This is a genomic window from Micromonospora sp. NPDC005291, from assembly GCF_040607415.1.
Lineage (GTDB): Bacteria > Actinomycetota > Actinomycetes > Mycobacteriales > Micromonosporaceae > Micromonospora.
Map to the genome: position 1 here is coordinate 111,308 of NZ_JBEXGR010000006.1, position 113,141 is coordinate 224,448.

106 protein-coding genes (2 of these 106 running past the window's edge) are annotated in these 113,141 nt (G+C 72.3%); 49 read left to right on the forward strand and 57 right to left on the reverse strand.

The features are described from left to right. On the forward strand, positions 1 to 388 hold the 3' portion of the coding sequence (locus tag ABZT18_RS11010) for a type II toxin-antitoxin system Phd/YefM family antitoxin (RefSeq protein WP_354994287.1). Its footprint begins 26 nt before the window's first position; 388 of the gene's 414 nt are visible here — the last part of the coding sequence; its start codon lies off the left edge, out of view; its stop codon occupies positions 386 to 388. Positions 389 to 414: 26 nt separating this feature from the next. Here ABZT18_RS11010 and ABZT18_RS11015 read toward each other — a convergent pair whose 3' ends face one another. The 6 genes from ABZT18_RS11015 to ABZT18_RS11040 form a co-directional block, all read right to left on the reverse strand. Further along, entirely contained in the window at positions 415 to 1,482 is a 1,068-nt protein-coding gene (locus ABZT18_RS11015) for an ABC transporter ATP-binding protein (protein ID WP_354994286.1), read from the reverse strand. After that, positions 1,479 to 2,294, reverse strand: coding sequence for an ABC transporter permease (locus ABZT18_RS11020; RefSeq protein WP_354994285.1), 816 nt, complete (start codon positions 2,292 to 2,294; stop codon positions 1,479 to 1,481). The genes ABZT18_RS11015 and ABZT18_RS11020 overlap by 4 nt, the downstream gene beginning before the upstream one ends. Further along, complete coding sequence (gene modA / locus ABZT18_RS11025; protein ID WP_354994284.1) at positions 2,291 to 3,085, reverse strand: molybdate ABC transporter substrate-binding protein; 795 nt, start codon at positions 3,083 to 3,085, stop codon at positions 2,291 to 2,293. Before modA ends, ABZT18_RS11020 begins: the two co-directional genes overlap by 4 nt. Continuing rightward, positions 3,082 to 3,507, reverse strand: a complete 426-nt coding sequence (locus tag ABZT18_RS11030; RefSeq protein WP_354994283.1) for a TOBE domain-containing protein — start codon at positions 3,505 to 3,507, stop codon at positions 3,082 to 3,084. Before ABZT18_RS11030 ends, modA begins: the two co-directional genes overlap by 4 nt. Positions 3,508 to 3,668: 161 nt before the next feature. After that, positions 3,669 to 4,160 (reverse strand): SsrA-binding protein SmpB, encoded by a 492-nt coding sequence (gene smpB / locus ABZT18_RS11035; RefSeq protein ID WP_354994282.1) that lies wholly within the window; start codon positions 4,158 to 4,160, stop codon positions 3,669 to 3,671. A gap of 25 nt (positions 4,161 to 4,185) precedes the next feature. After that, positions 4,186 to 6,423, reverse strand: a complete 2,238-nt coding sequence (locus tag ABZT18_RS11040; protein ID WP_354994281.1) for a hypothetical protein — start codon at positions 6,421 to 6,423, stop codon at positions 4,186 to 4,188. A gap of 151 nt (positions 6,424 to 6,574) precedes the next feature. On the opposite strand from ABZT18_RS11040, the gene ABZT18_RS11045 reads away from it, so the two are divergent. From ABZT18_RS11045 to ABZT18_RS11060, 4 genes are all read left to right on the forward strand, one after another. Further along, positions 6,575 to 8,233 carry an FAD-dependent oxidoreductase gene (locus tag ABZT18_RS11045; protein ID WP_354994280.1) on the forward strand — a complete coding sequence of 553 codons (1,659 nt, stop codon included), beginning with the start codon at positions 6,575 to 6,577 and terminating at the stop codon, positions 8,231 to 8,233. Between the two features lie 114 nt (positions 8,234 to 8,347). Beyond that, the gene (locus ABZT18_RS11050; protein ID WP_354994279.1) at positions 8,348 to 9,784 is read left to right on the forward strand and encodes an ATP-binding protein; all 1,437 of its coding nucleotides are present in this window, start codon (positions 8,348 to 8,350) and stop codon (positions 9,782 to 9,784) included. Positions 9,785 to 9,878: 94 nt separating this feature from the next. Further along, complete coding sequence (locus tag ABZT18_RS11055; protein ID WP_354994278.1) at positions 9,879 to 10,511, forward strand: flavin reductase family protein; 633 nt, start codon at positions 9,879 to 9,881, stop codon at positions 10,509 to 10,511. A 142-nt stretch (positions 10,512 to 10,653) separates the two neighbouring features. Then, complete coding sequence (locus tag ABZT18_RS11060; protein ID WP_354994390.1) at positions 10,654 to 12,597, forward strand: ABC transporter ATP-binding protein; 1,944 nt, start codon at positions 10,654 to 10,656, stop codon at positions 12,595 to 12,597. 201 nt (positions 12,598 to 12,798) lie between these two features. Here the strand turns inward: ABZT18_RS11060 and ABZT18_RS11065 are convergent, their stop codons facing one another. From ABZT18_RS11065 to ABZT18_RS11090, 6 genes are read right to left on the reverse strand one after another with little or no spacing between them, the layout of a single operon-like run. After that, positions 12,799 to 13,314: an NUDIX domain-containing protein gene (locus ABZT18_RS11065; protein ID WP_354994277.1), complete on the reverse strand. Its 516-nt coding sequence runs from the start codon at positions 13,312 to 13,314 to the stop codon at positions 12,799 to 12,801. 53 nt (positions 13,315 to 13,367) lie between these two features. Continuing rightward, positions 13,368 to 14,009, reverse strand: coding sequence for an SRPBCC family protein (locus tag ABZT18_RS11070; protein WP_354994276.1), 642 nt, complete (start codon positions 14,007 to 14,009; stop codon positions 13,368 to 13,370). Next, complete coding sequence (locus ABZT18_RS11075) at positions 14,009 to 14,374, reverse strand: metalloregulator ArsR/SmtB family transcription factor (RefSeq protein ID WP_354994275.1); 366 nt, start codon at positions 14,372 to 14,374, stop codon at positions 14,009 to 14,011. Before ABZT18_RS11075 ends, ABZT18_RS11070 begins: the two co-directional genes overlap by 1 nt. A gap of 27 nt (positions 14,375 to 14,401) precedes the next feature. Next, a complete protein-coding gene (locus tag ABZT18_RS11080; RefSeq protein WP_354994274.1) occupies positions 14,402 to 16,501 on the reverse strand; it encodes a xanthine dehydrogenase family protein molybdopterin-binding subunit in 2,100 nt (699 codons plus the stop codon). Next, positions 16,498 to 17,490, reverse strand: coding sequence for a xanthine dehydrogenase family protein subunit M (locus tag ABZT18_RS11085; RefSeq protein ID WP_354994273.1), 993 nt, complete (start codon positions 17,488 to 17,490; stop codon positions 16,498 to 16,500). Before ABZT18_RS11085 ends, ABZT18_RS11080 begins: the two co-directional genes overlap by 4 nt. Then, the gene (locus ABZT18_RS11090) at positions 17,487 to 17,984 is read right to left on the reverse strand and encodes a 2Fe-2S iron-sulfur cluster-binding protein (RefSeq protein WP_354994389.1); all 498 of its coding nucleotides are present in this window, start codon (positions 17,982 to 17,984) and stop codon (positions 17,487 to 17,489) included. The genes ABZT18_RS11085 and ABZT18_RS11090 overlap by 4 nt, the downstream gene beginning before the upstream one ends. Before the next feature lie 112 nt (positions 17,985 to 18,096). Here ABZT18_RS11090 and ABZT18_RS11095 point away from each other — a divergent pair, with 112 nt between their 5' ends. Next, a complete protein-coding gene (locus ABZT18_RS11095) occupies positions 18,097 to 18,693 on the forward strand; it encodes a nucleotidyltransferase family protein (RefSeq protein WP_354994272.1) in 597 nt (198 codons plus the stop codon). On the opposite strand, the gene ABZT18_RS11100 is transcribed toward ABZT18_RS11095, so the two are convergent. Further along, positions 18,680 to 19,348: a TMEM175 family protein gene (locus ABZT18_RS11100; protein WP_354994271.1), complete on the reverse strand. Its 669-nt coding sequence runs from the start codon at positions 19,346 to 19,348 to the stop codon at positions 18,680 to 18,682. The two genes, ABZT18_RS11095 and ABZT18_RS11100, sit on opposite strands and share 14 nt — an antisense overlap. A 142-nt stretch (positions 19,349 to 19,490) precedes the next feature. Between ABZT18_RS11100 and ABZT18_RS11105 the strand changes: the two genes are divergently transcribed. Genes ABZT18_RS11105 through ABZT18_RS11115 form a run of 3 tightly spaced genes read left to right on the forward strand, consistent with a single transcriptional unit; the run spans position 19,491 to position 23,310 of the window. Then, positions 19,491 to 20,132, forward strand: a complete 642-nt coding sequence (locus ABZT18_RS11105) for a helix-turn-helix transcriptional regulator (protein WP_354994270.1) — start codon at positions 19,491 to 19,493, stop codon at positions 20,130 to 20,132. After that, positions 20,129 to 20,854, forward strand: a complete 726-nt coding sequence (locus tag ABZT18_RS11110; RefSeq protein WP_354994269.1) for an ABC transporter ATP-binding protein — start codon at positions 20,129 to 20,131, stop codon at positions 20,852 to 20,854. The genes ABZT18_RS11105 and ABZT18_RS11110 overlap by 4 nt, the downstream gene beginning before the upstream one ends. Further along, a complete protein-coding gene (locus ABZT18_RS11115; protein WP_354994268.1) occupies positions 20,851 to 23,310 on the forward strand; it encodes an FtsX-like permease family protein in 2,460 nt (819 codons plus the stop codon). The genes ABZT18_RS11110 and ABZT18_RS11115 overlap by 4 nt, the downstream gene beginning before the upstream one ends. A gap of 128 nt (positions 23,311 to 23,438) precedes the next feature. On the opposite strand, the gene ABZT18_RS11120 is transcribed toward ABZT18_RS11115, so the two are convergent. The 4 genes from ABZT18_RS11120 to ABZT18_RS11135 all read right to left on the reverse strand — a co-directional run bounded on the left by ABZT18_RS11120 (position 23,439) and on the right by ABZT18_RS11135 (position 28,038). Then, positions 23,439 to 24,815: a GH1 family beta-glucosidase gene (locus tag ABZT18_RS11120; RefSeq protein WP_354994267.1), complete on the reverse strand. Its 1,377-nt coding sequence runs from the start codon at positions 24,813 to 24,815 to the stop codon at positions 23,439 to 23,441. 29 nt (positions 24,816 to 24,844) lie between these two features. Continuing rightward, a complete protein-coding gene (locus ABZT18_RS11125) occupies positions 24,845 to 25,684 on the reverse strand; it encodes a carbohydrate ABC transporter permease (protein WP_354994266.1) in 840 nt (279 codons plus the stop codon). Beyond that, positions 25,677 to 26,669 carry a sugar ABC transporter permease gene (locus ABZT18_RS11130; RefSeq protein ID WP_354994265.1) on the reverse strand — a complete coding sequence of 331 codons (993 nt, stop codon included), beginning with the start codon at positions 26,667 to 26,669 and terminating at the stop codon, positions 25,677 to 25,679. Before ABZT18_RS11130 ends, ABZT18_RS11125 begins: the two co-directional genes overlap by 8 nt. A 70-nt stretch (positions 26,670 to 26,739) precedes the next feature. Continuing rightward, entirely contained in the window at positions 26,740 to 28,038 is a 1,299-nt protein-coding gene (locus tag ABZT18_RS11135; RefSeq protein WP_354994264.1) for a sugar ABC transporter substrate-binding protein, read from the reverse strand. A gap of 234 nt (positions 28,039 to 28,272) precedes the next feature. Between ABZT18_RS11135 and ABZT18_RS11140 the strand changes: the two genes are divergently transcribed. Together ABZT18_RS11140 and ABZT18_RS11145 are read left to right on the forward strand one after the other, a co-directional pair. Next, positions 28,273 to 29,472, forward strand: coding sequence for an ROK family transcriptional regulator (locus tag ABZT18_RS11140; protein WP_354994263.1), 1,200 nt, complete (start codon positions 28,273 to 28,275; stop codon positions 29,470 to 29,472). A 226-nt stretch (positions 29,473 to 29,698) separates the two neighbouring features. Further along, positions 29,699 to 32,332, forward strand: coding sequence for a discoidin domain-containing protein (locus tag ABZT18_RS11145; protein WP_354994262.1), 2,634 nt, complete (start codon positions 29,699 to 29,701; stop codon positions 32,330 to 32,332). A 112-nt stretch (positions 32,333 to 32,444) separates the two neighbouring features. On the opposite strand, the gene ABZT18_RS11150 is transcribed toward ABZT18_RS11145, so the two are convergent. Next, the gene (locus ABZT18_RS11150; RefSeq protein ID WP_354994261.1) at positions 32,445 to 33,830 is read right to left on the reverse strand and encodes an FAD-dependent oxidoreductase; all 1,386 of its coding nucleotides are present in this window, start codon (positions 33,828 to 33,830) and stop codon (positions 32,445 to 32,447) included. 230 nt (positions 33,831 to 34,060) lie between these two features. On the opposite strand from ABZT18_RS11150, the gene ABZT18_RS11155 reads away from it, so the two are divergent. Both ABZT18_RS11155 and ABZT18_RS11160 read left to right on the forward strand, forming a co-directional pair. Then, entirely contained in the window at positions 34,061 to 34,417 is a 357-nt protein-coding gene (locus tag ABZT18_RS11155; protein WP_354994260.1) for a YciI family protein, read from the forward strand. A gap of 2 nt (positions 34,418 to 34,419) precedes the next feature. Continuing rightward, a complete protein-coding gene (locus ABZT18_RS11160) occupies positions 34,420 to 35,628 on the forward strand; it encodes an RNA polymerase sigma factor (protein WP_354994259.1) in 1,209 nt (402 codons plus the stop codon). A gap of 14 nt (positions 35,629 to 35,642) precedes the next feature. Here the strand turns inward: ABZT18_RS11160 and ABZT18_RS11165 are convergent, their stop codons facing one another. After that, positions 35,643 to 36,365: a hypothetical protein gene (locus tag ABZT18_RS11165; RefSeq protein WP_354994258.1), complete on the reverse strand. Its 723-nt coding sequence runs from the start codon at positions 36,363 to 36,365 to the stop codon at positions 35,643 to 35,645. 116 nt (positions 36,366 to 36,481) lie between these two features. Here ABZT18_RS11165 and ABZT18_RS11170 point away from each other — a divergent pair, with 116 nt between their 5' ends. Next, positions 36,482 to 37,615: a glutamate--cysteine ligase gene (locus ABZT18_RS11170; protein WP_354994257.1), complete on the forward strand. Its 1,134-nt coding sequence runs from the start codon at positions 36,482 to 36,484 to the stop codon at positions 37,613 to 37,615. A 10-nt stretch (positions 37,616 to 37,625) separates the two neighbouring features. Here ABZT18_RS11170 and ABZT18_RS11175 read toward each other — a convergent pair whose 3' ends face one another. Continuing rightward, positions 37,626 to 39,410, reverse strand: a complete 1,785-nt coding sequence (locus ABZT18_RS11175; protein WP_354994256.1) for an N-acetylglutaminylglutamine amidotransferase — start codon at positions 39,408 to 39,410, stop codon at positions 37,626 to 37,628. Positions 39,411 to 39,573: 163 nt separating this feature from the next. After that, positions 39,574 to 40,005, reverse strand: coding sequence for a MarR family transcriptional regulator (locus tag ABZT18_RS11180; protein ID WP_354994255.1), 432 nt, complete (start codon positions 40,003 to 40,005; stop codon positions 39,574 to 39,576). A gap of 95 nt (positions 40,006 to 40,100) precedes the next feature. Between ABZT18_RS11180 and ABZT18_RS11185 the strand changes: the two genes are divergently transcribed. Beyond that, entirely contained in the window at positions 40,101 to 41,879 is a 1,779-nt protein-coding gene (locus tag ABZT18_RS11185; RefSeq protein WP_354994388.1) for an ABC transporter ATP-binding protein, read from the forward strand. A 31-nt stretch (positions 41,880 to 41,910) separates the two neighbouring features. On the opposite strand, the gene ABZT18_RS11190 is transcribed toward ABZT18_RS11185, so the two are convergent. Further along, positions 41,911 to 42,765, reverse strand: a complete 855-nt coding sequence (locus ABZT18_RS11190; RefSeq protein ID WP_354994254.1) for a TetR family transcriptional regulator — start codon at positions 42,763 to 42,765, stop codon at positions 41,911 to 41,913. A 109-nt stretch (positions 42,766 to 42,874) separates the two neighbouring features. Here ABZT18_RS11190 and ABZT18_RS11195 point away from each other — a divergent pair, with 109 nt between their 5' ends. From ABZT18_RS11195 to ABZT18_RS11215, 5 genes are all read left to right on the forward strand, one after another. Then, positions 42,875 to 43,855, forward strand: a complete 981-nt coding sequence (locus tag ABZT18_RS11195) for an ABC transporter ATP-binding protein (RefSeq protein WP_354994253.1) — start codon at positions 42,875 to 42,877, stop codon at positions 43,853 to 43,855. Then, positions 43,852 to 45,477, forward strand: a complete 1,626-nt coding sequence (locus ABZT18_RS11200; RefSeq protein ID WP_354994252.1) for an anibiotic ABC transporter — start codon at positions 43,852 to 43,854, stop codon at positions 45,475 to 45,477. The genes ABZT18_RS11195 and ABZT18_RS11200 overlap by 4 nt, the downstream gene beginning before the upstream one ends. A gap of 203 nt (positions 45,478 to 45,680) precedes the next feature. Further along, complete coding sequence (locus ABZT18_RS11205; protein WP_354994251.1) at positions 45,681 to 46,634, forward strand: DUF559 domain-containing protein; 954 nt, start codon at positions 45,681 to 45,683, stop codon at positions 46,632 to 46,634. A gap of 106 nt (positions 46,635 to 46,740) precedes the next feature. Further along, on the forward strand, positions 46,741 to 47,313 hold the full coding sequence (locus ABZT18_RS11210; RefSeq protein ID WP_354994250.1) for a hypothetical protein: 573 nt from the start codon (positions 46,741 to 46,743) through the stop codon (positions 47,311 to 47,313). A gap of 81 nt (positions 47,314 to 47,394) precedes the next feature. Continuing rightward, entirely contained in the window at positions 47,395 to 48,327 is a 933-nt protein-coding gene (locus ABZT18_RS11215; RefSeq protein ID WP_354994249.1) for an HNH endonuclease, read from the forward strand. A gap of 7 nt (positions 48,328 to 48,334) precedes the next feature. Here the strand turns inward: ABZT18_RS11215 and ABZT18_RS11220 are convergent, their stop codons facing one another. Continuing rightward, positions 48,335 to 48,592, reverse strand: coding sequence for a hypothetical protein (locus tag ABZT18_RS11220; RefSeq protein WP_354994248.1), 258 nt, complete (start codon positions 48,590 to 48,592; stop codon positions 48,335 to 48,337). Next, on the reverse strand, positions 48,589 to 48,825 hold the full coding sequence (locus ABZT18_RS11225; RefSeq protein ID WP_354994387.1) for a cell division protein DivIVA: 237 nt from the start codon (positions 48,823 to 48,825) through the stop codon (positions 48,589 to 48,591). The genes ABZT18_RS11220 and ABZT18_RS11225 overlap by 4 nt, the downstream gene beginning before the upstream one ends. 286 nt (positions 48,826 to 49,111) lie before the next feature. On the opposite strand from ABZT18_RS11225, the gene ABZT18_RS11230 reads away from it, so the two are divergent. Together ABZT18_RS11230 and ABZT18_RS11235 are read left to right on the forward strand one after the other, a co-directional pair. Then, positions 49,112 to 49,351, forward strand: coding sequence for a winged helix-turn-helix domain-containing protein (locus ABZT18_RS11230; RefSeq protein ID WP_354994247.1), 240 nt, complete (start codon positions 49,112 to 49,114; stop codon positions 49,349 to 49,351). A gap of 181 nt (positions 49,352 to 49,532) precedes the next feature. Beyond that, entirely contained in the window at positions 49,533 to 50,483 is a 951-nt protein-coding gene (locus tag ABZT18_RS11235) for a DUF559 domain-containing protein (protein ID WP_354994246.1), read from the forward strand. 75 nt (positions 50,484 to 50,558) lie between these two features. Here the strand turns inward: ABZT18_RS11235 and ABZT18_RS11240 are convergent, their stop codons facing one another. After that, positions 50,559 to 51,386: a hypothetical protein gene (locus ABZT18_RS11240; RefSeq protein ID WP_354994245.1), complete on the reverse strand. Its 828-nt coding sequence runs from the start codon at positions 51,384 to 51,386 to the stop codon at positions 50,559 to 50,561. A 230-nt stretch (positions 51,387 to 51,616) separates the two neighbouring features. On the opposite strand from ABZT18_RS11240, the gene ABZT18_RS11245 reads away from it, so the two are divergent. The 17 genes from ABZT18_RS11245 (at position 51,617) to ABZT18_RS11325 (ending at position 70,133) form a co-directional block, all read left to right on the forward strand. Beyond that, positions 51,617 to 52,066, forward strand: coding sequence for a ribonuclease domain-containing protein (locus ABZT18_RS11245; protein ID WP_354994244.1), 450 nt, complete (start codon positions 51,617 to 51,619; stop codon positions 52,064 to 52,066). A gap of 67 nt (positions 52,067 to 52,133) precedes the next feature. Next, a complete protein-coding gene (locus ABZT18_RS11250; RefSeq protein ID WP_354994243.1) occupies positions 52,134 to 52,481 on the forward strand; it encodes a barstar family protein in 348 nt (115 codons plus the stop codon). Positions 52,482 to 52,654: 173 nt separating this feature from the next. Further along, positions 52,655 to 53,596 carry a hypothetical protein gene (locus ABZT18_RS11255; protein ID WP_354994242.1) on the forward strand — a complete coding sequence of 314 codons (942 nt, stop codon included), beginning with the start codon at positions 52,655 to 52,657 and terminating at the stop codon, positions 53,594 to 53,596. A 103-nt stretch (positions 53,597 to 53,699) separates the two neighbouring features. Continuing rightward, positions 53,700 to 54,869: a hypothetical protein gene (locus tag ABZT18_RS11260; RefSeq protein ID WP_354994241.1), complete on the forward strand. Its 1,170-nt coding sequence runs from the start codon at positions 53,700 to 53,702 to the stop codon at positions 54,867 to 54,869. 17 nt (positions 54,870 to 54,886) lie between these two features. Next, on the forward strand, positions 54,887 to 55,315 hold the full coding sequence (locus ABZT18_RS11265) for a hypothetical protein (RefSeq protein WP_354994240.1): 429 nt from the start codon (positions 54,887 to 54,889) through the stop codon (positions 55,313 to 55,315). A gap of 36 nt (positions 55,316 to 55,351) precedes the next feature. Further along, entirely contained in the window at positions 55,352 to 55,606 is a 255-nt protein-coding gene (locus ABZT18_RS11270; protein ID WP_354994239.1) for a hypothetical protein, read from the forward strand. A 2-nt stretch (positions 55,607 to 55,608) separates the two neighbouring features. Continuing rightward, complete coding sequence (locus ABZT18_RS11275) at positions 55,609 to 58,812, forward strand: hypothetical protein (protein ID WP_354994238.1); 3,204 nt, start codon at positions 55,609 to 55,611, stop codon at positions 58,810 to 58,812. Continuing rightward, complete coding sequence (locus ABZT18_RS11280; protein WP_354994237.1) at positions 58,809 to 60,290, forward strand: hypothetical protein; 1,482 nt, start codon at positions 58,809 to 58,811, stop codon at positions 60,288 to 60,290. Before ABZT18_RS11275 ends, ABZT18_RS11280 begins: the two co-directional genes overlap by 4 nt. Positions 60,291 to 60,292: 2 nt before the next feature. After that, complete coding sequence (locus ABZT18_RS11285) at positions 60,293 to 60,790, forward strand: hypothetical protein (RefSeq protein ID WP_354994236.1); 498 nt, start codon at positions 60,293 to 60,295, stop codon at positions 60,788 to 60,790. Continuing rightward, positions 60,790 to 61,440: a hypothetical protein gene (locus tag ABZT18_RS11290; RefSeq protein WP_354994235.1), complete on the forward strand. Its 651-nt coding sequence runs from the start codon at positions 60,790 to 60,792 to the stop codon at positions 61,438 to 61,440. Before ABZT18_RS11285 ends, ABZT18_RS11290 begins: the two co-directional genes overlap by 1 nt. Beyond that, entirely contained in the window at positions 61,437 to 63,464 is a 2,028-nt protein-coding gene (locus ABZT18_RS11295) for a hypothetical protein (protein ID WP_354994234.1), read from the forward strand. Before ABZT18_RS11290 ends, ABZT18_RS11295 begins: the two co-directional genes overlap by 4 nt. 10 nt (positions 63,465 to 63,474) lie before the next feature. Next, positions 63,475 to 63,798: a hypothetical protein gene (locus ABZT18_RS11300; RefSeq protein WP_354994233.1), complete on the forward strand. Its 324-nt coding sequence runs from the start codon at positions 63,475 to 63,477 to the stop codon at positions 63,796 to 63,798. 1 nt (position 63,799) lies between these two features. Next, a complete protein-coding gene (locus tag ABZT18_RS11305; RefSeq protein WP_354994232.1) occupies positions 63,800 to 64,303 on the forward strand; it encodes a hypothetical protein in 504 nt (167 codons plus the stop codon). Next, complete coding sequence (locus ABZT18_RS11310) at positions 64,296 to 65,732, forward strand: baseplate J/gp47 family protein (protein WP_354994231.1); 1,437 nt, start codon at positions 64,296 to 64,298, stop codon at positions 65,730 to 65,732. The genes ABZT18_RS11305 and ABZT18_RS11310 overlap by 8 nt, the downstream gene beginning before the upstream one ends. Before the next feature lie 12 nt (positions 65,733 to 65,744). Then, entirely contained in the window at positions 65,745 to 68,090 is a 2,346-nt protein-coding gene (locus ABZT18_RS11315) for a hypothetical protein (protein WP_354994230.1), read from the forward strand. 13 nt (positions 68,091 to 68,103) lie between these two features. Continuing rightward, positions 68,104 to 69,231: a hypothetical protein gene (locus ABZT18_RS11320; RefSeq protein WP_354994229.1), complete on the forward strand. Its 1,128-nt coding sequence runs from the start codon at positions 68,104 to 68,106 to the stop codon at positions 69,229 to 69,231. 137 nt (positions 69,232 to 69,368) lie between these two features. Then, entirely contained in the window at positions 69,369 to 70,133 is a 765-nt protein-coding gene (locus tag ABZT18_RS11325) for a BTAD domain-containing putative transcriptional regulator (RefSeq protein ID WP_354994228.1), read from the forward strand. A 39-nt stretch (positions 70,134 to 70,172) separates the two neighbouring features. Here the strand turns inward: ABZT18_RS11325 and ABZT18_RS11330 are convergent, their stop codons facing one another. The 8 genes from ABZT18_RS11330 to ABZT18_RS11365 form a co-directional block, all read right to left on the reverse strand. Then, positions 70,173 to 71,666, reverse strand: a complete 1,494-nt coding sequence (locus ABZT18_RS11330; protein WP_354994227.1) for an FAD-binding oxidoreductase — start codon at positions 71,664 to 71,666, stop codon at positions 70,173 to 70,175. A 151-nt stretch (positions 71,667 to 71,817) separates the two neighbouring features. Beyond that, positions 71,818 to 72,546 (reverse strand): HD domain-containing protein, encoded by a 729-nt coding sequence (locus ABZT18_RS11335; RefSeq protein WP_354994226.1) that lies wholly within the window; start codon positions 72,544 to 72,546, stop codon positions 71,818 to 71,820. 184 nt (positions 72,547 to 72,730) lie between these two features. Then, positions 72,731 to 74,077, reverse strand: a complete 1,347-nt coding sequence (locus ABZT18_RS11340) for a pectate lyase (protein ID WP_354994225.1) — start codon at positions 74,075 to 74,077, stop codon at positions 72,731 to 72,733. An 89-nt stretch (positions 74,078 to 74,166) separates the two neighbouring features. Then, positions 74,167 to 75,378 carry a Gfo/Idh/MocA family oxidoreductase gene (locus ABZT18_RS11345; protein WP_354994224.1) on the reverse strand — a complete coding sequence of 404 codons (1,212 nt, stop codon included), beginning with the start codon at positions 75,376 to 75,378 and terminating at the stop codon, positions 74,167 to 74,169. Next, positions 75,368 to 76,861, reverse strand: a complete 1,494-nt coding sequence (locus tag ABZT18_RS11350) for a mannitol dehydrogenase family protein (RefSeq protein ID WP_354994223.1) — start codon at positions 76,859 to 76,861, stop codon at positions 75,368 to 75,370. The genes ABZT18_RS11345 and ABZT18_RS11350 overlap by 11 nt, the downstream gene beginning before the upstream one ends. Further along, positions 76,852 to 78,156, reverse strand: coding sequence for an enolase C-terminal domain-like protein (locus ABZT18_RS11355; RefSeq protein WP_354994222.1), 1,305 nt, complete (start codon positions 78,154 to 78,156; stop codon positions 76,852 to 76,854). The genes ABZT18_RS11350 and ABZT18_RS11355 overlap by 10 nt, the downstream gene beginning before the upstream one ends. Continuing rightward, positions 78,153 to 79,586, reverse strand: coding sequence for a glucuronate isomerase (gene uxaC, locus ABZT18_RS11360; protein ID WP_354994221.1), 1,434 nt, complete (start codon positions 79,584 to 79,586; stop codon positions 78,153 to 78,155). Before uxaC ends, ABZT18_RS11355 begins: the two co-directional genes overlap by 4 nt. Before the next feature lie 23 nt (positions 79,587 to 79,609). Next, positions 79,610 to 80,938, reverse strand: a complete 1,329-nt coding sequence (locus ABZT18_RS11365) for a Gfo/Idh/MocA family oxidoreductase (protein WP_354994220.1) — start codon at positions 80,936 to 80,938, stop codon at positions 79,610 to 79,612. Positions 80,939 to 81,176: 238 nt separating this feature from the next. Here ABZT18_RS11365 and ABZT18_RS11370 point away from each other — a divergent pair, with 238 nt between their 5' ends. Genes ABZT18_RS11370 through ABZT18_RS11395 form a run of 6 tightly spaced genes read left to right on the forward strand, consistent with a single transcriptional unit; the run spans position 81,177 to position 87,132 of the window. Continuing rightward, positions 81,177 to 82,307: a LacI family DNA-binding transcriptional regulator gene (locus tag ABZT18_RS11370; protein WP_354994219.1), complete on the forward strand. Its 1,131-nt coding sequence runs from the start codon at positions 81,177 to 81,179 to the stop codon at positions 82,305 to 82,307. Between the two features lie 19 nt (positions 82,308 to 82,326). Beyond that, on the forward strand, positions 82,327 to 83,673 hold the full coding sequence (locus tag ABZT18_RS11375) for an extracellular solute-binding protein (protein ID WP_354994218.1): 1,347 nt from the start codon (positions 82,327 to 82,329) through the stop codon (positions 83,671 to 83,673). 31 nt (positions 83,674 to 83,704) lie between these two features. Beyond that, complete coding sequence (locus ABZT18_RS11380; protein ID WP_354994217.1) at positions 83,705 to 84,688, forward strand: sugar ABC transporter permease; 984 nt, start codon at positions 83,705 to 83,707, stop codon at positions 84,686 to 84,688. After that, positions 84,688 to 85,587 carry a carbohydrate ABC transporter permease gene (locus tag ABZT18_RS11385; protein WP_354994216.1) on the forward strand — a complete coding sequence of 300 codons (900 nt, stop codon included), beginning with the start codon at positions 84,688 to 84,690 and terminating at the stop codon, positions 85,585 to 85,587. Before ABZT18_RS11380 ends, ABZT18_RS11385 begins: the two co-directional genes overlap by 1 nt. Continuing rightward, positions 85,571 to 86,200 carry a hypothetical protein gene (locus ABZT18_RS11390; RefSeq protein WP_354994215.1) on the forward strand — a complete coding sequence of 210 codons (630 nt, stop codon included), beginning with the start codon at positions 85,571 to 85,573 and terminating at the stop codon, positions 86,198 to 86,200. The genes ABZT18_RS11385 and ABZT18_RS11390 overlap by 17 nt, the downstream gene beginning before the upstream one ends. Then, entirely contained in the window at positions 86,197 to 87,132 is a 936-nt protein-coding gene (locus tag ABZT18_RS11395) for a PmoA family protein (RefSeq protein WP_354994214.1), read from the forward strand. Before ABZT18_RS11390 ends, ABZT18_RS11395 begins: the two co-directional genes overlap by 4 nt. Positions 87,133 to 87,158: 26 nt before the next feature. Here the strand turns inward: ABZT18_RS11395 and ABZT18_RS11400 are convergent, their stop codons facing one another. From ABZT18_RS11400 to ABZT18_RS11480, 17 genes are all read right to left on the reverse strand, one after another. Further along, on the reverse strand, positions 87,159 to 89,393 hold the full coding sequence (locus ABZT18_RS11400) for a hypothetical protein (RefSeq protein WP_354994213.1): 2,235 nt from the start codon (positions 89,391 to 89,393) through the stop codon (positions 87,159 to 87,161). Positions 89,394 to 89,443: 50 nt separating this feature from the next. Beyond that, entirely contained in the window at positions 89,444 to 90,199 is a 756-nt protein-coding gene (locus ABZT18_RS11405) for a hypothetical protein (RefSeq protein ID WP_354994212.1), read from the reverse strand. 20 nt (positions 90,200 to 90,219) lie between these two features. Continuing rightward, on the reverse strand, positions 90,220 to 90,681 hold the full coding sequence (locus ABZT18_RS11410) for a hypothetical protein (protein WP_354994211.1): 462 nt from the start codon (positions 90,679 to 90,681) through the stop codon (positions 90,220 to 90,222). Then, complete coding sequence (locus ABZT18_RS11415) at positions 90,678 to 91,607, reverse strand: hypothetical protein (RefSeq protein WP_354994210.1); 930 nt, start codon at positions 91,605 to 91,607, stop codon at positions 90,678 to 90,680. Before ABZT18_RS11415 ends, ABZT18_RS11410 begins: the two co-directional genes overlap by 4 nt. Then, a complete protein-coding gene (locus ABZT18_RS11420; protein ID WP_354994209.1) occupies positions 91,604 to 92,119 on the reverse strand; it encodes a phage tail protein in 516 nt (171 codons plus the stop codon). The genes ABZT18_RS11415 and ABZT18_RS11420 overlap by 4 nt, the downstream gene beginning before the upstream one ends. Continuing rightward, entirely contained in the window at positions 92,100 to 94,784 is a 2,685-nt protein-coding gene (locus tag ABZT18_RS11425) for a putative baseplate assembly protein (protein ID WP_354994208.1), read from the reverse strand. The genes ABZT18_RS11420 and ABZT18_RS11425 overlap by 20 nt, the downstream gene beginning before the upstream one ends. After that, positions 94,781 to 95,215, reverse strand: coding sequence for a GPW/gp25 family protein (locus tag ABZT18_RS11430; protein ID WP_238661987.1), 435 nt, complete (start codon positions 95,213 to 95,215; stop codon positions 94,781 to 94,783). The genes ABZT18_RS11425 and ABZT18_RS11430 overlap by 4 nt, the downstream gene beginning before the upstream one ends. Beyond that, positions 95,212 to 95,550, reverse strand: coding sequence for a hypothetical protein (locus ABZT18_RS11435; protein ID WP_354994207.1), 339 nt, complete (start codon positions 95,548 to 95,550; stop codon positions 95,212 to 95,214). Before ABZT18_RS11435 ends, ABZT18_RS11430 begins: the two co-directional genes overlap by 4 nt. After that, a complete protein-coding gene (locus ABZT18_RS11440) occupies positions 95,550 to 97,142 on the reverse strand; it encodes a contractile injection system protein, VgrG/Pvc8 family (RefSeq protein WP_354994206.1) in 1,593 nt (530 codons plus the stop codon). Before ABZT18_RS11440 ends, ABZT18_RS11435 begins: the two co-directional genes overlap by 1 nt. Further along, complete coding sequence (locus tag ABZT18_RS11445) at positions 97,139 to 98,044, reverse strand: hypothetical protein (protein ID WP_354994205.1); 906 nt, start codon at positions 98,042 to 98,044, stop codon at positions 97,139 to 97,141. The genes ABZT18_RS11440 and ABZT18_RS11445 overlap by 4 nt, the downstream gene beginning before the upstream one ends. Further along, complete coding sequence (locus ABZT18_RS11450) at positions 98,044 to 98,292, reverse strand: hypothetical protein (RefSeq protein WP_354994204.1); 249 nt, start codon at positions 98,290 to 98,292, stop codon at positions 98,044 to 98,046. The genes ABZT18_RS11445 and ABZT18_RS11450 overlap by 1 nt, the downstream gene beginning before the upstream one ends. Before the next feature lie 1,360 nt (positions 98,293 to 99,652). Next, on the reverse strand, positions 99,653 to 100,135 hold the full coding sequence (locus ABZT18_RS11455) for a phage tail protein (protein WP_354994203.1): 483 nt from the start codon (positions 100,133 to 100,135) through the stop codon (positions 99,653 to 99,655). Position 100,136: 1 nt separating this feature from the next. Then, positions 100,137 to 101,375, reverse strand: coding sequence for a phage tail sheath subtilisin-like domain-containing protein (locus ABZT18_RS11460; RefSeq protein ID WP_354994202.1), 1,239 nt, complete (start codon positions 101,373 to 101,375; stop codon positions 100,137 to 100,139). A 23-nt stretch (positions 101,376 to 101,398) separates the two neighbouring features. Further along, positions 101,399 to 102,097, reverse strand: coding sequence for a carboxypeptidase regulatory-like domain-containing protein (locus ABZT18_RS11465; protein ID WP_354994201.1), 699 nt, complete (start codon positions 102,095 to 102,097; stop codon positions 101,399 to 101,401). Then, positions 102,094 to 102,702 (reverse strand): glycine zipper family protein, encoded by a 609-nt coding sequence (locus tag ABZT18_RS11470; protein WP_354994200.1) that lies wholly within the window; start codon positions 102,700 to 102,702, stop codon positions 102,094 to 102,096. The genes ABZT18_RS11465 and ABZT18_RS11470 overlap by 4 nt, the downstream gene beginning before the upstream one ends. A gap of 11 nt (positions 102,703 to 102,713) precedes the next feature. After that, complete coding sequence (locus ABZT18_RS11475; RefSeq protein ID WP_354994199.1) at positions 102,714 to 103,058, reverse strand: hypothetical protein; 345 nt, start codon at positions 103,056 to 103,058, stop codon at positions 102,714 to 102,716. 145 nt (positions 103,059 to 103,203) lie between these two features. Beyond that, positions 103,204 to 103,977 carry a DUF3153 domain-containing protein gene (locus ABZT18_RS11480; protein ID WP_354994198.1) on the reverse strand — a complete coding sequence of 258 codons (774 nt, stop codon included), beginning with the start codon at positions 103,975 to 103,977 and terminating at the stop codon, positions 103,204 to 103,206. A gap of 169 nt (positions 103,978 to 104,146) precedes the next feature. On the opposite strand from ABZT18_RS11480, the gene ABZT18_RS11485 reads away from it, so the two are divergent. Further along, positions 104,147 to 104,587 carry an NUDIX domain-containing protein gene (locus tag ABZT18_RS11485; protein ID WP_354994197.1) on the forward strand — a complete coding sequence of 147 codons (441 nt, stop codon included), beginning with the start codon at positions 104,147 to 104,149 and terminating at the stop codon, positions 104,585 to 104,587. A gap of 510 nt (positions 104,588 to 105,097) precedes the next feature. Here the strand turns inward: ABZT18_RS11485 and ABZT18_RS11490 are convergent. Next, on the reverse strand, positions 105,098 to 105,691 hold the full coding sequence (locus tag ABZT18_RS11490) for a phospholipase (protein WP_355251160.1): 594 nt from the start codon (positions 105,689 to 105,691) through the stop codon (positions 105,098 to 105,100). Positions 105,692 to 105,951: 260 nt separating this feature from the next. Further along, complete coding sequence (locus ABZT18_RS11495; protein ID WP_354994195.1) at positions 105,952 to 106,941, reverse strand: LacI family DNA-binding transcriptional regulator; 990 nt, start codon at positions 106,939 to 106,941, stop codon at positions 105,952 to 105,954. Between ABZT18_RS11495 and ABZT18_RS11500 the strand changes: the two genes are divergently transcribed. Beyond that, positions 106,871 to 108,358 (forward strand): MFS transporter, encoded by a 1,488-nt coding sequence (locus ABZT18_RS11500; RefSeq protein ID WP_355251163.1) that lies wholly within the window; start codon positions 106,871 to 106,873, stop codon positions 108,356 to 108,358. The genes ABZT18_RS11495 and ABZT18_RS11500 overlap by 71 nt on opposite strands. 79 nt (positions 108,359 to 108,437) lie before the next feature. Then, the gene (locus ABZT18_RS11505; protein WP_354994193.1) at positions 108,438 to 109,334 is read left to right on the forward strand and encodes an aldo/keto reductase; all 897 of its coding nucleotides are present in this window, start codon (positions 108,438 to 108,440) and stop codon (positions 109,332 to 109,334) included. A 93-nt stretch (positions 109,335 to 109,427) separates the two neighbouring features. Here ABZT18_RS11505 and ABZT18_RS11510 read toward each other — a convergent pair whose 3' ends face one another. From ABZT18_RS11510 to ABZT18_RS11525, 4 genes are all read right to left on the reverse strand, one after another. After that, positions 109,428 to 110,117, reverse strand: coding sequence for a hypothetical protein (locus ABZT18_RS11510; RefSeq protein ID WP_354994192.1), 690 nt, complete (start codon positions 110,115 to 110,117; stop codon positions 109,428 to 109,430). Positions 110,118 to 110,198: 81 nt separating this feature from the next. Next, a complete protein-coding gene (locus tag ABZT18_RS11515) occupies positions 110,199 to 110,696 on the reverse strand; it encodes a hypothetical protein (RefSeq protein WP_354994191.1) in 498 nt (165 codons plus the stop codon). Positions 110,697 to 110,785: 89 nt separating this feature from the next. Next, positions 110,786 to 111,505 carry a hypothetical protein gene (locus ABZT18_RS11520; RefSeq protein ID WP_354994190.1) on the reverse strand — a complete coding sequence of 240 codons (720 nt, stop codon included), beginning with the start codon at positions 111,503 to 111,505 and terminating at the stop codon, positions 110,786 to 110,788. After that, positions 111,498 to 112,079 carry an RNA polymerase sigma factor gene (locus tag ABZT18_RS11525; RefSeq protein WP_354994189.1) on the reverse strand — a complete coding sequence of 194 codons (582 nt, stop codon included), beginning with the start codon at positions 112,077 to 112,079 and terminating at the stop codon, positions 111,498 to 111,500. Before ABZT18_RS11525 ends, ABZT18_RS11520 begins: the two co-directional genes overlap by 8 nt. Before the next feature lie 128 nt (positions 112,080 to 112,207). Here ABZT18_RS11525 and ABZT18_RS11530 point away from each other — a divergent pair, with 128 nt between their 5' ends. Then, positions 112,208 to 112,543 (forward strand): hypothetical protein, encoded by a 336-nt coding sequence (locus tag ABZT18_RS11530; RefSeq protein ID WP_354994188.1) that lies wholly within the window; start codon positions 112,208 to 112,210, stop codon positions 112,541 to 112,543. Between the two features lie 36 nt (positions 112,544 to 112,579). On the opposite strand, the gene ABZT18_RS11535 is transcribed toward ABZT18_RS11530, so the two are convergent. Continuing rightward, on the reverse strand, positions 112,580 to 113,141 hold the 3' portion of the coding sequence (locus tag ABZT18_RS11535) for an inositol monophosphatase family protein (protein ID WP_354994187.1). It continues 242 nt past the right edge of the window; 562 of the gene's 804 nt are visible here — the last part of the coding sequence; the start codon falls outside the window, past its right edge; its stop codon occupies positions 112,580 to 112,582.

Sequence of the window (113,141 nt, forward strand, 5' to 3'; positions counted from 1 at the left end):
TTCCGACCCGCCGCGTTCCGTGCCGCTGCGTGAGGCGCGCACCCGGTTCAGCCAGCTCGTCGCGCTGGCCGAGCTGACCGACGCGGTCACCGTCGTGACCCGCGACGGCGATCCCCGCCCGGTCGCCGCGATCGTTCCCGCCGCAGCCGCCCGCAGCGGCGCGCAGGCCCGCGCCGACGCCGACCGGCTCGCCACGGTCACCGCCGGCTGGGCCCGGCGCCTTGAGGAGCAGCACCGGCGCAGCAGTCAGCGGCACGCCGCCGAGCTGGGTGCGATCCGCGCGGCGTTGGCCGAGGCGTGGGCCGAGCTGGATCGCCGGGTCATCCCCGGCAGCGACCCGGCGCTGGCTCGGCTGCGTGCCGCGCACAACGACCTGCTCGCCGGCTGACCCTGCGCCGAACGCCGGTCCGGGGTTCAGCCGGTGGCCGGGTAGGCGTGCGTCTCGGCGGCCTTGACCGCCACCCAGACCCGCTGGCCGGGGATCAGCCGCAGTTGGGCGGCGGCGGCCGGCGTGACGTCGGCGGCCACCCCGATCGGCCCGTCCAGCTGCACCCGCACGTTGTCGCCGTGCCGCTGGACACCGGCCACGGTGCCCGCCCAGGTGTTGCGTGGGCTGCCCTCCGGTCGGGTCGGGTGCAGGGCCACCGCTGCCGGGCGGAACGCCACGAAGGCCTCGCCGTCCAGCCGGTCGGCGACGGTGAGGGTCAGCTCCGGCGCGACCCGTACCCCATGGCCGTCGGCCCGGCCCCGGTAGAGGTTCAGCCCGACCAGCCGGGCGACGTAGTCGGTGCGCGGGCGGGCAGTGACGCTCGGCCCGTCGCCCTCCTGCACCACCTGACCGCCCTCGACGATGACCAGTCGGTCGGCCAGCGCCAGCGCGTCCAGCGGGTCGTGGGTGACCAGCACCGTCGCGCCCGGATGGGCGGACAGGTGGCGGTGCAGCTCCGCGCGGGTGTCCAGCCGGGTGCGGGCGTCCAGCGCGGCGAGCGGCTCGTCCAGCAGCAGCAGCGACGGTGCGACGGCCAGCGCGCGGGCCAGCGCCACCCGCTGCGCCTGACCGCCGGAGAGCTGCCGGGGGCGGCGGTGCGCCTGGGCGTCGAGCCCCACCCGGCCGAGCCAGTCCCGGGCCGTGGCACGCGCGGCCCGCCGGTCGACGCCGTGCCGGCGCGGCCCGAAAGCCACGTTGTCCAGTGCGCTGAGGTGCGGAAAGAGCAGGTAGTCCTGGAAGACCACGCCGATCGACCGGTGCTCGGTGGGCACCCAACCCCGCGTCGCCGGGCGGTCCAGATCGATGCCGTCGAGGGTGACGTGCCCGTCGGTGAGCGGATGTAGCCCGGCCAGCGCGCGCAGCGCGGTGGTCTTGCCGGCGCCGTTCGGGCCGAGTAGCGCGACCACCTCGCCGGGCGCGACCCGCAGCGGTGCGTCGAGCCGGAAGGTACCCCGGTCGACGACGAGCCGGGCGTCGAGCAGTGGACTGCTCATGCGCTGGTCATCCAGCGGTCCCGCAACGCGACCAGGATGCCCACCGACACGACGAGCAGCACCAGGCTGAGCACGATCGCGGACTCCAGGTCGGTCTCCAACGCCAGGTAGACGGCGAGCGGCATGGTCTGCGTCCGGCCGGGATAGTTGCCGGCGAAGGTGATGGTGGCACCGAACTCGCCGAGGGCCCGCGCCCAGCAGAGCACCGCTCCGGCGGCCAGCCCGGGCGCCACCAGCGGCAGTGTGACATGGGTGAAGGTGGTCCATCGGCTGGCGCCCAGCGTCGCGGCGGCCTCCTCGTAGCGGTGGTCGGTGGCGCGTAGCGCACCCTCCACGGCGATGACCAGGAACGGCATGGCGACGAACGACTCGGCCAACACGACACCCGCGGTGGTGAAGGGCAGGGTGATGCCGAACGTGGCGTCGAGCCAGCCGCCGAGCAGCCCACGCCGGCCGAAGACCAGCAACAGCGCCACCCCGCCGACCACCGGCGGCAGCACCAGCGGCACGGTGACCAGCGCGCGTACCAGCCGGCGGCCGGGGAACTCGACGCGGGCCAGCACCCAGGCGAGTGGCACCCCGAGCAGTAGGCAGAGCACGGTGGCCAGGGTGGCGGTCTGCACCGACAGCCGCAGAGCGGTCAGCGCGCCCGGCTCGGTGAGCCGCTGCGGCAGGGTCGCCCATGGTGCCCGGATCACCAGCCCGGCCAGCGGCAGAACGAGGAAGAGCAGACCCAACCCGGCGGGGATCAACAGCGCTGCGGGCACCCGCCCTCGCCGTCGGGGAGGGGCGTGGTCGCGGACCTGGCTCATGGAGCCTGGAAGCCGGCCTCGGCGAGGACCGCCTGCGCCGGCGCCGAGCGGACGTACGCCACGAAGGCCCGCGCGCCGGCCGGGTTCGGCGCGTCCTTCAACGCGGTGATCGGGTAGTCGTTGACCGCCCGCGCCGACTCGGGAAACTCCACGCCGGTCACGTCGGCACTCGCTGCCCGCGCGTCCGTGCGGTAGACCAGGGCCGCGTCGACCTCGCCGAGCTTCACCTTGGCGAGCGCGCCCTTGACGTCCTGCTCCAGCGTGACCGGCGTCAGCGCCACGCCGGCCTCGTCCAGCGCGGTGCGGGCCGCCGCGCCGCAGGGCACCTGGCTGGCGCAGAGTGCCACCTTCACACCCGGGCGAGTGAGGTCGGCCAGCCCGGTCACCCCCTCCGGGTTGCCCCGGGGCAGCGCGATCACCAACTGATTGCGGGCGAAGGTGCTCGGTGTGCCATCGGCATTGCCGGCCTCGGTGACCGTGGTCATGTTCGCCGGGGCGGCCGAGGCGAACACGTCCGCCGGTGCGCCCTGGTTGATCTGGTTGGCGAGAGCGGAGCTGCCGGCGAAGTTGAGGGTCACGGTGCTGCCCGGATTGGCGGCCTCGAAGTCCTTCCCGATGCGGGTGAACGACTCCGTCAGCGAGGCTGCCGCGAACACCGTCACCGCGCCGGTGACCCGGCCGTCCGCGGCACCGCCGGATGCCCGGTCGTCGCCTCCGCCGCAGCCGGCCACCGCCAGCGCGGTCACCGCCACCACAGCCGCCAGGGCCGTACGCGTTCTCCGCGCGCTCATCCGTCGGACCTTCCCCTGGTCGTTGCGGTGGGCGCGGCCCGCTCCACCACCACCGTGGTCGACTTGATCACCGCGACGGCCACCGACCCGACCCGAAGGTCGAGCTCGTCGACCGCCTCCCGGCTCATCAGCGACACCACCCGGAACGGGCCGGCCTGGATGTCGACCTGGGCCATCACCGTGTCCTTACGAACGTCGACGACGATGCCGCGCAGCCGGTTGCGGGCCGAGGAGAACTCGGCGCCCGCGTCCGGGTCGGCGGCCTGTGCGCGGGCGAACGCGGCCAGGTCGACGCCGTCGATGACCCGGTGGCCGTGCTCGTCGCGCTCGGCCGTCAGCCGGCCGGCGTCCACCCAGCGGCGAATCGTGTCGGCGCTGACGCCGAGCAGGTCGGCCGCCGCACCGATCTGGAACGTCGTCACCGGCTCACCCTAGCGCCCGCATCTGCGAGTGCGAAAGCCCAATGAGGGCAGCTTCCGCGTACCTCATTGGGCGTTGTAGGCCGCAGGTGCGGCTCGCCGTCGGCGGCCGGCGTACGGAAGACGGCGACCGCGCGAACGACGCGCGACCCGCACGACGGAGGTCAGGGCCGGCGGGGGTGGCCCTTCAGGTGCCGGCCCAGTTCGCGGGCGATCTCCCGATTGGCGTCCCGCTCCGCCAGCGTCTGCCGCTTGTCGTAGGAGCGCTTGCCCTTCGCCAGGGCCAGCTCGACCTTGGCGAAGCCGTTCTCGAAGTACATCGAGAGCGGGACCAGGGTCACCCCACCCTCGCGGACCTTGTCCAGGATCCGGTCGATCTCGGCCCGGTGCAGCAGCAGTTTGCGGTTGCGGCGGGGAGCGTGGTTGGTCCACGTGCCGTAGGTGTACTCGGCGATGTGCAGGCCGTACAGCACGATCTCGCCGTCACGCTCGTGCGCGAACGCGTCGACCAGCGACGCCCGCCCCTCACGCAGCGACTTCACCTCGGTGCCGACGAGCACGATGCCCGCCTCGTAGGTGCGGAGCACGGTGTACTCGTGCCGGGCCTTCTTGTTGGAGGCGATCAGCCGACGCTCGGGCTGCTTGGACGGGGTCACCCGGCGACGATAGCCGGCCGTTGCCTCAGTCGGCCGCCGGGCGTTCAGAGCGCAGTCGCGCGGCCAGATCCCGCACCGCCTCCGCGAACGCGTCCTGCGACTCGCACGGCCAGTGCCCCAGGATCGGCGGGGGAACGCTGTCGCTGGGCGGCGCGACCACGTCCTGCGGGTCCTTCAGCCGGCGATCCACCGTCGCCGCCGGCCCGGTCAGCGTCTCCGTCTTCCCGGGCCGGTGCGCGGCGAAGATCCAGCCGCCGATCGGGTCGGTGTCTCGCCACAGGTTGATCCAGCGCCAGCCGACGCGCTCACCGATCTCCCGCAGCGCAGGCTCGTCGGCGTACGCCGGGAACAGCCGCGAGTACAACCGGCCCAGGGGCGACCCGTAGGTCAGCAGAGCGACCCGATCGGTGATCCGGGTCGGCAGTTGCAGCACCGTCGCGGCGAGCAGCACCGAACCGTGGCTGTGCCCGGCGAGCAGCACCCCCTGACCCTGCTCCACCAGGTAGGAGATGCGCTTGGCCAGCTCCGGCACGGCCCGCTCGGCATAGCAGGGCGGCGCGAACGGGTGCGCGGCCCGGGGCCAGAACGTGCCCAGATCCCACAACACGCCCACGTACCGGCGGAACAGCGCGGTCCGGTAGGCGAAGATGCCGCCGATCACCAGCCCGAGGATGATCGCGGCGATCACGTAGCTGCCGGATCCGATCAGAAAGTTGACCATGCTCTCGGGCACCCCGACGGAGCGCTGCGCAACGTCACCGGGGAGGAGCTGGAGCAAGCCGAGCACGCTGGTGGCCAGCCCGAGCGCGGCCAGCCCGGCGTACACCACGGAGAGCGGTTCCAGCCGCTCGGTGAACCGGGCCCGCGCCACCGCCTGCTCGACCCGGCGCAGCCGGTCCGCCGCCTTCGGTGGCGCGTGCGGAAAATCGGCGGCCACGATCGCCCGCGCGGCCCGCCGCCGTCCGCGCCGGGTCAGCACGGTGACCAGGCCCGCCACCAGCAGGGCGGTCACCACCGACAGGAAAAACCCGAAGATCGCCCACTTGTACGCCAGCGGAGGGCTGGTCTCCAGGCTGTCCGCGGTCGTCCCGTCGCGATCGAGCAGGTCCGCCACCCGGTAGACCAACTCCGCGGAGAACGCCACGGCGAGCCCGGCCGCGATGGTGACGAAGACCGGCGCTCCCAACGCGCGGAGCAGAGCCCCCCGCTGCCCGCCGCCGCGCCGCCAGATCACCACCGCGGTGAGGACGGCCACCAGCACGGTCTGGCTGACGAACAACCAGGCAACGGTCGCGCCGTACCCGGGGAGGGCGCCATCCTGCGGCCACGGAGCCGGGCTGACGACAACGTGCACGATCACCAGGATGGTCAGGCCGCAGGCGATCGTGCGCAGCCCGCGGAAAAGGGCGTCCAGTCGGGGCGCCCGGTCGGTCCGGTCGATGGCCCGCACCATGGTGAGCAGGACCAGACAGGTCAGCAGTACCGCTCCGGTGGCCGCCACCAGCGCCACCATCACCCACGAGGCGTGCTGGCTTGCCCGCGCCGCCAGCAGGCTGCCGTCGAGCGTGGCGAAGGCCGCGGCGACGTGCACCGAGCGCAGCCGACCCACCAGCGGCTCGCCGTCCCACTGACCGACCGCGCTCAACCGGTGGTTGGAGACCGGCGTCGACGGGGTGCGGAACGCGTCGAACGAATGGCCCGGGCGGGCACCCAGCCACCAGACGAACCCGATGGCGGCGACCGGCACCAGCGCCAGCACACCCAGGCGCAGCCCGGTCGGGCGCCCTCCGAGCCAGGACAGCCAGCTCCGGCCGGCCAGGCACGACGGCGTGCCCATGCAACGCCACGCGATCAGGTCCAACGCCACCCCGACGATGGAGAGCACGTAGAGCATCGTGAGGGTGAGGGCGAGCACCCGGCACAGCGCCATGATGCCGTACTTCGAGGCGTGGCTCGCCGGGCGCATCCAGAGCGCCACATTGCAGAGCATGAACGGCAGAAGGAAAACCAACGACAGCGTCCGCACCGCCGTCCCGGACGGCAGGTCGCTCCAGCGGTACGCCTCCAGCGTCACCCCGTCCGTCCCGGTCGAATCCGGATAGCCGGGACGCGGTCGGTAGAACCCTCCGCTGCGGTCGCCGGCGACCTGATGGACGTGCGGCCGGTTCAACACCTGGTCCGCCGCCGCACCGGAGACACCGTGCACCCGCAACTCCACGATCCCGCCCGACGTCGCCGGTCCGGTCGGCGACACGTCCGCCATAGGCCCCCCGAGGTGTGCGCGCCAGCCAGGCGGGTCGTCGATGTACGGCGAACCGCGCGGCTCCCCGGCTTACCCATCCCGAACCCGGTCAACCGTGGGTCGACACCCGGCCATGGTGCGGTCGACGCCCCGCAGGTGATTTCATGGCGCCATGGCGAACCCGGTGATCCTGACCGTCGACGACGACCCGGTGGTGTCCCGGGCGGTGGCCCGGGACATCCGACGCCGCTACGGCGACCGCTACCGGGTGCTGAGGGCCTCCTCTGGGCCGGAGGCGCTGGAAGCGTTGCGGGAGGTCAAGCTGCGCGGCGAACAGGTCGCGCTGCTGCTGGCCGACCACCGGATGCCGGAGATGACCGGCGTCGAGTTCCTCGAGGCGGCGATGGACATCTTCCCGGCCGCCCGCCGGGTGCTGCTCACCGCGTACGCGGACACCGACGCCGCGATCGAGGCCATCAACGTGGTCGACCTGGACCACTACCTGCTCAAGCCCTGGCATCCGCCGGAGGAGAAGCTGTACCCGGTGGTCGACGGACTGCTGGAGGCCTGGGCGGCCACCCCGGACGCGGCGAGCGCCGAGATCCGGGTCGTCGGGCACCGCTGGTCGGCGCCGTCGTTCAAGGTTCGCGACTTTCTGGCCCGTAACCTGGTGCCGTACCGCTGGCTGTTGTCCGACGACCCGGAAGGTGCCCGGCTGCTCGACGCGGCGGGGGCCACCGAGGCGGACGTGCCACTGGTGGTGACGGCCGAGGGTAAGGCGTTGGTCGCCCCGAACGAGGCCGAACTGGCCGCGCTGGCCGGGTTGACCGTGGTGCCGGCGGCTGACTTCTACGACCTCGTCGTGATCGGTGGTGGCCCGGCCGGCCTCGGCTCGGCGGTGTACGGCGCGTCGGAAGGGCTGCGCACCGTGCTCGTCGAGCGGCGGGCGACCGGCGGGCAGGCCGGGCAGAGCAGCCGGATCGAGAACTACCTGGGTTTCCCGGACGGTGTCTCCGGCGCCCAGTTGACCGATCGGGCACGGCGCCAGGCGGTGAAGTTCGGCGCCGAACTGCTCAGCGCCCGGGAGGTGGTCGGTCTGAGTGAGGCCGGCGGCGCGCGACTGCTGCGCTTCGGCGACGGCACCGAGATCGCCGCGCACACCGTGGTGCTGGCCACCGGGGTCTCCTACCGGGTGCTCGACGCCCCGGGGCTGGCCGACTTCACCGGTCGGGGAGTGTTCTACGGCGCCGCCGCCACCGAGGCGCCGAGCTGCGTCGAGCAGGACGTCTACATCGTCGGCGGGGCCAACTCCGCCGGTCAGGCGGCCGTGCACTTCTCCCGGTACGCGTCGAGGGTGCACCTGCTGATCCGGGGCGCGGACCTGACCGCCTCGATGTCGCGTTACCTGATCGACCAGCTGGAACGGATCGACAAGATCACGGTGCACCCGCACACCGCGGTGCTCGGCGGCGTCGGCCAGGATCACCTGCAACGACTCACCCTCTGCGACACCCGCACCGGGGAGGCTCGCTCGGTCGACACCTCCTGGCTGTTCATCTTCATCGGCGCGGAGCCCCGCACCGACTGGCTGGACGGGGTGCTGGTCCGCGACGGGCGCGGCTTCATCGTCACCGGCCCGGATCTGGTCGCCGGAGGGCGGCGGCCGGCCGGCTGGTCACTGTCGCGCGACCCGTACCACCTGGAGACCAGCGTGCCGGGGGTGTTCGCCGCCGGGGACGTGCGGGCCGAGTCGGTCAAGCGGGTCGCCTCGGCCGTCGGCGAGGGCGCGATGGCAGTTTCGTTGGTGCACCGTTACCTGGAGGCCCAGTGAGTGCGAGGAGTGAGCCGGGTTTGCGAGCCCCGCAGTCACGAACGGAGGAGGGCCAGTGAGTGCGAGGAGTGAGCCGGGTTTGCGAGCCCCGCAGTCACGAACGGAGGAAGCCCAGTGAGTACCGCGTCTGACCGGCTGACACCTGCGCAGCTGCGTACCCTGTTCCTGTTCGAGGCCCTCGACGATGGCCAGCTCGACTGGCTGGCCGAGCGTGGCCGGGTCGAGCAGCGCGCCGGGGGCACCCTGGTCTACGGCGAGGGCGAGGCCGCGACCTGCTTCTTCGTGCTGGTGCGCGGGGCGGTGGCGCTGAGCCGGCAGGTGCGCGGCGACGACGTCGAGGTCAGCCGGACCGACCAGCGCGGGGTGTACGGCGGGGCAGTCCAGGCGTACCTGGGTGACCAGGTCGAGCAGGTCTACCGCAACAGCCTGCGGGCGGTGACCGACGCGGACTTCTTCGTGTTGCCAGCGGAGGACTTCGCGCACGCCCTGCGGTCCTGGTTCCCGATGCCGATGCACCTGCTGGAGGGGCTGTTCTTCGGTATGCGGGATTCCCAGACCATCGTCGGCGAACGGGAGCGGCTGCTGGCCCTCGGCTCGCTCTCGGCGGGTTTGACCCACGAGCTGAACAACCCGGCCGCGGCGGCGGTGCGGGCCACCTCGGTGCTGCGGGACCGGGTCGCCGGGATGCGGCACAAGCTCGCGATGATCGCCGACGGCCGGCTCGACGGCACCGCCCTGCACGGCCTCGTCGCGTTGCAGGAGGAGGCGGTTGCCCGGGTCGCCACCGCGCCGAAGTTGACCCCGATGGCGACCGCCGACGCCGAGGACACCCTCACGGACTGGCTGGAGGAGCACGGGGTCGATGGCGCCTGGGATCTGGCGCCGATCCTGGTGGGCGGCGGGCTCGACACGGCCTGGCTGGCGCAGGTGAAGGCGGCGGTCGGACCCGCCGACCTGGAGGCCGCGGTGCGCTGGCTCACCTACACCGTCGACACCGAGCTGCTGATGCGTGAGATCGGCGACGCGGTCACCCGGATCTCCGGCCTGGTGGGCGCCGCCAAGCAGTACTCGCAGTTGGACCGTGCGCCGCACCGGGTGGTGGACGTGCACGACCTGCTCGACGCCACGCTGGTGATGTTCAAGGGGAAGATTCCCGCCGAGGTCAAGCTGGTCCGCGAGTACGACCGCGGCCTCCCACCGGTTCCGGCGTACGCGGCCGAGCTGAACCAGGTGTGGACCAACCTGATCGACAACGCGTTGGGCGCGATGGGGGAGAAGGGTGTGCTGACCGTCCGCACCGGACGCGTCGGTGACCTGCTGGCGGTGGAGATCACCGACACCGGCCCCGGTATCCCGCCCGAGGTCCGTCCACGCATCTTCGAGCCGTTCTTCACCACCAAGCCGGTCGGCTCGGGCACCGGGTTGGGGTTGGACATCTCGTACCGGATCGTCGTGCGCAAGCACCACGGCGACATCCGGGTGGAGACCGAGCCCGGGCGGACCACATTCCGGGTGCTCCTGCCGATCACCGAGGGGCCGCCGCCGGCCTGACCCGCCGACCGTTCGTCGCCTCCACCCGGCGGGGCTGACCCTGCGGCGTCACTTCGGCACGGGGCGAACGATGACCGCCGTACGGTCGGCGACCATGACGATCAGCCACACACCAACCGCCACCGAGTACCTGACGATCAACCCGAGCATCCTGTACTTCGGTACCCCGGTGGTGCTGCTGAGCACCGAGAACGACGACGGCAGTGCCAACCTGGCGCCGATCTCCTCGGCGTGGGCCCTCGGGCAGGTCGTCGTGCTCGGTCTCGGCGGCGACGGGCAGACCGCGCACAACCTCGCCGCTCGCCCCGACCTGGTGATCAACCTTCCCGCTGCGGATCAGTGGGAGGCTGTCGAGCGGCTGGCGCCGCTGACCGGACGGCACCCGGTGCCGGCGGACAAGCGGGACCGGTTCCAACACGAGCCGGCGAAGTTCGAGGCAGCCGGCCTGCGGCCGCAGCCGTCGCGCTGCGTCCGACCACCCCGGGTGGCCGAGTGCCCGCTGCACCTGGAGGCCCGTGCCTCCCGGATCCACACCGACGTCACTGACACGTTCCTCATCGTCGAGGCCCACGTCCTGGCGGTGCACGCCGACGCGGGCATCGTCGTGCCGGGCACCAACCACGTCGACCCGGCGGCCTGGCATCCGTTGATCTACAACTTCCGCCACTACTTCGGGCTCGGCGCCGAACTCGGTCACAGCTTCCGCTCGGAGACGCCGGCCGGCTGACCTGGCCGACTCTGGATGGCGACGACACGCCATTGGCACACCCGTGCGACGCGCCGATTACCTGAAGACATCGAACGGTTGCAGGCAGTAGTCTCGGGCGGCATCCGTGATCCCCGCCCCCCGAGGAGGGTCTGTGGAGTCGATGGCCCGCCAGCGCACCGCTGCCGAGGACGACGACCAGCCGGGCGATCCGCCCGCCGCCACGATGTTGCCGGAGTTGGAGGACCGCGACTGGTTGCACCACGCGCAGGAGTTCGCGCACACCAGCTTCTGGGCGGTGGCCCGCCGGCTGCCCCGGCTGGTCCGGGAGGCGGTCGGGCTGGCCTGGGCCACCAACCGCAGGGACACCGTCGCCTCCATCGGCCTGAACATCTCCGCCGGGGTGATGACCACCTTCGGTCTGCTCGCCACGACCAGCGTGCTGCGCGAGCTGTTCGCCGCCGGTCCCACTCCGGACCGGGTCCGCTCGGCCCTGCCGGCGCTGATCGTGGCCGCGGCGGCGGTGTCGGCACGTGGTGGTCTCACGATCGCGGCCGGCTGGGCCCAGGCCCGGCTGACCCCACAGATCAACTATCAGGTGGAGCTGCGGCTGTTCGAGGCCACCACGGCGGTGGACCTGGCCGCGTTCGACGACGCCGGCTTCGCCGAGGAGATGGACCGCGCGCGGGACCGGGGGATGATGGAGGCCGCGTACATCGTCGACCACACCGTCAACCTGGTCACCGGCGTGGTCGGGATACTCGCCACCGCGGTCGCGGTGACCGTCATCCAACCGCTGCTGCTGCCCTGCCTTCTGCTCGCCGCGGTGCCCCAGGCCATCACGGCGGTGCGGATGGCTCGCCGGGAGTACCTGGCGATGCTGGCCCGGATCACCCGGCGCCGTCGGATGTGGATGCTGGCCCACCTGATGGCCAACCGGCGCACCGCCGCCGAGGTGCGCGCCTACCAGATGCGCGACTTCCTGCTGGCCGAGTATCGCGGGGTGATGGCCGTCGAGACCCGGGCCCAGCTGCGTCTGGTCCGTTCGCAGACCGGCACCCGGGTGGTCGGCGCCACGGTGGCGGGGCTGGCCACCTTCGGGGTGTACGCGGTCCTCGGCGGCCTGCTGCTGAACGGGATGGTCGCCCTCGCCGCCGCGGCCACCGCGCTGCTCGCCCTGCAGTCCGCGCGGACCAGCCTGGGTGTCTCGGTCATCGCCACCAACTCGCTGTACGAGGACGCCCTCTACTACCAGGACTACCGGGACTTCCTGGCCCGCGCCCACGCCCGGGTGCCGATCGGAGGCGACCGGGTGATCGACGGTGTCGACGCGATCGAGGTGGACGAGGTGAGCCTGAGTTACCCGGACACCGACCCCCCGGCGGTGGACCAGGTCAGTCTGACCGTCCGGCGAGGTGAGGTGATCGCGTTGGTCGGTGAGAACGGCTCGGGCAAGACCACCCTGGCCAAGCTGATCGCCGGGCTCTACCAGCCGACCGGTGGGGTGATTCGCTGGGACGGCGTCGACGCGGCCGAGTTGGACCCACGCGCCCTCGGCGCCCAGGTGGCCGTGATGACCCAGGAGTGGTGGAAGTTCCCGTTCACCGCCGGGCAGAACATTCGCGTCGGGCGGCACGACCGCCCGCCGGAGCGATCCGGCCCCAGCGTGCAGGAGGCCGCCGGCGCGGCCGCCGCACACGACATGATCGTCGGCCTGCCGCACGGCTACGACACCCTGCTCGACCGGGAGTTCAAGGACGGCCACGAGCTGTCCGGCGGGCAGTGGCAGCGACTGGTCGCCGCCCGCGGCCTCTACCGGGACGCCGCCCTGCTGATCTGTGACGAACCCTCGGCAGCCCTGGACGCCCGCGCCGAAAACGCCCTGTTCCAGCACCTACGCCGTCGCCCCGACCGGGCGGTCGTCCTGATCACCCACCGGTTGGCCAACGTCCGGCACGCCGACCGGATCTTCGTGATGGAACGGGGCCGGCTCGTCCAGCAGGGCAGCCACGACGAGCTGATGGCGGCCGGTGGCCTCTACCGGGAGCTGTTCGAGCTCCAGGCCGCCGGCTACCTCGCCGGCACCGACGACGCACTGCCGCGCTAACCCCATCGCGCCGCGCCGCGCCGCGCCGCCCGCGCCGCCCGCCCGCCCGCCCGCCCGCAAGATCGTGCTCGATCCTGGAAGTAGTGGCCTCGCAGCCCTTCTGATGCCACTGCAACCAGGATGTAGCACGATCTTGCGGCGGGCGGCGGGCGGCGGGCGGCGGGCGGCGGGCGGCGGGCGGCGGGCGGCGGGTCAACGCGGTCAGGCGCGGCGGTCGGGGGTGAGGAAGTCGGCGAGCGCCCGGGTGTGGGTGGAGAACGCCAACTCGACCGGGTCGGTGAGCACCAGCCACTCGGTGGCCTCTTCGGTCGGCGCCGACGGTGGCAGGTCCTCGGCAGCCCGTTCGGGCAGCACCCCGAAGATCATCATTGTGCCGCCCGCCGGGGCGCCGTGCACCGCGAAGAGGCGGGCGTCCTCGGCCGCCGCGACCAGCCCGGTCTCCTCCCGCAGCTCACGGACGAGCGCGTCGGACCACTCCTCGCCGTACTCGATGAAGCCGCCGGGCAACGCGAGCAGCCCGCGGGCCGGCTCGATGTCCCGGCGGACCACCACCACGCCCAGGCCCTGCGGGGTACGCACCGGCAGCACCGCCACCGCGACGGGCAGGGGGTTGCGCCAGACGGTCTCGCCGCAGACCGCGCACACCCGTGGCCATCCGGTGGCCAGCGGGTAGGCGGCGCCGCAGTAGGAGCAGTGCGAGTACGGCGTGCCGGTCATGCCGCAGCACGTTACCCCGATCGCCGCTCAGGCTGCGGCGCCGCCGCTCGCGCTCAGGCCTCCGGGGCGCCGGTGTAGAAGGCGGTGGTGCGCTCGGCGGCGGCCTTCGCCTCGTCGGCGTCGGTGCCGGCGGCGATGCTCGCCTCACCCCAGAGTTGGCTGCTCAGCGCCATGGCCCGTCGTCCCTCGTCGGACGCGCTCCACTCGGCGCTCTGCTCCGGGGTGACCCCGCTGCCGTCGCCGGCCAGGTGCGAGGCGAGGCCGAGCAGCCCCAGGTCCCAGCCGACGCCGACTGCGCCCGGCCCGAACTGGGCCCACCGGTCCTGGTCGACGTGGGCGATGTGGTCCAGGTCGAGGCGGCTCCGCTCGTCGTCGACCGGGGTGACCCGCACCTCGATCCAGCTCACCTCGTCGCCGTACTCCCAGGTGGCGGTGAAGCGGTGCGGCGGCTCGCAGCTCTCGATGGTGCCGTGGGCGTTGCCCTGGAGCTCGTACTTACCGTGCAGCCGCAGGTCGCCGGAGATCGGCAGGAACCAGCGTGGGATGCGTTCGGCGTTGGTGCAGGCGTCCCACAGATCCTCGGCCGTCGCCTGGTAGGTCTGGCTGATCGTGGTCACCCGAGCCTCGCCGGCCTCCAGGGTGCGGCTGCCGACCTGCCGCTGGACGGCGTTGATCTGCTCGGTCGCGTCGAACATCAGGTGTTCCTCTCGTCGGATGGGTCGGCGGGCCCGCGCAGCCGACGCTCACGTCGGCCCCGGGCCAGCTCGGTGGCGAGTGCCGCCAGGGGCGGGGTCCAGAACCGGCGGAAGTGCTCCAGCCAGCCGTCGACCTCGCGCAGGGGGCGCGGGTCGACCGCGTACAGCCGCCGGGTGCCCTCCGGTCGCACGGTGGCGAAGCCGTTGTCCCGCAACACCTTGAGGTGCTGGGACACGGCGGGCTGGGAGATGCCGAACTCGTCGCGGATGACCGCGCTGAGGGCGCCAGCGGTCTGCTCGCCGCTGGCGAGCAGCTCCAGGATGCGGCGCCGGACCGGATCGCCCAGCACGTCGAAGGCGTGCACGACGCCTTTATATCACCACGGGCTTATTTAAGCCAAGGCTGATACGCCGACCAGCTTGTCCAACCGGATCGGCAGGTCCCTGATCCGCACGCCGGTGGCGTGGTGCACGGCGTTGGCGATCGCCGCCGCAGCGCCGACGATGCCGATCTCGCCGATGCCCTTCACCCCGGCCGGGTTCAGCTCGCCGTCCTGCTCGTCCAGCCAGTACGCCTCGATGGACTCCACGTCCGCGCAGCCGGTGATGTGATAGGTGGCCAGGTCGTGGTTGACCCAGTCGCCGTACCGCTCGTCGAGCAGTCCCTCCTCGTGCAGCGCCATCGACAGCCCCATCGTCATGCCGCCGATGAGCTGGCTGCGCGCCGTCGTCGGGTTCACCACCCGGCCGGCCGCGAACACCCCGAGCATCCGGTTCAGCCGCACCTCGCCGGTGTCCGCGTCCACCCGCACCTCGGCGAACTGCGCCCCGTACGCGTACCGGGGCAGCACGGCCTGCCCGCCCACCTCGTCGGCGGTGTCCGCCTCGGCGGTCACGCCACCGTCCGCCGGCACCCCATCGGGAAGGTCCCGCAGCTTGTCGCGCAACGCCTGACAGGCTCGGATCACCGCCCAGCTCCAGCTGGCGGTGCCCATCGAGCCGCCGGCCACCGGGGCGGTCGGCAGGTCGCTGTCACCGATGCGGATCTCGACCCGCTCCGGCGGCACCCCGAGTGCGTCGGCGGCCACCTGCCACATCGCAGTCCGGGCGCCGGTGCCGATGTCGGTGGCGTTGATCTGGACCAGGAAGCCGCCGTCGGGCCGGGCGGTGGCCATGGCCGAGGACGGCCTGGCCCGGGCCGGGTAACTCGACCCGGCCACACCCGTGCCGATCAGCCAACGCCCGTCGCGTCGGGCCCGGGGTGTCGGGTCCCGGCCCGCCCAGCCGAACCGCTGCGCACCCTCGCGCAGGCAGGCCACCAGGTTGCGGCTGGTGAACGGTCGCCCCTGGTCGGGGTCAACCTCCGCGTCGTTGCGGATGCGCAACTCCACCGGGTCGATGCCCACGGCAATCGCCAGCTCGTCCATCGCCGACTCCAGGGCGTACGCGCCGGGGCACTCGCCCGGGGCCCGCATCCAGAACGGCGTGGGCACGTCGAGGCGGACCAGCCGGTGCGTGGTGCGTCGGTGGGGTGCGGCGTACATGCTGCGGGTGTAGACGGCGATCTGCTCGGCGAACTCCCGGATGGTCGAGGTCTGGCTGATCGCGTCGTGGCAGATCGCGGTGAGTCGCCCGTCGGCGTCGGCGGCGAGGCGGACCCGCTGGATGGTGGGGGTGCGGTAGCCGACCGGCCCGAACAGCTGCTGGCGGGTCAGCGCCAGCTTGACCGGTCGGTCCACGTGCCGGGCCGCGAGCGCGGCCAGCACCACCGCGGCCTTGGCGTACCCCTTGCTGCCGAAGCCGCCACCGACGTGCTCGGTGACGACCCGGATCGACTCCGGCGGCAGCTCGAACAGCTCGGCCAGCGTGCCCCGCACCGCCGACGCACCCTGGTTGGAGTCGTGCACCAGCAGCCGCCCGTCGCGCCACTGCGCCGTCGTGGCGTGCGGCTCCATCGGGTTGTTGTGGTACGCCGGCGTGCGATACGTGGCGTCCATGCGCACCGGGGCGGCCGCGTATCCGGCGTCGAAGTCGCCCTCGGCGGTGTCCGTCGGGTAGCTGGGGTTGACCTGGTCCGGTCGGTACAGGCCGGGATGGTCGGTGGTGAGCACGGTGCTGTGCGGCTCGGCGTCGTAGTCGATCCGCACCAACCGGGCACCCTCCCGGGCCGCCTCCAGGCTGGTGGCCACCACCACCGCGATCAGCTGCCCCCGGTAGTGCACCCTCGGCTCCTGCAACAGCCACAGCTCCGGCTCCGGGCCGGGCGCGATGCGGGGCGCGTTGCCGTGGTGCAGGACGGCCAGCACGCCGGGAGACGCGAGCGCCTCGGCCGTGTCGACCCGGGTGATCCGCCCCCGGACCACTGCCGACGGAACCGCCCAGCCGTACGTGACCCCGTCCACCGGGTACTCCACCGCGTACCGTGCCGTGCCGGTGACCTTCTCGCGGCCCTCCAACCGGGGGTACGCCCGGCCGACCGCGTCGGTGGTCACGACGACGCCCTCTCGGCGAGCTCGCTGAGCGCGCGTACGGTGATGGCCCGGATCAGCGGCAGCTTGAAGCCGTTGTGCCGCAACGGACGCGCCTCGGCCAGTTCCGCGTCGGCGGCGCGTGCGGCAAGCTCCGGGCTGAACGGTCGGCCCCGCAGTTCCTCCTCGGCCCGGTAGGCCCGCCACGGCCGGTGCGCCACCGCCCCGTACGCCAGCCGCACGTCGCGGACCACGTCGCCGTCGAGGTCCAGCACCGCGGCCACCGAGCCGGCGGCGAAGGCGAACGAGGCCCGGTCGCGCACCTTGAGGTACGTCGAGTGGCGCGCCGCCGGCAGCGGCGGCAACCGGACGGCGGTGATCAGCGCGCCCCGGGCCAGGGTGGTCTCCCGCTCCGGGTGCGTGCCGGGGGAGCGGTGCAGGGCGGTGATCGGGATGTCGCGGGTGCCGTCGGTCTCGTGCACCTCCACCACCGTGTCGAGTGCGGCCAGCGCGACGGCCAGGTCGGACGGGTGGGTGGCCACGCACTGCTCGGACCAGTCCAGCACCGCCAGGTCGCGGTTCTGGCCGTGCAGCGCCGCGCAACCGGTGCCCGGGTCCCGTTTGTTGCACGGCTTGCCGGTGTCCTGGAAGTAGACGCAGCGGGTGCGCTGCAACAGGTTGCCGCCGGTGGTGGCCATGTTGCGTAGCTGTCCGGAGGCGGCGGCGAGCAGGGCGCGGGCCAGCACCGGGTAGTCCCGGCGGACCACCGGGTGGGCCGCGAGGTCGCTGTTGCGGACCGTCGCGCCGATCCGCAGTCCGCCGTCGGGCGACTCCTCGATGGTGTCCAGCGGAAGCCGGGTCACGTCCACCAGCACGTCGGGGCGCTGCACCCCGAGTTTCATCAGGTCCACCAGGTTGGTGCCGCCGCCCAGGTACGCCGCCTGCGGTTCCGCGGTGAGCACGGCGACCGCGTCGGCCACGTCGGTCGGGCGGTGGTAGCGGAACGCCCTCATCGGGTCGCCGCCGTCTCGCGCACGGCCGCCACGATGTGCGGGTACGCGGCACAGCGGCACAGGTTGCCGGCCATCCGCTCGCGGATCTCCGCGTCGGTCAGCTCGGCCGGTGCGCTCAGGTCGTCGGTGACCGCGCTCGGCCAGCCCCGGGCGACCTCGTCGAGCATGCCGCGGGCGGAGCAGAGCTGCCCGGGGGTGCAGTAGCCGCACTGGAACGCGTCGTGGGCGATGAACGCGGCCTGCAGCGGGGACAGCTCGTCCGGCCCGGCCAGCCCTTCGACGGTCACCACCGACCGGTCGGCCAGCGTGACCGCGAACACTAGGCAACTCTTCACCCGGCGGCCGTCCAGCAGCACTGTGCAGGAGCCGCACTGGCCGTGGTCGCAGCCCTTCTTCGCCCCGATCAGGCCGAGGTGCTCGCGCAGCGTGTCCAGCAGTGTGGTGCGGTTGTCCAGCCGCACCTCGCGTGACGCGCCGTTGACCTCGAACGCCACCCGGGACGAGTGCCGCTCGTCGGTGGTTGTCTCGTTCTCCGGTCCGCCCTGCACCGGCCCAGACTAGCTTTATCGGTACATTTGAGGGCGAATAACGCGGGAGGTGGGGCGGGTGCCGGACCTACCGGTGACCGCCGGGTTGCTGCTGGCCGCCGGCGCCGGGCGGCGGTACGGCCGACCGAAGGCGCTGGTCGAGCTGGCTGGCGAGCCGCTGGTGCGACGCGGGATCCGGCTGCTCGGCGACGGTGGCTGCGCACCCGTGCACGTGGTGCTCGGCGCGGGCGCCGACGAGGTGCCCGCCCTGTCCGGCGCGGTGCCGGTCCGTCACGACCGCTGGGCCGAAGGGCTCGGTTCGTCCCTGCGCCGGGGTCTGGCCTCACTGCCGGCCGACGTACCGGCGGCTGTCGTGGTCCTCGTCGACCAGCCGCTGCTCAGCCCGGTCGCGGTCCGCCGGGTGCGCGGGGCGTACGCGCGCGGCGCGGTCGTCGCGGTCGCCACCTACGCCGGTCGGCCGGGGCACCCGGTCCTGCTGCGTCGGGAGACCTGGCCGCTGCTGGACGGGTACGCCGTCGGCGACCGGGGTGCCCGCGACCTGCTGCGCGACCGGCCGGACCTGGTGGTCGAGGTGCCCTGCGACGACGTCGGCTCACCGGTCGACGTGGACACCCCGGCCGACCTGCTCGGGCTGCGACGGGTCAGCGACGCGTGAGCCACCGGGGCAGCCCCTCGCTCGTCACCGCGTGATAGGTGATCATGACGATGACGCCGATCAGGCCCAGCAGCGGATTGACGAACCAGCCGAGCAGACCGCTGAGCCCGTACAGGACCAGGCCGGTGATCGGTCGCAGCCGCTGCCTCCGCACGTACTCGGGAGTGACCCGGCGTTGGAGCAGCGCCGGGTGGCGGCGCAGGTAGCCGAAGAACACCAGCCAGGGGGCCGACATCAGCGCGGCGGCCAGCGCGTACAGGGCGACGGCGGCGCGCTGGTCGTCGGTGTCGCCGTGGGTGAACGCGGACGCCAGCACGGCGGTGGGAAACGGGATGATCACCGCGCCGAAGAGGATGCCGAGGTTGATCCAGCTCAGCGCGAGGGTGGTCCCGCGGATCAGGCGGACCAGCGCGTGGTGGTTGAGCCAGAGCACCCCGATGTAGACGAAGGACACCACGAACGCGAGGTAGGACGCGCCCTCGCCGAGTAGCCCGCTGAGCAACTCACCCTCGTGGTATTCCGGCACCCGCAACTCGATGACCAGCAGCGTGATGACGATGGCGAAGACACCGTCGCTGAAGGCGGTCATCCGATCGGTTTCGGACACGCGTGACCCGCTGTCGGGCTGCTCGACCTCGTCGGGCGCTGCGGCCATTGGCGAAGGCTAACCGTCGGTGCGCTTCGCCGACGGCGGATCGTCGGAACGCGAAGCCGACTGTGGACGGAGGTCGAACGGGGAGTGTCAACACGATAATACTGTGTATTATACCGAGTATGCTAACTGTAGGTGATGGATCGTGAGTATTCGTCATGCCATGCTGGCGCTGCTCACCGAGGCACCGAAGTACGGTCTCCAGCTCCGGCAGGAGTTCGAGGCGCGCACCGGCGAGGTCTGGCCGCTCAACGTCGGGCAGGTTTACACCACGCTGCAACGCCTCGAGCGCGAGGGACACGTCGAGACCGACGACGCCGGCCGCGACGGCGCCCAGAAGCGCTACCGGCTCACCGCCGACGGCGAGCGGGAGCTGCACACCTGGCTGCGTACGCCGCCCCAGGCCGGGCCGCCGCCCCGCGACGAGCTCGTGATGAAGGTCCAGGTGGCGATGCGGCTGACCCAGGTGGACGTGACCGAGATCCTCCAGGCCCACCGCCGACGGATCGTCGAGGAGATGCAGCGCTACACCCACCTCAAGGCCGACGCGGCACCGGAGGACATCGGCCTCGGCCTCGTCGTCGACGCCGAGCTGTTCCGCCTGGAAGCGGTCGTCCGCTGGCTGGACGCGGCGGACGCCCGCCTGCGCAGCCACCGGACCGCGCCCGCCGCGGGCGCACCGCCCGTCGCCAGCGCACCGCCCACGGACACGTCGCCGACCGCGGACGGCCAGGACAGTCGCCCCACGCGGCCGGCCCGGGGCGACGCCGCAGGAGCCCGGCGATGAGCGTCGTGCTGAGCCTGCGTCAGGTGTCCAAGGTGTACGGCTCGGGCGCCGCCGCCGTGCACGCCCTGCGTGCGGTCGACCTCGACGTGGTCGCCGGTGAACTGGTCGCGGTCATGGGCCCCAGCGGTTCGGGCAAGAGCACCCTGCTGACCATCGCCGGCACCCTGGAGGAGCCGACCGCCGGCCAGGTGACGGTCTGCGGGTCCGACCTGGCCGGTCTCTCCGCCGACGCCACCGCCCGGTTGCGTCGCCGCTCACTCGGCTTTGTCTTCCAGGACCTGAACCTGCTCGCCGGTCTCTCCGCCGTCGAGAACGTGGCCCTGCCCCTGGAGTTGGACGGCATGGCCGTACGCCCGGCGCGCGCCGCCGCCCTGCGCGTGCTCGACGAGCTGGGGCTGACCGACCGCGCCGGCCACTTCCCCGACGACCTCTCCGGGGGCGAGCGCCAACGGGTCGCCATCGCCCGAGCCGTGGTGGGGGAGCGGCGGCTGCTGTTGGCCGACGAGCCCACCGGCGCCCTCGACGCCGCCAACGGAGAAGGCGTCCTGCGGATGCTCCGCTCGGCCTGCAAGCGTGGCATCGCCGGAGTGATGGTCACCCACGACGCCCAGCTCGCGTCCTGGGCCGATCGTGTGATCTTCATTCGGGACGGCCGGGTGGTCGACCAGACCGCACCGTCTGCCGGTCCGGACGCCCTGCTCGCCCCGGGCCCGACGCCGTGACCGCCGACCCTGGCCGCAGCCGGACGACCACCCGGCCCGCTGGCGGCGGGCTCCCGGCCCGCCGCGCGGTGATCCGCTGGGCGGTACGGCTGTTCCGCCGCGAGTGGCGGCAGCAGTTGCTGACCATCGCGCTGCTCACCGTCGCGGTCACTGGCACCACCTTCGGCCTGGCGGCGACCTGGAACCTGGCCGCGTCGACCGACGCCACGTTCGGCCGCGCCGACCAGCTCCTCCGGATCCCCGGTGACGACCCGGCCGCGCTGGACGCCCGGGTCACCGCCGCTCGGGCATGGTTCGACACGATCGACGTGATCGGTCACCGGCACGTGCCGGTGCCGGGGCTGTTCGACCCGGTCGACGTCCGGGCCCAGGACCCCGCTGGCGCGTACGGCGGCCCGATGCTCGCCCTGCGGCAGGGCCGCTACCCGACCGGGCCCGCCGAGGTGGCGGTCACCGACGGGGTGGAGCGAGCGCTGTGGGCCGGGCTCGGCACCCGGGTCCAGCTCGGTGACTCCGACCGCCTGATCGTCGGGGTCGTGGAGAACCCGGCGGACCTGCACGACGAGTTCGCCCTCACCGACCCGGCGCACGCCGACCGCCCGCAGTCGGTGACCGTCCTGGTGGCCGGCGACCACGACACCATGGAGGCCTTCCGCCGGACCATCGACGGCCCGCTGGTACGCGAGTCCCGGCCGGCGGCCGAGCGCACCGCGCTCACCATCGTCGCGCTGGTGCTGGCCACCGTCGGTCTGCTGCTGGTGTCTCTCGTGGCGGCCGCCGGGTTCGTGGTGCTGGCACAGCGCCGGCTGCGCCAGCTCGGCATGCTGGCGGCGATGGGCGCCACCCGCCGACACCTGCGGCTGGTGCTGCTGGTCAACGGCGCGGTGGTCGGGGCGGTCGCCGCGATCGGCGGCACCGCCGTCGGGGTGGCCGCCTGGCTGGTAACCGCCGGCTTCGTCGAGACCGCCGCCGGGCACCGCATCGGCCGGTTCGACCTGCCCTGGCTCACCATCGGCGCGGGCATGCTGCTGGCCGTGGTGACGGCTACCGCCGCCGCCTGGTGGCCGGCCCGCGCGGTTGCCCGTACCCCGGTCATGAGCGCGCTGTCGGCCCGACCGCCGATGCCGCCGCCAGCGCGGCGGACCGCCGTGGCCGCGGCCGTGCTGATCACCGCCGGTCTCACGGCGCTGGTGCTCTCCGACGGGTCGAACCCGCTGCTCATCGGGGTGGGCGGCGTCGCCACCGCGCTCGGGGTGCTGTTCGTCGGCCCGCTGGCCATCCCGGCGCTGGCGGCGGCCCGGGGAGGCCTGCCGGTGGCGGTCCGGCTGGCGCTGGCGGATCTGGCCCGGTACCGCGTCCGGGCCGGGGCCGCACTCGCCGCGATCAGCCTCGCGGTGGGGCTGTCGGCTGCGATCGTGGTGGGTTCCGCCGCAGCCGAGTACCGCAGCCGGGAGGCGGCCGGGCTGGGCAACCTCGCTGCCAGTCAGCTGCTGATCCGGATCGGCCAACCGGATCCGGTGATTCCGGAGCGCACGGCGGCCGAGCTCGCCGCTCTCCAGGCCCGGACCGACACCATCGCGGCGACCGTGGGAGCGGCCACCGTCATTCCGCTGGACATGGCGGTGGTGGCCTCGCACATCGACCCGGGCCGGGAGGGGGGACCGACCGGCCACCCGGCGGTCGAGATCGGCGCCTCGGTCGCAGACGGCGAGTCCACGCCGTCCCATCCGCTCTACGTGGTCAGTCCCGGGCTGCTCCGGCTGAACGGCGCGGCCGGGATGGCCGTCGACGCCGACACCGATGTGCTCACCACCCGCACCGGTGAGTTGGCGCTGCTGAACATCCCCGCCCGTGGCGTGCGGCCGGTGGTGCGCACCCTGCCCCGCTCTGGCTACACCGGGCTGCCCGACTCGCTGATCACCTCCGCCGCGCTCGGCCGGCACGGCTGGCAGGCGGCCCGGGTCGGCTGGTTCCTCGCGGCCGACCAGGCGCTCACCGCCGCGCAGCTGGCGACGGCCCAGGACCTGGCCGCTGCCGTCGGGCTCACCATCGAGTCCCGTCGGGAGCAGAGTTCGTTGACCGCGCTGCGGACCGGCGCGAGCGGCGCCGGCGTGCTGCTCGCGCTCGGTGTGCTGGCGACGACCGTCGGGCTCATCCGGGGTGAGGCGGCGGGGGACCTGCGCACGCTGGCCGCGACCGGGGCACCGAGGCGGGTACGGCGGACGCTCACCGCCACCACCGCCGGAGCGCTGGCCCTGCTCGGTGCCGTGCTGGGCGTGACCGGTGCCTACCTTGCGCTGGCCGGTGCCCTGCACCGCGACCTTGATCCGCTCGGCGCCGTGCCCGTCGCTCACCTCGTCGCGATCGCTGCCGGGCTGCCGTTGCTCGCCGCCAGCGCCGGCTGGCTGCTCGCCGGCCGGCTGCCGGCGTCGCTGTCCCGCCGCGTCCTGGACTGAGCGCCCGGTCCCGCGCCCCTGGACTGAGCGCCCGGTCCCGCGCGTCGGACTGAGCGCCGGTCGGTGGACGGAACGCCCTGGGCGCCGCTCGACGCGGCGCCCAGGGTGCCGGCCTCGCCGGCCCCCGTTCAGGCCACCGGTGTGGCGGTCCCGGTGGCACCGGCGAGACGCTGGTGGGCGCGGATCAGTTCGGCGTAGCGCAGCCCGCTCGCCTTCACCGTCCGACGCTGGGTGGCGTAGTCGACGTGCACCAGCCCGAAGCGCTTGTCATAGCCGTACGCCCACTCGAAGTTGTCCAGCAGAGACCAGACGAAGTAGCCGTCCAGGGGCACACCCCGGGCCACCGCCGACGCGCACGCGGCCAGGTGCTGCTCCAGGTGGTCGGTGCGCTCCTTGTCCTCCACCGTGCCGTCCGCGGTGACCTCGTCGGGCCACGCCGAGCCGCTCTCGGTGACGATGATCCGGCCCGGCCGGTACTCCTCGTGCACCTCGACCAGCAGCCGTTCCAGCCCCGCCGGGTACATCTCCCAACCCATCCCCGTCTCCACCGAGCCGGGCACCGGCACCTGCCGGGCGTACGGGGGCGGTCCGGCCGGGTCGTCGACCACCAACTGACGGAAGTAGTAGTTCACCCCGAGGAAGTCGGTCGGCGTGGCGATGACCGCCAGGTCGTCGCCGCGTACCGGCGGTTCGACCCCGTAGGTGGCGACCATGTCGGCGGGGTAGCCGCGCCCGTGGATCGGGTCCAGCCACCACCGGTTGACGTGCCCGTCGGCGCGTCGGGCCGCCGCGACGTCCTCGGGCCGGTCGGTCGCCGCCTCGATCGGGCTGAGGTTGAGCACCAACCCCACCGAGGCCGGGCGCGCGGCGTTCGCGCGGATCGCCTGGGTGGCCAGGCCGTGCCCGAGCAGCACGTGGTGTGACGTGTGCACCGCGCGGGTCAGGTCCCGCTCGCCGGGGGCCATCCGCCCCTCCAGGTGCCCGATCCAGGACACGCAGAGCGGCTCGTTGACCGTGTTCCAGTCGGCCACCCGGTCACCGAGGCGGGCGGCGACCACCGCCGCGTAGTCGGCGAACGCCTCGGCGGTGGCGCGTTGCGGCCAGCCACCCCTGTCCTGCAGGGCCTGCGGCAGATCCCAGTGGTAGAGCGTGACGAAGGGCCGGATCCCGTCGGCGAGCAGCGTGTCGACGAGCCGGTCGTAGAAGTCCAGCCCGGCGGGGTTGACCCGTCCGACGCCGTCGGGCATCACCCGGGGCCAGGCCACCGAGAAACGGTACGCGTCCACGCCGAGCCGACGCAGCAGCGCCAGGTCCTCCGGCCACCGGTGGTAGTGGTCGCAGGCCACCGCGCCGGTATCGCCGTTGTCGACGTTGCCGGGGGTCGCCGAGAAGGTGTCCCAGATGGACGGCGCCCGGCCGTCGACGTCGACGGCCCCCTCGATCTGGTACGCCGCGGTGGCGACGCCCCAGAGGAAGTCGGGTGGCAGCTTGGACAGGTCGGGCACGGGTCGGTTCTCCTCTGAGGTTGGATGACTCACTTGACGGCGCCGGCGGTGAGGCCGGCGACGAAGTAGCGCTGGAGGGCCAGGAACCCGACGACGACCGGGATGCTGACCACCAGCGAGGCGGCCATGATCTGGTTCCAGTAGACGTTGAACTGGGTGGAGTAGCCCTGGAGTCCGACGGCCAGGGTGCGGCTGCCCTCGTCGGTCATCACCGAGGCGAAGAGCACCTCACCCCAGGCGGTCATGAACGCGTACACGGTGACCGCGACGACGCCGGGCACGGCGGCCGGCAGGATGACCTGGAACAGGATGCGCAGCGGCCCGGCCCCGTCGACCTGCGCCGCCTCGTCCAATCCCCGCGGGATCGAGTCGAAGTAGCCGACCAGCATCCAGATGGAGAACGGCAGCGAGAAGGTCAGGTACGTGATCACCAGGCCGGTACGGCTGGCGTACAGCTCGATGCCGGTGGCGTTGCCCAGGTTGACGTAGATGAGGAACAGCGGCAGCAGGAACAGGATGCCGGGGAACATCTGGGTGGACAGCACCGTCACCGAGAAGACGCCCCGGCCGCGGAACCGGTACCGGCTGACCGCGAACGCGGCGAAGATGGCCACCGCCACCGAGCAGACGGCCGCGATGCTCGACACCACCAGGCTGTTCACCAGGTACCGGGCCAGCGGCACGGTGCTCCACATGTCGACGAACGGTTGCAGGGTGGGTCGGCTGGGCCACCAGGTGAAGCCGTTCTGCACGTCCTGCAACGGCTTCGCCGCGGAGGTGACCATCACGTAGAGCGGGATGACGACGAAGAGGGTGAGCAGGGTCAGCACGATGCGCCGGCCCCAGCGCTCACCGGCGGTCTCACGCATGGTCGTCCCTCCGACGGTTGGTGATCAGCAGGTAAGCGGCCGAGACGATCATCAGGAACAGCAGCAGCGCCACGGACATCGCCGAGCCGGAGCCGAAGTCCCAGGTCTTGAAGGAGCTGCGGTAGATGTGGATGGAGATCAGGTTGGCCTGCTCCGGCGCGGAGCCGCCGAAGAGCACGTACGGGGTGTTGAAGTCGTTGAAGGTCCACAGGAACAGCACCAGCAGCAGCACCAGGTTCACCGGCCGCAGCATCGGCAGGGTGACCGAGCGCAGCCGGCGCCAGAACCCGGCGCCGTCGATCGCGGCGGCCTCGTACAGCTCGCCGGGCACGTTCTGCAGGCCGGCCATCAGGCAGAGGAACGCGAACGGCCAGTTGCGCCACACCGACACCATCAGCAGCGACCAGAAGCTGTTGTCGCCGATCAACCAGAACGGCCGCTCGTTGAGCAGCCCGAGCTGGTCGACGAGGACGTGGTTGACCAGGCCGGTGTCGCGTTGCAGCAGGAAGCTCCAGGTGATCACCGCGGCGTAGACGGGCAGGGCGTACGGGGTGAGGAAGAGCGCCCGCAGGATCGCCCGCCCTCGGAACGGCTTCTGCAGGACGACCGCCGCCGAGATGCCGAGCAGCCAGGCGAACCCGACCGAGAGCAGGCTGTAGGCCAGGGTGACCCAGAACGAGTGCAGCAGTTCCCTACCGGCGGCGCTGTTCAGGTCGAGCGTCGCCCGGTAGTTCTCCCACCCGACGAAGGGCGCGGTGGACCAGTCGCGGATGTGGAACTGGGTCAGCTCCAGCAAACTCATCCAGACCCCGACCACCATCGGGATCACGTGGATGGCGAGTTCCAGCACGATGGCCGGGGCGAGCAGCAGGTACGGCAGGAGCGAGCGGCGGGGGCCGCGGGGCCGGCGGGCCGGCCCCCGGGCCGGTGACCCGGCCCGGGGTTCGCGCCGGTCGGCGTCCGGCGCGGTGGTGCTGGTTGCCATCGGGGTCCTCTCGGAGGCGGTGGCCGTGGCCGGGCTCAGCACCCGACCACGGCCACCGGTGACGCCTGGGTCAGCGCATCTTCTGCTGCGCGTCGGTCAGCTTCGCCTTCACCGACTCCTCGGTGACCGGCTTGCCGCTGGCCGCGTCGGCGAACAGCTCCTTCATCGCGGTGCCGACCAGGGTCTCGAAGGTGCTCTCCTCGGGCACCTGCGGCAGCGGGGCCGCGGTGGTGACCAGGGTCTCCTGGATGGTCTTCTGCTCGACGGCGGTGAACGCCGGGTCGGAGCCCGCGGTCTTCACCGCCGGCAGCGAGCCGTACGTGCGGTTGAGGATCGTCTGCTCCTCGTCGCTGGTCATGAACTTCACGAAGTTCAGCGCGCCGTCGCGGTTCTTGGTGTGCTTGAAGACCGCCATGTTGATACCGGCGACCATGCTGTTGACCTTCTTGCCACCGGCCGGCGGGCTGGCCAGGAACGGCACCGGGGCCACCCCGTACGCGTCAGCGGGCATGTTCTGCGTCTTCAGGTTCGACCCGGCGGACTGCCACAGCAGCATGGCGGCCTTGCCGTTGGCGAAGTCGGAGACCGACTGGTTCTGCGCGTACTCGGCGTTGCTCGGGTTGGTGATCTTGTCGGCGGCCATGAAGTCGATGTAGCGCTTGATCGCCGAGACGTTCTGCGGGGTGTCGAAGGTCGGCTTGCCGGCCGAGTCGAACCACTCACCGCCGTACTGCTGGCTGAAGGTGAAGGCGTGGTGGGCGTTCTCCGACGGGTTGGCACCCTCGATGGCCAGGCCCCACTTGCCGCCGGTGCTCAGCTTCTTGCCGTACTCGGCGAGCTGCTCCCACGTGGTCGGTGGTGCGGTGATGCCGGCGTCGGCGAACGCCTTCTTGTTGTAGTACAGGCTGTACGCCATGCTGTAGAGCGGTACGGCGGCCGGCGGCTTGCCGGGGGCGCCGGCCGCGGCGAGCGCGGCGGGCACGATCCGGTCCTTGCCGCCGACGGCCTGCAGGGTGGCATCGTCGAACTCGACCAGCGCGCCGGTGGCCTGCAACGACGCCGACCAGGTGTTGCCGATGTTGACCACGTCCGGGCCCTTGCCGGAGGCGGCGGCCGCGAGCAGGCGGTTGAGCAGGTCAGACCACGGGACCACCTCGACGGTGACCTTGATGCCGGTCTGCTTCTCGAACTTGTCCAGCTCCGGCTGGAGGATCGTCTTGTCGGCCTCCAGGCTGGCGCCCTGGTTGCTGGCCCAGTAGGTGAGCGTCTTCGGTGCTGCGGCGGAGTCGTCGCCGGAGCCGCCGCAGGCCGTCAGCGAGGCGGCCGCCAGTACGGCGGCGGTGAATATCCCGAGGTGTCGTCTCGACACGGTCAGCCCTTCCGGTGCGTGGTGGGAGTCCGCCGGCCTCCGTCGTCGATAGGGGTGGGCGACGGGCGGCCGGCTGCGGACGGGTTTCGGGGATGCGCCGTCGGGGGTCCGGCAGCGTTTCCCGGGAGTTACATCACGGCTTAATGAATGTCGTCATTAAAGTTCCTGTCCAGTGGGTCGTCAAGCACGGGGCGGTTACAGTCGCTCGAACGACCGACGGGATCGAGGTGCCGAGTGGAGCTGGCGCGAGCCACCAACCGGAGTGTCCGGCTGCGCAACAGGTCTGCCCTGCTGACGAGGCTCTTCCTCGATGCCCCGCTCACCCGGCAGGACCTGGTGCGCAGCACCGGGCTGAGCCAGCCGGCGGTGAGCAACGTGGTGGCCGACCTGATCGACGAGGGGCTGGTCGCCGAGGCCGGCGCCGCCGAGTCCGACGGCGGGCGGCCCAGCATGCTGCTGCGGATCGCGCCCCGCTTCGCCTTCGTGGTCGGCGTGGACGTCGGCGAGACCCGGGTCCGGGTCGAGCTGTTCGATTTCGCGATGACCCTGCTGGCCAGCGTCGAGTACCCGCTCGATCCGGCGCGCACCGAGCCCGACCTGGTGGCTGGGCACGTGCTGGCCGGTATCGACGCGGTGACCGGGCAGGCCGGGGTGGCCACCGGCGACGTGCTCGGTGTCGGCATCGGTGTCTCCGGGGTGGTCGAGCAGGGCACCCAGGCCGTGGTGGACGCCCAGGCCCTCGGCTGGGACCGGGTGCCGCTGGAGCGCCTGATCGGAGCGGGCACCGACCTGCCGTTGCACATCGACAACGGCGCGAAGACCCTCGGCCAGGCCGAGATGTGGTTCGGCGCCGGCCGGGGTGCCCGGCACGCCGTCTTCGCGCTGGTCGGCTCCGGCGTGGGCGCGTCGGTGGTGACCAACGGTGCCACCTACCGGGGCGCGTCCAGCAGCGCGGGGGAGTGGGGGCACACCACCCTGGTGTACGGCGGACGCGCCTGCCGGTGTGGAGCGCGCGGCTGCCTGGAGGCGTATGTGGGCGCGGAGGCGATCATCGACCGCTACCGGGAGGCGCGCCGGGGTCGAGCGGTGCCAGGGGAGGACGAGGAGTCCCAGATCGCCGCGCTGGTGGCCGCCGCCGCGACCTCGGCCACCGCCCGGCGGGTGCTGGACGACACCGCCGGCTACCTCGGCGCAGGGGTGGCCAACCTGATCAACCTGTTCAACCCGGAGCGGGTCGTGCTCGGCGGGTGGGCGGCGATGGCGCTGGGCGACCTGCTGCCGGCCGTCCGGGAGGCCGCCGGCCGGCAGGCACTGCGCCAGCCGTACGAGCAGGCGTCGATCGAGCTGTGCCGGCTCGGGGTGGACGCGGTGGCGTTGGGTGCCGCCACGCTGCCGATCGCGCGGTTTCTCACCGAGGGCGGCGTCCGCCGCTGAGCGGGGGACGACTGCGGCGCCGTCGGCAAATTACCCAAAAAGAATCCTCGGGATAAATAACAGTGTTATAGATCGATGTCTTGACGCCGTCGCAATCGCGCCGCAACACTCCTACGAGAGCGCTCTCCATCCCGCGACGCCGCATCGGCGGCACCACCCACGGCATCACGGGCGAGCCCGATCCCACCCGCGCGTCGTCCGTAACCCCCTATCGACAGGCGATGTCATGACATCTCGCGCTACATCCGTACGCCCGCGTCCCCGACGGGTCGTCCGCCACCTGCTCGTCGGGCTCACCGTGGCTCTGGTCGCCGCGCTCGCCCCGACCGGCGCCAGCACACCGGCGCAGGCCGCGCCCACCCTGCTCTCCCAGGGGCGCCCCGCCACCGCCTCGTCCACCGAGAACGCCGGCACCCCCGCCGCCGCAGCGGTCGACGGCAACACCGGCACCCGCTGGGCCAGCGCCTTCAGCGACCCACAGTGGCTCCAGGTCGACCTGGGCGCCCGCGCCACCATCAGTCAGGTGAACCTGCTCTGGGAGGGCGCGTACGGCCGGGCCTTCCAGCTCCAGACCTCCGACGACGGGGCCACCTGGACCACCATCTACTCGACCACCACCGGCACCGGCGGCACGCAGAACCTCACCGTCACCGGCGCCGGCCGCTACGTACGCATGAACGGCACGGCCCGGGGCACCGGCTACGGCTACTCCCTCTGGGAGTTCCAGGTCTACGGCGAGACCGGCGGCAGCACGCCGACCTGCGGCAGCACCAACGTCGCGCAGGGCAGCCCGGCGACCGCGTCGTCCACTCAGGATGCCGGCCTCGCGGCGTCGACCGCGGTCGACGGCAACCCGGGCACCCGCTGGGCCAGCGCCGCCAGCGACCCGCAGTGGCTGCGCGTCGACCTCGGCAGCACCCGGACGATCTGCCGGGTGGTGCTCACCTGGGAGGCCGCGTACGCCCGCGCCTTCCAGCTCCAGACCTCCGCCGACGGGGCCACCTGGACCACGATCTACTCGACCACGACCGGCGCCGGTGGCACGCAGTCCCTCGACGTCACCGGCAGTGGCCGCTACCTGCGGATGTACGGCACCGCCCGGGGCACCACCTACGGCTACTCGCTGTGGGAGCTGGCGGTGAACACGACCGGCGGCACCAGCGAACCCCCGGTGACGCCCACCGACCCGCGCAACCCCAACCTCGGGCCGAACACGTTCGTCTTCGACCCGAGCACCCCCACCGCCACCATCCAGAGCCGACTGAACACCCTCTTCACCCAGCAGGAGACCAACCAGTTCGGGCCGCAGCGCTACGCGGTGCTGTTCAAGCCCGGCACCTACACCGCGGACGTCAACCTGGGCTTCTTCACCCAGGTCGCCGGCCTCGGCATGAGCCCCGACGACGTCAACCTCAACGGCCACGTCCGGGTCGAGGCGACCTGGTTCGGCGGCAACGCCACCCAGAACTTCTGGCGGGCCGCCGAGAACCTCTCGGTGACCCTGCCCGCCGGGGTCAGCGTGGAGCGCTGGGCGGTGTCCCAGGCCGCGCCGTACCGGCGGATGCACCTGCGCGGCGCGCAGAACCAGATCCAGCTGTGGAACGGCGGCGACGGCTGGTCCAGTGGCGGCCTGATGGCCGACACCCGCGTCGACGGGCTGGTCGTCTCCGGCTCGCAGCAGCAGTGGTACTCCCGCAACAGCGAGTTCGGCAACGGCTGGACCGGCTCGGTGTGGAACATGGTCTTCCAGGGCGTCACCGGCGCGCCGGCACCGAGCTTCCCCAACCCGTCGCACACCGTCATCGGCCAGACCCCACAGGTCCGGGAGAAGCCGTTCCTCTACGTCGACGGCACCGGTGAGTACCGGGTCTTCGTGCCGGCGCTGCGCACCAACTCCGCCGGCACCAGCTGGTACAACAAGACCCCGGCCGGCTCGTCCATCTCGCTGTCGCAGTTCTTCGTCGTCCAGCCGGGCACCAGCGCGGCCACCATCAATACGGCCCTCGCCCAGGGCAAGCACCTGCTCTTCACCCCGGGCGTGCACCGAGTCACCGAGCCGATCCAGGTCAACCGGGCCGACACGGTGATCCTCGGCCTCGGCCTGGCCACCATCCAGGCCGACAACGGCACCGTGGCGATGCGGGTGGCCGATGTGGACGGCGTCAAGGTGGCCGGCCTCATGTTCGAGGCCGGCACGACCAACTCGCCGGTGCTGATGGAGGTCGGGCCGGCCGGCTCGTCCGCGAGCCACGCCGCGAACCCGACCTCGCTGCACGACGTGTTCTTCCGCATCGGCGGGCCACACGTCGGCAAGGCCACCAACACGTTGACCGTCAACAGCGACAACGTGATCGGCGACCACATGTGGCTGTGGCGGGCCGACCACGCCGCTTCCGGCGTACCCACCGGATGGACGCTGAACACGGCCGACACCGGGCTCACGGTCAACGGCGACAACGTCACCATGTACGGCCTCTTCGTCGAGCACTACCAGAAGTACCAGACCGTCTGGAACGGCAACGGCGGCCGGACGTACTTCTACCAGAACGAACTGCCGTACGACCCGCCCAACCAGGCGGCCTGGATGAACGGGTCGACCCGGGGTTATGCCGCGTACAAGGTCGCGGATTCGGTGACCAGCCACCAGGCGTTCGGGTTGGGCAGCTACAGCTACTTCAACGTCAACCCCGCGGTGGTCGAGGAGCGGGCCTTCGAGGTGCCCACCAACCCGAACGTGCGGTTCACCAACATGGTCACCGTCTCGCTCGGTGGCGTCGGCACCATCAACCGGGTGATCAACAACGCCGGTGGCACCGCGAACGCGGCGAACCAGCAGGTGTACCTGACCACCTACCCCTGACCGGGGCGCCCGCGCCAACCCGGTCGTCCCACCGACCGGGTTGGCCGGGTCGCCACCGTGGGCCGAGCCGGCCCGGTCCCGCCGAGACCGGGCCGGCCTCGGTCGTCCCCGCTCACACCGCCAGCACCTCGGCGGCCGCCCGCTCACCGGCCCGCACCGCGCCCTCCAGGTAGCCGGTCCAGCGGGTCGCCGTCTCGGTGCCCGCCCAGTGGACCCGCCCCACCGGTGCCCGCAACCGCGGGCCGTACGTGCTCCAGGTCCCCGGCGTGAGCGCACCGGAGAAGCAGCCCCGCGTCCATTCCTCGGCCGACCAGTCGTACTCGACCAGCTCCATCGGATTGCCGGCCCCCGGCCCGACTAGGGCGCCGAACGCGTCCAGCAGACATCGTCGACGCTGCTCGGAGGACATCTCGCGCAGCGCGGCGGCGTCCGAGGAGTAGCTGAACCCGGTCAGCACCCCGAGCGGCGACGTCGGGGTGGAGTTGTCGACCGTCTCGGTGAGCGGGCCGGCGCTGCGGGTGGCCACCCCGGAGAGTCCGTCGGCACGCCAGAACGGCTCCGGGTAGACGGCGTGCACCTTCAGCGCCGAGCCCATCGGCATCCGCTGGGTCAGCCCGTCGCGCAGCGCGGGCAGCGGCGGGTCGTACCGGATCCGGCTGGCCAGCGCCGGTGCCAGCGCGACCACCACGGCGTCGCCGTCGACGCGCCCGGTGTCGGTCCACGCCGTCACCCCGTCGATGGTCTGTTCGATCGCCCGCACCGGTGTGGCCAGCGTCAGCGTCCCCGGCGGCAGGGCCGCGGCCATCCGCTCGGCGAGCGCCGGCGGCCCACCCACGATCCGATCCTGCTGCGCGCCGCCGGCCATCCCCAGCAACGGCCCGGTCCCGCCGGCGCTGCGCAGGTAGAACAGCAGGTGCAACAGGGACAGCTCGTCTGCGCCGGTGGCCAGCAGCCCTCCGGCGAGCAGCCGCCCGAGGTAGTCGGCGGTGTCGCCGTCCCCGGCCGTGGCGCGCAACCAGCAGCCGAGGATCGTCCTGTCCCACTGCGCGGCTTCCGGCGCCTGCCAGGGCGCGGCCGGGTCCAGTCGTGCGGCGTACTCGTCGAGCAGGCCGAGCACCCGACCGACCTGCGCCGGCGGCTCGGCTCGGCGCTGGCCCGCCCAGAGCAGGGTGGGCGCGCCGACCGCCGCCGACGCGAAGGTGGCCAGCCCGTGCTCGGCGACCAGCGCGTACATCCGGTCCTGGGTCGGGCCGATCCACTGCGCGCCCAGGTCGAGTTGGGTGCCGTCGGGCAGCCAACGCGTCAGCACTCGCCCGCCCACCCGGTCGCGGGCCTCCAGCACCCGCACGCGGGCACCGGCGCGGGTGAGCGCCAGCGCGGCGGCGAGTCCGGAGAATCCGGCGCCGACCACGACCACCCGCAAGCCGTCGGCCACGGCGCCGCTTACCCGCAACCGCCCGGCGCATGACTCCCCGGCGCTGATCGAACGGCTGATCACGCCACGGCAGCGTGGGGTCGCACCCCTGTCCCGCGTCCTTTGCTCTGCTTCAACCCACGCGACACTCGACCCCCCTCATCGTTGCGTCCGGTGAAGCAGAGCAAAGGTGGCGCCAACACCGAGGTCGGGTGCCTTCGAGATTTCTTGCGGCGGCCTGTCGATCCGGGCAGGGGCCGAACGTGTGAAGGATGAGAGGTCGGCGACGCGCCGGCCCCCCGCGAGGAGGAACCATGACGATGTACCTGCTCAGCCTCCACCAGCCCCAGGGGGAGCTGCCCCCGGACCCGGAGTTTCTGGCCGGGGTGATGCGCCAGCTCGGTGAGCTGCGCGACGAGCTGGCGTCCACCGGGTCGTGGGTCTTCGGGCAGGGGCTGCACGGCCCGGAGACCGCCACCGTGCTGCGTGCCCGCGATGGCGAGGTCCTGGTCACCGACGGCCCGTTCGTCGAGGGGAAGGAGCACCTGGGCGGCATCACCATCATCGACGTGCCGGACCTGGACGTCGCCCTGGACTGGGGCCGCCGCTACGCGTTGGCCACCACGCTGCCGATCGAGGTGCGCCCCTTCCAGGGTGGGGCCGGCGACTGACCGTGCTGGATGTCGAGGCGGTGTTCCGCGCGGAGTACGGGCGCGCGGTCGCCGTCCTGGTTCGCCTCCTCGGCGACATCGAGCTCGCCGAGGAGGCCGTCCAGGAGGCATTCGCCGTCGCGGTAGCGCGGTGGCCGACGACCGGCCCGCCGCCCAGTCCCGCCGGTTGGATCATCACCACCGCCCGGAACCGGGCGATCGACCGGCTGCGTCGGGAGGCATCCCTCCTCGACCGGCACGCCCAGGCGGCCCTGCTGTTCGCCGCCGACGGACCCGTTGAGGAGGGACCTGTGCGCGACGACCGGCTGCGTCTGATCTTCACCTGCTGTCATCCGGCGCTCGCTCCGGCCGCCCGGGTCGCGCTCACCCTGCGCCTGCTCGGTGGCCTGAGCACCGCCGAGATCGCCCGGGCCTTCCTGGTGCCCGAGCCGACCATGGCGCAGCGGCTGGTCCGTGCCAAGTCGAAGATCCGTAACGCTCGGATCCCGTACCGCGTGCCGCGCGATGCCGACCTGCCCAACCGGCTGCACGCCGTGCTCACGGTGCTCTACCTGGTCTTCAACGAGGGGTACACGGCCAGCGCCGGGCGACATCTGGGCCGTGCGGAGTTGTGCGCCGAGGCGATCCGGCTGACCCGGTTGCTGGTCGAGCTGATGCCGGACGAGCCGGAGGCGCTCGGCCTGCTCGCGCTGATGCTGCTCACCGACTCCCGCCGCGACGCGCGGACCACCGCCACCGGCGAGCTGGTGCCGCTGCCACAGCAGGACCGGGGTCGGTGGGACGCGGCGCTGATCGCCGAAGGTCAGGCGCTGGTCCGCCGCTGCCTGCGTCGCGGGCGGCCCGGGCCGTACCAGATCCAGGCCGCGATCGCCGCCGTGCACAGCGCCGCGGCGCACGGCGCCGACACCGACTGGGGCCAGATCCTTGCGCTGTACGACCACCTGCTGGTGGTGGCGCCCGGCCCGGTGGTGGCGCTGAATCGGGCGGTCGCGCTCGCCGAGGTGGCCGGGCCGGCGGTGGCGCTGGTCGAGGTGGATCGGCTCGACCTGGACGGCTACCACGTGCACCATGCGGTCCGTGCTGACCTGCTGGCCCGGCTCGGCCGTGGCGGGGAGGCCGTCGACGCGTACCGGACAGCCGTCGCGCTGACGGACAACGCGGCCGAACGGGCCTTCCTCACCGCCCGCGCGGCGGCCCTCGTGCCGCACTGACCCGCCAGGGCCGGCTACTGGCCTGCCACCGCCGAGTGTCGCGTGGGCTGGCCGGGAAGGGTCGGTGGGTCGGCGAGGATGCCGCGCATCACGTCGTCGACGTTGGGGACCTGGGCAAGCTCGCCGAGCCCCTCGACGTAGCGCAGCAAGCGGCGCTGCATCGCCGCCAGCTCGGCGCGGCATTCCGCGTCGTCGGGCCAGGCGGACTCGGACCCGTCGGGATTGGCCTGCTCCCACGCCCGTAGCCGCGGATGCCACCGTCCGAGGAATGGTCGAAGCTCGTTGTTCAGCATGGCGATCGCGAGGTGCTCGACGGTAGGGCGACCGGTCGTACGCATGGACGGTGTCGCCTCGCCCAGCACCTCCCTGGTGATCGCGAACAGCTGGTAGAGCGAGGTCATCGCCTCCCGCACGAGACCCGTGCCGGTCGCCAGCGGCTGGCCGGACACCCGGGTGACCGCCTCGACGAACAGCCGCCAGGCGGTCTGCTTGTTGTCCCGGGTGACGGCGAACCTCAGCTCGCTGAACTGCGGGACCGAGACGGTCACCTCCGCCAACTGGAAGAACCGTGAATAGGCCGACGCCACCACTGCCGCGACGCCGCCCGCCGTCGTGCCACAGAGCGCGAAGAGGGCAGGCCCGGTCAGTCGACTGGCCAGGTACACCGCCAACCCGACGGCGGCACCGACCACCAGACCCAGGGCGATGTGGAACCACCGGGAATCGCGCCAACGCATCAACATTCCTGCATCGTCTCAGAACCGCGCCCGCGTTTGCCGCATGCCTTGCCCGGGAAACCGAGGCGCCCCGGCCACGGGTCCACCCGTGGCCGCAGGAGCGGATGGAGGCGGCCATGGCGTACCGTCGGACGACCGTCGACACCGTGCCCGACCTCGGCGTCCTCACGCTCGGCGTGGAGGAGGAGTTCCTGCTGCTCGACCCGGACAGCGGGCGCAACCTGCCGGTGGCCGACCAGGTGCTGACCGCGCTGCGCGGCTCCGCCCGGGAGCAGAGCCGTCAGGAGTTCCGGCACAGCATGGTCGAGATGGTCACCCCGGTCTGCGCCGACCTCGCCGAGCTGCGCGACCATCTGGTGGCGCTGCGCCGCTCCGCCGCCGAGGCCGCCACCGCGGCCGGGGCCCGGCTGGTTGCGGTCGGGGCCACCCCCGTGGCCGAGCCGCACCGGACGGTGCCCGACAGGCCGCGCTACCACGCGATGTCGCGCCGGTACGGGCCGGTGGCGCACGACCCGGCGGTGTGCGGCTGTCACGTGCACGTCGGGCTGCCCGACCGGGAACTGGCCGTGCAGGTCTGCAACCACCTGCGTGCGTGGCTGCCGGTGGTGCAGGCGATCACCACCAACTCGCCGCTGCACGACGGGCAGGACACCGGCCACGCCAGCTGGCGCTCGATGCAGCTGGAACGCTGGCCCAGCATCGGCCCGACACCGTACTTCGACTCCGCCGCCGACTACGACCGGACGGTCGACGAGCTGATCGCCGCCGGCATCATGCTCGACGCGGCGATGGTCTACTGGTACGCCCGGCCGTCGTCGGCCTACCCGACCGTGGAGGTGCGGGTCGGCGATGTGTGCCCCGACGTGGACGACGCGGTGCTGGTCGCCGCGCTGGTCCGGTCACTGGTCGCCACCCTCGCCGACGACGTACGCGACGGGGTGACCGCCCAGCCCACCCGCGACTGCCTGGTCGCCGCGGCGCACTGGCGTGCCGCGCACGACGGCCTCGACGGGGAGCTGATCGACCTGCGCGCCGGTGGCACCCGACCGGCCTGGGCGCTCGTCGACGAGATGATGGCGGTGATCGCCCCGGCTCTGCTGCGCCACGGCGACCTGGGGTACGTGTTGGCACAACTGGCCCGACTGCGCCGCGACGGCACCGGCGCGACCCGGCAGCGTCGGGTGCTGGAGCGTACCGGTGACCTGCGGGCGGTCATCGACGACCTCGCCGCGCGCACCAACGCCGGCTGACCGGCGGCTCTCAGCGGATGTCGTGCGTCTGCAGCCACAGCTCCAGGAGTCCGAGCTGCCACAACTTGTTGCTGCCGGCCGCCGCCTCGGCCCGGTCCGGCTCGGCGAGCAGGCGGGCCACGTACTCCGGGCGGAACAGCCCTCGCTCGCGCGCGGCCGGCGCCTGCAACGCCTCGGCGACCAGCTCGCGCACCGGGCCGTCCACGTTGCGCAGCGCCGGCACCGGGAAGTAGCCCTTCGGCCGGTCGATCACCTCGGCGGGCAGCACCTCCCGGGCGACCTCCTTCAGGACGCCCTTGCCGTTCTGGGCGACCTTGTGCTCAGGCGGGCAGTGCGCGGCCAGGGTGACCAGGTCCTGGTCGAGGAAGGGAGTGCGCACCTCCAGGCCCCACGCCATGCTCATGCTGTCCACCCGCTTGACCGGGTCGTCGGGAAGCATCAAATGGGTGTCCAGGCGCAGCACGGCGTCCAGCGCGGTCTGCGCCCCGGGCGCGGCGAGGTGCCCGGCGAGCAGTTCCCGACTCGCGTCGTGGTCCAGGGCGTACGCCGGGCCGACGATGCTGCGCAGCTCGTCGTGGTCGCGGTCGAAGAACGCGGCGGCGAACGTCTCTCCGGCGCCGTGCCGGGGCGCCTCGGTCAGCGGCTGGTGATAGCCGTAGCCGGCGAACACCTCATCGGCGCCCTGCCCGGACTGTGCCACCTTCACGTGCCGGGCCACCTGCTCGGAGAGCAGATGGAAGGCGACCACGTCGTGGCTGCCCATCGGCTCGGTCATCGCGAGCACGGCCCGTCGTACGGCGGGCACCAGGTCGTCGTTCGACAGCCGGATCCGGTGATGGTCGGTGTCGTACGCGCGGGCCACCAGGTCGGAGTAGTGGAACTCGTCGCCGGACTCGCCGTCGCGGCTGTCGAAGCCGATGCTGAACGTGCGCAGGTGCTGCTGACCGGCCTCGGCGAGCAGCGCCACGATGAGGCTGGAGTCGAGTCCACCGGAGAGCAGCACCCCGACCGGTACGTCGGCGACCAGCCGTCGGCGTACCGCCGCGCGCAGCGCGTCCCCGATGGCGGCCCGCCAGTCGGCGGCGTCCATCCCCGAGTCGGACGGCTCCCGCACGTAGTCGGGTCGCCAGTACACCTCCTCGCGGCTGCGCCCGTCCGCCTCGATCACCCGCAGGGTGGCCGGCGGCAGCTTGCGCACGCCGCGCAGCACGGTCCGTGGCGCGGGCACGATGGAGTGCCAGGACAGGTAGTGGTGCAGCGCCACCGGGTCGATGCCGGTGTCGACGTCGCCGGCCCGCAACAGCGCGGGCAGGGTGGAGGCGAACCGGAGCCGCCCAGGTGTCTCGGCGAGGTAGAGCGGTTTGATGCCGAGCCGGTCGCGGGCCAGGATCAGCCGCCGTCGGGCCCGGTCGACCAGGCCGATCGCGAACATGCCGACCAGGTGGTCGACGAAGCGTTCACCCCAGTGCGCGTACGCCACCAGGATCACCTCGGTGTCGCTGGTGGATCCGAAGGCGTACCCGGCGTTCCGCAGCTCCTCGCGCAGCTCGGGGTAGTTGTAGATGCAGCCGTTGAAGACCAGCGCCAGGCCCAGGTCGTCGCGCACCATCGGCTGGCCGCCCGCGTCGGACAGGTCGATGATGGTCAGACGGCGGTGTCCGAGGGTCACCCAGTCATCGGTGAACAGCCCCTCGTCGTCCGGGCCGCGCGAGCGCATCGCCTCGGTCATCCGGATGACCGCGGCCGCGTCAGGTGACCGGCCGTCGAATCGCGCCTCCCCGCTGATCCCGCACATCAGGCGGGGCGGTGGGTCAGATGGGCATGGTGGTGGGTCAGGCGGGACACCAGCGGCACGAGCATCCTCCTGTCACCTCGTTCCCGGACGGGGGCGGCTGGCTACCCGCGCGCGAGGTGGGCAAACCCGCTGCCGCGCCCCGTCCGCTCCCCTTCGGTGCAGGTCAGGCGCGCAGGGTGCGCAGGATGCGGGCCAGCTCGGCACGGTCGGCGTCGTCCAGGTGGCCGAAGAAGCGGTCGGCCTCGGCACGGCGGGCGGTCCGGATGGCAGCACTGACGCGGTTGCCCTCCTCCGTGAGCGCGACCAGTGTCGCCCGCCGGTCGGCCGGGTCGGGTCGGCGTTCGACCAGCCCGCGGGCCTGGAGGTCGTCGACGACCTCGGTGGCCGAGCGGGGCGCGATGCGCAGGTGCTCGGCGAGCGTGCTGGGGCGTACCTCACCGTGCCGGCCCAGCACACCGAGCGCCCGGGACTGGCTGGGGGTGATGTCCCACGGTGCCAATGACTCCCGGGTCTGCTGACGCAAACGGGACGCGACGCCCCAAAAAGTCTCGGCCAGGCTCTCGTCGTCGGCGCTGCCGGTGGTGTCCGCGGTCACCGGAATACCGTAGCAGTCGATGCTGTTGTTCCCTCATGATGAGGTAACCTCAGCATATGCCAACCGAAAGGTAGTGCTCCTTGGAACCCACCCCCATGGGCCGCGACCGCGGCCACCGCACCCTCAGCGCCGAAGAGAAGGCGCAGGCCGGCCAGGTGTCGCTGCGCCGCATCGGTCGCCTGTTCACCCCCCACCGGCCCGCGTTGGCCGCCGTCACCGCGATCATCGTGATCTCCTCGATCATCGCGATGGCCACCCCGTTCCTGCTGCGCGCCGTGATCGACCGGGCCCTGCCGCAGGGCGACGTGACCCTGCTGGTCTGGCTGGTCCTCGGCATGGTCGCCGTGGCCGCCGTGACCGCCGTCCTCGGCGTCGTCCAGACCTGGATCTCCACCCAGGTCGGCCAGCAGGTCATGCACCGGCTGCGCACCGACGTCTTCAGTCACCTCCAGCGGCAGTCGCTGGGCTTCTTCACCCGGACCCGCACCGGCGAGGTGCAGTCCCGGATCACCAACGACATCGGCGGCATGCAGTCGGTGGTCACCTCCACCGCCACCGCCGTCGCCTCCAACCTCACCACCGTGGTCGCCACCGCGGTCGCCATGGTCGCGCTCTCCTGGCAGCTCTCCCTGGTCTCGCTCGTGGTGCTGCCGCCGGCGATCTGGCTGACCCGCCGGGTCGCCCGGATGCGCCGCGAGATCACCGCCCAACGACAACGCGAACTCGCCGACCTCAACGTCACCGTCGAGGAGGGGCTCTCGATCAGCGGCGTGCAACTGGCCAAGACCCTCGGCACCGGCCCGGCGTTGATCGACCGGTTCACCGCCTCCTCGGCCCGCCTGGTCGACCTGGAGCTGCGCAGCGAGTTGGCCGGCCGCTGGCGCATGGCCTCGATGAGCATCATCTTCGCCGCCGTACCGGCGGTCATCTACCTCGCCGCGGGCCTGCCCGGCACCGCCGGCACGCTGAGCATCGGCACCCTGGTCGCGTTCACCGCCCTGCAGGGCGGGCTGTTCCGGCCGCTGATGGGGCTGCTCAACGTCGGCGTCTCGCTCACCGCGTCGCTGGCGCTGTTCGCCCGGATCTTCGAATACCTGGACCTGCCGATCGACGTGGCCGACCCCACCGAGCCGGTCCGCCTCGACCCCGCCCGGGTACGCGGCCACCTGCGCCTGGAGGACGTCACCTTCGGCTACCCGGGCAGCGACACCGCGGCGCTCGCCGGGATCACCCTCGACGTGCCCGCCGGCACCAGCCTCGCTCTGGTGGGGGAGACCGGTTCTGGCAAGAGCACCCTCGCCGGTCTGGTCAGCCGGCTGCACGACCCGACCGGCGGCCGAGTAACCGTCGACGGTGTCGACCTGCGTGACCTGCGCCTGGCCGACCTGGCCGCGATCGTCGGCGTGGTCAGTCAGGAGACGTACCTGCTGCACACCACCGTCCGGGAGAATCTGCGCTACGCCCGGCCGGACGCCACCGACGCGGAGATCGAGGACGCCGCCCGCGCGGCCCAGATCCACGACCTGATCGCCGGGCTGCCCGACGGGTACGACACCACGGTCGGCTCACGCGGCCACCGGTTCTCCGGCGGCGAGAAGCAGCGGCTGGCGATCGCCCGTACGCTGCTGCGCGACCCGCGCATCCTGGTCCTCGACGAGGCCACCAGCGCCCTGGACACCGAGACCGAACGGGCCGTGCAGCGGGCGTTCGACGTGCTCGCCGAGGGGCGGACCACGATCACCATCGCGCACCGGCTCTCCACGGTCCGCGACGCCGACCAGATCGCGGTGCTCGACCACGGCCGGATCGTCGAGGCTGGCACCCACGACAGCCTGCTGGACCGCAACGGCCGCTACGCCACACTGGCGGCCTGACCGGTATTTCGCAACCGTCTCGAAACCGTCGCTAAACCGTCTCATTACTCTCGTCCAGGTGGCGGTAGACGGTGGCCCGCGAGACGCCCAGCGTGGCGGCGATGGCATCCACCGAGTGGGTGCCCGCCGCGTGCATCCGCCGAGCCGCCTCGACCTGCTCCCGGCCCAGCGCCGGAGGCCGTCCCGGCCGCCGCCGACGGGCAACCGCCCCGACGCCCGAGGTTGCGTCCGGCGGGTTCCCGGAGCCTGAGGCCGTGCCCGCCGGAGCCGTGCCCGCCGGAGCCGTGCCCGCCGGAGCCGTGCCTGTCGGGGTCGTGTCCGTCGGGGCTGCGGTGTTCGAGGTTGGCGTGGCCAGCAGGCGGCGTACGCCGTCGAGCATGTCGGCGCGCAGGACCTCGTCGGGCACGTCGGTGAAGAAGACGATCGGATCACTGCAGGCTGCCACCGCCTGTACCGCCCGGACCCGCTCCCGGCGCCCGGCGTCCGGCCCCGCGATGAGGTCGTTGGCCCGCATCGCGATCACCATCAGCCGGTGGTACGTGTCGCCCCGGCCGACCAGCGCGATGTCGTGGAAGAGCATGCCGAGTGGTCGGCGATGGGCGAGCATGACGTCGACCCAGCCCTCCAGCACCATCCACCGGGCCTTTTCGGTCGGCTGGCCCTGGGCGGCGTCGAGCAGCGCCTCCAGGTCGGCCACCAACGGCTCGACCAGTGCGGCGAGCAGGTGCTCCTTGGCCGGGAAGTGATACAGGATCGCGGCCTTGGTCAGCCGCAGCCGCTCGCCGATCTGGCGCAGCGAGGTGCGCTGGTAGCCGTGCTCCCCGAAGAGGTCGAGCGCGGCGCGCAGGATCCGGGTGCGGGTGTCGTCCGCGGGATCGGCGGTCATACCGGCCAGCCTAGCGACGTCCTGACCGGTGGCCGCCATCACCGTTGATTCGACTGACCATCGGTCAGTACAGTGAGGGCGGTCGACGCAGCCAACGGCAGGAGGGGCGATGCCCGTCATCTCGATCGGCAACCTGGTCAAGACGTTCGGCGCCATCCGGGCACTCGACGGGCTGGATCTGCGGGTCGAGCAGGGGGAGGTGCACGGCTTCCTCGGGCCCAACGGCTCCGGGAAGTCCACCACCATCCGGATCCTGCTCGGGTTGCTCCGCCGCGACTCGGGCGAGGCCCAGGTGCTCGGCGCCGACCCGTGGCGCGACGCGGTCCGCCTTCACCGCCGGCTGGCGTACGTGCCGGGCGACGTCAGCCTCTGGCCCAACCTCACCGGCGGGGAAGCCATCGACCTGCTCGGTCAGCTGCGCGGCGGCCTCGACCGACGTCGCCGCGACGAGCTGCTGCAACGCTTCGACCTGGACCCGACCCGCCGGTGCCGCACGTACTCCAAGGGCAACCGGCAGAAGGTCGCCATCGTCGCCGCGTTCTCCTCCGACGTGGAGCTGTACGTGCTCGACGAGCCGACCTCCGGCCTCGACCCCCTCATGGAGGCGGTGTTCCAGGACGAGATCCGGCGGATCAAGCAGGCGGGCGCCACCGTGCTGCTCTCCAGCCACGTGCTCGCCGAGGTCGAGGCGCTCTGTGACCGGGTCAGCATCATCCGCGAGGGCCGTACCGTTGAGTCCGGCACCCTCGCCGAGCTGCGCCACCTCACCCGCACGACGGTCACCGTCGAGACCGCCCGCCCGGTCACCGGCCTGGCCACGCTGCCCGGCGTGCACGACGTGCACGAGGTCGACGGGCGTACCCATCTGGAAGTCGACCCGGCTCACTTCGACGAGTTGCTCGGTCAGCTCATCCGCTTCGGCGTCCGCGCGTTGACCAGCACCCCACCCACCCTGGAGCAGCTCTTCCTGCGCCACTACGGCGACGATCCCGCCGCCGCCAACGGCCACCAGCGGACCGGTGCCTCGGATGCCGGTGCCCCGCCGGCTGGTGCGTCGGATGCCGGCGCTCCGCAGGCCGGTGCCCGGTGAGCGCCCTCACCGGCACGCCCCGACTGGCCCGGCTCGTGCTGCGCCGCGACCGGATCCGCCTCGCGATCTGGATCCTCGGCACGCCCCTGCTCGGCTACGCCCTCGCCGGCAGCGTCGCCGGCATCTACCCGGACCAGGCGGCCCGCCTGGGCTACGCCACCACCTCAGCGTCCAGCCTGGTCGCCCGCGCCTTCAACGGCCCCATCGCCGGCACCGACCTCGGAGCCGTGGTGGTCGCCGAGACGTACGCGACGCTGGCCGTGATCGTCGCCCTGCTGAGCACCTTCGCGGTGACCCGGCACACCCGGCAGAACGAGGAGACCGGCCGGGCGGAGCTGCTCGGCGCCTCCGTGGTCGGCCGGTACGCGCCGCTCACCGCAGCGCTGCTCGTCGTCGTCGCGGCGAACGTGCTGGCCGCGGTGCTGCTCGCGATCGCGCTGGTCGGTGCCGGCCTACCGCTCGTCGGCTCCATCGCGGCCGCCGCCGCGATCGGCGGCGTCGGGGTCGCCTTCACGGCAATCGCCGCAGTCACCGCTCAGCTCTCCGTCACCTCCCGGGGCGCCAACGCGCTCGCCGCCGCCGCCGTCGGGCTCTCCTTCGCGCTGCGGGCCGCCGGCGACGTGTTCGGCGACTCCAGTGCGAACGGCACCCGGGTGGACAGCGCCTGGCCATCGTGGATCTCCCCGCTCGGTTGGGGCAACCAGGTGCGGGCCTTCGGTGGTGAACGCTGGTGGGCGCTCGCCCTGCCCATCGCGCTGCTGCTCGCCGGGGTGGCGCTGGCATACGCCCTCGCCGAACGACGCGACCAGGGCGCCGGGTTGATCGCCCCCCGACGCGGACCGGCGACCGGTACGCCCCGGCTGCTCAGCCCCGCCGGGTTGGCCTGGCGAATGCAGCGCGGCACGCTGCTCGGCTGGGCGGTCGGGGTGGCCGTGCTCGGCCTCTCGATGGGCGTCGCCGGTGACGAGTTCAACGCGATGATCGACCAGAACCCGGCCGCCGCCGAGGCGATCACCGCGATGGGCGGTGGAAGCGGTTTCGTCGACGCGTACCTGGCCGCGATGCTCGGGCTGTTCGCGCTGACCCTCGGCGCGTACGTGGTGCAGGCCCTCCTGCGGGTACGCGGCGACGAAACCGACGGGGTGCTGGAAGCCGCCCTCGCGGGAGCAGTCAGCCGCACCCGCTGGCTCGGCACCCAGGTGCTCGCCGCGGTGCTCGGCGCGGTCGCCCTGCTGCTGCTCGCCGGCCTGACCACCGGGCTCGGCTACGGCATGGTCGCCGGAGACCCGCTCGGCTCGGCTATCGAGCTGGCCGGGGCCGCACTCCTGCGACTGCCCGCCCTGCTCGTGGTGGCCGGGGTGGTGACCGCGCTCTTCGGGCTGCTGCCCCGCTGGTCGGTGGTGCTCTCCTGGACGGCGCTGCTCATCTTCCTGCTCCTCGGGCAGCTCGGCGCCGTGCTGAAGCTGCCGCAGGCCGCGCTCAACGTCTCGCCGTACACCCATGTGCCGTCCGTGCCCGCGGTAGACCCGGCGGTGCTGCCGCTGGTGGTGCTGGCGGCGGTGGCGGCGGCCCTGCTCGCCGTCGGCGTCGCGGCCTTCCGCCGCCGCGACGTGCCGTCGTAACTGGGCTAGCTGCTCGGGTCACCCCTGATCGTTGGCAGCTGAGCAACTCGACACGCCGACGCCCGCCCTGCTGAACTGCCACCGATCGGTGGGGCTAGCAGAAACCTCGCGTTGGCGGGCATCGTCCACAGGGTCACTGCTGTCCACAGGGGTGAGGTGGACGTGGTTGCGGGAGGTTGGGGCGGAGCTTCACGGTTCTCGGTGTGAACTCGGTGCTTCGGGAGCTGGTGGAGCTTGGTGGAGGGCTGGTGACGTTCGGGGTTGCCGGACAGGTGGTGCCACCGTGGGCGGTGCAGCAGGCCTGTCGGAACGGCGAGCTGGTGCGGGTGCTGCCTGAGGTGTTCGTGGCGGCGGATCTGGTTGGTGCTCGGCCGGGCGCTCCTGCCCTGAGTCGACTCGACCCTGTTCTGGGTCAGCGTGCGGCTCTCGCGTGGGCTGGGGGCTGCGGCGCGCTCAGTCACCTCAGTGCGCTCAGCGCGTGGGGGTTGCGCCCGCAGGCTGTCGGTGATCCGGTGCACCTGAGCACACCGGCGAACGCCAGCCTGCGCACCCGACCCGGACTGGTCGTGCATCGACGCCGGAGCCTCCGCATCGAACCACCCCAGGTGGTGGTCCGGCGAGGACTGACGGTCACCCGCCTTGAGCAGGCCCTCGTCGACTCGTGGCCGACGGTGCCGCCCACCGAGCGGCGGGCACCGGTGATCCGGGCAGTCAACGATTGGCTGACCACACCCGAGCGGCTGGCGGAAGCTTTGGAGAGTGCGCCGAAGCTGGTCGACCGTGGAGCACTCCGAACGCTGGTGGCCAGTCTCACCGACGGCTGCCGCAGCCCGTTGGAGATCTGGGGTCATGAGCACGTCTTCAGAGGCCCGGGCATGCCGGCGTTCCGTAGGCAGGTGCCGATGCGCCTGGGGCGACGCACCGTCTACCTCGACATGTTCGCCGAGCGGGAGCGGGTCAACATCGAACTCGACGGGTCCACCACCCACGGTGACCCACGCCAGCGGGAGATCGACCTACGACGTGACGCGCTGCTGGCGACCATCGGGATCGCGGTGGTCCGCTTCAGCCACCGTCGCCTGGTGCACGAGGTCGACGCGGTGCGCCGGGAAACCCTGGCCATCCTCGCGACCCGCCGGCCGGGCGTGATCGCCTGAGCTGATGGGATGCTGGCTCAGTGAGTGGGCTTCACGAGCAGGACGAGCGGACGAGTTGGTGGAACACCGTTGGCCGGGCTTGACCGGTGCTGGCAGCCTCGGCGGCGTGAGCACGTTTCTGACGCAGCTTCCGGCACTCCTCGGCGTACTGGTCGGCACTCTGGGCACGATCCTCGCCACCTCGCTGGGCGACCGGGCGCGGTGGCGGCGTACTCAGAGCGTCCGCTGGGACGAGCGGCGGCTCGATGCGTACGTCGACTATGCGCACGCCCTCAAGGAGAGTCACGCGGTGGCGCTGCGGATGACAGCCGACCACCGGCCGGGGTCGTACAGCCATCCGATCGCCCGGGATGACGGCTTGGCCCGGTTGGCCGCATCGGATGCGCGGCGCACCATCGTCTGGGAGAACCTGCTGCTGCTCGGCGACGAGCCGACAGTCATCGCCGCCGCAAGCTGGCGCGACGCGGTATGGCAGGTCGAACGGCTCGCCCGGGGGATCGTCGAGGCTCCAGAGGACGTTTCCGCGATGCTGACCCAGGTCAACGAAGCTCGCGACGGCTACTACCGGGCCGCTCGGCGGAGCCTAGGCGTCCGAGGTGGATCGGTCGAGCAGTCCGCGGCGCTGCGCCAGGCGCTGCTCGGCCGGTCCGCCGCGACGTCGGACGTACCCGCCGGCTGAGAGCAGCGGCCTTCGCGGTACGGGTGCAGGTGACCGTTCGGACAGTGGTGTTGAGATCGACTTTCACGCACCCTGTTCGATGTGAAGGCCTTCGTAGGGGTGACGGACGAGAGGTGGTACCGCTTCCTCGCAGAGCGTCCCGAGCTGAATGAGGTCAACTTCTGGCGGCCGTCCGGCGGTGCTTTCCGCGCTCTTACCCCAGGAGAACCTTTCCTGTTCAAGGCGCACTATCCGCTGAACAGAGTGGTTGGGGGCGGCTTCTTCAGCGGCTTCACGCAGCTTCGAATCTCGGAGGCCTGGGAACTCTTCGGCGAGGCCAACGGCACTGCGAGCATCGCCGAGATGCGCCGCAGTGTCGGGCGTTACCGTAAACAGGCGATCGGCCCCGGCGAGGACCCCGTGATCGGCTGCATATTCGTCCGTGACGTCACCTTCTTTCATGATGGGTCGACCGCCGACCCGCCGCCGGGGTTCGCGTCGAACGTCGTGCAGGGCAAGACCTACAACCTGGCGGACGCTGCTGCGGCGGCGTACTTCGATCTGTTGATCCACCGGTTGATCGGGACCACGGTGGAGGTGGACCTGAGCGGGCCGTGGCATCGCCCAGGTCCCGTCTATGGCGATCCCCGATTGGTGCCGCAGCGGCTCGGGCAGCAGTCATTCAAGGCGGTGGTCCTGGGGGCCTATGGCCGACGTTGTGCCATCACCGGCAACAAGGTCCAGCCTGTACTGCAGGCCGCGCACATCCGTCCGCTTCCCATGGGTGGCGAGCATCGGTTGGACAATGGCCTGCTGCTCAAGTCCGACGTGCACATCCTCTTCGACCGGGGATATCTCGGCGTCGATCCGAAGCATCGGCTTCTGGTCAGCCCACGGCTTCGGACCGAGTTCGGCAACGGTGACCAGTTCTATGCAAAGGCGGGCGAGCAGATCGCCCTTCCGGAGCGACGAAGTGATCGGCCGCGTGCTGAATTCCTGGAATGGCACCTCGACACTGTTTACAAGGCGGCTTGATCGCGCCTCACCCACGCTTGCCGTCCCGCTCAAGGTGCGTCGAGGGCCGGTATGGCGTCAGGCCGGCGAGTCGGACGTACACCTCGCGCCTGGCAGTTGCGTTGCCACGCCGGTTGAGGACGTAGCCGGTCAACCAGATCCAGCCTTCGTAGGTCGGCTGGTCGGACACTGAGACGACGCGGAACGTCAGCGCGCGATCCCCAGCGAACTGCACCGAAGCGCGGTCGATGACGAGCAGGTCGCCGGGGGAGGGGCGCCGGGTCACCAGCGCCCGGAGTTGTGGTGGTGCTCCGGCGGCCGGCACTCCCGCGCGTGCATGCTCTGCCAGTCGCGCAGCGCCCGCTTGATCCGGTCGTTCTCCTGGCTGAGCAGCCGTACCGTCTCGTTGTGGGTGGCCAACTCATCGGCCACCCGGGTCTGGAACTCGCGTACCTCAACGGGGTCGACGCCCCGCCCGCACGGGGCGAACTCGCGGGTCCGCACCTCGTGGGGCGTCAGCCGCGCCGGGTAGCCGGCGGGGTAGGGCTGGCCACCTCGATACACCTGAGCCACGGCGGTCCTTTCTGAAGGCAGGCGCGAGCGTGGGACGTCCGTGCGGTGGGCCTGCGGGGTCCGGAGGGTCGGGACGGGCACGCGCACCCGCCCCGACCGGGGGAATGAGCCGAACTCGTTGCCACGCGAGGAGCGGCTCGGAATCAACATAGCTAGATATGTCAGATGAGTCAACGCTGCTTGTTAGGTGAGTCGCGGTGTGATCGAATCGGATCGCCACGCGAGGAGTGCCATGCGAGAAGTGCCGGACTACTGGCGCATCGCCGATGATGTGATCGCCGACGTCAGATCGAGGAAGTTGAAGCCGGGGGACAGGCTGCCCTCGATTTCTGAGCTGCGCGCGACCTATGGCGTCAGCCACGGGACAGTGCAGATGGCCTACGCCCGGCTGGAGGCGTTGCGGGTGATCCGGCGACATCAAGGTAAGGGCATCTTCGTCACCGATCCTGAGACCTGGATGCGGGAGCCGTGAGTGGCGGAGGATGAGGCCTTCAACGCGCAGGGAGAGTTGACCCGGACGGGGCACCACGGGTCCTAACAGACGCGTACCACAATCGGGAAGGGCGTGGGCTGCCGTCCACAGGTGCCTTCGCTGTCCACAGCGGCCCCCGCGCGGGCATTGCTCGGGCGGCAGATCGGGGCAGGGTAGGCGCGTGGACCCGAGGCTGCACGCCCTGCTCGTACGCGGAGATGGCCTGGTCACCCGTCGGGACATGATGCGAGTGGCGCCGGCCTGGACGATCCAGAGTGCCTGGCGGGCTGGTCGGCTGGTACGGCTGCTGCCCGGGATCTACGTTGATGCGGCGCTGATCCGTGACACCACCGCCGACCTGCCGATTCTTGCCCGGGTCGAGTCCTCGCTGGCTCGCCGGGCGGCGCTGGCGTACACCGACCGGCGTGCGGCGCTCAGTCGCCTGACCGCGCTCGACGTGTGGGGTCTGCGCCGCCAGCCAACGGGGGAGCCGGTGCATCTCGACCTGCCCAAGGGGTCAGGGTTGCGTGGTCGGCCACATCTCGTGGTGCGTCATCGCTCCGGCTTCGCGGTTGCGCCGCCGCAGGCGGTGACCAGGGGAGGGTTGCCGGTGACCCGGCTCGACCGGACCCTGGTGGACTGTTGGCCGCTGCTGACGCCGGTCGACCGATCGGGCCCGCTCATCCGCGCGGTCAACGACCGGCTGACCACCCCGAGGCGGCTCGTCGCCGCTCTTGCCGAGGTGCCGAGGATGACCGACCGGGCGGGACTGCGCGGCTTGCTGGACAGGCTCACCGCTGGTTGCCGCAGCCCGTTGGAGATCTGGGGCCACGACCACGTTTTCACCGGCCCGGGTATGCCGACGTTCATCCGGCAGGCGCGGGTGCAGGTCGGTGCCCGGACCATCTACCTCGACATGTTCGCCGAGGCCGAACGAGTCGACATCGAGCTGGACGGTGCCACCACCCATGGCGATCCAGCGGTACGCGAGATCGACCTCCGCCGCGACGCCCTGCTCGCCACCGTCGGCATCCACGTCGTCCGCTTCACCCACCGCCGCCTCATGTCCAACCCCACCCAGGTCCGGCAGGAAACCCTCGCGATCCTCGCCGCCCGTCCCCGTTACCCATGATCAGTTGATGAAAAAGAGGCACCGGGGGCCGCCAGAACCTACTTACCATCAATTGATCATGAGGGGGCGGTGCCGCTAGGGGTCGGCAGGGCTGGGGCGGCTCTGTTGGGGTGGGATTGGGGACGGGGCCGGCGGGTCGGTGGGGCGTTGAGAGTGCTGGTGGAGGAGTTCGCTGATCCAGCGGGCTGCTTCTTTCTGAGCGGTGAGCAGGTGCTGGCGGGCGTCGGCGACGTCCTGATCGTCGGCTTGGGCGCTCAGGATCGTCACCCAGCGCCGGCTCAACTCCTCGGCGTACCGGGCCTTCCGAAGCTGCTCGTCGAACTGGTACTCCAATTTCAGTAGCCGGTCGACGTGCGGCTGGAACGTCGGCATGATCCGCTCGTCGAGCCGGACGGTGGCGTCGGGTTGGCAGGTGATGACGATGTCGCCCCGCTGGTAGGTCCATGTCGGGTCGTCGGCGAGCACCCGCTGCAACGCCAACTCCAGGTCCGCCGCCCGGTGCGGCGGTAGGTCCCGGGCGGCGTCTCCGGCGAGCCGGGTCAGCCGCTGGATCGCGTTCGGCTGGAAGTACTGCACGTACCAGCTCAGCACCTCGGACCGGAGGCTCACCGGCGACGACCAGGCGAACGTGGCGCGGATGTGGAACGAGTACACGTAGCCGCGGGCGGGAACCACGATCAGCCGGGGCGCGTCGCGCTGTTCGACGAGCGGGCCGGACGGAGACGGCTCGGCGGCCAGCCCGACAGGCGCCTCATCCTGGAGCGACGCGACCAGTCGGTCCCAGGTCCGTGCCCACCACCGCCAACTGCGGACACTCGCGTCCCGGGTGATGGTCAGCCCGCGGATGCCCCGGTGCCTCCACTGATCCGCCGGCCTCGGCCTCCCATCGGGGGCGTCCGTCATGGCACCCCTCCATCGTCACGGATCCGCGTTCCACGCTAACAACAGGTGACCGATATGTCCGCCGCCACGCCGTCACGAGCCCACCGCACTGCCCCGACGGGGGAGCGGTTCACCGAGCATTGTGGAGCTGTTGGCACGTTGAGGGCTGTTGCCGGCAGGCGAGAACGGTGAGACTGGTCCCGATCCGACAATGATGCGGATCGATGGATCGGATGGTCTGGAGGCAGCCTGTGTCCACCCTCGTGTCCCCGCTGGCCACGCTCGGCGCGATCCGCCGGCGTACCACCACCCTCGCCCTGCTCCTCGCCATGGTCGCCGCCGCGCTTGTCGGCCCGTCCGTGGTGGCCCCCCAACTGACCGACTCCGCCTCGGCGGCGGTCTACAGCTCCTGCACCATCAGCCGCTGCGCGGACGCCCGTGCCGCCCGCTCGGGCTGGTCCGCCAAGAGTTTCCCGACCAGCCGCGGCTGGTATTCCTGGAGCGGGGGCAAATCCAACTTCGCCGGCGGCCGGTTCTACAACTACGAGGGTCAACTGCCCACCAACGCCACCTACCACGAGTACGACGTGTACCCGCGCACCCAGGGCGCCGCCCGGGACGCGTACCGGATCGTGGTGAACCGCAGCACCGGGGTCACCTGGTTCTCGCCCAACCACTACACCGACTTCTACCGGCTCTGACCAGCCAGGGGCCGGCCGGTCGCCCCGGCCGGCCCCGCCGGTGCCCCGCCAGATCAGGAGGTACGTGATGGTCGATCAGGATTGGCTGACCGTGAGCCGGGACGGCTCCCCGCAGGTGCCCGACGCGTCGGTGCTGGCCGGTGCGGCGACCCGGACCCGGCCCGCGCTCTTCGCCGCGTTGGCCGATGCGCTGGCTCTGCCGGCCCACCTGGGGAGCACCTGGGACGCCCTCGCCGACGTGCTTCGGGACCGGCTGGACGCCGGCCCGCTCACTGTGCTGGTCAACGACGCCAGCCAGCTGCTCGCCGACGAGCCGGCCGGTCAGTACGCCCTGCTGCTCACCGTGCTCGGTGACCTGGCCACCACCGCCCCGCACCCCCTCCGCGTCATCCTCAACGACGCCCCGCACTCCTGACCGTTGCCCGGGCCCACGAGCATCGGAGCGCTGTGCGGGTGCTCAGTTCCCGACAGTCGGGGCAGCACGAGCGCACGGTGACGGTGGCGGTGACGGTCGGGTGACGGGCCCTTCGAGATCCTCGTGCCGAGCCGGGCAGGGTGCACCGGCGCGGGCAACGGGGAGGCCGTGCGGTGGACTTCGTCGACGGGGTACTGGTGCGGTTGGCCGATCCGGGCACCCGCGCCGCGCTCTTCGACGACGCCTCGCTGGCCCACCTGGTCGAGGCCGCGTACGACACCGAGGCGATGCCGGTCGCGCCCCCGTACGCGGCGGTCTTCGACGAACTGACCCTCGGCTTCGCCGCCGCCCCGGTGACCCTGGCCGAGGGGGAGTGGCTGGGCTCCGGCGGCACCACCCGCACCGAGCTGCGCGTACGCCTGCACGGCCTCGGCGGCTCGGCGCTGCGCATCGACGCGCTGTGGCGGGGCAGCCTGGTGGTACGCACCAGCGTGGCCCGGGACCGGGTCGAGGACCTCGACGTGGCGGTGCCGGCCTTCGACGTGGACCCGCAGATCATCGCCGACCTGGGCGCGCTGCCAACTGATCCGTCGCAACTGGAGACCGAGCGCCGTACCCGGCTGGTGGCCCGGCTGCGCTCTGACCTGCACCAGCCGGCCGCGTTCACCGACGCGCACCTGGACCGGCTGCTCGCCGGCGTGGGAGCCGCGAACGCCGGTGACCTGGTGACACGAATGCGCGGACAGGCCGCCGGTGCCACCGTGAAGCTGCGCTACGCGGCCCCACCGGCCGCCCCACCCACCCCGCGCCCGCTGCCGTTCGCCGCCGCCGTGCTGGTGCGCGACCAGGGCTTCTCCCTCGCCGACCTGCTCGTCGAGACCCGCCTGGTGCGGGCCCGCGCCGAGGAGTTGGGGCTGGACGTGCCCGCACCGGACGACGTCCGACGGCGGCACCGGGTGGTCGCCGTCTGGGTGGTCCCCATCGAGACGTTCGACGACGACGGGTGGCCCGGCGGCGACACCGGCACCGACGCGCAGAAACGGGCCGCCCGGTTCGCCCGGGCCGGCCAGTGGCTCGCCCGCAGCGGCATCGGGCTCGCCGCCGTGACGACGTGAGACTCCCGGCCGCTGGCAGCCGCAGCGGCCGGGAACCGCCGACCGACCGCAGCGGCTGGAAGCCGCGTACCGACCGCAGCAGCAACTTCGTCCGGGAGGACCCGTGGCACCGACAGCAGCATTCCCGTTCATCGAGGTCCGGATCGTGCCGCCACCGGCGCCGCTGGCACAGCGCTCGCCCGGCGTCATCGCCGTGGTCGGCAAGGCGCCGTCCACGGCCGACGGCGGCTCGGCACCGGCGAACACGCCGGTCCGGATCGAGACCCTCGACGACGCGGTCACCAACTTCGCCCGTCGGCAGGCTGGCAACGTGCTCCGCAACGCCCTCTACAACTCGCTCGAACTGGCGTTCCTGCAGGACCCGCGACCGGCCAAGGTGTACGGGGTCAAGGTGTCCGGCGACGACTACGCCGCCGCGCTCAGCGGCCTGGAGGCCGCCGACGACGTGACCATGGTGTCGCTGGCCAACGAGTCGGGCGTCGGCAACCCCGCCGGTGCGGGCGCGCCGACCGGGCTGCACGCGCTCAAGGCGCACGTGGAGACGATGTCGGCGGCCGGTCAACGGCGGATCGGCTTCGCCATGGTCAACCCGGCCACCGAGAAGGGTCCCAGCTACGTCGCCGACATCACCACCGCCGCGAACCCGCTCAAGAGCAGCACCAGCCGGATGCTGATGATCGCCGCCCGGGGTGCGGACGGCGACGCGGCCACTGCCGCGATGGCCGCCGTGGCCGGCCTGCCCGTGCATCACAGCATCGTCCTGAAGAAGATCCGTGGCGTGGCCATCCCGGTGGCCAAGCAGTACAGCCCGGCCGAGATCAAGGGCCTCTCCGAGGCCAACCTCACGCCGATCATCGACCCCACGCTGATCACCGGGGAGAGCCTGCACTTCGCCGACGGGCGGCTCTTCACCACCGACGCGAGCCTGCTGCACGTCGACCTGGTGCGCACCCTCGACCAGATCGAGTTCATGCTGCGCGCCGGCCTGATCGGCCTGGTCGGCGACGCGCGGATCACCAAGCCGGGGATGACCCTGCTGAAGACACAGGTCGACGGCATCCTCGGCCCCCTCAAGCGGCAGTCGGTCATCGACGACTACCGCATCGAGATCCCGGTGCTGGAGATCCTCAGCATCCCCGAGGTCGCGCGTACCGCCACCGACACCTCGATCGTCACCGCCGCCCGGGCCGACCGCACCGTCGACCTGATCGTCACCGTCACGTACGGCCCGGCCGTGAGCCGCCTGCTGGTCACGCTCGTGGCCAAGTTCTGACCCGGAGGAACCAGACCATGGAGTGGAAGACCCGCCTCGCGGTGCAGTACACCAAGGGCACCGAGACGGTGCTGATCAGCCCGATCGACTCGTTCAGCCCGTCCTTCTCGCTCAACGTCGAGGCGCTGCACTCGTGCGAGGCGACCCACCTGGGTGCCATTCACGCGCCGGTGTCGATGAACTTCACGATGACCGTCAAGGCGATCGGTGACGTCGCCGGCCGGCTCACCAAGCTGGCCCTCGACGGTGAGCTGTTCGACATCGCGCTGTTGGAGCACACCGGCGACGACTGGGCGTTCTCGTCCTTCGTGTTGCAGGACTGCATGATCACCAGCGCGACGCCGACCACCGCCACCATCTCCGGCGCACCGGCGGCCACGTTCAGCGGCTTCAGCCTGGCCGCCACGGTCGACCCGAAGACCGGCGACCAGTCCGTGCTGCCCTAACCCGCCAACGACAGCCCGACGAACCGGAGGTAGCAGATGGCGACCGGTGCTGGCCGTGCCGCCCGGGTCACCCGTACCGGGCTGGCCCTGGTGCACGCGGGTGAGTTGGTGCTGCCGGCGGCCGGCAGCGAGGCGGAGGCCGAGCAGGTGGCCGAGGACGACCGCGCGGTCATCGCGTACCACTTCCCGGTGGAGATCGAGGTCGTCGCCGCCGGTGGCGCGGTCGACGCCGACGCGCTCGCCGACCTCGCGCTGGCCCGCCTCGCCGAGCACCTGGACGGGCGGTTCTGACGGTGGCCATCTCGGTGCACGTGCCGGTGCGGATCCGGCTGGACGCCCGGTCGCTGACCGAGCGACCGGAGGCGGTGACCGAAGCGCTCGCCGCAGCCCTGGCCCGCGTACTGGAACGCTCCCGCCGCGAGGTGGTCGCGCCACGCGGCGGCTACCTGGAGGTACGCGCAAAAGCGCCGGAGTTCCGGTGGACCGGCGCGGGCGGCGGCCGGGTGTCCCCGGATGATCGGCGGGCCTTCGAGGCCCGGCTGCGCCGGCGCATCGACGAGGTCGTCACCGCGGCGCGGCTGGACCCAGGGCTGCCCCCCGGGGTGGCCGCGCCGTTGAGCCGGCCGGCGGTCGAGCTGTTCGACCCGCAGCGGATGCGCCAGCTGCTGGCCGTCTACCGGGTGCCGTCCTACGACGACGGTGGTGACGCCGCCGAGGTGCCGGTGGACGGCGACGAGCCGCCGCCGGTCACCCACCAGTGGCTGCTGCGGCCGGTCACCTACCTGGTCAGCCACTTCGCCGAGCTGGCTCGTGAGGCGGTACGCCAATACGGCGGCCTGCCCAGAGGAATCCCCCAGGGTGTCATCGCCAGGGTGATCGACCCCACCGGTCGGCAGGTCTGGCTGGTCATGGTGACCACCACCCCGCTGTCCTACCTGACCTTCGACACCTTCGGCGAGACGGTGTTACGGACCACCCCGCAGCCGCACTTCGAGGTCGAGGCGCGGGTGCCCAGCCCGCAGCCCGGCACCGTCGAGCGCCGGCCCGTCACCGACCGGGCCGCCCTGGTCGCCATGGTGGACGACGAGATCGGCGACGACGTCCGGCAGCGGCTGCGGACGGCCCAGCCGCGCGGCGGGACCACCAGCGCTGAGGAGTACCGGGCGCAGATCGAGCGGGCCGTGGACGTCGAGGTGACCCGGCGGGTCGACGCGATCCTCGCCTCGGTGGGTGGGGCAATGCCGAGCTGCCTGGTGGTGATCCGGGTCGGCGGGGTCTCCCTGCTGTTGGTGGGCACGGAGGAGACCGACGCCACCCTGCACTGGACCGGCAAGGCCAACCTGCTGCCGATCAGCATCGAGCAGCCCTCGGCTACTCCGCCGGACCCGAACGCCCCGCCCGGCGGCGGCGTCGGTACGGGTACCGGCTCGGAATCGGGATCCGGCAGTGCAGCCGGCAGCGGACCGGGCGGAACCGGCACCGGTGGCCTCGGCACGGGCACCGGACCGGGTGGTGACGCCGGTGGCACCGGTGGGGACGGCACCGGCGGTGCCCGACGGGGCGGGTTCGTCTTCGACCCGAGCAGCCCGAGCGCCCCGCCCGGCGCCGAGGGACGGCGGTTTCCCGCCGTCGCGGGCGCGCACTCCGAGATGCGTGCCTGCGCGCCGTTCAACGGCGAACCGGAACTGGCCACGCTCGGCCCGGACGGCGACGAGCTACGCCGGCTGATGGACGACATCGCGTTCCGGCTCCAGATGGGCGAGCCGTGCCGCTACCCGGCGAACTTCTGCCTCCAGGCCGCCGCCATGCTGCGCGGCCGGGCCGCGGCGATCAGCCTGCTGGTCGGCGCCGCCGAGCGGGAGGCGTTCACCCGACCCGTGCCGGAGGGCACCGGAGGGCTCGGCCCGCTGGACTTCCGACCGGTGGCCTCGCCCGCCGTGCAGTTCCTGCGCCACCTCGCCGGTGTGGTGCCCCGCCTGGACCACCTGGCCCAACTGGTCATGGGCCGATACAGCCAGCCCGAGCACTTCGCCCGCATCCAGGGCGGCTGGATCGACTCGTCCGCCTCCTGGAACCTGCACTTCATCCAGGCGCTCAGCGGCGCGATCAAGGGCGCGGTCGGGCAACTCTTCATGGTCGGCAGCCAGGCGATGCTGGTGCAACTGCTGCTCAGCTCGCGTACCGGCATCGACGCCCGGATCACCAACTTCGACCAGTACGCGCCGATCTTCGAGCGGCTGATGGTCTCCCAGCTCAGCGACTACGCCGAACTCCAGGGGCTGCGCGAGCGGCTGCGCCGCCACGAGGCCGCCCGCTGGACGTCTGAGCACACGTCGATGGGCGGCGGCACCCTCGCCACGCTGAGCGTGGCCAACCCGTCCACCGCCTGGTACGGGGCAGCGCGTGCCATCTCCAGCGCGTTCCTCGCCACCGAGGCCGCTCTGACCAGCCCCGGCGCGGCCGGCGAGATCGTCGAAACCGACGGCACCACGCGGATCCGTGACTCGCACGCGGTGCTCTGGACCCAGGCCGAGATCGAACAGGCGCTGGTCATCCAACGCGGCGAGGCGGAGGGCATCGACCCGCTGGTCAAGCAGATCACCGACCTGCCCGACCTGCTGGCCCGCTTCGCCGGCAACCGGTCGGCGATCCGCGACGAGCTGTGGCGGGTGCTGCAGGACATGCGGCGCAACAACACCGAGATGCTCGGCCGCGCCCGCACCGACGCCCGGTTCGCCTTCAGGTCCAGCCGGATCAGCGAGCACATCCCATCGGCCACCATCCCCCGTGGACGGTTCGCCCTGCAGGGCATCCACCTGGTCACCCACCAGCAGATCGGCGAGTTCTTCGGAGGCAACCTCTACTACGCCACCGGCGTGGACGACCTGTTCGCCACCGAGCTCGGCCGGGAGGCGTTGTCCTCGTTCGGGATCATGGTGGGGATCATCGCGCTGTCCATTCTCTGCCCGCCGCTGGGCTTCGTGGTCGGGGTGGCCGTCGCCGCCGTCGACGTGGCGCACGCCCACCAGCGCGCCCGCCTCTACGCGTCGATGCTCGACCCGGAGCTGGTGCTCACCCGCACCGAGGTCGAGGTCGAGCTGTTCGCCGCGTACCTCGGGTTGGCGTTGTCGCTGATCCCGGAGGTCGGCACCATCGGCGGCGCGGCCGTGCGCGGCGGCCGGGTCGCCCTGCGCTTCGGCGTCCGCGCCGGGCTGCGCGCCGCCCGGGGGTACGTGGTGCGCCGGGTCACCCGGCAGATCATCGAAGCGGCCTCCCGCGACCTGCTCCAGGCGTTCCTCACCGAGATCCTGCTCAACGAGGTGCTGGAACGGGTGGTGCAGAAGCTGATGGAGCCGGTGCTCGCGTACGTGGAGCGCGAGGCGATGCTCAGCGGCGCGGTCGGCGGCCCGGAGGGCGCCCGGTTCATCCTCATGGTGCTCGACTCGCAACCCGGTGGCGCCGCCGCCGGACCGCGTGTGCCGGTGGTGCGGCCGTGACCGGGCCCCGCCGGTTCCGTGCCGGCCGCTTCCTCGACGCCGCCGCCGTGCACGCCGCCGCCGATGCGAACCCCCGGCTGCGCCGGTTCATGCGGACCGTCGCCGCGCACAGCGAGGCCGGCGAGGTGCGGTCCCGGCGGCTGCTGGAGCACCTCATCCGCCGCATCGTCGACGACGTCGGCGACCTGCACCTGGGCAACGCGGTCAACCGGCTGGAACGCATCGCCGTGCTGCGGGACAACATCGCCGCGATCCTCGACCACGTTCTTGAGGGCGGAACCCTGCCGGAGGGGGTGCGGGTGGCCACCCTCGGCGAGTACTTCGACCAGCTCAACACCGAGATGCGCGAGCTGAGCCGGCCCCGCGAGGGCATCGTCGGGGACGCGCCGCTGCGGCTGGCCGACGACGCCGCCCAGTACGCCGACTCGCTGCTGCGCGAGTTCGACTCCGCGGGCGGTGGCACCTCCGGTCGACACGCCGAGCCCGCTGCCGTCGTCACCGACGCGTTCCGGGCCATGCCGGCGGACCGACAGGCCGCGCTGCGCCGTGCCGCCGAGCTGGAACCGCAGGCCTTGTGGCGGGCGGTGGCCGCCGAAACCGAGAGCGGCAAACGGGCCGCCGTGGCCGACCTGGAAACCCGCCTCGGCGGCCGGCTCACCCCCGACGAGCTGGCCCGGATGCGCACCGCCGTCGACGACCTCGGTCGCGCCCGCTCACGCGGCCTGCAGATGGGTCAGGCCCGGCTCACCGAGGCCCTCGCGCGGATCGGTGACCCCGATCTGCGGGCCGTGGTGGCCGGTGGCGACGTGTGGCTCACCCAGCAGCTCGCCGTGCACAACCCGGAGGCGCTGGCCACCCTCTGGCAACGCTTTCGCGACCGGGGCGGACGCGCCGACGACGGCCCCGGCTTCCGTGCCTACCTGCGCCACGACATGGTCACCTACGGCCGGGGTGTGCTCGGCGAGTACAGCGCGGCGTTCTCGCTGAGCAGCATCGAGCTGTTCCTCAAGGGCCCGGACGCCAACGTCAAGGTCGCCGGCACCGACCTGGTCGGCATCGGCCATGACGGCTGGGTGTGGCTGATCGACGACAAGTCACACCGGGCGGCCAGCGTCGGCGGGGTCAGCGCGCTCACCGACAACCTCGTCACCAACCTGCGCCGCGACGCGGCCGACTTCCGTGAGGCCATCACCCGGCTGCAACGCGACGACCCCGGCTTCACCCCCGACCCACGGATCCTCGACGCGATCTCCCGGATGGAGGACGCCGCCGCCGAGATCGACCGGATCAACCGGCGCGGCTCCGCGTCCACCCGACCTGCCCGGATCAGCCGAGCCCTCGAAGAGCGCCGGCTGCGGCTGCGGGTGACCAGCGCCGCCGGCGAGGTCCGCGAGATCACCCAGGCGCTGCGCGACCTGGGCCTGGCCGTCGAACCCACCGGTACGCCGGTGCCGCTGCCACCCACCGGAGGGCGCTGACCATGGCCGTCACCAGTTTCATGCGGTACGGCACCGTGCCGTCCGCGATCATCAGCGACGGGATTCTGCCGATCCCCCTCTGGGCCGTCACCGCCATCTCCCTCGCGCAGACCTACCACCTGCCGCCGATCGGCTCCACCGCGCACAAGGCGATCGTGGCCACCCACGACGACACCATCACCCTGACCGGGGTGCTGGTCGGCCCGGAACGCTACGCGTGGAAGTTCGCCCTGGAGACGATGGCGGAGGCGAGCAAGCGTGGCACCGCGCTGGCCGCGTACTCCGGTGGGAAGTTCGGCGGCCTGATCCTGGTCACCTCGATGACCATCCGCACCGACATGCAGGTGCAGTCGCTGACCTTCAACGCCTCCGCCGCCCGCCGGGACGTCCTCGACACCACCATCACCCTCGTCCACGTGCCCCGTCCCAGCCTGCTCGGCAAGCTGCTCGACGTGGCCAGCATCGGAGTCGGCGCGCTCGCCGACGGATTGGGGAACTGATGCCACCGTTCCCGATCGACCGCTACCTGCTGCCGGAGGCACCGATCGAGGTACCCGACGGGTTCACCGAGGTGCGGCAGAGCCTCACCGCCGGCGTGCCGCACCGCATCGAGCTGGGCGCCGGCGTACACGCGGTGCTGATCCTGCCCACCGGGCTGGCCCGGCAGTGGCTCGACACCGACCCCCTGGCCGTGGTCAGCAGCTCCGCCGACGACCGGGCGCCCCGGCCCGCGCCCCCGGCCGCGCCCCGGCCACCGGTGCTGGTCGGTCGGGTGCCGCTGCGTCTGGTGGTCCGTCAGGGCACCCGGATCCTCGGCTCGGTGCCGCTCGCCGCCGGCCTGCGCCGGGTCTGCCCCGACGCCGGCGCGCCCGCCGACACCGCCGGGCCCGCCCCGGTCGCCGTCGAGGTGGTGGTGCTCGCCTGGCTGCTGCACGCCGGGACGGTACGCGGCTCCGGCGACTACGGCTCGTCGGTGACGCTGGCCTGGCGCCGAGCCGACCGCGCGGTGGACCAGTTCGGGCCGCCCCCGATCAACGAGTTCGTCTGGCGTCGCCGCCCGCCCGCACAGCGCGTCGAATCCGAGCTGGGCCCCGGCAAGCTGCGCTACCGCTACCTGCTCGACAAGAAGCTGCGGAGGGTGCTGCGATGACGCTCACGCCGTTCCAGACCGGCCAGGTACGTCAGGGCGCGGTCGGCAACGACGCCGGCTGGACCGTGACCTTCCACCGGGAGACCCCGACCGGGCTCAGTCAGGACGCGGCGCTGACCCTGTCCAGCGCCGACTACTACGCGGCCATCGACGCCGCGCTGCCCGACGGGCTGGGCCCCGGCGCGTACACGATCACCGTGCAGGGGCTGATCGACGAGCACTTCGCCGCCCTGCGTACCGCCGAGGGGCAACCGCCGCTGGTGGCGAAGCTGCACCTGTACTGGCGTGACGCCAACACCTCGGTCGGCGCCTTCTTCACCAACCTGGTCGGCGTCAACGCCGGCCCGTCACCGGCCGAGCTGACCCAGGCACTGGTCGCCGTGCTGCGGGTGACGAAGGTGCGCCGGCTCACCGGGGAACGGACGTACGACACCGAGCTGACCCTCGTCGAGCAGGCGTACGCCCGGCTCGGGCAGCGGGTCGCCGAGCGGTTCGAGGCGGCGAACTTCACCGCCGCGATCCGGGCCATCGCCGACCGGAGCCGCGTGGACATCGCCACCTGGGGCGGCAACCCGGACGGCACGATGACCCAGGGCGCCAGCGAGGCGGCCGGCGACGAGCGGGTCGCCTTCGGCGCCGGGCTGCTCTACCGCGCCGCGCTGGACCGGATCGGCGGCGCGTTGCAGCAGTCGCTCAACGCGTACGGGCGGGGGATGCTGCTGATCCGCGACGGCACCGTGCACGTCGGCAAGCGGCCCATCCCGTACCCGGAGGGAGAACCGAAGCCACTCACCCTCGCCACCGGGCTGCTGGCGTGCACCGAGAACGGCAGCCAGGACACCGACCCGTACGCGGCCACCGAGACCGCCGGCACCGCGGCACCGCGCCGTCGGGCGTGGACGCTCACCCTGAAGGGTCGCCCCGACCTGAAGCCCGGCGACCTGGTGCGTTTCGACCCGCCAGCGGTGGATGAGGCCACCACACTGGGCAGCGTCGGCGCGGCGCTGCTCGGCTCGTTCGCCGCCCCGTTCGCCCCGTCGACCGGGGAGTTGGGCGCGGGGGCGAAGCTGCTCTACCTCAGCGCCGCCCGGCACACCCTGTCGCGTACCGCCGGTTTCGTCACGGTGGTGCAGGGCGTCGAGGTCACGTCGGGCGACCAGGCCTGGGACAGCTGGAGTGACGCCTCCGGCGTGGGCACCGCCGAGCCGGCCGGTCCGGCGTCCTCGCCCGGTGTGGCCGCCGCCGAGGCGGTGCGTCGAGTGGCCCGCGCGGCCCGGGGCGAGACGCGCGGCCTGGAGATCGGCGAGGTACGCGCGGCGGCCACCAACGCCAGCGGCGCCGTCGAGCCGCCAGCACAGACCGAGACGGTGTGGGAAGGGTTGGCCCGCTCCGACGGCCGACCCAACGGCGCCCGCCGTCTGCCGGTACGCCGGGAGCAGCCCGCGCCGCTGCCCGGGGTGACCTACCTGACCCCGTTCGCCTGGGGTGGGTGTGGGCTCATCCTGCCCCGCTACCCAGGCACGCGGGTGGCGATGGCCTACCGCAACGGCGCACCGGACGACCCGGTGGAGGTGGGCGCGCTCTGGCCGACCGGGCACGCACCGGTCTCCGAGCCGGGGGACTGGTGGCTGTCACTGCCGGTCGGGGTGGCCAGCAACAGTCGCTCGTCGATCGGCGACACGGTGGTGCCTGCCGACCATGACGGCAAGGTGGCGCACGACCTCACCGACGGCGACGGCAACCGGGTCATCGAGCTGGGGGAGCTGACGGTGCGGGTGGGTCGGGCCCAGCTGGGCGGTCGGGGCCAGCGCCCGGAACGCGCCGACGAGGCCGACAGCATCACCATCGAGCACGCCGCCGGCGGGTCGTCGATCGTGATGAAGCAGGACGGCTCGATCACCATCACCGCCACCCAGATCGACCTGGACGCGGGCAACGGCGCGGTGAACATCAGCGGCGGCACGGTCACCATCGCCGCCGACGACGTCGACGTCCAGGTCAGCAACGCGATGAACGTCCACTGAGGAGAGCGACATGGCTTTCGTGCTCACCACGTCGAGCGACGTGCACTGCCCGAGTCAGGGTGCGGTCACCCCGGCCGGGCAGGCGAAGCTGACGGTGGCCGGGACCCCGGTGGTCCGCCCCGACGGCATCACCGGCAAGTCGGTATCCGGCTGCACGATCACCGACAGCAGCTCCACCGTGCAGTGCAAGAACGTCGTGTCGGCGTCCGGCGCCGCCCAGAAGCTGCACGTCGGTGGGGCCGGAGTAGCGCTCGACACTCTGAGCGGCGCCACCAACGGCAGCACTCCCGGCCTGGCCGCCAGCGCCGGGCAGAGCAAGCTGAAGGCGGTCTGAGGTGGACCGGACCGAGCGGGAACGGCAGGCGGCCCAGCGCCGCTACCTCGGCTGGGGCCTCGCCTTCGAGCCCACCATGCCCGGCGTGGACCTGGCTCGCGACGTCGTCTTCGACGACGGGCCGAACGGCCGCGTGCTGGCCCTCGTCGCCGGCACCGACAACGTGGCCCAGAGCCTCGCGGTGGCGCTGACCACGTTGCGCGGCTCGAACGTCTTCGACGCCACCTTCGGCTTCGACGGGCTCAACGCCCTCGCCGAGCCGATCGAGCCGAACCTGGTCCGCGAACAGGTGCGGATCGGCATCATCACGCTGCTCGACCGCGACCCCCGGGTTCGCAAGATCGTCGACGTGAATCTCGACGACGGCCGGCTCGGTGCGAACGGCACCGATGACGCGGCCCGCGCCGCGCTGCGCTCGTCGCGCACCCTGCAGGTGCAGGTCCAGTTCGAAACCATCACCGACGACCGGCTCTCGGTGCATCTCGGGGAGCTGCCCAATGTCTGATCCCACCCTCCCGGCCGAGCTGGCCGACGTCCTGGCCGTCGACGCCGCCGCGTTGCGGGCCACCGGCTCGACCGGCTTCGGCATCGTCGAGAGCGGCTTCGTGCCGAAGTCCTTCGCCCGACTGCTCGCCGAGAAGCTGGCCACCGCCCGGCTGCTCTTCGGCGACGACATCGACCTGACCAGCGGCGCCGTGCTGCGCAAGGTCCTGGAGCTGGCCGCGCTGGAGGATGCCCGACTGTGGGCGGCGCTCGGCGCCGTCTACGACAACTCGTACGTGGTGTCGGCGACCGCCGACGCGCTGACCCGCCTCGGCGAGGAACTGGGCATACCCCGGCCGTACCTGCCGGCCCGGGGCACGGTGAAGCTGAAGCTGAAGGCCGCGCTGCCCACCGGCCGAACCCAACTCACGCTGCCCCGGGGCGCACGGCTGTCGACACCGGGCGGGCACCACGTCGCCCTGGACGAGACGGTCGTGCTCTCCGCCGCCGTCGGCGAACGGGTGCCGGCCGTCGCCGCGTTCTACCCCGGCCCCGCGCACAACCTCGACCCCGCCCAACCCACCCAGAAGATCGACCGGTGGAACCGGGCCGACACCCTGCTGGCCGACCTGGACGACGCCGAGCAGGCCGCCGGCAAGGAACTGGTGGAGATCACCCACACCGTCGCGCTGACCGGGGGTGAACAGCAGGTCCCCGACGCCCGCTACCGGCAACTGCTGCTGGCCGCGCCCCGCTCCATCTGGACGGCCGAGGCGATCGGTTTGGCTGTGGCGACCGTGCCGGGCGTACGCCAGGTGCAGGTCTTCGACGGCCGGGGCGGGCTGGACCTCAACCAGTCCATCTTCGGCAACTTCAACTTCATCGAGCGGGTCTTCAGCACCGAGCGTGACCTGGGAAATCCGTACTACGTCACGGTGCTGGTCGCGCCGACCGCCGCCGCCATCTGGGACGGCCCGGACGGCTTGCACGCCGCCGTCGAGTCGGTCATCGAGGACCTGCGCCCGGTGGGCATCTTCGCGTCGGTGGACCGGGCCGACGAGGTGGGCATCGGTGTCGAGGCCGACCTGGTGATCCGCGGCCTGCCGCTGCCCACCGGCTCCCGCGAGACGGTGAACGCCTCCACCGCCGCCACCGAGCTGCGGGCCCGACTGCACGCCCGGTTGCGCCGCTACGTCGACGAGCTGCCCTTCGGCGAGCCGGTCCGGGCGGCCGAGGTGATCTGGACGCTGATGAACGAGCCGGGCGTCGCGGACGTCCGCGCACTGCGGCTGGTCCGCTTCCCGGCCGACTCGGCGGTGGTGGTGACCGGCAGCGCGCCCACCGGCGACGGCGTGCAGCGGCTGCCGGTCGGCGACAACGCGGTGCTCGCCACCAACCAGGTGCCCGTCTACGTCGACCGGGACGACCCCCGGCCGTTCCGGATCGTCTGAGCGGGGGGCGCGATGACCGACATCCGGGTGCCGGTGGACGGGGCCGACCCGTCCGTCGAACGTAACCTCGTCGACCAGCTGGAGGGCCCGTACCCGGGCACCGTCCGGCGGGTCGTGGTGCCGCTCGCCACCACCGGCACCGCCGCCGTGGACTGGACCAGTCGACACCCACTGCTCACCGTGGTGCTGCGCCGCGACCTGGTCGAGGAGACCGTCCGGGTGACGGTCACCGTGGACCCGGGCGGCACCGGTGAGCGGGTGCTGCCCCCGGTGGTCTTCGCGCCCTGGTCGGCCGCCGGAGCGTCGGTGCCGGCGTACGTGCCGAACACCGCCGACGAGCCGCTGGTCGCGTCGTTCACCGTCGCCGTGACAGCCGAGCGGGCCGTCGACGGTGCCGCCGCCACGGCGGTCACCGGTGCGGCGCTCACCGGGCTGGTCGAGCTGGCCGTGCTGGAGGGCAACCTGGGCCGGCTGCTGTACCTGGTGTCGTACGAGAAGCACCGGCTGCGCCGCGCGGCCCGGGAGGTGCACGCGTACCGGACCCTGGCCCATGCCCGGCGCGACGCGCTGGACCGGATCGGCGCGGACGTCGGGGTGGCGCGCTTCGTCGACGAGTTGGTGCACGAGCCGGCCAGTGGTGAGGTGTACGCCCGGCGGTTGGCCCCGCCGGCCCGCGAGCTGGACCCCGCGTACGCCCACCGGCTCGGGCTCTACCGGCGGTTCCTGCTGCCCACCCCGGGTGCGGTGCGTCGGCTGCTCAACGGCCCCGGCGCCGACACCGACCCGAATGCAGGGCTCTTCGCGGACCTGCCCGGCGGCGCCCGGTTCACGCTGCGCGAGGACGACGACCGGTTCGCGGTGGCGATCCGGCTGGTCGCCGCCGGCGATCCGCAGCACCGGATCAACTTCCTCGCCCAACTGCGCCGGGACCGACTGGTGCTGCCCGCGAACACCCCGCCGAACAACACGGTGCACGCCGGCCGGGCGTTGCCGGGCAGCCGGCTGACCGAGGTCACCGCCCTGCGGGCCAGCCTGCGCCAGTCGTACGCCTTCGACAGCGCGCACGGCATCGCGCCGCCGCTGGCCGCCGCACTGGACCGGGCGGGGCGGGTGTGCCGGGCGCTCGGTTCGTCGGTGGTGTGGCAGGTGACCCGGGCCCAGGACGACGCCGGTGGCAGCCGCTACGAGTTGGGCCTCGGTGTGGACGTGAGCTGGCCGACCCCCGCGCAGGCCACCGACCTGCGTAACCGGGTGTTGGACACCGGTCGGGCGGTCACCGCCGACCGGACCGCCGAGGCGTTGATCGTCGCCGCTCGCGCACGCGGTGTGCCCACCGTGGCGGCCGACGGTGAGCTGGCGTGGCTGTGGCGGATGTGCGGGTTGCCGACCACGCACCGGATCAGCACCACCCGGATGTACCTGTCGCACCTGCCCACGCGCGGGCTGGCGGTGACCGCACCGCTGAGCGCCGCGGTCGGTGCCGACGCGGCGGTCGAGGCGCAGTTCCACGCGCCGGGCGACCCGGGTGGCAACGCCCTGTTGCTGGCCGGGCTGGCCGCCGCCGCGACAGCCTGGACCGGCGGTGGCGAGCCGGCGTGGGCGCCGCTGACCGACGCGGTGGCCCGGACCCGGTGGGCGGCGGTGCCGACCCGGCCGGCCGGGCAGCCGGTGGACCAGGTGCTGGCCGCAGCCGGCCTGCCGGCGGTGCGGGAGCCAGCACCCGTGGTGGCCGCGCTGAACCGGCTCCCCGACGAGCTGGTCGAGACCATCGAGTTGCCGGCGGCGCTGGCCTCCGCGCTGATCGCCGGGCAGCCGGCCGCCGCCGACCGGCTGGCCCGGCTTGTCGGGTTGCTGCGCGATCAGCACCTCGCCGCCGCGCTGCCGCTGGTCGACACCGGCAACCGGGTGCTGCTGGTGTGCAGCGTGATCGGTCTGCCGCAGGCCGGGCTGAACCTGGCCGAGCGCCGGGCCACCGGGTTCCGCTGGTACACGGTGGGGCTCGGCGGCGGCACGGCGGAGATCAAGGCGGTCGGCGCGCGGACCACGCTGCGGCCCACCCACGCCGGGCTGGTCGCCGTGGTGGCGCTCTCCTATGTGCGCACCGGACTGACCGACCCGTACGAGTTCCGGGTGGAGCTGCCCGACGGGGTGACGTTGACCCTGGCGCAGTACGAGCGGCTGATGAACGCGCTGATGCGGGTCTGCCCACTCGGTGTGGAGATCAACACGTTCGGCATTCGCCGCGACCACGTCGACCTCGACGCCGACGGCGACGCCGAGCCGCTGCGCCCGGCGGTGGCCCGAACCTTCCGCACCTTCCAACAGCGCCGGCACCGCGGCGTGTACGACCAGCTCTGAGAGGGATACCACCATGGCGAGCGAGATCAACTATGACGGGGTGACCGTCACCGAGCTGTACGAGGCGTTCACCAAGCACGGCATTCCGGCCTCGGACGCCAGCGTGCTGGTCTCCTCCTGGATCTACGAGAACGTGGGCACCGCGAAGCGGGTGTTCAGCTACGCCGAGTCGTTCCCGGCGGTGGAGCCGGGCTGCGCGCCGCCGCCGTTCGCCCGTACCTTCGCCCACGCCGACTGGGTCGACGGCGAGGACGTGGTGCAGGCCGGGCAGACCCCGGGCGAGCAGGGCTTCAACGAGCGCTTCCACCGCATCGAGCACGACCTGGACCACCTCGGCACCGACCTGGCCAAGGCGTTCTCCTGCATGGCGGCGATGCGGGTGAGCCTGCGCCGGCTGCTCGACGAGATCCGCGCGGAGATCAACCGGCTGCACTCGACGGTGCACGAGACCAAGGTCAGCCCCGGCCCGTACACGATCGAGCAGATCCCGAACTACATCGGCACGCTGGACTTCGGCAGGTACATGGGCACCACGATGTTCATGGACAAGAAGGTCAGCATCTGGCAGACCAAGGCCGGCACCATCGTGCTGCCCGCCGTGGAGACCCTCGGGGTGGACGTGATCGCCGGTCCGAAGGTCCGCGGTGCCGCCCAACTCGCCCGCTACGCCGCCGAGCACGAAGACGTCCGGCAGCGCTTCCCGCGCGAGGTGAAGCTGGTCGAGTTCATCCGCCTCTTCGGCGAGGACGAGGTGGCCGACGGCCGGCTCGTCCGCGACGTGCTCAAGGTGCTGCCGGCGGAGACCGCCTACCCGAGCGTCGACGCCATGTTCGCCGAGGTGAGCGAACGGGAGGCCGTCATCGTCCGGACCACGGTCGGCGCCCAGTCGGCGGTCTCCGCCGCGCTCGGCATCGAAGCCGAACTGGAGAACGTCGCGGACGCCGACATCGCGATGCTCGCCGGCGTGCCGACCAAGGCCCGGGCGGCGCTGGCCCGCGCCGGCATCAGCACGCTCGGCAAGCTGGCCGACGCGCAGCCCGAGCAGGTGCTCGCCATCATGAAGGAGGCCCAGATACGCGCCGACGTCGGCGACGCCGCCGAGTGGACCGGGTACGCCCGGACGCTGAGCAAGCTGCGCTGAACGGCCGGTACCGACTCCGGCGAACGGCTGATCCACGCCGCTCGCCGGGTCGGTGTGACGACACTGTGCTGGCGCGTTGACCGTCCACACCCGACCGTGGAACTGCCACGGGGCGATCGGGTGCGAAAGGCGCATGCATGGCTGTTCACGAGGTAACGCACGACCTCCGCTTCGGGGCACCCGAGACCGACGCGGGGCAGCTTCCCCGGTACGCGTTGCGGTTGCTCGGCGGGTTCGGGTTGGAACGCGACGGGCGGGCGGTGGCGGTGCCGCAGGGTGCCCGCCGACTGCTGGCCTACCTCGGCGTACGCCAGGGATGTGCCCGGTCTGAGGCCGCCGGCACGCTCTGGCCCGGCTCGCACGAGGAGCGGGCGCGGGCCAACCTGCGCACCATGCTGTGGCGGCTGCACCGGGTCACCCCCGAGCCACTGGTGGAGGAGGACGACCGGCTGGCCCTGGCCGCCGGGGTGACCAGCGACGTGGCCACCCTGGGCGCGGCGGCCACGGCGCTGCTGGCCGGCGGGTCACCGGTCGGTGTCGGCCCCGGTCTGCCGGCGCTGGCGACCGGTGAGCTGCTGCCCGGCTGGTACGACGACTGGGTGCTGACCGAACGGGAACGGCTACGCCAGACCCAGTTGTACGCGCTGGAGGCGCTCGCCGAGCGGCTCACCACGCAAGGCCGGTTCAGCGAGGCGGTGCAGGTGGCGTTGACCGCTGTGCAGTTGGAGCCGCTGCGGGAGAGCGCCACCCGCACGTTGATCGCCGTGCACCTGGCGGAGCGCAACATCAACGAGGCGGTACGTCGGTTCGAGCTGTTCCGCGCCGACCTGGGCCGGGAGTTGGGCGTCGCCCCGACACCCTGGCTGGAGCACCTCGTTCGCGCCGGCCTGCACCAGGTGTGACCTCGCCCGCAGCGGCATCCGCAGCGCCCGTCGGGCGGGTCAGTGTGTCGCGGGCGGGATGCTCTGCTCGTACTGGAAGACGTTGTGGGGGTCGTACTTCGCCTTGACGCGGCGCAGCCGGTCGAAGTTGTGGCCCCAGTAGGCGGTTTCCCATTCCGCCATGCCGATGTTCGGCACGTTGACGTAGGCGCCGTTCACGTAGGGCCGCAGTGCCTGGCTGAACTCGGCGATCCAGGTCTGGGCGATCGGGGTGATGGCGTCGCCGCTGTCGGGCTCCCCGCGAGTGCCCCAGCCAGCGCCGGGCTCGGAGTAGAAGAGCGCGTCGCGGTGCGGGAAGGCCGCGCCACCGAACGGTTCGTGTCTCTGCGCCCCGGTGCCGAAGGCCTGGGTAAAGAAGTTGCTGTCGTCCGACGGGGCGTCCTGCATGAACGCGCGGATGACGCTGATCGCCTTCTGCGGGAACGGCTCGCTGGTGAACTGCGAGAAGAACTTCCAGTTCGCGGGCTCGTCCTCGGTCGGAATCTGGAAGCCGGCATAGGTGTCGCCCCAACCTCCGATCTGCACCGTCACCTGGGGGTTGCCAACCGACAGGATCGGCGCGAGCAGCTTCCTGGCCTCCGCCTCTGATCCCTCGGCGAGCACCCCGAACAGCAGGATCTCGTTCGGGTGGACCTCAAGCTGGCTGCCGAGGCGGGGGTCGGTGAACGGTGCGGTGCGCTGCCAGGTGTCGAAGACCCCGTGCAGGTCGTCGAGGCCCTCCCAGGTCGCCTGGAGGTAGGCGACGCTCTTGAGCGGGGCCACCCTGTAGGTGAGCGAGGTGACGATCCCGAAGTTGCCGTTTCCCGCGCCGCGCAGCGCCCAGAGCAGGTCCGGGTGGTTCCACGGGTCCACCTCGAGCACCTTCGCGCCGTCGGCACCCGCCGCCACGACGATCTCCGCCCCGACCAGGTTGTCGCAGGCCATTCCGAGGTAGCGGGTGAGGAAGCCGAAGCCGCCGCCGAGGGTTGCGCCGGACAGGCCCACGGTTCCCTCCGTTCCCGTCGTCGCCGCCAGGTCGTACTCCCCGAGCGCGGTCACCGCCTCCAACTGGTTGAGCCCGGCGCCGACTCGTGCGGTGCGACTGGCGACGTCGATGTGGGTTTCCTTCAGCTCGCTGACGTCGATCACGATGCCGTTGTCGACGTTCGACCAGCCCTCAAGGCTGTGACGGCCGCTGCGGACCCGCAGCGCGACGTTGTTCTGCCGCGCCCACGTGAGCGCGTTGACCACGTCCCGGGTCTCCTGGGCGAAGACGATGACCAGCGGATAGTGAACGAAGAGCTCGTCCCAGCCGATGCTCGCTTCCGCGTAGTTGGGGCTCTGGGGACGGACGATGCGGCCGGTCAGCTCCGCTGGCGGGTACTTCGCGCCGGAGGAGGACCCGGGACCGTCGGCCGCGATCGCCGAGCTGCCGGCCATCATGCCCGGGAGAGCGACCGCTCCGGCGCCGACGGCCGTCGCCTTGAGCAGATCGCGCCGAGAAAGGTCGCGCATGGGTCCGAATCCTCTCGATCGGGGGTACGCCAGAGATTCCGACCAAGAGGACTTTTGCCTCCCATCTGGCGCAAACTCACCGTAATGCCGGAGGCTTCTTCACAGATCTGAGAACTTGTCGCAGAACCCGGTCGGGTGATGCGACGCCTGGTCAGTGGGGGTGGGCGGGCTGGTCCAGGATGGCGCTGAACCGCTCCTCGGCCAGGTCGAGCTGGCCGAAGATGTGCCGCTTCACCTCCGGTGACAACGGTGTGTCCGGCCGGCCGATCAGATCCCGGAAGAGCGGCACCAGCGGCCGGTACTTCCGCGCCGACGAGACGACCTTCGGCCCGACCGTGTGGATCACCCCCACGCCGTTGTCGGTGAAGTCCGACACCTTGATCACCCGGGCCCAGGGCTCCCGGTCCAGGCTGACCGCCAGGTGCTCCCGGTACTGCGTGTTGCGGTCCCGCTCGGGGTCGTACACCGGGTTGGTGACGGCGGCGACCAGGGTGGCCACCCGCGGCCCGAACCGCGCGGCGAGCGCGGTCAGCGCGGCCCCGGCCGGGTCGGCCCCCGGGTCGCCGCCGGCCAACTCGGCCGGGTGGTCCTCCACCGCGTCGTGCAGCAGGCCGGCGACGATCACGTCCACGTCCCGCACCTGGTAGTGGTGCATCAACCGGATCGCCACCCGCAGCAGGTGGTTGAGGTACGGCTCGCGGACGCGTCGGTCGTCGCGGTGCAGCTCGGCGGCGAGGTCGAGCGCGGCGGTCAGCCGCACCCGGGCGGCGTCGTCGAACTGCTGGACCTCCAACCGGAAGCGTTCCAGCAGGCCCGGTTCGCCGTGGATCTCGGTGATCGCGTGCATCGGCATGCTGCCCAGGTGCGGCGGGAAGTCCATGCGTCACTTATAGCCGATCTTCACCACATCGATGAGCCCGTGCGTCGCCGACCCGACCACGAGATCCGCGAGGCAACCCGCTGTCCTTCTGCGTGATTGACTCCGGTTCGCCGACATTGCGGTATCCGGGGCACTCCGACGCCGCGATATCGGCGAAACGGAGTCGATCAGCCTGGCCGGCCGGTCAGAGCGGCAGCCGGCCGGCGCCGGCGAGGGGGTCCACCAGGAATGGAACCAGTGGGGCCGGTAGGACCGGGTCGTGGCGCAGGGTGGGCGTCCAACCCGCGTCGGCCCCGAGGTCGGGGTCATGGGTCGCGTTGTACGCCGCCAGCAGGTCGACCGGCCGCGCTGGCCCTCCGCCGCGGCGCACCCAGGAGCCCCGCTCGGTCAGCGCGGTGCCGCCCCAGTCGTAGAGCAGATCGGCCGGCTCGACCGTCGTGTCCAGGGTGAAGAAGTTGTTCTGCGCGTAGATCGCCGACTGGACACCGACACCGAGCGCGTACTGGAAGTCGTCCCCACCGAGCCGGTAGTGGTTGTTGTAGACGTCGACCTGACCGAAGCGCACCCGGGGCAGCCGTTGCAGGACGCCGTCGAAGAGGTTGTGGTGCAGGGTGACCTTCAGCCGGCCCACGTCCGGGCCGACGGTGTTGGACGAGCCGATCAGCATCAGCTTGTCCCGCCCGGTGAAGCGGTTCCACGACGCGGTGACCAGGCTGGCGGTGTGCGTGACGTCCAATGACCCGTCGTGCACCTGGTACGGCCGTCCGAAGTAGACCGGCTGGGCGCTGTCCGGGTTGTCGCCGTCGGTGAAGGTGTTGTGGTCGACCCAGACGTTCTCGCTGCGGCGTACCGAGATCTGGTCGTACTGGCTGTTCCAGTTGCCGGCCTCGCCGTCGGTCGGTGACCAGGCGGGAAAGCAGTCCCGGGCGTCGACGAAGGTCACATTGCGGACGATGACCTTCGACGCCCGGTCGATCATGAGGGTGAGCCCCGTCAGCCGGGCGCCGCGCAGCCCGACGATGGTGGTGTTCGGGCCGACGTTGATCTGGGTCTGCCGGGTCTGGTTGGCGACCGACCGCACCCGGGCCTCCTCCAGCGGCCCGCTCGGCGTGACCCGACCCCACACCGCCGGGTCGTACGCGGCCAGATAGGCGTCCAGCCGGTACGCCGGATCGGCCAGGTCGCCGCAGCTCAGCGGCGTGCCGTCGGGCCCCTCGAAGCCGTCGACGGCACCGTCGACGTAGATGAGCTTCGGAGTGGCATCGGTAACGTTGCTGGCGTTGTCGCCGCCCAGCGCGGCGACCAGCTCGGCCCGGCTGTGCACCACCCGGGTCCGCTCGGGGGTGGCTGCCGAACCGCCGGTGGTGCCGGCGCCCTCGGCCGCCCAGCCGTCCCGCTCGGGCAGGGCCTGCCGGCCGACGTGACGGGCCGACCAGGACAGCCGGTCGGGGTCGGGACTGGGCGCCGCCGCAGCCGGTGCGGCGACGAGCAGGAGTGCGGTCGCCGTAGCGCCGGCGAGGAGTCTGCGCATCGATTCTTCCCATTCGCTGGTGGTGGGGGTCTGTCGGAGGTGGCCCGCAGAGGTCCGGGCGGCGTTCGCACTCCGGTTGCCGTCGCCCCCTATCCCGCCAGCTCGGCGCGGTAGGCCGCGGCCGCCCACGGCACCGCCAGCTCGCTCGGGAGCGCCCCCCGCTCGGCCGACCGACGCAGCACGTCGACCACGCCCCGCAGGTGGCGGACCCGCTCCCCGCCGTCGCCGACCGTGGTCACCAGGTCGCCGTCGAGCAGCCGGGGCTCCGGCGCGGCCCGCAACGCGTCCAGCAGCGCGGTGAACGGCGCGGTACGGGCCAGCGGTGCGATCAGCGGCACCCCCGCCGGGTCGGCCCGGTGCGCGAGCAGGTTCTCCAGCAGCCCCAGCCGTCCCGGGAAGCGGCGGCTCACCACGTCCCCGGGCAGCCGCAGCCGGTCCGTCGGGTATTCCAGCACCGCCTGTCCCGCCGTACCGGTCACCAGCACGTCGCCCGCCACGAACTCCTCGGCGGCCAGGGTGACCGCCGCCAGCACGGGCGGGCCCGCGCGGAACAGGACCCGCAGCACCGCCGTGTCCTCCACCTCGATCGGGCGGACCCGGTAGCGCTCCACCTCGATCGCGACCGGCCAGGGCGTCGCCCCGTTGAGCGCCTCGGCGATCGCCAGGCACTGCATCACCGCGTGCGCGAGCGGGTTGGCCAGTGCGCCGTCCAGCACCGGCCGGCCGTTCAGGCTCCGTCGGCCGGCCCAGGGGGAGCGGGCGTAGTAGGCGTCCGGCCGCTGCCACGCCGCGACGGTGGAGATGCCGGTGACGGTGCCCAGCCGGCCGGCGGCCAGCGCGTCGGTCAGCGCGGTCAGTGCCGCCGAGCCGAGCGCCTGGAAGCCGACCTGGGCCACCCGGCCGGCGGCGGTCAGCGCCCAGGTCAGCTCCTCGTGCTCGGCCAGCGACAGCACCGGCGGCTTCTCCAGCAGCAGGTCCGCACCGGCGGCCAGGGCCTCGCGGGCGATCGCCAGGTGAGTGTGTGGCGGAGTGCAGATCACCACCACCTCCGGCTGGGTGGCGGCGAGCATCGCACGGTGGTCGGTGAACACCTCGACCCCGGGCGGCATCGGCGCCGCCTGGTCGTCCTCCACCGGGTGGACGTCGACCAGGGCGACCAGCCGGAGACGACCGGCGTCGTGCAGCGGCCCGATCACCCGCCGGTGCCACCGGCCGTGCCCGTTCGCCCCGATCACCGCCACCCGGGGCGGCGTCGCCCCGGTCACCGGGCACCAGCCAGGGTTGGCCCGGTCATCGGGCACCGGCCAGGGTGGCCTCGACGCCGTGCCGCTCCAGCGCGGTCAGCCAGGCGATCACGTCGGCGCGGACCTCGTCGTCCCCGGCCACCTCGACGGGGATGACCTCGCGCAGCGCGAAGACCGCGTCGACGGTGCCCGCAGGGCTCTGCACGCCGGCATCCAGCGCGGCGCGGATCGGCCCGGCCAGTGGGTCCTGGAACGGCAACGGGTGCCCGTCGTCGGCGTAGCCCAGCGCGAAACGCAGCCACGCCGCCACCACCAGCGCGCCCCAGCGCGCGGACCGACCGGCGGCGCGCAGGTCGACGATGGTGTGCAGGACCCGCTGCGGCAGCTTCTGCGAGCCGTCCATCGCCACCTGCAGGGTGCGGTGGCGGATCGCCGGGTTGCCGAACCGGTCGAGGACCTGCTCGCCGTAGTCGACCACCCTGACCCCGTCCGGCGGCGTGAAGCTCGCCGCCACGTCCTCGGCGATCAGCCGGCGCAGCACGTCGGTCAGGTGCGGGATCTCCAGCGTGTCGGCGATCGTCTCCCGACCGGCCAGCGCCCCCAGGTACGCCACCGCCGAGTGCACGCCGTTGAGAGTGCGCAGCTTCAACCGCTCCCACGGGCCGGCGTCGTCGGTGAGCACCGCCCCGGCGTGCTCCCAGCCCGGCCGGCCGCCGGGGAAGTCGTCCTCGATCACCCACTGCGCGTACGGCTCGGCGGCCACCGCGGCCAGGTCGGTCACGCCGAGCGCCCGGCGTGCCGCCTCGATCGTCTCCGCGGTGCTGGCCGGCACGATCCGGTCCACCATGGTGCCCGGGCACGTGACGTTGCCGGCCACCCACTCGACCAGCCCGGTGGGCACCCCGACGGCCCGGCCGACCGCCTGGTCGACCATGCCGCGCAGCCGTCGGCCGTTGGCCGGCAGGTTGTCACAGCTGACCAGCGCCACCGGCCCGGCGTCCGCGGCGGCCCGGGCGGCCAGCCCGCGCAGCAGCAACCCCGGCACGGTCATCGGCGGACGGCCGCCGGCCAGGTCCGCCGCCAGTGCCGAATCCGGGGACAACCGGCCGGTCACCGGGTCGAGTTGGTACGCCTTCTCGGTGACGGTCAGCGTCACGACGCGGACCGCCGGGTCGGCGAGCAGCGCCACCACGGCGTCCGGGTCGCTGGCCGCGTGTCGTACGCCGCTCAGGGCGCCCACCACCCGGGTGGCGCTGCCGGCGGCGGAGAGGGTGCTGACGCTGAACAGGTTGTCCTGCGCGGCGAGCGCCTCGACCAGGGCGGTGCTGCGCGGGGCGACGGCCACGATGCCCCAGTCACCGCCGGCCGCGCCGACCGCCGCCTCGGTGTAGACGGCCTGGTGCGCCCGGTGGAACGCGCCCAGCCCCAGGTGCACGACGCCGGCCGGCACGGTGCCCGGCCGGACCAGGGGACGGGCCTCGGCGGGCAGTTGGCGCAGCATCCCCAGGCCGAGTCGGGACGCGCCGACGGTCACCGCCACGCCGGGCCGTCCGGGAAGCGGAACTCGGCGATCGACGCCGGCTTCATGGTGGCGCTGTAACCGGGTCGCTCGGGCAGCAGGTAGCGGCCACCACGGGTGCGTACCGGGTCGACGAAGTGCTCGTGCAGGTGGTCGACGTACTCGATCATTCGACCGTCCAGGCTGGTGCCCACCCGCAGGTAGTCGAAGATCGCCAGGTGCTGGACGTACTCGCAGAGGCCGACGCCGCCGGCGTGCGGGCAGACCGGCACCCCGAACTTCGCCGCCAGCAGCAGCTCGGCAAGGACCTCGTTGACCCCGCCGACCCGGCACGCGTCGATCTGCATCACGCCGATCGCCTCGGCCTGGAGCAGCTGCTTGAAGATCACCCGGTTGGCGGCCACCTCACCGGTCGCCACCCGGCACCGGCCGTCGGTCAGCTCCGTCACCGCGCGGGCGATCCGGGCGTGGCCGAGAATGTCGTCGGCGTGCGTCGGCTCCTCGATCCAGTACGGATCCACCTCGGCCAGCGTGGCCATCGCGGTGATCGCCTCGTCAACGTCCCAGACCTGGTTGGCGTCCATCATCAACAGCGCGTCCGGGCCGATCTCCTCCCGGATGATCCGGGCCCGGCGCAGGTCGTCGGCGAGCGGGCCGCCGACCTTCATCTTCATCGCACGCCAGCCCTCGTCGTACGCCTGCCGGCTCAGGGCCCGTACCTTGTCGTCCGGGTAGCCGAGCCAACCAACCGAGGTGGTGTACGAGGGAAAGCCGTCCCGTTCGAGCGTGCCCAGTCGGTCGGCCAGCCCGTCGCGCCCCTTGTCGAGGATGGCGGCGGCCTCGTCCGGGGTGAGCGCGTCGGTGATGTGCTTGAAATCGATGCTGGCGACCAACTCATCGGTCGGCAGCTCGGCGAGGAACCGCCACATCGGCTTACCGGCCAGGGTGGCCCGCAGGTCCCAGACAGCGTTGACCAGCGCGCCGGTCGCCATGTGGATGACGCCCTTCTCGGGGCCCAGCCAGCGCAGTTGCACGTCCGCGCTGAGCGAGCGCCAGAACGCCACCGGCTCGGCCGCGATCTCCTCGATCGTGCGTCCCCGCACGTGGTGGGCCAGTGCGCGGACCGCCGCGCAGGTGATCTCGTTGCCCCGGCCGTTGGTGAAGGTGAACCCGGCGCCGACCGGAGCGGCGTCGGTGCCCAGCTCCACGTACGTCGCCGAGTAGTCGCCCCGGTTGATCGCGTCGGAGCCGTCGCCCCGGGCGGCGGTCGGGAACCGCACGTCGTGCACCTCAACAGAGGTGATGGTGATACTCACTGGTTCGTGCCTCCGAAGTTGAAGACCCGCTTGGGCAGCCGGTACGCCAGGTCGACGATGGTCTCGGCCGCCTCGTCCATCGGCAGCCGTTGCTCGGCGACCAGCCGAGCCAAAAAGCCCGCGTCCACCCGACGGGCCACGTCGTGTCGTACCGGGATGGAGCAGAACGCCCGGGTGTCGTCGACGAACCCGGTGGTGTTGTAGAAACCGGCGCTCTCGGTGACCGTCTCCCGGAAACGGCGCAGCACCTCGGGGGAGTCCAGGAACCACCAGGGCGCGCCGAGCAGCAGCGCGGCGTACCCGCCGGCCAGCGGCGCCAGCTCGCGGGTGAAGGTGTCCTCGTCGAGGGTGTAGAGCACCAGCCGCAGCCGTGGGTCGTTGCCGTAGCGCTCCAGCAGCGGGGCGAGCGCGTGCACGTACTCGGTGGCCTGGGGGATGTCGCCGCCGACGTCGCGGCCGTGCCGCGCGTGCAGCCACCGGTTGTGGTTGCGCACCGCGCCGGGGTGCAGCTGCATGACCAGGCCGTCATCCAGCGACATCCGGGCGAACTCCATGAGCATGTGCGCCCGGAACGCTTCGGCGTCGGCGGCGTCGGCCGCGCCGCGTCGGCCCCGGTCGTACAGCCGCTCGGCCTCCTCCGGCGTCAGGTCCAGCGTGCGCGCGGTGGGGTGGCCGTGATCCGACGAGGTCGCGCCGGCGGCGATGAACGCGGCCCGCCGGGCCCGCAGCGCGGCCAGGTAGCCGGTGTACGTGCCGGTGTCCTCGCCGGCCAGCTCGCCGAGGCGCTCGACATTGGTCGACCAGCCGTCGAACTCCATGTCCACCACGTCGTCCGGGCGGAACGTGGTGACCACCCGGCCACCCGGCCCGCCCCAGCCGTCGGCGGCGAGCTTGGCGTGCTGGCCGAGGTCGTCCAGCGGCGACTCGGTGGTGGCCAGCACCTCGATGCCGAACCGCTCGAACAGCGCCCGGGGCCGGAAGTCCGGCTCGGCGAGCCGGGCCGCCAGCTCGTCATAGAGGGTGTCGGCGGTGGCCGGGCCGAGCGGGGTGTGCACCCCGAACACGGTGCGGAAGGTCTGCTCCAGCCAGAGCCGCGACGGGGTGCCCCGGAACAGGTGCCAGTGCGCGGCGAAGCGTCGCCAGATGACCCGGCCATCGGTCTCCACCGGGCTGCCGTCGCGGGTGGGCACGCCCAACCGCGCCGGGGGTACGCCCTGACTGAGCAGCATCCGGGTCAGGTAGTGGTCGGGCACGATGAGCATCTGCGCCGGGTCCGGGAATGGCTGGTCCTCGGCGAGCAGGGCCGGGTCGACGTGTCCGTGCGGCGAGATGATGGGTTGCTCCGCGGCCAGCGCGTACAGCTCTCGGGCGAGCGCGCGCTGGCCGGGCTCGGGTGGCAGGAGCAGGTCGGTGTGGTCGAACGTCGGCACGGGGATGGGCTCCTCGTCGGTGGTCAGCGGGGGGTGAGCAGGTCAGCGACCCGGACGGGTTGACCGGTCTCGAAGGATCGGTTGGCGGCCAGGCCGGTGAGCAGGGCCAACGCGCCGTCGTCGGCGGTCGCGGCGCGGTCCAGCGGGTCGGGTTGGCCGCCGAAGAGCACCCCGGTCATCCGGGCGTCCGCGCCGCCGTGCCCGTGCCGGCTGCGACCCTCGACCGGAATCTGTCGGGGCGGGGCCCAGAACGGGCGCACGGTGAGCGTCGCGCCACCGCCCTCGGCCGGTGCCTCGGTGCCGTGCAGAGCCGCGCCCTTGACCGCACCGGCGGTGCCCCGGTCGACGAAGTCGTTCTCGGTGACCTCCAGCTCCAGCCGGCCCCGGCTGCCGTTGACCATCACCCGGTAGCCCTCCCAGGGGGCGTACGCGGTGAGGTGGTACGTCATCGTGGCGCCGGTGGAGTAGCGGGCGAGGACCGCCATGTCGTCCTCGATGCTCACCCCGGGGGCGAAGACATTGCGGTCGCGCTGATAGCCGTCCTCGGCCTCGCTGTCGAGGTACAGCTCACGGAGCCGGGGGTGCGCGTCCAGCCGCAACGCGAACGGGTCGTCGACCGCGGCGGGGGAGCCGTGCGCCCGCTCGTAGTCACGGGCGTAGCCGTGTCGGCGGCCGTCCTCGCCGTAGAAGAAGAGCCGGCCGGCCGCGTACACCTCGACGGGGGTGGCCGCCAACCACCAGTTGACCAGGTCGAAGTGGTGGCTGGCCTTGTGCACCATCAGCCCGCCGGAGGTGGCCTTGTCGCGGTGCCAGCGGCGGAAGTAGTCGGCGCCGTGGCGTACGTCGAGCAGCCACTCGAAGTGCACCGAGCCGATCTCACCGACCGCGCCCTCGGCGAGCAGCCGCCGAACCTGTTCGTGCAACGGGTTGTAGCGGTAGTTGAACGCGACCGTCACCCGACCGCCGGTCTCGGTGACCGTGTCCAGGATCCGCCGGCAGCGCGGCACGTCCACGGTCATCGGCTTCTCGGTGACGACCTCCCGGCCGGCGCGCAGCGCGGCAACCACGTACTCGTCGTGAGTGACGTCCACGCTGGTCACCAGGACGACGTCGACGCGCTCCTTGTCCAGCATCGCCGTGAAATCGGCGGCCGGGTACGTGGGCACCGGACGGTGGCCCAGCTCGGCCAGCCAGCGGTTGTGGGCGTCCATCCGGGCCTGGTTGACGTCGGCGAAGGCGACCAGTTCGGTGGTGTCGGCGTGGTCGAGCACCAGGGCCCGAACGAACATCTCGGCTCGTGCGCCCGTGCCCACGACGGCGTATCGGACCCGTCCGTCGGCTCTCGGTGACATGCGGTCGCCTCCCCGGTGATCCTGCAAAGGTTTGCAGTGAAGTAATCACGATCGATCCGGTTGCGTCAACGACGGCGATGCAATCAGCGGTATTTGTCGGTGTTTGCGGAGTCACTGGTCACCAAGGGGAGCCCGGGCGCAACAAAGCCGTAACCATTCACCGTTGACACTGGAGCAACCGTTTGCATTAATGGGCCACACCCACGTGACCGCCACCACATCGGACGGAGGAGCCGCCGTGCCAGTCACCATCCGGGACGTCGCACGGGCATCCGGTGTGCACATCTCCACCGTGTCCCGCACCTTCTCCGCCCCGCACCTGGTCAACCCGGAGACCCGGGTCCGGGTGCTGGCCTGCGCGGAGGATCTGGGCTACCGGCCGAACCGAGCCGCCCGAGCCCTGATCACCGGACGTACGCACAACATCGGGCTGATCATCGCGGACATCGCGAACCCGTTCTTCCCGCCGCTGATCAAGGCGGCGGAGAGTCAGGCCCGGCACCGCGACTACCACGTCTTCGTGGCCGACACCAACGAGGACCCGACCGTCGAGGAGGAGCTGGTCCACGCGCTGGCCAAGCAGGTGGACGGTGTGCTGCTGTGCAGCCCCCGGATGAGCAACAGCCTGATCGAGCAGCTCAGCCGTGAGGTGCCGCTGGTGGTGGTGAACCGCCAGGTGACCGGCCTGCCCTGCGTCCTGATGGACGTCGGGCAGGGCGCCCGGACGGCGATCGAGCACCTGGTCGGCCTGGGTCACCGCAGCATCGCGCTGCTCGGTGGCCCCCGCAGCTCGTGGACCAACCGGGAGATGCGCCGAGCCGCCGGCACGGCCGCCCGAGCCGGCGGCGCGGAGTTGACCGTACTCGGCCCGAACGCGCCCACCGAGATCGGCGGCTCTGCCGCCGCCGAGCAGGTGCGGCGCAGCGGCGTGTCGGCCGTGCTCGCCTACAACGACCTGATGGCGATCGGCCTCATCGAAGGGCTGGACGCGCTCGGGGTCCGGGTGCCGCAGGAGGTGAGTGTCGTCGGGGTCGACGACATCACCCTGAGCCGGCTCACCCGCCCCAAACTGACGACGGTGGCCACACCAACCGGGGCCGCCGGCCGGACGGCCGTCGACATGCTGCTGCAACAGGACATCGAGTCACCGCGCGGCGCGCGGGGGTCCGGTGCCGGCACGGCGCTCGGCGTCCGTCGTACCACCGCACAGGTAATGCTCCAGACCGACCTGGTCATCCGCGACTCGACCGGCCCGGGCCCACACGCCCGACCGGCACGTCCCCTGGCCGCGCCGCAAGGCCCGGACCCGCATTGCCCTGCGGGCCCGGGCATCCCGACCGCGGCCACCGGTGACGCCGTCGCCTCCTAATGCCAAGGAGTGAGCGCACATGCACCCCGCAACGCCCCCCACCACTGACGCGCCCGTCGGGCGCACCCACCGTACCCCGCTGCCTCGGCGGCGACTGTTGCGCGGCCTGCTCGCCGCGACGGTCGCCGCGCCACTGATGTTCGGGGCCGCCGCCTGCGGAGACGACGGCGGTGCCGCCGACCCGAACGCCCCGGTCAAGCTCTCCATCTTCTGGTGGGGCGCCGACGCCCGGGCCAAGCTGACCGAGGACGCCCTGGCCCTCTACACCAAGAAGCACCCGAACGTGACCTTCGAGAAGACCTGGCAGGCCAACCAGGGCTACTTCGACAAGCTGGCCACGCTCACCGCCGGCGGCAACCCACCGGACCTGTTCCAGATCGACGACAACTACCTGGCCGAGTACGCGGGACGTAACACCACGCTGGACCTGACCTCCTACCAGGAGTCCGGCAAGCTGGACACCTCCAAGTTCCCCAAGAGCCTCTGGCAGTACGGCGTGGTCGACGGCAAGCTCGCCGGCCTGGCCGCCGGGGAGAACACCCAGGGTCTGGTCTACAACAAGACGCTGCTGACCAAGAACAACCTGCCCGAGCCCACCACCGGGATGTCGTGGGAGCAGCACATCGCCTGGGCCGAGGAGGTGGCGAAGAAGGCCGGCGTGCCCGGCACCCAGGATCCGAGCGCCGACTACAAGGCGTTCTGGGTCTGGCTGCGCCAGCAGGGCAAGGACCTCTACAAGGGCAAGGAACTGGGCTTCACCGCCGAGGACGTGACCAAGTGGTTCGACCTGTGGAAGGGCGCCCGGGACCGCAAGGCCACCCCGACCCCCGACGTCATCCACGAGGGCAACTCCAGCGACATCAGCAAGCAGTTGGTGGTCACCGGCAAGTCGGCGACCTCCTGGGTCTGGGCCAACCAGATGCCGGACCTGAAGAAGAACACGAAGGACGAGCTGGGCGTGATCGCCTACCCGGGTGACCCGAGCGCGCAGTGGGCCCGGGCCTCGATGTACTGGTCGGTGTTCAAGGGCAGTAAGCACAAGGACGTCGCGGTCGACGTGATCAACTTCCTGAACAACGACCAGGAGGCGGTCAAGCTGCTCGGGACCGACCGCGGCCTGCCGTCCAACCTGGACCTGCGCCGGGTGGTCAGCGACGACACCACCGACCCGGCGATGAAGCAGTCCATCGCCGTCGAGGCGGAGCTGACCCAGAAGTTCGGCGAGTCCCCGCAGGTGCCGATCAAGGGACACAGCAAGGTCAAGTCCGAGCTGATCAAGGCTGCCGAGAACGCCCAGTACGGCCGCGCCACCCCCGCGCAGGCCGCCGCCCAGTTCGTCGAGGCGTGCAAAGCCGCCATCGCCTGACCGCCTCACCAGGCGAGGAGAGGAGCTGTTCGTGGCGTTGACCACGGCGCCCGACCCGACCCGACGCGGCCCCGGCTCCGTCCGGGCCCACGCCGAGAGGCGTGGGCCCGGACGCCTCCGGCACAGCGAAGGTCTGGCGGGGTACGTCTTCCTGTCGCCGTGGCTCATCGGCCTGATGGGTATCACGGCGGTCCCCATGCTGTTGTCGCTCTACCTGAGCTTCACCAACTACGACATCCTCACCCCCTTCTCCGAAGTGGAGTGGGTGGGGCTGGCCAACTACGAACGGATGTTCACCGCCGACCCGTCGTACTGGCACGCGGTGCGGGTCACCCTGACCTTCGCGTTGATCGCCGTACCGCTGAAGCTGGCCGCGGCGCTCGGCGTGGCGCTGCTGCTCAACCGCGCCTGGCGCGGGGTCGGGCTGTTCCGAGGGCTGTTCTACCTGCCGTCGCTGCTCGGCGGCAGCGTCGCGCTGGCCATCGTCTGGGTCAACATGTTCAACCGTGACGGCGCGTTCAACTCGCTGCTGAGCCTCTTCGGCATCCAGGGCAAACCGTGGGTCAACGACCCGGACTGGGCCCTGGAGACGCTGATGGTGCTGGCCATCTGGCAGTTCGGCGCGCCGATGGTGATCTTCCTGGCCGGACTCAAGCAGGTGCCCACCGAGCTGTACGAGGCCGCGTCGGTCGACGGCGCGGGCCGGTTCCGTCAGTTCCGCAACGTCACCCTGCCGATGCTCTCCCCGGTCATCTTCTTCAACCTGGTACTGGAGACGATCAACGGGTTCCAGGGCTTCACCGCCGCGTTCGTGCTCAGCAACGGCACCGGCGGCCCGGTCGACTCCACCCTGATGTACACGCTGAACCTCTACATCACCGGCTTCACCGACCTTGAGATGGGCTACGCCTCGGCGATGGCCTGGGTGTTCCTGCTCGCCATCGCGGTGATCACCGCGATCTTCTTCAGCACCGGGCGGTTCTGGGTGCACTACTCCGACGGGGAGGACCGGTGATGGTGACGGTGACCCCGACGGCCGACGTGCCGACCGGAGCAGCGACAGCGGCCCGCCGCCGGACCGGCGGTCGGCCCGTGCTGCGGCTGCTCATCCTGGTGGCGATCGTCGCCGTGGTGCTCTACCCGCTGATCTGGATGATCGGCACCTCGGTGAAGTCCCAGGAGGAGATCGTCAACAACGTCGGGCTGCTGCCGGAGCGTTTCACCCCGGGCAACTACACCGACGGGTGGTCCAACTTCGACGTCAGCTTCGGCCGGTTCTTCCTCAACAGCGCCATGGTCAGCCTGCTCACCGTGGTCGGCAACGGGCTCTCCTGCCTGCTGGCCGCGTACGCTTTCGCCCGGTTGCGGTTCCGGCTGCGCGGCATGTGGTTCGCCGTCATGATCGGCACCCTGCTGCTGCCCCAACACGTGCTGATCGTGCCGCAGTACATCCTGTTCCGGACCCTGGGACTGGTCGGGGGGGACTGGCCGTACCTGCCGCTGCTGATCCCGCAGTTCCTGGCCACCGAGGCGTTCTTCGTGTTCCTGATGGTGCAGTTCATGCGCGGGGTCCCGCGCGAGCTGGACGAGGCAGCCCGGATCGACGGCGCCGGCCCGTACGGCATCTTCCGGCACATCATCCTGCCGCTGAGCCGCCCGGCGCTGGTCACCACCGCGATCTTCTCGTTCATCTGGACCTGGAACGACTTCTTCCGCCAGTTGGTCTTCCTGTCCCAACTGGAGGACTACACCGTGCCGGTCGCGTTGACACTGTTCATCGACTCGACGAGCCAGAGCGCGGTCGGGCCGATGTTCGCCATGTCGGTGCTGTCGCTGTTGCCGGTCTTCCTGTTCTTCGTCGCGTTCCAGCGGATGCTCGTCGAGGGGATCAACACCAATGGCATCAAGGGCTGAGCCGGAGGATGCCGGCGGGCGGCGGGACTGGCGTGACGTCGCCCGCGACGCCGCCGACCTGGCGCTGCTCGGCATCCTGCTGACCCTCGCTGCGGCGCCCCTGTTCACCGCCGCCGCGGCGGCGGGCACGGCCAGCGCGGCGGTGCACGACTGGACGCGTACCGGCAGTTGGCCGTCGGCGCGGGCCACCCTACGTCGGTTTGGCCGCTCCGTGCTGCCCGGCGTGCCGGTGAGCCTGCTCGTGCTTGTCGTGGCCGGGCTGCTCGCCGCCGATCTGGCGGCGCTTGCCACCGGCCGGGTGCCGGGCGGCCCGCCGGCGCTGGTGGTGACCGCACTGGTCACGGCAGCCCTGGCCGGGTACGCCGGGCTGGTCGTCGTCGAAGTGGGCGGCAACGGGGGCGGGCGCTGGCGGGCGGCGGCCCGGTCCGCTGCCCGCGCCTGCCTGGACGCGCCCACCCGTTGGGCCGCGCTCAGCGGGGTGACCGCGTTGGCCGCGCTGCTCGCTGTCCTGGTCACACCGGTCGCGGTGCCGATCCTCGCCGGTTACACCGTGGCCGCCCTGCACGCCGTCGCGAGCCGCCGGACGGTGCCCGCCCACCCGGAGCTGCCGTGAGCACCGGGCGCGCGTCCCGTCCCGCCGCCGACCTCGGGCCGGGGGTCGCCGCCGGCCGGGGTGGCGCAGCCGACGAGCCGACGCGGCTGCTGGTCGGGGGGACGGAGGTGGCCCGGTACGTGGTCGACCCGGCGCTGGACGCGCGGCACGGGCCCCGGCCGTACCTGCACCCGGTGCGAACCCTCGGCGGCACGGTGGTGACCGACGCGCTGCCCGCCGACCACGTGTGGCACCTCGGCGCCTCCCTCGCGGTGCAGGACGTCAACGGCAGCAACCTCTGGGGAGGGCGCACCTACGTGCGCGACGTCGGCTACACCTGGCGCGACGACCACGGGCGGATCGCCCACACCGGCTGGTCGGAGCGCTCCACCGACCGACTCACCCACCGGCTGGAGTGGCGCGACCCGCACGGGGCGGTGCTGCTCACCGAGCACCGTCAGCTCACCGCCGTTCCGCTGACCGGAGAGGGACCGGCCGGGGAGATATCGGCCTGGTGGCTGGAGGTGGACTACACGCTCAGTGCCCCGGCCGGGCAGGACGTGCGGTTGGGTAGCCCGGCCACCAACGGTCGCCCCGGTGGGGCCGGGTACGGCGGCTTCTTCTGGCGAGCGGTCTCGGCCGAACCCGCGTCGGTGTTCAGCGCCTCGGCGACGGGGGAGGAGGCGGTCAACGGCTCCGCCGAGCCGTGGGTCGCGCTGCGCGGCACCGGGCCGGACGGTAGGGCGTACACCCTGGTCTTCGCCGGGCTCGGCGACGGCGACCGATGGTTCGTGCGGGCCGCGATGTACCCGGGTGTGGGGGTGGCCTTCGCGTTCGCGCAACCGGTCACCATCGCGGCCGGCAGAAAGCGGCACGGCCGGCACGGCGTGGCCGTCGTCGACGGAACCCTCGACCGCGACCGGGCCGCCGCTCTGGTCGTGACGATGTCGTGAACCCCGCGCCGGGTCGGGCGGTGCGGTCAGCGGGAGCGCTCGATCAGCTCGCGGATCGCCACCTGGTACGCGGCCTGGGTGTGGTAGGGCCAGTGCCGTTCGATCGGAGGTGGGACGGTGTCCGCGGGGTCGATGGTCAGGCTGCGGGGATCACGGAGTCGAATGTCGACGTCTCCGGCCGCCGGGTCGGCGCAGGGCGGGGGTGTGTCCGGGGCCCTGGGAAAGATCGGCCCGCCGATCGGATCGGTGTCCCGCCACAGGTTGCGCCATCGCCACCCGATCCGCCCGCCGAGGTCGCAGAGCGTCTCCGGCCCCAGGTACGCCGGATAGAGCCGGGCGTAGGTGCGCCGCAGCGGTGAGCCGTAGGTCAACAGCGAGACCCGGGCCAGCACGGGCGGCGGTAGTTGCAGGATGGTGGCGGCGGCGAGCACCGAGCCGTGGCTGTGGCCGGAGAGGACCACCGGGCCTCGCGCGGTGAGCCCGGTGATCCGTTTCGCCAGCTCCGGGACGGCGCGGGCGGCGTAGCAGGGGGGAGCGAACGGGTGGACCGTGCGGGGCCAGAAGGTGCCGAGGTCCCACAGCACCGCCACCACCCGTCGGGTCTGGGACGACCGGTACGAACGGAAACCCAGCACCATGAGGCTGATCACCAGGAAGCTGATCACCCAGACACCCGCGTCGGTGACGTAGGCGGCGATCACGGGGAGTGCACCGCCCTGCCCACCGAGCCGGGCGGCGAGCTGGGTGGGACCGATCCCGATCACGTCGAGAGCGACGGTGGCCAGCCCGAGCGACGCGATCACCAGGAACGCGATCAGCACCGGGCCAAGTTCCTCGGAGACCCGGGACCGGGCGATGGTCTCCCGGACCAGGCGCAGCCGGTGCGCGTCCTCCGCCGGCACATCCGGGTAGTCCCGCTCGATGATGCGCGCCGCCAGCCTTCGTCGCCGTCGCCGGCTCAGCAGAAGGGTGGCCGAGGTCACCGCCGCGCCGATCAGCAGCGCGGCGAGCCCGGCGAGCGCGGCCCACCAGTAGGCGACCGGCGGCTCCAGTGGGCCGACGATCGGCGAGTTGGGCCGGATCGGATCGGGGATGTCGCCGTGGTCGAGGGCGTCGGCGACGCGGTAGACCAGGGTCGCGGTGAAGGCGGCGCCGACGCTCACCGCCGCCGCTGCCATGATCGGGGTGCCGAGCCCGCGCAGGAACGGGCGCTCGGTGCGAACACCACGCTGGCGGGTGTACGTGACGACGGTGAGCACGACGAGCAGGACGCCCTGCACGGCGACCACCCCGGCGGCGGCGCCCTCGTACCCGGGCAGTTTGCCCGAGCCGGAGGGTGCCGCGCCCGCGAGGGCGGCGACGCCGAGGCACAGCACGCTCACCCCCACGGTGGCCGCCCACAGGGGGCGCAGAAGCCGTCGGGCCCCCGCCGCGCTGGCCGGCGCGGGCAGGCAGAGAAGGACCACGTTGAACACGAGCAGCCCGACGGCCACCCCGAACGGTGCGACGTGACGGGGCGCGCCGACCCCGGCCGGTGAGATGCCCGCGATCAGAGCGACGTTCAGCGTGCCGATGCCGAGCGCCACGTGGATCTGACGCAGCCAACCGATCGTCTGCTCGTCCTGCCAGAAGCCGGCGTCGGTGAGGCTCTCGGTCTGGCCGTGCGCGAGCGCTTGCGCCGAGGACGGGCCGAACCCCTCGAACGCCCGCGCCGACCGGGTGCCGATGGCCCAGACGACCCGCAGCGCCAGCAGCGGGACGACCGACAGCAGGGCCAGCCGGGGGCCGGACGGAAGCGTGTAGAGCCAGGCCAGGTAGGGGCGGCTGGCCCGGCACCCGGGGTACGGCACGCACTGCCACCCGACCAGGTCCAGCGTGACGCCCACGATCGCCAGCACGAACGTGGCCGTGAGGGTGCCGGCGAGCAGGCGGCACAGCATGCTGAGCAGTCCCCACCGGTCGCGCCCCGGCGGTCGCAACCAGATCGCGAGGTTGCTCAACATGAAGGGCAGCAACAGCAACATCGAGGCCGTCCGTACCGCCGCGCCGGCGGTCAGGGAACCCCAGCGGTACGCCTCGACGGCTACTCCGGCCGTGGCCCCGCCGGCGGCTCCGCTCCCCGGCCGGGGCCGGAAGAAGCCCGCGTGCGTGTCCCCGGCGACGCGGACCACGATCGGGTGGTCGAGGATCCGTTCCGCGGTGACTCCGGAGATGCCGTGCACGCGCAGCTCCACTGCGTCGCACCGCGGCGTCCTGTCCACGCCGTCAGGGTCACAGACAATCCACCCGAGCGTTGCCGATACCGCAAACGTCAACGGCTGGGCAGCGCGGCGGTGACCCGGATGGCCTTGACGATCGCCGGGATCGAACCGATCAGCAGCACCAACCCCCAGATGATCGCGATCACCGCGAAGACCAGCGCCGCCACGTCGTCGACGATGCTGACCAGGATCACCGGCACCAGGTTGTGCAGGAACTCCAGCACGACCGTGCACAGCAGGGTGGTGAGGATCAGCAGGACGAGGCCCTTGTTCTGCAGGAAGCGCGGCTGGGCCAGCACCAGCAGCCCGGCCCACACGAGCTTGAGCAGCAGCACCAGCCCGAGCAGCACCGCTGCCTCGCCCACCGGGAAGAACCCCCACAGGGCCAGGTACGCCAGCGTGCCGAACGGGACGGCCAGGAACAGCGACACCATGATGGACAGCTCCACGAACGCGATAACCAGCGCGATCAGCCCGACGATGATCAGGATGATCGAGAAGATCAGGCTGGCGACGCCCTGCACCCGCCCCTGGACGCGCTCGGGCAGCAGCAGCCCCAGGCAGAACAGCCCGGTGCTCCACACCGCCACCGCGTCGATCAACGCCAGGTAGCCGGTGCCCCGGCCGGACGGCTCACTGACCCCGGACACGTCGTCGAGCTGGACGTCCAGCGTGCCGGCGCTGTCGGCCAGCGCCGCGCCGGCGTCGGCGCCGCCGAGCAGCAGCCCGGCACCCAGCTCCACGCCGATCGCCAGGACGATGGCGAGCATGGCCAGCAGCAGGAACGGCTTGCGCAGGTCACCCACGGCGGCACCTTCCTCTCGGGTCAGGACGTGGCCACGACGACGGTGCAGCCACCCAGGCCGGGGCAGGTCAGGCCCACCTCGGTGGCCTGGTCGACGGCGATCTTCGCCACCGCGCCGGTGCCGTCCGACGCCGGCTCGACCTCGTCGCGGATGGTGAGGTCGGCGTCGCCGGGTGCCGGAGCGACGACCGTGAACCGTGCCGCGCTGCGCAGTACCAGCGTGCGCAGCCCGCCGGGGTCGACGACCCGCACCACGCAACTGCCGGTGAAGACCAGCCGGCCCGTCTCGTCGGCGCAGTCGGCGCTGACCGTTGCCGGGTCCACCGCGGCACGCTCGCCGCCCAGCGCACCCAACCGGTCGACCAGCCCGTGCCGGGCTCCCGGATCACCCTGGTCGTCGCGGCCCGTGCCCACCGCGACCACGAACAGCGCCACCAGCAGGACGGCGAGCAGCCCCAGCAGCGCCTTCTGTCGGCCGCTCATCGCGCGGCAGCCTGCGCCACGATCTCGGTGAACCGGATCTCGTCGACGCCCGCGAAGTAGCGGTTGGTGCCCTGTGTCTTGCCCACCACCGCCAGGGTGAGCCGGTGCGGACCCTTGGTGAGCCGGACCGTACCCACGTCCAGGAACTGCGTCTTCTGCACCTTCGGGGTGAAGCCGAGGAACGCCCCGCCGACCTGGGCGCCGTCGATCACGAACACGGTGTTGGCGTAGTCGAACGAGGTGGTGCGCACCGCGGCGAAACGCCACGTGCCGTCGGCCGGGATCTGCACCGTCACGGTGACCTGGTCGCCGATGGCCAGCCCCTGGAAGAACAGCTGCTTGTCCCCGGACCAGGTCACCTCGCAGCAGTTGGGTTGCGCCCCCACGACCGCCCCGCTGGTCCGTGGCGACTCCACCACCGCGGCCTCCACCAGGCTCTCCGCCTCGATGGTGACCACCCTCGGCTCGCCGGGGGCCGGCTCGCCGTCGCGGGTCAGCAGCACCACCCCCACGGTCACCACCACCAGCACCAACGCCGCCGCGGCGGCGATCCACAACCATGGGGTACGCCGTGGCGGCGCGACCGCCCGCACCTCGTACGTGACCCGGCCGCTGGAGCGGGAACTCTCCTCCGGCGCGGTGTTCGCCGAGTACGCGAACCCGGTCATGTCGTAGCGCCGTGGCGGGGTGCCCGCCGGCACGGCGAGCTTGACCAGGAACGACACCGAGCCCTGCCCGGGGACCACCCGCTGCGGCTCGGCGACGGTGAACCACGCACGCTGGGAGCCGTCACCGGGCGCCACGTCGAACACCACGGTGTCCGGCGCGTTGCCCGGGTTGGAGACGGTGAAGGTCAGCTCGCCGCTGTTGCGCGGGTCGAGGGTGAACTGCTCGGCGGCGGCGACGACCGCCCACTCGGTGGTCATGACGACTCCTCTTCCAGGACGATCTCGACGGTGGTCGAGGCGGGCTTCTCCGCCTCGACGATGCGGGTGATCACGGCGAGCTGGCCGGCGGCGGCGGCCGGCACCCGCACCACGACGTGAAAGGGCTGCTCGGCGGGTTCGTCGATCGCGAAGCCCGGCATCCCGGTGGCCAGCTCAAGGGCCCTGCGCATCCCGTACGGGGTGCCGCGCCAGCGGGCCAGCAGCGCCCCGTTGGCCACGAGGTCGCGCAGCCGACCCACCGGCAGTGGCAGCGGGGCGTCCGGGCGGGGCGAGGCCACCACATGGTCCATCGCCACCCAGCGGGTCAACTGCACGACCAGCCCGTCCGGTGCTCGGTACGGGTCGAACAGGGCGTCCACCTCGGCGAGGATCGCCTCGTCCGGGGCGTGCAACCCCTCCATCACGTCCAGCAGCGCCCAGAGCACGCTGCCCGGCACGCAGGCCCGCTGATAGGCAGCGGGCAGCAGTCGTTCAATCGCCGAGCGCCGCATCTTGGCGCACCACCTCGATGTCGTGCTCGCCGGAGCAGAGCAGCCAGGTATCCGGGACGGTCACCACGTCGGCCGTGGCCTGGTTGGCGCTGGGCGTCCAGTCGACGGCGTCGGCGCTGCGGTACACGCCGCGTTCACCGCCGGCCAGGATCAGCCGCTCCGCGGTGCCGGAACCGCCGCCGGTTGCGTGGCCGCCCGCGCCCCCGCTCACGGCGATGGCGTCGACCGGCACGAACCGGGTCCGGTCGCGCAGCGGCAGTCCGCAGTTGACCATCACCGGTTGCCACTGCGGCTGGGCGGCCAGGGTGTCCAGCCGCAGCACCCCTCCGCTCTGCGTGGCCGCCACCGCCTGCTGGCCGGCGAACGCGAGATCGCGGCAGGTGCCGCCGATCCAACCGGCCTGCATCGACTGCCACTTCACGTCGGACTCGAACAGCCGGGTGCGGTGACAGCCCTGGCCGGGCTTCTTCGGGTCGGGTTCGCCAGCGCCGCTCCACAGCAACGTGGCCGGGCCGTCGTACTGCACCGTCAACACCCGGTTGTCCACGTTGGAGAGACCGACGTGCGTGAAGCTGCCCGGCCGGCCGCCAGCGGTCGACAGGTACACCCCGAAGCTGGCCTGCGCGGCGACCGCGACGCCCGGCGCGCCCCGCTCCGAGACGAACGCGCGCACCGCGTAGAACCCCCGGTCGGCGTCGGACGGGTCGACCAGGATCTGCAACGGCACCGCCCCGGGCAGCAGCGACACCTCGTACAGGCCGGTGTCGGTGGCCACCAGCAGCGCGCCCGCGCCGTCGCGGTCCAGCCAGGCCACGTCGGAGATCCGCGAATCCAGGTCGGTGAGCAGCGACCACGTCTCGCCCAGGTCGGTGCTCAGGTGCACCCGGGAGCCGCCGGAGGCGCGCAGCGTCACCACCGCCACCGAGCCGGGACGCGCGACGATGCCCGGCCGCACCGGCGCGGGCGCGGGCGCCACCCGCACCACCGTCTCGCCGTCGAACCGGCCGGCCGGCTCCCAACCCGCGCCGCCGTTGCTGGAGCGGAACATCACCGGGCCGCGCCCGGCATACCAGGTGCGCGGCTGGTACTGGTCGACGGCGAGGGCGCGTACCTCGGCGTCGGGCGCCTCGTCGACCACGAACCGGACCGACTCGACGTAGCGCACACCCGGCTCGGCCTGCTCCAGCAGCCGGTACACGTTGGACGCCCGCAGTGGCTCGCCGAACGGCCAGCCGGCCGGGTTGAGCGCGGTCGGCAGCGGGCTCAACGTCTGGTGCAGTCGGTCGTGGATCCGGCGACGGACCGCGTCCACGTCCTCCTCCCGCCGGACCACCACCCGGGCCCGTACCGACACCGCCTTGAAGCGGGCCCAGGTCGCTCGGGACCGGATGCCGACCATCCGGCGCTCCTCCAGGTCCGCCTCCACCCGGTGCCGCGCCTCGGGCACCTCGTGCTCGCGCAGCACCGCCACCGGCAGCCGCCCACCGGGGCGGGCCGTCGGCGGCACGTACGGAACCAGCACCACCTCGACCTCGCCCGGCCGGGCGAAGCTGTAGACCGCCGCGCGGGTGAACGCCCGGGCCCGCGCCACCGCGCCGGAGCTGGTGGCCAGCACCTCGAAGTCGCGGGCGGTGACCGCCCGCTGCTGGGCGAAGAACTCGTACGGGCCGCGCAGCAGCACCGACTCCAGCGCCTCCATCTCCCGGCCGCCGGCCGCCGGCGCGGGGTTGTCCACGCGTACCCCGGGTAGAGGGTCACGCAGGCTGGTCAGCGTGCCCGCCGCCACGTTGCCGGTCGGCCCACCGCCGGCCCGGTACCAGAGCCGGATCTGCCGTCCGGCCGGCGGCACGGCCGCCACGGTCACCGACGCCGGGCCGCTCGCCGCGACCGGTGCGGGCGCGGCCGGCGCGGCCTCGTCCGTCGCGGCGGGGGTCGCACCGGCGGGCGGTCGCAGATCGAGGGCCGGGGCGAAGGTGACGGTGCCCGAGCAGCGATCGACCAGGTAGACCTTGGCCTGCGGGCCGAGTCCGGCGAAGCTGTCCACCGGCCGCCAGATCTCGAACGTGCGGCCGTCGTGCTCGCGGGCCGCCGCGCCCAACTCCACCGAGCCGGCCGGCACCTCCACGCCGAGCAGCAGGTCCAGCGGTTCGGCGGTGTGGGCCAGCGGAGCGTGGGCCGCCCGCAGCACCTGACCCGGCTGGCCGGTGCCCACGCCGAGCAACTCCGCCTCGACCGGTTCGCAGTGGTGCATCCGGACCGTCACCGACGTCTCGCCGGCCGGCAGCAGCGTCGGCTCGGTGTTGACGAACACGACCGGCCGGGGATCAGCGCCACGGGCCGCCGCGACCCGCAGGCCGGCCGGGATCCGCACCGCGCCCCGGTCGGTGCCGCTGCGGGTGAACCGGACGTCCGCCCAGGCCGCCGTGGGCGCGTGCCGGGCGACTCCGAGCAGATTCAGGAACGAGACGTACGCCTTCTCCGGCAACTGGTTCAGCCGGTAGATCATCACTTCGGTCAGGTGTGCGAACGCCTCCACCAGCGCCATGCCCGGGTCGTGCGCCGACAGGTCGGTCCATGCCGGGCAGGACTGCCGGATCCGTTCCCGGGCCTCGGTGACCAGGTCGAGGAACCCCCGGTCGTCCAGGTGCGGCACAGGCAGCGTCATGACGGTCCTCCCTGCGCGGGTTCGTCGACCGGGAGCAGGTCCACGGAGAAGACCAGCTGTCCGGGTGTCAGGCTGGCCCGCACCCGGTAGTCCAACCGGATCACCAGCCGCCACGCGTCGTCCGGGTCCGGCCCGGCGTCCACGTCGATCACCTCGACCCGTGGCTCCCAGCGGGCGATGGCCTGCCGGACGTAGTGGATGGCCAGGCCGGCCGTGGTGTCGTCGTTGGGCGCGAAGACCAACCGGTGCAGCCGGGAGCCGTACCCGGGTCGCATCAACCGCTCGCCCGGCGTGGTCGACAACAGCAGAAACAGCGCCTGTCGTACGCTCTCGTCGCCCTCGGTCATCGCCAGGCCGCCGGCCGCGGTGAGCGCCAACCCGCCGGTTCGGCCGGCGTCGAAGCCGGCGCCGACGAAGCGGAACGCCCTCATCGGTCCGCCCCCAGGAACTGCTGGCGCGGGTCGCGCACCGTGTGGTGGACCAGCCCTGGCGGCGTGCCGTCGGTGAACCCCTCCAGGTGCGACAGCACCACCCGGTGCCCGCCGACGCGGACCCAGTCGCTGTAGCCGACCCGGACGGTCAGCGTCTTGCCGCACGGCTTGATCGTCGGTCCGTAGTTGGGGCAGGCTTTGATGTCGCGCCCTTCCGGGTCCGTGTCCACCAGCACGGGCACGCCGGTGACGGTCACCCACTGCTGCGAGGGTCGGTTCTCGACCCGGCCGTCGTGATCGCAGGTGATCACGGAGTCACGGTGGATCCAGCGCATCAGCCGCCTCCTTCGTGGTGGGCGCGGGCGAGCGAACGGGCCTGCCGCGCCGCGGTGGTCGGGTCCTCGGTCGACTCGGCGTGCAGGAAGTCCACGCTGCGGGCGCGCACCACCATGGCCCGACCAGGCGCCGAGATCACCAGGTCGGACGCCGCATGCAGGGTGGCCAGATCGGGGGTCAGTTCCAGATAGCTGCCGCCCTCGGTTGCCAGCCGCAGGCTGCGCTGCACGTCGTCGACGACGATCGACTGCCCACCGGCGGTACGCAGCGTCCAGCGCCGCGCCCGGCCGTCGTCGATGCCCGCGTCGTACGGCTCGACGGCGCCGAACAGCGAACCGAGCACGATGCCCGAGGCCGGCTCACCAGCGGGCAGCACCACCAGCACGGTGTCGTCCGGATCGGGGAGCGCCACCAGGCCCTTGCCGCGCCCGGCACCGGGGCAGAGCACGGCGAGCCAACCGGCGTCCAGGTCCCCGTACGCAGGAAGGGTCAGCCGGACCCGGCCCAGCCCGTCCGGGTCGGCGACGTCGGTGACGGTGCCGAGAGTGACCACCGCGCCGCCGGTTGGGCCCGCCGGGGTGGTCGGCGGCAGCGTGGAGAACCTCGTCAGGTGCCCGTCGCCGTCCACGGTGTGCACCACCTCGGTCAGCACGTACGCCCCGGCGACCGGGTCGGGCACACCGCTCAGGTCGATCCGGCGGCCCGGCCGCAGCGCCGGATCGCCCTCGGCCACCCCCTCGGCGGTGACCAGCGCCGCCGCGCGAGTGTCCAACCGCGCCTGGGCCAGCGCCGCCAACTCGTCGTCGCTGCGGCCAGGCTGGTCGACGGCGGTGCGTACCCCGTCGGCACCCACGTCGGCCGGGTCCGGCCGGTCACCGGCCGGTCGGCCGCAGCGCGCCTCGTCGGCCTGCTGGCTGATCAACTCGGCCCGCTGCGGATGCCAGCCCAGTGCGGCGCTGGCACCGCTGGCCTGGTCGGCGTTGGTCGCCAGCCGCAGGGTGTGCACGCCCGCGCCGAGGGTCAACGCGACCGGCTCCCCGTAACCGGCGAGCGTGATCAGCCGGACCCCGTCGCCGTCGGCGGCCAGGTGCAGCCCGGCCCGACCGGCCACCTCGCGCAGCAGCTCCAGATCGCTGTGCCGGTGTTGCAGCAGCCGCTCCAACCGTGGCCCGTCGACCTCCGCCGTCACGTCCAACCCCACCTCGCCGCACAACTCCCGGGCCAGCTCGACGGCGGTCACCGAGGTGAAGACCCGCAACCCCTGCCGCTTTCGCAACCGGTGCAGCGCGTCGTACGCCCGCAGCCGCAGCACCGCCGCTCCGTCGGCGGCGTACTCGACCTCCACACCGGTGACCTCCCCGCTGAACAGGGCGTCGTCCTGGTCGGCGAGCCGGACGTCCAGCGCCGTGCCGGGGCGGACCGCCGGGTCGAACGCGCCGGCCCCGACGGTCGTTGCGAGCACCAGCTCGGCCTGCGTCGGCTGGTCGAGCCGCGCTGCCACCCGCAGCGAGCGGACCCGCTGACGGGCGGCACCGGCCAACTCGACGCCGTCGAGCAGGACGACCAACGCGCGGGGCGCGACGCTGCTCACGGCGTACCCCCTGGGGCTGGGTTCGGGCCGGTTGGTGTGGGTCCGGTCGACGGGCCGGACGTCGCGCCCCAGGCGGCGGGCGCGGTGGCGATCGAGGCGCCCACGAACGATGCGCCGGCACCTACCGCGCCGGCCAGCGCCCGCGCGACTCCGGCCACCGCACCTGCCACCGTTGACCCGCCGGTCGGGGTGCCGGGCGGCGGGACGGCGAGGGTGGTGCCGGCCGGCACCGCCAGCGGATCGGTGATCCGGTTGTGTTCGGCCAGCAGGCGCCAGCGCAGCGGCGAGCCGAGCGCGTCGTTGGCCAGCAGGTCGAAGCGCACTCCGGAGCGGCCCGGCTCGGCCGCGCCGTCGCCGGCGGCGATCACGGCGCTGCCCGGTGCGGCGGTCGGGGTGCTCGCCGCGGCCAACTCCTCGGCGAAGCCGGCCTCGGCCTGATCGGCCGTCTCAGCGGCTCGGACGAGCTTCAGCCGCAGCCAGGAACGGCGGGGCGAGCCGGTGCCGGTGAACGCGTCGAACCGCTCCGCCACCGCGATGATCACACCGGGCACGTTCCAGGTCTTGCCCCAGACCAACCGGACCAGCGGCGGTCGCAGCCAACCATGCTCCGCGGTGGAGTTCTCCGCCAGCATCCACAGGGGACGGGTGAGCACCCGTACGTCGGCCGGGCGGACCTGCGCCTCCACGAAGTCGACGTCGAAGAGCAGGTCGAGCACCAGTTCGGTCCGACCGCCGCCGGTGAACACCAGTGGGTCGTCGGCCAGCCCGGACCCGGTGAGCTGCCCGCCGGCGGCACCCCGGGGGCGTACGCCGGCGAGTCTGGTCACCTGCACGGTCTCCGGGTTGAGCAGGCAGTCCACCCGCTCGCCGGAGGAGTCGATGAGGAAGGCGACGCGTTCCATCAGTCGCCCGCCTGTTCCCGGTCCAGGCGCGCCAGGTGGGCCGCGTCCAACGCCGCATCCGGCACCGTCCACAACGGTTGGTCATCCGGCAGTGCGGGCCACGGCCCGTTGGCCACCACCGACCATCCACCGCCGACCAGGCCCGAGCCCGATTGCCCCGTCCACGTCCCGCTGGTGACCGCCTCGCCGGGCCACGCTGGCTCGTCCGGAAGGGCCGGCCAGGGGCCGCTGCCGGCGCTGCGGGCCACGTCGAGTGGGCCACCGCCCGTCGCGAGCCCCGTACCCGTCGACCCGGCTGGTCGTTCACCCCCGCCCTGCCCGCGTAGCACGCGGCCCGCCGCCGACTCCCCGCTCAGCCGCCCGCCGCGACCGTCGCCAGCTCTGAACCGGCTCCGGTCACCGCCGACGCCGAACCCGATCCGGTCAACCCCGAACCCGTTCCCATCAATCCCGAACCCATTTTTGTCCGCCTCGGACCGGTCCCGTCCTGCTGAGAGCCCGCCTCGGTTCGCCGAGGGGCGCCCTCCGCCCCACTCGTCCGACGCGCCGGCAGATGCAGCGGTAGCTCGTGGAGAGACAGTGCCCCTGGAGGGGCGGGAATCTTCCACGATCCGGCCCGACTCCCGCGAACCGAACGCGAGGGACGGTTGGGGAGCGGTCGGGGTCGTTCCGGGCTCTGTCCGGCGGTCGACGGGGCCGGGGACCGCAGGGCGGATCACCTGCCGGGATGGCCCAACGGCTTCCCCCTCCCGTCCTGACGCCGCTGACCCGTCCCCGCCCATCCCGCCAGCGGCGCCGGAAGCGCCCCGCCGCGCCGATCCACCCCGTCCCGCCGACGCACCCGATGCAGCCGACGCACCCGATGAGGCCGACGCAGTCGACGCTGCGGGTGCACCAGGCCCGGCCGTCGAGTCGAACCCGCGACGGAACCGCAGTCGGGCCGGCGGCGTCCCACCGGCCGCCGGTCCACCCGAGGTCCCGAACTCCATCCCCGTGCCAAGCTCTCCAGCCGTGCCGGGAGCACGTCCAGCGCCGGACCTGCCCGCCGTGCCGGGCTCCCCGAACCCGCCCGCGTCACGCCTTCCAGCGAACGCGCCAGCGGCGTCAGGGCCGCCGGTGCCAGCTGACCCGCCCAGCGCACCGCCAGGGCCACCAAATCCGCCGGCAGGGTCGTACCCCTCGAACCCACCTGTACCGGGGAGTGCGGCCGGCCTTCCGAACCCACCCCGCGGAGCGGCAGTGAATCGGTGACCCGACTCGCCCGGTTCCTGGCCGGCCCTGGTCGGCCCACCATCGAGGCCCCGGTCGGCTGGCCCGGCACCCTCCGCGCGGCCGGACCGGCCGTGATGTCCGTCGCCGGTGCCCGAGTCGGCGGCGCCGGTCGAGGCCCGACCGTCGGGAGGTACGTCGAGGTCCAGCTCGCGCAGCAGGCCGGGGACGTGTGCGGCGACCAGGTTCAGCCAGTGCTGCGGTGGCTCCCCGAAGCGGCGCGGGACCGCCGTGGGGGTGTCCGGCGGCCGGGGCGTCGAGTGCTGCCCGGTTGGTTCGACCCGACCGGCGAGGCGCTGCATCGCCACGGCCGCCGAGCGCAGTCGGCCGGCCAGCCAGCTACGCGGGAGTCGGCGCGGTGGCACCGCCGGACTCCAGCTCCAGGCCCTCGTAGCGCAGGGTCAACGAGGCGATGGCGATCTCGTGGCTGAGTGTGTTGAGGTGTGCGCCGCGCCACCGGGTGGGCCAGGCATCGATCAGGTTCCAGCGCAGCACCTCGGCGGTACCGACCGAGTCCAGCAGCACGACCGAGACGTTGCGACGGTTGAGCGTGCCCTGGGCGGTGGCGTTCACCCAGTCCCACAGCTCCCGGGACGCGGTGAGACCGAAGTGCAGCGTCACCGGCTCGTACTCGGCCTGGCCGGGCACCATCCGCATCCGGCCCAGGCCGTGCTCCCGGTACGGCTGCCCGGGGATGTTCACCTCCAACCCGGTCATCTCGGTGAAGTGGCCGTTGGTGACGCCGTTGATGAGTAGCCGGAAGTTGTACGCCCGGTACGGGTCGACCGGTGCGCCGGGCTGTGGGGTGGCTGTGGTGGGCATGTCAGCCTCCGATCGTCTCGGTCTCGGTGCCGCCGGCCCACTGGCTCAGCTTGAACACCACGAATTCGGCGGGCTTGACGACGGCGATGCCGATGTGGGCGATCACCATGCCCGCGTCCCGCACATCAACCGGGTTGGTCTCCTCGTCGCACTTGACGAAGAACGCCTCCTCGGGGCTGCGCCCGAGCAGCGCGCCGTCGCGCCACACGCGGGTGAGGAACGCGCCGATGTCGCGCCGGATCGAGCGCCAGAGGGTGAAGTCGTTGGGCTCGAAGACCATCCAGCGGGTGCCGTTGGCGATGGCCTGTTCGATGGCGATGCTGAGCCGCCGTACGTTGAGGTAGCGCCACTCGCTGGCCTCGGCGGCGAGCGTACGGGCGCCCCAGACGCGGATGCCCTCGCCGGCGAAGTAGCGGATCACGTTGACGCCCTTGGGGTTGAGCACGTCGTGTTCCGGCCGGGTGACCAGGTAACCGAGGTCGACGGCGCCGCGTACGGGTTCGTTGGCAGGTGCCTTGTGCACACCGCGCAGGGCGTCGGTGCGCGCCCAGATGCCGGCCAGGTGCCCGCTCGGCGGGGTGAGCTCCAACTCCCCGCTGATCGGGTCGCGTACCCGCAGCCACGGGTAGTAGAACGCGCCGAACTCGGACTGCCGGGGCCGGTACGCTGCCCCCTCCGCCCCGCCCGAGCCACCAGGACTACCCGAGCCGCCACCCGTACCCTCGGCAGGCTTGGGGGGTTTGCCGGAGGACGGCGTGGCGACCCGCGTCAACGCGGAGATGTCGTCGATGTCCGGCGCCGGGTCGCAGATCGCGACCATGGTGCGGGTGCGCTCGGCCATGCTGAGCAGCGCCTCGTGTGACACCACGTCGTGGAAGCCGGGCGCGGCGATGATGGAGATCTCGTCGACGGCCTCCAGGAGTTGCAGGCCGCCGCGCCGCTGCCCGGTGCCGGTGATCGCGCCGCCTTCGCCGACGTTGACGATCCAGCAGCGTGCGCCCCCGTTGTCCAGGAAGCCGAAGACCGCCCGGGCCAGCGGGGTGCTCTCCACCCGTTCCCCGTCGGCGAAGAGCCTCAGGAACTCCGTCCAGTTGTTGACCGGCACCGCCTCGCCCAGGTGCGCGTTGCGGTTCGGGGCGACGCCGACGAAGGCGGCGATGCTGGTGCTCGCCGGCCCGATCGGTCGGGCGCCGCTGGGGACCTCCTCGACATAGATGCCGGGGGAGAAGTAGCTGGGCATCGGTCCTCCTGTGCGGGTGGGCGTCAGTGGGTCGGTGGCGCGCAGACGATGACGATGTCGTCCTCGGCGGGGTCGACGTCGGCGGTGAGCACGAGCCCGCGCCCGGTCAGGCGGAGCCGTACCGGGCTCGGGTGTTCGGGGTCGTGCGGGATGCCGACGATCAGGAACCGGCCGTCGGTGTCGGTGCGGGTGGCGGACCCGGTGCCGGGAAGCTCGATCCGCATCGCGGCGAGAGGTTGGTCCTCGGGGCCGACCACGCGGCCGGTGAGGGTGCGCACCTCCAGTTGCCGCAGCCGCAGCGGTTGCAGCACCGGTGGCGCGGCGGGGGTCGGGTGGTCCACCTGCGCGGGCACGTCGATCAGCAGCGCCGGGCGCGGCGTGGCACCGAACGCCGTCCACAGTGGCGCGTCGCCGGCCTCCAGGACGACCGGGTAGCTGCCGTCGCTGGTGGCGGCGGTGAGCACCCGGTCCAGCCGGGGCAACCCGGCTGGACCGGTCACGCAGAGCAGGTAGCGGACCGTGAATCGGTACGGCTCGCGGACCGCCCCGCTGGAGCGGGTCTGTCGGGCCGGGCGCAGTTCGAGGGGCCAGAGGGTGAGCCCGGCGGCGTCGCCGTCGGTGCGGGGCGGGCCGATCGGGACGGGTTCCCCCGCCGCGCTGGTCAGCCAGGCTGCCAGCTCGGTGGTGGCCGTCTCGATCGGTCCGCGCCCGTCGGTGCTCATCGCGGCGGCGTCCCCTGGATCCGGTACGCGATGGCCTCGTTCCACACGTGCGGGTAGACGCCGATCTCGAAGTACCGGGTGAACCGGTTGATCGGTGCGTTGGTGTGGTCGTGGTAGAGCAGCCACACCGGGGCGATGGTGAACAGCACGTAGTTCGCCAGCACCAGCGGGATGTAGAGCGGGCCGAGCAGGCGACCCTGGAAGATGTGCACGTCCTCGTGCCGCTGGATGCCCGAGCTGGAGCCGGCGCAGACGGTGCCGATGGTGGTGGCGTAGCGGGGCGAGACCCCCTCCACCACGCTGACCCGGCCGCTGCCGGACGAGGTGGGCCGGTCCAGCGAGTGGCCGAAGATCAGGTGCACGGCCAGGTAGATGGCCCCGACGACCGTGTTGAGCAGGCTCCAGGTGTGGTCGACGACGAAGAGGAAGATGCCGCGGGCGTCTGATGCGTACACCCCGGCGGAGGCCACCGACCAGCCGAAGACCGCGCCGACCAGCAGGCCCACGACGGCGCCGATCAGCAGCCCGATCGTGCCGCCGGTGAGGAAGCCGAACAGGGCGCCGAAGCTGACCTGGACCGCCGCGCTGATGATTCCGAAGACCATGACGTCACCCCTCAGACCCAGGAGCGGAAGACTCGGGGCTCACGACCCTGCGCGACCTGGGTCGGCGACGCCTGTGTCGCCTGCCGGTTGCCGGGTGGGAACTGGTTGACGCCGAGCGCGGCGGAGAAGATGACCAGCGCGTTGAAGAACGCGATGATCCACTTCTCGCCGCCGGCGTCGTCGGCGATTGCCGCTGTCACGTAGGACAGCAGCAGCGCGATGCCGATGGCGATCCACTTGCGAATCTTGTCGCCGCTCGGGCCGATCAGCCCGCCGATGACGTTGGTGGCCAGCAGGGTGGCGGCGCTCGCGCCGGCGAGGCTCCCCAGAGCTGCCCAGGTGAAGAGATCGTTCATGGCGATCCCCCTTTTCTGCGATGGTGCGACCGGGATGTGGTGGTGGTGAGGTTCGGTGCTCCCAAGCTGGGAGCACCGGGGCCGGTCGCCGTCGTCGCGGGCGGCCGGGGCCGGGCGCGGCCGGCTGAGCCGGCCACCAGGTGGATCAGCCGGGCCCCGGGGCGCCGGCGGGCGGGCCCGGCGAGGTCGGGCCGGGCGCAGCCGGCGTCGCGGGTTGGCGGCGGCGCACCAGGAGTACGCCCACCGCGGCGAGCAGCAGCAGGAGGAGCGCGCCGCCAACGACCAGCAGCCAGGGGAACCCGCCTCCGTCGCTGGCGGCGGCCGGCGAGGCGGACGGTCGAGGTGGCGCCTCGGCGACGGCCCGCAGCTCGGTCGGCTTGTCCTGGTTGGGGTCCACCTTCCAGCTGACCGACCGGCCGTTGACGGTGCCATTGCTGTCGATCACCCGGCCGGGAAATGTCACCGAGATCTCGAATGACATCAACTTGAGGAAGGCCTGCTGGTTCTGCGGATTCTGCTGCGCCACCTTTCCGCCGTATTTCGTCGGATCCAGTGGCAACGTGAAGCGGTAGAAATCGCCGTCCCGGACCAGTTTCACACTTTCCGTGTCGAAGCTCGCCAGCGGCGCCTTGCGATAACTGATCTGGGTGCCGAAGAGTTTGTCGTCCTCGTAACCGGTCTCCTCGCCCTGCGGCAGGGCGGGAATGTTCTGCCGCAGCTCCGCGAAGGCCGCCGGAACGTTCTTGTTCCGCGAGGTCAGTAGGGACTTCTGGGCCGTCAGCAGCAGTTGCCCGTCGACTGTGTCGTCGGCGTTGACGGTGAGGCCCATGTTGAGCTGCATACAGCCGCTCAGTGCGGCGAGAAGGAGGAGACACGCCGCGACGCGGAGTGCCTTACCGCGGTTGACTCTCCTGTTCATGGGCTCAGTGTGTGTGATCGCTTTCACCATGGCAGTCAGCGATCGGTCACAACGCAGTCGCCGACTTTACCGGCACGCTGTCGCCTTTGATTAAGTCCGATGGCAGCCCAATTGACTACTCTGGAGTTTTGGGGCAACGACGGTTCCTCGTCGGTCGTAGGCTGACCGGATGTTGATGATCGCGTGCGTGCTGCTGGTGGATCCCGACGGCCAACTGCTGCTGCAACTACGCGACGGCAACGCCCGCTACCACCCCAACGTCTGGGGGCTGCCCGGCGGCCACGGCGAGCCGGGGGAGACGCCGGAGCAGACCGCCGAGCGCGAGCTGTGGGAGGAGACCGGCCTGCGCGCCGACGGGCCGCTGCGCCCGATCGCCGTGCAGACGTTGCCCGAGCTGGGCCGGGTGAAGCACTACTTCCTCGGCAGCACCCGGGCCCGGCAGGAGGACGTGGTGCTCGGTGAGGGCGCCGCGATGCTCTTCGTGCCCGGCGACGAGGTGCTCAACGGTCGACCCTGGACTCCCGGCACCGTCGAGGTGCTGACCCGGTTCCTCGCCTCACCCGAGTACGCCACCCGCACACCGGACGACTGTCGGTCCGGCTCAGTCTGACGGAGGTCGCCAGTCCGCGTAGCGGGCCATGCCCCGCAGGGCGGCCCGGGCGGGGGTGAGCCGTAACGCGGAGTCCCGCACCGCGACGGCGAGGGGGCCTGCGCAGTTGCTGGCCGTACCGGCCGGCGTTGAAGGCGGCCCGGGCAACGGCCTGACTGCGCGGGCCACGCTGCTCGTCGTACGCGTGGCCGCCGGCCGGGGCGTTCAGTGTGCCGGACCAGCAGACCTGCCCATCGCCAAGCGGCACCATGCCGAACTCGGCGCCCGGCCCCCAGCTGATCGCGACCGGGACGTGAAACGCGATGGCTGCTCGCCACGCCGTCGCCCCCGCCCCCGCCCCGCCCCGCCCGGCCCCGCCCCGCCCGCGCCCCGCCCGGCCCGCCCCCGCCCCGCCCGCGTCGATCATGGAGTTGTGGTGCCTCATAAAAGCCGTGTATCGCCATCAATCGCCCACCACGACTCCATGATCGAGGGAGGCGGGCGGGTCGGGGCGGGTTGGGGTGGGGTGGGTTAGGGGATGGTTAGCCAGGTGGTGGCGTCGTCGCGGATCGGGGTGGGGATCTCGTGGCCGCCGTCGAACTCTTCGTAGGTGACGTCGTAGCCGAGGCCATGCAGGTGTGGGACGAGCCGACGGCTACACACGTCGATCGGCAGCACCCGGTCGTCGACTCCGTGCGAGATGAAGATCCGTGGATGGCCGTGGGTGACCGGTGGCGCGGCGAAACCAGGGGAGAAGGCCAGCACCGCGTCGATCAGGTCTCCGTTGGCCAGGCCCAGCGACAGCGCGTACGAGGCGCCGTCGGAGAAGCCGCCGAGCGTCACGTCGCGAACCGGGTAGCCGTCGAAGGCGGTCGCCAGCAACCCGTCGATTCGCCCCACGTCCGCCCCGAATCCGCCGGCGATCAGGTCCCAACTGGCCGCCGACGACTGCGGGGCGACCAGCAGCAGGTGGTGTGCGTCCGCGACGGGCAGCAGCAGGTCCAGCCCCTGCCGAGCCGAGCCGCTCGCACCGTGCAGGAGCAGCACCAACCGGTACGCCGAACCGTCGGTCGCCGGCTCCGGGGCGTACGCGATCGCCACGTCGCCGCCGTCGGGGCCGGTCATCGGCACGAGCCCGCTGGGTCCCGGCGCCACCGGCGGGTGAGGGCGAACGGTCAACCGGCCGTGCCGGGGATTCCGGTGCGGCGGCGCGGAGTCGGACACGGGTCACCACTCCTCGCGATCGACGGATCGTCCGACGCGGTTACCCGGCTCGCGACGAGTTAACCGGCGGCAGACCCACGCGCCGGCCCGGCCCAGCAGGTGGGCCCGGCCCGGCCCAGCAGGTCGGCGCGGGCCGTCAGGAAGGGCGGCGGGCCGTCGAGTCAGGCGCTGGCCCGGGCGACCAGTTCGGACGGGAAGAGAGTCGCCCGAGCGGCCGGACGTCCGTCCAGCAGGGCGGTCGCCGCGGCGGTGGCGATCTGCCCCACCGGGTGGCTCGCCGTGGTCAGCGCCGGTGCGGTCATCGCGGCCAGCGGGATGTCGTCGAAGCCGGCCACCGCCACGTCGCCCGGCACCCGCACACCGGCGTCGCGCAGCGCCGCCATCACCCCGAGCGCGGTGTCGTCGCTGATCGCGTAGATCGCGTCGACGTCCGGCCAGCGGTGCAGCGCCTCCTCGGCCGCTGTCCGACCGCGCGCCGCCGTGAAGTCCCCGGGCAGCACCCGCTCCGGCAGGCCGGCCTGGCGCATGAGTCGGCGGTACGTCTCCACGGGGCGTTGCGCGCAGGGTAGCCACCGCGGGCCGGTCACCATGGCGATCCGGCGGCGACCGGTGGCGTACAGGTGGCGCAGCACCGCGTCGGAACCGGCGGCGTTGTCGATGTCGAACGACGGCACGGTCGCGGAGCCGATGCCGATCGAGACCACCCGGCCGTGCAGCGACCGTGGCACCCCGTCCAGCAGATCCTCGGTGGTGTTGATCAGAATCACACCGCAGACGGTGCGATCCTCGGCGAGCTTGTCGAGGCTGCGCGAGCCGCCGAGCGGCAGCCACTGCAGCGCCACCCCCACGCCGGCGGCCGTGCAGACCCGGGCGGCCGAGCCGACCACCCGGTGGACGTACGGGTCGTCCAGCACCGCCTCGTTGGCGGCCAGCGCGGCCACCACCAGTCGTACGCCGCCGCCGCGGACCAGAGCTCGGGCAGCCGGGTTGGGTACGTAGCCGAGCTGGTCGACGGCTGCCGTGACCTGTTCCCGGGCTGTCGGCGAGGCGAACCCTGTGCCGGCGATCACCCGCGACGCGGTGGACCGGGACACCCCGGCGACCCGCGCCACGTCCTCGAGAGTGGCCGGCCGGTGTGCCGCTGCCGTCATCGTTGCCTCCTGCGGCGGCCCATCTGGTCGGACAAACGCCAGTTCACATCATGCCCCGGTGACTTCAACAGCGGTAAGGGGATTACCGGTTGTGGTGGTAGCGCTCTCAGGTGTGCGATCGTCCGAGGAGATCACCCCGACGAAGAGGATCAGACGCGTGAGCGCCCCCACCAGCAGAGCTGTTGCCCCGGCCACCACATCGCCGCCGTCACGGGCGGTGCGGCTCGCCCGCAACGGCGTCGCTGTCACCTTCACCCTCAACGGGCTGGCCGTTGGCAGCTGGTTCTCCCGGGTGCCGGCGGTACGCGAGGCGTTGGACCTGTCCGCCGGCAGGCTCGGCCTGCTGCTGCTGGCGATGAGCGTCGGCGCGTTGCTCGCCATGCCGACCGCCGGCCTGCTCGCCCAGCGACTCGGCGCGGCCCGCACCGTGACCCTGGCCGCCGTGCTGGTCGCGGTTGGTGTGACCGTGGCCGGTGTGGGCGCCACGGTGACCGGATCGTTCGCCGTCGTCGCCGTGGGGTTGGTGGCCTTCGGCTACGGCTCCGGCGCCTGCGACGTCGCGATGAACGTGGAGGCCGCTGCGGTGGAGCGGCGGTTGGGGCGCACGATCATGCCCCGCTTCCACGCGGCGTGGAGCCTGGGCTCGGTGGCCGGCGCCGGCCTCGGCGCCGGGGCGGCCCGGTTCGACGTGTCGGTCGGCGCGCACCTCGCCGGGGTGGCGGTGGTTGTGTTGAGCGGCACCGCGCTCGCCGCCCGAATGTTCCTGCCCCTGGCGGGAGTTGACCCCAACGGCGATCCGGTGGACTCCACCCCGGCTGCCCGCCGCCGGGCACAGCTCGCTGCCTGGCGGGAGCCGCGCACCCTGCTGATCGGGCTGTTCGTGCTGGTGGCCGCCTTCACCGAGGGTGCCGCCAACGACTGGCTGGCCGTCGCGTTCGTCGACGGTCGGGACCTGAGTGAGGCCGCCGGCGCGGCGGTGTTCGGTGTCTTCGTCGTGGGCATGACCGTCGGGCGTACCGTCGGCACGGTCGCACTGGACCGGTGGGGCCGGGTGCCGGTGCTCATCGGCACCATCGGGCTCGCCGTGGTCGGCGCCACCCTGGCCGTACTGGCCGGCTCCGGGCCGGTGGCCATCGTCGGCGTCGCGCTGTGGGGTCTCGGCGCGTCGCTGGGTTTCCCGGTCGGGATGAGCGCGGCGGCCGACGAGGAGGCCCACGCGCCCGTGCGGGTGAGCGTGGTCGCGGTGATCGGCTACACCGCGTTCCTGGGTGGGCCGCCGTTGCTGGGGCTGCTCGGCGACGATTTCGGCATCCTGCGCGCGCTGTTGGTGGTGCCGCTGCTGCTGGTGCCGACCCTGCTGCTGGTGCCCGTGCTGCGCCCGCCACACAGCGCCGAACAGGCTCCTGCAGCACAGTAAAACTAACCCAGACCGGGGCCGGGCGGTATCGGGTGCGCGGCCGACTGTGCCGCGTACCCGACCTGGCTAGGGTCGCCCAATGCCAACCGACGAGATCACCGCCGCCGCGGCGGGCACCTGGACCCTGGGCGACCGCCCCGTGCACCGGATGGGCTTCGGCTCCATGCGGATCACCGCGAACCCCGACCGCGACCGGGCCGTCGCCCTGCTGCGCCGCGCCGTGGAACTGGGCGTCAACCACATCGACACGGCCGCGTTCTACGTCTCGCCCGGCGGAACTCTGCGCGTCGGGACCGGCCCGGCCCGCTACGCCACCGAGCTGATCCGCGCGGCGCTCGCCCCGTACCGGGAGGATCTGGTGATCGTCACCAAGGTCGGCTTCGGGTACGACCCGGAGGTGGGCTTCACCGAGGCGCTCACCCCGGCGCAGTTACGTGCTCAGGTGGAGGAGAACCTGCGTCGGCTCGGCCGCGACCACCTCGAGGTGGTGAACCTGCGCCTCGGTCGGGGACCGGGCACCGTGCCGCTGGTCGACCGGTTCGGCGCCCTCGCCGAGCTGCGTGCCGCCGGGCTGATCCGGCACCTGGGGCTCTCCAACGTCCGCCCCGAGCAGTTGGACGAGGTGGCGGGCATCGCGCCGGTGGTCTGCGTGCAGAACAACTACGGGGTGGACGCCTATCGGGAGCAGGACGACTTCGTCCGGTTCTGCGGCGAGCGGGGCATCGCCTACGTGCCGTTCTTCGCGCTGGCCGGCCGCGGCCGGGAGGCGGGCGCGAGCGCCGCGCAGGGCGAGGCCGTCGAGGCGGTCGCCCGCGCCCACGGCGTCACTCCGCATCAGGTACGCCTGGCCTGGACGTTGCACCAGGGCCCCCACGTGCTGGCCATCCCCGGCACCGGAGACCCGGAACACCTGGCGCAGAACATAGCGGCCGGAGCCCTCCACCTAACCCCCGAGGACCTAACCACCCTCGCCTAACCCGCCCCCTCACCCCCGTCCACCCTCTCCCTGCCTCGTTGATCATGAAGTTAGCGGCGCGACACGCCGGTATCGATGTCGCTAACTTCATGATCAACGGGGTGGGGTGGGGTGGGGTTGGTCGTGGAGCCAGACTCGGAGGTGGCCGGTGGGGGTGAAGCCGGCTTCTCGGGCTGGGATTAGGTCGGGGGTGGATTCGTAGCCGACCAGGGGTGCTCTGGGCAGGGTGGCGCAGACTCCGTGCCAGACGGACGTTGGGTTGTTGGTGTGGGTGAACAGGTTGGAGACGCCGTACGGGTCGCTGCCGCTGAGCACCGCGCCGCCGGTGAGCAGGCCCTGGTCGTCGTAGCGGGCGAGTACCCGTACCCGGGGGTCGGTCAGGAGCGCTGGGCGGAACAGCTCCCCGCCGCCGTGTGCCGCCGCCCAGGCCGCCAGATCGTCGGGCGTGGTGACCGGGGTGAGTGGCGCTTCGGGCGGTGGGTCCGTCGGTGCGCGGCGGATCCACTGCGCGTCGAAGAGCACCCGGAAGCCGTACCCGGACAGGTCGAGGTCGGCGAAGCTGTCCTTCACCGACGCACCGGATCCCGCGTCGATGCGGGCCAGCAGGGCTTCGGCGTCGACACCGGGCCGCAGGGTGACCGCATCCGGGTACCACGGTGGGGAGCGGCGGGGGACCGACCAGGCATCGGCGTCGGTACGACCGGCCAACCCGTGGCTGCCGCAGACGATGTCGCACCATTCGGCGTTGTTACGGGCCGCCGCGGTCCGCTGGTCCTCAGGCACGTCACGCAGCCTAGGTGGCCCACCGACCGGCCCGAGCGCAACTGTCGCTTCGTCAGGTCGGACGAACGGCGCTGGGGCAGCTCATGGGGCGTAGACCAGGTCCATCGTGTCGGTGTGCCCGGACCAGCGGAGGTCGAGGTGCCAGCAACCGTCCTGTGGCATGTCGATGATCGATGGGCCCGGGCCGCCGGCGACCTCCCGGGTCACCCGGGTGTTGGTGCCGTCCAGCGTCGCGGTGATCACCAGAGTGGCCGGTGACGTCGGGTCGGGCGAGGTCGTGGCAGCGCGGGCTACCCACAGGATCTTGTTGTTCGACCCGTCCTTCCTGTGCAGCCGCAGCGGATGGGCGAACAGCACCGCAACGATGTCGCCCTTCGCGCCGAAGACGTGCGGTGCCCGCGCGTCCCCACTGAATCCGGTGTCCGCCCAGTCGGGCAGAGAGCCGGTCTCGACCCGCGTACCGCAGCCTGTCGCGGCGGTCGCCGGAGCGGCGTTGGCGGTAGCGCCGGCCGGCGCGGCTGACCCGCCGCTGGTCGTGGTCGTGCACCCCGCCAGCAGGACCACCGATGATGCCAGCATCAACCTGCCCCATGAACCCATCTCGCCCCTTCCGGTACGCGTCGACGACTCGTCGCATCTTCACGACACCGGCCGGGCCCGCCAGGTTCCTAGCGCAACGAGCTGGCGACCTCGATCGCCTCAGCCTTGGTCAGAGCGCCCTCAAGCCGGTAGCTCACGTCGGCTTCCTGCCAGATCAGGGTCGAGGCGGCCAGCCGGGCGGTCTCCCTGCGGACCTCGCCCGCACGGTCCACGTACGACAGCACGTGCGGGCTGTCGACCCAGATGGCGAAGTCGTCGTTGACCTGCACCCAGGCCACACCCGGCGGATTCGCCTCCTTGTGGAAGGCCAGATCGAGCCGACCGTCGAACGCGTCGATGCGCAGCGCACCCCTGTCGTAGAGCAGCGTCGCCACTCGGCAGTTACCCATGGCGTCGGGGTCGGCGACCAGCACCTGCTCGGGCGGGCCCAGCTTCGCCGGTAGGCGGATCGGGAACCGCACCGCCCGTTGTGCCTCGTCCAGGGCAGCGGCCCGCTGTGCTGGCAACGGCGACGGAGTGCCGCTGGGCAGTGTCGGTGCGGACGAGGTGGCAATGCTGACTCCGGCGAAGCGCAGCAGCCCGACAACGGCATCGGCGACGGCGGCACGCGTCGGCGGCAACACCGCCACGAGCAGGGCGACGAGCGCCACCGCGGCGAGCGAGCGCCACCGGCGCCGCCGGGGTGCGGGCCTGCTGAGCCGTACGCGGACGCGGGCGGTCACGTCGGGCGGATCGGGCGTCTCCAGCCAGGCGGAGAGGTCACGCAGCTCCCGTTCGAGGTCACCCATGCCGGACCTCCTCGCGGTCGAGCATGCCGCGGAGCTTCGCCAGTGCCCGGGATGTCCTCGACTTCACCGTGCCTCGGGGCCAGCCCAGTGCCGCCACCGTCTCCTCCTCGGTGAGATCGAGAAAGAATCGGCAGACGATCACCTCGCGGTCCCGCACCGGCAGTTGACGCAGGGCCTCCACCAGCGCGGCGCGGCGCTCCCCGGCGAGGACCGCGTCGACCGCCCCGTCCTCGGCGATCTCCGCCGTCGGATCCGCCGCCGCGGCCCGCAGGACGAGCCCGTCGCGCCGACCTCGGGACCGGTGCAGGTTGCGGGTCTCGTTGGCGACGATCGCGAGCAGCCAGGATCGGAAGGACGACTCGCCCCGATAACGGGACAACTTGCGGTACGCCTTCACAAACGCCTCCTGGATGACGTCCTCGCAGTCCGAGCCCGCGCCGAGCAGCACCGCCGTCCGGTGCGCGGACGCGGTGTGCCGGGCGACCAGGAGGTCGTACGCCTCCAGGTCACCTGCCCGAGCGCGGGTGACGAGCGGGTCGTCGTCCAGGGGAACCTCCGTTCGGATCACACTCATGACACCGCCCACACGCCGCGGGTTCCACCCGTGGTTTTCCGACCGGGTCAGCTCCCTCCCATCCGACGTGCAGGGTATTGCCAGGAATCGGTGCTGCACTGGAGGGGCGTCGAGGAGAGGGGCTGGGCATGAGCTGGTTCAATCGCCGGTCGCGGGGTGCCGAGGCGACCCCGACGAAGCTGGACCGGGAGGCGACCCGCGACGACCTCGCGGCGTTGGAGGAATTCGTCGCCACTCGGCAGGGAGTGGAGTTCTACCTGGAGCCGGAGACCACCGCGACGGACACCACCGTGATGGCGATCGCCCACGACGGCGAGTGGATCCGTCGTCGTACCGGCACGCCGCGCGCCGCCGGCACCATCGCCCGCAAGCACGCGGTGCCGCTGTACGAGGCGGCGCGCACCGGCTACCCGGAACGGATGCGGGTGTGGAATCGCGCCCACCCGGAACGCCACGCCCGCTGAACCATGCGCCCGCCAGATCAGGCATGTCCCTGTCGGTCAGGTTGCGGCACGTGCCAGTGACCGCTGAATGAGCGTGAGGACGGGTGGAAGTAGCAGATCGTTGCTGGCGACCGTAGCCACAGCGTGCACGCTGTGGTGAGTGCCGTCGATGTCGACCACTTCGGCACCAGCCTCCTGAGCGACCACGACGCCCGCAGCGGTGTCCCACGGCTTGTTGTCGAGCATGATGAATGCATCGATCCTGCCTTGGGCCAACCAGGCGAGGTCGATCGCGGCGGAGCCGTGCATGCGTATTCGTTGGACGTGCTGGGCGAGTTGTTCCGTGATGGCCAGTCGTTCGGTGTTCTTCCGACTGGCCTCGGCACCGACGGCGTAGTCGCCGATGGCGACGACGGCGTCCTGCAGATCGGTGACTCGGCTGGCGTGGATGCGTTGATTGTTGGCGTAGGCACCGTGTCCTCTGGCGGCGTGATAGCGGGTGCCGAGGAACGGCAGGTCGACAATGCCGAGGACGGGATGTGTGCGATGGATGAGGCCGAGGGAGATGGCGCACAGCGGTGAGCCGTGGATGAAGTTGACGGTCCCGTCAACCGGGTCG

Bases quoted from the DNA above. Each gene is read 5' to 3' on its own strand.
- ABZT18_RS11015 (WP_354994286.1), bottom strand. From the start codon at position 1,482: ATGAGCAGTCCACTGCTCGACGCCCGGCTCGTCGTCGACCGGGGTACC.
- ABZT18_RS11020 (WP_354994285.1), bottom strand. From the start codon at position 2,294: ATGAGCCAGGTCCGCGACCACGCCCCTCCCCGACGGCGAGGGCGGGTG.
- modA (WP_354994284.1), bottom strand. From the start codon at position 3,085: ATGAGCGCGCGGAGAACGCGTACGGCCCTGGCGGCTGTGGTGGCGGTG.
- ABZT18_RS11040 (WP_354994281.1), bottom strand. From the start codon at position 6,423: ATGGCGGACGTGTCGCCGACCGGACCGGCGACGTCGGGCGGGATCGTG.
- ABZT18_RS11045 (WP_354994280.1), top strand. From the start codon at position 6,575: ATGGCGAACCCGGTGATCCTGACCGTCGACGACGACCCGGTGGTGTCC.
- ABZT18_RS11055 (WP_354994278.1), top strand. From the start codon at position 9,879: ATGACGATCAGCCACACACCAACCGCCACCGAGTACCTGACGATCAAC.
- ABZT18_RS11060 (WP_354994390.1), top strand. From the start codon at position 10,654: ATGGCCCGCCAGCGCACCGCTGCCGAGGACGACGACCAGCCGGGCGAT.
- ABZT18_RS11065 (WP_354994277.1), bottom strand. From the start codon at position 13,314: ATGACCGGCACGCCGTACTCGCACTGCTCCTACTGCGGCGCCGCCTAC.
- ABZT18_RS11070 (WP_354994276.1), bottom strand. From the start codon at position 14,009: ATGTTCGACGCGACCGAGCAGATCAACGCCGTCCAGCGGCAGGTCGGC.
- ABZT18_RS11085 (WP_354994273.1), bottom strand. From the start codon at position 17,490: ATGAGGGCGTTCCGCTACCACCGCCCGACCGACGTGGCCGACGCGGTC.
- ABZT18_RS11100 (WP_354994271.1), bottom strand. From the start codon at position 19,348: ATGGCCGCAGCGCCCGACGAGGTCGAGCAGCCCGACAGCGGGTCACGC.
- ABZT18_RS11110 (WP_354994269.1), top strand. From the start codon at position 20,129: ATGAGCGTCGTGCTGAGCCTGCGTCAGGTGTCCAAGGTGTACGGCTCG.
- ABZT18_RS11125 (WP_354994266.1), bottom strand. From the start codon at position 25,684: ATGCGTGAGACCGCCGGTGAGCGCTGGGGCCGGCGCATCGTGCTGACC.
- ABZT18_RS11130 (WP_354994265.1), bottom strand. From the start codon at position 26,669: ATGGCAACCAGCACCACCGCGCCGGACGCCGACCGGCGCGAACCCCGG.
- ABZT18_RS11145 (WP_354994262.1), top strand. From the start codon at position 29,699: ATGACATCTCGCGCTACATCCGTACGCCCGCGTCCCCGACGGGTCGTC.
- ABZT18_RS11155 (WP_354994260.1), top strand. From the start codon at position 34,061: ATGACGATGTACCTGCTCAGCCTCCACCAGCCCCAGGGGGAGCTGCCC.
- ABZT18_RS11165 (WP_354994258.1), bottom strand. From the start codon at position 36,365: ATGCGTTGGCGCGATTCCCGGTGGTTCCACATCGCCCTGGGTCTGGTG.
- ABZT18_RS11170 (WP_354994257.1), top strand. From the start codon at position 36,482: ATGGCGTACCGTCGGACGACCGTCGACACCGTGCCCGACCTCGGCGTC.
- ABZT18_RS11175 (WP_354994256.1), bottom strand. From the start codon at position 39,410: ATGTGCGGGATCAGCGGGGAGGCGCGATTCGACGGCCGGTCACCTGAC.
- ABZT18_RS11185 (WP_354994388.1), top strand. From the start codon at position 40,101: ATGGGCCGCGACCGCGGCCACCGCACCCTCAGCGCCGAAGAGAAGGCG.
- ABZT18_RS11190 (WP_354994254.1), bottom strand. From the start codon at position 42,765: ATGACCGCCGATCCCGCGGACGACACCCGCACCCGGATCCTGCGCGCC.
- ABZT18_RS11195 (WP_354994253.1), top strand. From the start codon at position 42,875: ATGCCCGTCATCTCGATCGGCAACCTGGTCAAGACGTTCGGCGCCATC.
- ABZT18_RS11230 (WP_354994247.1), top strand. From the start codon at position 49,112: ATGCGAGAAGTGCCGGACTACTGGCGCATCGCCGATGATGTGATCGCC.
- ABZT18_RS11240 (WP_354994245.1), bottom strand. From the start codon at position 51,386: ATGACGGACGCCCCCGATGGGAGGCCGAGGCCGGCGGATCAGTGGAGG.
- ABZT18_RS11250 (WP_354994243.1), top strand. From the start codon at position 52,134: ATGGTCGATCAGGATTGGCTGACCGTGAGCCGGGACGGCTCCCCGCAG.
- ABZT18_RS11265 (WP_354994240.1), top strand. From the start codon at position 54,887: ATGGAGTGGAAGACCCGCCTCGCGGTGCAGTACACCAAGGGCACCGAG.
- ABZT18_RS11270 (WP_354994239.1), top strand. From the start codon at position 55,352: ATGGCGACCGGTGCTGGCCGTGCCGCCCGGGTCACCCGTACCGGGCTG.
- ABZT18_RS11285 (WP_354994236.1), top strand. From the start codon at position 60,293: ATGGCCGTCACCAGTTTCATGCGGTACGGCACCGTGCCGTCCGCGATC.
- ABZT18_RS11290 (WP_354994235.1), top strand. From the start codon at position 60,790: ATGCCACCGTTCCCGATCGACCGCTACCTGCTGCCGGAGGCACCGATC.
- ABZT18_RS11295 (WP_354994234.1), top strand. From the start codon at position 61,437: ATGACGCTCACGCCGTTCCAGACCGGCCAGGTACGTCAGGGCGCGGTC.
- ABZT18_RS11300 (WP_354994233.1), top strand. From the start codon at position 63,475: ATGGCTTTCGTGCTCACCACGTCGAGCGACGTGCACTGCCCGAGTCAG.
- ABZT18_RS11310 (WP_354994231.1), top strand. From the start codon at position 64,296: ATGTCTGATCCCACCCTCCCGGCCGAGCTGGCCGACGTCCTGGCCGTC.
- ABZT18_RS11315 (WP_354994230.1), top strand. From the start codon at position 65,745: ATGACCGACATCCGGGTGCCGGTGGACGGGGCCGACCCGTCCGTCGAA.
- ABZT18_RS11320 (WP_354994229.1), top strand. From the start codon at position 68,104: ATGGCGAGCGAGATCAACTATGACGGGGTGACCGTCACCGAGCTGTAC.
- ABZT18_RS11325 (WP_354994228.1), top strand. From the start codon at position 69,369: ATGGCTGTTCACGAGGTAACGCACGACCTCCGCTTCGGGGCACCCGAG.
- ABZT18_RS11330 (WP_354994227.1), bottom strand. From the start codon at position 71,666: ATGCGCGACCTTTCTCGGCGCGATCTGCTCAAGGCGACGGCCGTCGGC.
- ABZT18_RS11335 (WP_354994226.1), bottom strand. From the start codon at position 72,546: ATGGACTTCCCGCCGCACCTGGGCAGCATGCCGATGCACGCGATCACC.
- ABZT18_RS11340 (WP_354994225.1), bottom strand. From the start codon at position 74,077: ATGCGCAGACTCCTCGCCGGCGCTACGGCGACCGCACTCCTGCTCGTC.
- ABZT18_RS11365 (WP_354994220.1), bottom strand. From the start codon at position 80,938: ATGTCACCGAGAGCCGACGGACGGGTCCGATACGCCGTCGTGGGCACG.
- ABZT18_RS11375 (WP_354994218.1), top strand. From the start codon at position 82,327: ATGCACCCCGCAACGCCCCCCACCACTGACGCGCCCGTCGGGCGCACC.
- ABZT18_RS11385 (WP_354994216.1), top strand. From the start codon at position 84,688: ATGGTGACGGTGACCCCGACGGCCGACGTGCCGACCGGAGCAGCGACA.
- ABZT18_RS11390 (WP_354994215.1), top strand. From the start codon at position 85,571: ATGGCATCAAGGGCTGAGCCGGAGGATGCCGGCGGGCGGCGGGACTGG.
- ABZT18_RS11410 (WP_354994211.1), bottom strand. From the start codon at position 90,681: ATGAGCGGCCGACAGAAGGCGCTGCTGGGGCTGCTCGCCGTCCTGCTG.
- ABZT18_RS11415 (WP_354994210.1), bottom strand. From the start codon at position 91,607: ATGACCACCGAGTGGGCGGTCGTCGCCGCCGCCGAGCAGTTCACCCTC.
- ABZT18_RS11420 (WP_354994209.1), bottom strand. From the start codon at position 92,119: ATGCGGCGCTCGGCGATTGAACGACTGCTGCCCGCTGCCTATCAGCGG.
- ABZT18_RS11425 (WP_354994208.1), bottom strand. From the start codon at position 94,784: ATGACGCTGCCTGTGCCGCACCTGGACGACCGGGGGTTCCTCGACCTG.
- ABZT18_RS11430 (WP_238661987.1), bottom strand. From the start codon at position 95,215: ATGAGGGCGTTCCGCTTCGTCGGCGCCGGCTTCGACGCCGGCCGAACC.
- ABZT18_RS11435 (WP_354994207.1), bottom strand. From the start codon at position 95,550: ATGCGCTGGATCCACCGTGACTCCGTGATCACCTGCGATCACGACGGC.
- ABZT18_RS11445 (WP_354994205.1), bottom strand. From the start codon at position 98,044: ATGGAACGCGTCGCCTTCCTCATCGACTCCTCCGGCGAGCGGGTGGAC.
- ABZT18_RS11455 (WP_354994203.1), bottom strand. From the start codon at position 100,135: ATGCCCACCACAGCCACCCCACAGCCCGGCGCACCGGTCGACCCGTAC.
- ABZT18_RS11460 (WP_354994202.1), bottom strand. From the start codon at position 101,375: ATGCCCAGCTACTTCTCCCCCGGCATCTATGTCGAGGAGGTCCCCAGC.
- ABZT18_RS11465 (WP_354994201.1), bottom strand. From the start codon at position 102,097: ATGAGCACCGACGGGCGCGGACCGATCGAGACGGCCACCACCGAGCTG.
- ABZT18_RS11470 (WP_354994200.1), bottom strand. From the start codon at position 102,702: ATGGTCTTCGGAATCATCAGCGCGGCGGTCCAGGTCAGCTTCGGCGCC.
- ABZT18_RS11475 (WP_354994199.1), bottom strand. From the start codon at position 103,058: ATGAACGATCTCTTCACCTGGGCAGCTCTGGGGAGCCTCGCCGGCGCG.
- ABZT18_RS11480 (WP_354994198.1), bottom strand. From the start codon at position 103,977: ATGAACAGGAGAGTCAACCGCGGTAAGGCACTCCGCGTCGCGGCGTGT.
- ABZT18_RS11485 (WP_354994197.1), top strand. From the start codon at position 104,147: ATGTTGATGATCGCGTGCGTGCTGCTGGTGGATCCCGACGGCCAACTG.
- ABZT18_RS11490 (WP_355251160.1), bottom strand. From the start codon at position 105,691: ATGACCGGCCCCGACGGCGGCGACGTGGCGATCGCGTACGCCCCGGAG.
- ABZT18_RS11495 (WP_354994195.1), bottom strand. From the start codon at position 106,941: ATGACGGCAGCGGCACACCGGCCGGCCACTCTCGAGGACGTGGCGCGG.
- ABZT18_RS11505 (WP_354994193.1), top strand. From the start codon at position 108,438: ATGCCAACCGACGAGATCACCGCCGCCGCGGCGGGCACCTGGACCCTG.
- ABZT18_RS11515 (WP_354994191.1), bottom strand. From the start codon at position 110,696: ATGCTGGCATCATCGGTGGTCCTGCTGGCGGGGTGCACGACCACGACC.
- ABZT18_RS11520 (WP_354994190.1), bottom strand. From the start codon at position 111,505: ATGGGTGACCTCGAACGGGAGCTGCGTGACCTCTCCGCCTGGCTGGAG.
- ABZT18_RS11525 (WP_354994189.1), bottom strand. From the start codon at position 112,079: ATGAGTGTGATCCGAACGGAGGTTCCCCTGGACGACGACCCGCTCGTC.
- ABZT18_RS11530 (WP_354994188.1), top strand. From the start codon at position 112,208: ATGAGCTGGTTCAATCGCCGGTCGCGGGGTGCCGAGGCGACCCCGACG.